At 34.4% G+C, this 115,343-nt stretch carries 112 protein-coding genes, 2 tRNA genes, 3 pseudogenes and 1 other annotated feature (2 of these 118 running past the window's edge); of the genes and pseudogenes, 89 read left to right on the top strand and 28 right to left on the bottom strand.

Features of this window, described 5'->3' with window-relative positions; all coding sequences use genetic code 11:
• The 7 genes from FYJ58_RS03560 to FYJ58_RS03530 form a co-directional block, all read left to right on the top strand.
• On the top strand, positions 1–402 hold the 3' portion of the coding sequence (locus tag FYJ58_RS03560; protein WP_154517317.1) for a response regulator. The gene continues 246 nt to the left of window position 1, outside the view; only the last 402 of its 648 coding nucleotides appear in the window; its start codon lies off the left edge, out of view; it ends in the stop codon at positions 400–402.
• A 294-nt stretch (positions 403–696) separates the two neighbouring features.
• The gene (locus tag FYJ58_RS03555) at positions 697–1,467 is read left to right on the top strand and encodes a ParA family protein (protein WP_154517314.1); all 771 of its coding nucleotides are present in this window, start codon (positions 697–699) and stop codon (positions 1,465–1,467) included.
• Entirely contained in the window at positions 1,467–2,354 is an 888-nt protein-coding gene (locus FYJ58_RS03550) for a ParB/RepB/Spo0J family partition protein (protein ID WP_154517311.1), read from the top strand. The genes FYJ58_RS03555 and FYJ58_RS03550 overlap by 1 nt, the downstream gene beginning before the upstream one ends.
• 7 nt (positions 2,355–2,361) lie before the next feature.
• A complete protein-coding gene (locus tag FYJ58_RS03545) occupies positions 2,362–2,859 on the top strand; it encodes a DUF4446 family protein (protein ID WP_154517308.1) in 498 nt (165 codons plus the stop codon).
• A gap of 258 nt (positions 2,860–3,117) precedes the next feature.
• Positions 3,118–4,176: an HD-GYP domain-containing protein gene (locus FYJ58_RS03540; RefSeq protein WP_154517305.1), complete on the top strand. Its 1,059-nt coding sequence runs from the start codon at positions 3,118–3,120 to the stop codon at positions 4,174–4,176.
• A gap of 76 nt (positions 4,177–4,252) precedes the next feature.
• Positions 4,253–4,471: a binding site (T-box leader), on the top strand.
• 88 nt (positions 4,472–4,559) lie between these two features.
• On the top strand, positions 4,560–5,837 hold the full coding sequence (gene serS, locus FYJ58_RS03535; RefSeq protein WP_154517302.1) for a serine--tRNA ligase: 1,278 nt from the start codon (positions 4,560–4,562) through the stop codon (positions 5,835–5,837).
• 41 nt (positions 5,838–5,878) lie between these two features.
• Positions 5,879–6,760 carry a DUF3881 family protein gene (locus FYJ58_RS03530; RefSeq protein WP_154517299.1) on the top strand — a complete coding sequence of 294 codons (882 nt, stop codon included), beginning with the start codon at positions 5,879–5,881 and terminating at the stop codon, positions 6,758–6,760.
• A gap of 84 nt (positions 6,761–6,844) precedes the next feature.
• Here the strand turns inward: FYJ58_RS03530 and FYJ58_RS03525 are convergent, their stop codons facing one another.
• The gene (locus tag FYJ58_RS03525) at positions 6,845–7,567 is read right to left on the bottom strand and encodes a Sir2 family NAD-dependent protein deacetylase (RefSeq protein WP_154517296.1); all 723 of its coding nucleotides are present in this window, start codon (positions 7,565–7,567) and stop codon (positions 6,845–6,847) included.
• A 186-nt stretch (positions 7,568–7,753) separates the two neighbouring features.
• On the opposite strand from FYJ58_RS03525, the gene FYJ58_RS03520 reads away from it, so the two are divergent.
• Positions 7,754–7,827: transfer RNA gene (locus FYJ58_RS03520), tRNA-Arg, on the top strand.
• A gap of 86 nt (positions 7,828–7,913) precedes the next feature.
• Here FYJ58_RS03520 and FYJ58_RS03515 read toward each other — a convergent pair.
• On the bottom strand, positions 7,914–8,099 hold the full coding sequence (locus FYJ58_RS03515; protein WP_154517293.1) for a hypothetical protein: 186 nt from the start codon (positions 8,097–8,099) through the stop codon (positions 7,914–7,916).
• A gap of 292 nt (positions 8,100–8,391) precedes the next feature.
• Between FYJ58_RS03515 and FYJ58_RS03510 the strand changes: the two genes are divergently transcribed.
• Entirely contained in the window at positions 8,392–8,997 is a 606-nt protein-coding gene (locus FYJ58_RS03510; protein ID WP_154517290.1) for a hypothetical protein, read from the top strand.
• A 123-nt stretch (positions 8,998–9,120) separates the two neighbouring features.
• Entirely contained in the window at positions 9,121–10,071 is a 951-nt protein-coding gene (locus tag FYJ58_RS03505; RefSeq protein ID WP_154517287.1) for a 3'-5' exonuclease, read from the top strand.
• A gap of 71 nt (positions 10,072–10,142) precedes the next feature.
• On the opposite strand, the gene FYJ58_RS03500 is transcribed toward FYJ58_RS03505, so the two are convergent.
• The 10 genes from FYJ58_RS03500 to FYJ58_RS03455 are packed head-to-tail and all read right to left on the bottom strand — an operon-like array spanning position 10,143 to position 20,043.
• Positions 10,143–11,513 carry a D-alanyl-D-alanine carboxypeptidase family protein gene (locus tag FYJ58_RS03500; RefSeq protein ID WP_154517284.1) on the bottom strand — a complete coding sequence of 457 codons (1,371 nt, stop codon included), beginning with the start codon at positions 11,511–11,513 and terminating at the stop codon, positions 10,143–10,145.
• Between the two features lie 19 nt (positions 11,514–11,532).
• A complete protein-coding gene (locus FYJ58_RS03495) occupies positions 11,533–12,153 on the bottom strand; it encodes a V-type ATP synthase subunit D (RefSeq protein WP_154517281.1) in 621 nt (206 codons plus the stop codon).
• Positions 12,154–12,179: 26 nt separating this feature from the next.
• Complete coding sequence (locus FYJ58_RS03490) at positions 12,180–13,592, bottom strand: V-type ATP synthase subunit B (protein ID WP_154517278.1); 1,413 nt, start codon at positions 13,590–13,592, stop codon at positions 12,180–12,182.
• Positions 13,593–13,617: 25 nt separating this feature from the next.
• Positions 13,618–15,375 carry a V-type ATP synthase subunit A gene (locus FYJ58_RS03485; protein ID WP_154517402.1) on the bottom strand — a complete coding sequence of 586 codons (1,758 nt, stop codon included), beginning with the start codon at positions 15,373–15,375 and terminating at the stop codon, positions 13,618–13,620.
• 23 nt (positions 15,376–15,398) lie between these two features.
• Positions 15,399–15,965, bottom strand: a complete 567-nt coding sequence (locus tag FYJ58_RS03480) for a V-type ATP synthase subunit E (RefSeq protein WP_154517275.1) — start codon at positions 15,963–15,965, stop codon at positions 15,399–15,401.
• A 12-nt stretch (positions 15,966–15,977) separates the two neighbouring features.
• Positions 15,978–16,286 carry a V-type ATP synthase subunit F gene (locus tag FYJ58_RS03475; protein WP_154517272.1) on the bottom strand — a complete coding sequence of 103 codons (309 nt, stop codon included), beginning with the start codon at positions 16,284–16,286 and terminating at the stop codon, positions 15,978–15,980.
• Between the two features lie 35 nt (positions 16,287–16,321).
• Complete coding sequence (locus FYJ58_RS03470) at positions 16,322–16,741, bottom strand: ATP synthase subunit C (RefSeq protein WP_154517269.1); 420 nt, start codon at positions 16,739–16,741, stop codon at positions 16,322–16,324.
• A gap of 15 nt (positions 16,742–16,756) precedes the next feature.
• Positions 16,757–18,670, bottom strand: a complete 1,914-nt coding sequence (locus tag FYJ58_RS03465; protein ID WP_154517266.1) for a V-type ATP synthase subunit I — start codon at positions 18,668–18,670, stop codon at positions 16,757–16,759.
• Between the two features lie 13 nt (positions 18,671–18,683).
• Positions 18,684–19,724, bottom strand: coding sequence for a V0D/AC39 family V-type ATPase subunit (locus FYJ58_RS03460; protein ID WP_154517263.1), 1,041 nt, complete (start codon positions 19,722–19,724; stop codon positions 18,684–18,686).
• A 7-nt stretch (positions 19,725–19,731) separates the two neighbouring features.
• Entirely contained in the window at positions 19,732–20,043 is a 312-nt protein-coding gene (locus FYJ58_RS03455; RefSeq protein WP_154517261.1) for a hypothetical protein, read from the bottom strand.
• Between the two features lie 336 nt (positions 20,044–20,379).
• Between FYJ58_RS03455 and trmB the strand changes: the two genes are divergently transcribed.
• The 20 genes from trmB (at position 20,380) to FYJ58_RS03360 (ending at position 34,925) form a co-directional block, all read left to right on the top strand.
• Positions 20,380–21,024: a tRNA (guanosine(46)-N7)-methyltransferase TrmB gene (trmB, locus tag FYJ58_RS03450; protein ID WP_154517258.1), complete on the top strand. Its 645-nt coding sequence runs from the start codon at positions 20,380–20,382 to the stop codon at positions 21,022–21,024.
• Between the two features lie 90 nt (positions 21,025–21,114).
• The gene (locus FYJ58_RS03445) at positions 21,115–21,252 is read left to right on the top strand and encodes a hypothetical protein (protein ID WP_154517255.1); all 138 of its coding nucleotides are present in this window, start codon (positions 21,115–21,117) and stop codon (positions 21,250–21,252) included.
• A gap of 31 nt (positions 21,253–21,283) precedes the next feature.
• A complete protein-coding gene (gene trxA / locus FYJ58_RS03440) occupies positions 21,284–21,601 on the top strand; it encodes a thioredoxin (RefSeq protein WP_154517252.1) in 318 nt (105 codons plus the stop codon).
• 86 nt (positions 21,602–21,687) lie between these two features.
• Positions 21,688–21,760: transfer RNA gene (locus FYJ58_RS03435), tRNA-Lys, on the top strand.
• A 52-nt stretch (positions 21,761–21,812) separates the two neighbouring features.
• On the top strand, positions 21,813–21,935 hold the full coding sequence (locus FYJ58_RS15020) for a hypothetical protein (protein WP_268892657.1): 123 nt from the start codon (positions 21,813–21,815) through the stop codon (positions 21,933–21,935).
• Positions 21,936–22,026: 91 nt separating this feature from the next.
• The gene (locus tag FYJ58_RS03430; RefSeq protein WP_154517249.1) at positions 22,027–22,962 is read left to right on the top strand and encodes a beta-ketoacyl-ACP synthase III; all 936 of its coding nucleotides are present in this window, start codon (positions 22,027–22,029) and stop codon (positions 22,960–22,962) included.
• A gap of 49 nt (positions 22,963–23,011) precedes the next feature.
• A complete protein-coding gene (locus FYJ58_RS03425) occupies positions 23,012–23,242 on the top strand; it encodes an acyl carrier protein (RefSeq protein WP_154517246.1) in 231 nt (76 codons plus the stop codon).
• Between the two features lie 21 nt (positions 23,243–23,263).
• Positions 23,264–24,214, top strand: a complete 951-nt coding sequence (gene fabK / locus FYJ58_RS03420; protein WP_154517244.1) for an enoyl-[acyl-carrier-protein] reductase FabK — start codon at positions 23,264–23,266, stop codon at positions 24,212–24,214.
• Complete coding sequence (gene fabD / locus FYJ58_RS03415) at positions 24,207–25,163, top strand: ACP S-malonyltransferase (protein ID WP_154517242.1); 957 nt, start codon at positions 24,207–24,209, stop codon at positions 25,161–25,163. Before fabK ends, fabD begins: the two co-directional genes overlap by 8 nt.
• Positions 25,139–25,876, top strand: coding sequence for a 3-oxoacyl-[acyl-carrier-protein] reductase (gene fabG / locus FYJ58_RS03410; protein WP_154517239.1), 738 nt, complete (start codon positions 25,139–25,141; stop codon positions 25,874–25,876). Before fabD ends, fabG begins: the two co-directional genes overlap by 25 nt.
• Positions 25,877–25,884: 8 nt before the next feature.
• Positions 25,885–27,126 (top strand): beta-ketoacyl-ACP synthase II, encoded by a 1,242-nt coding sequence (fabF, locus tag FYJ58_RS03405; RefSeq protein ID WP_334296397.1) that lies wholly within the window; start codon positions 25,885–25,887, stop codon positions 27,124–27,126.
• A 9-nt stretch (positions 27,127–27,135) separates the two neighbouring features.
• The gene (gene accB, locus FYJ58_RS03400) at positions 27,136–27,552 is read left to right on the top strand and encodes an acetyl-CoA carboxylase biotin carboxyl carrier protein (RefSeq protein WP_154517233.1); all 417 of its coding nucleotides are present in this window, start codon (positions 27,136–27,138) and stop codon (positions 27,550–27,552) included.
• Positions 27,553–27,586: 34 nt separating this feature from the next.
• Positions 27,587–28,009 (top strand): 3-hydroxyacyl-ACP dehydratase FabZ, encoded by a 423-nt coding sequence (gene fabZ, locus FYJ58_RS03395; RefSeq protein ID WP_154517399.1) that lies wholly within the window; start codon positions 27,587–27,589, stop codon positions 28,007–28,009.
• 19 nt (positions 28,010–28,028) lie between these two features.
• Entirely contained in the window at positions 28,029–29,372 is a 1,344-nt protein-coding gene (locus tag FYJ58_RS03390) for an acetyl-CoA carboxylase biotin carboxylase subunit (RefSeq protein ID WP_328597788.1), read from the top strand.
• Positions 29,373–29,395: 23 nt separating this feature from the next.
• Entirely contained in the window at positions 29,396–31,138 is a 1,743-nt protein-coding gene (locus FYJ58_RS03385; RefSeq protein WP_328597792.1) for an acetyl-CoA carboxylase carboxyltransferase subunit alpha, read from the top strand.
• A gap of 91 nt (positions 31,139–31,229) precedes the next feature.
• On the top strand, positions 31,230–32,291 hold the full coding sequence (locus FYJ58_RS03380) for an NAD(P)H-dependent flavin oxidoreductase (RefSeq protein ID WP_154517227.1): 1,062 nt from the start codon (positions 31,230–31,232) through the stop codon (positions 32,289–32,291).
• Between the two features lie 173 nt (positions 32,292–32,464).
• Positions 32,465–32,689, top strand: coding sequence for a DUF3791 domain-containing protein (locus FYJ58_RS03375; RefSeq protein ID WP_154517224.1), 225 nt, complete (start codon positions 32,465–32,467; stop codon positions 32,687–32,689).
• Complete coding sequence (locus FYJ58_RS03370; RefSeq protein ID WP_328597787.1) at positions 32,682–33,248, top strand: DUF3990 domain-containing protein; 567 nt, start codon at positions 32,682–32,684, stop codon at positions 33,246–33,248. Before FYJ58_RS03375 ends, FYJ58_RS03370 begins: the two co-directional genes overlap by 8 nt.
• Complete coding sequence (locus FYJ58_RS03365; protein WP_154517221.1) at positions 33,236–33,466, top strand: hypothetical protein; 231 nt, start codon at positions 33,236–33,238, stop codon at positions 33,464–33,466. The genes FYJ58_RS03370 and FYJ58_RS03365 overlap by 13 nt, the downstream gene beginning before the upstream one ends.
• Positions 33,467–33,632: 166 nt before the next feature.
• Positions 33,633–34,925, top strand: coding sequence for a leucine-rich repeat protein (locus FYJ58_RS03360; RefSeq protein ID WP_154517218.1), 1,293 nt, complete (start codon positions 33,633–33,635; stop codon positions 34,923–34,925).
• A gap of 123 nt (positions 34,926–35,048) precedes the next feature.
• Here FYJ58_RS03360 and FYJ58_RS03355 read toward each other — a convergent pair whose 3' ends face one another.
• Complete coding sequence (locus FYJ58_RS03355) at positions 35,049–35,234, bottom strand: hypothetical protein (protein ID WP_154517216.1); 186 nt, start codon at positions 35,232–35,234, stop codon at positions 35,049–35,051.
• A 142-nt stretch (positions 35,235–35,376) separates the two neighbouring features.
• Here FYJ58_RS03355 and FYJ58_RS03350 point away from each other — a divergent pair, with 142 nt between their 5' ends.
• The 3 genes from FYJ58_RS03350 (at position 35,377) to FYJ58_RS03340 (ending at position 38,000) form a co-directional block, all read left to right on the top strand.
• Positions 35,377–35,724: a phage holin family protein gene (locus tag FYJ58_RS03350; RefSeq protein ID WP_154517213.1), complete on the top strand. Its 348-nt coding sequence runs from the start codon at positions 35,377–35,379 to the stop codon at positions 35,722–35,724.
• A gap of 32 nt (positions 35,725–35,756) precedes the next feature.
• A complete protein-coding gene (locus tag FYJ58_RS03345) occupies positions 35,757–36,596 on the top strand; it encodes a hypothetical protein (protein ID WP_154517211.1) in 840 nt (279 codons plus the stop codon).
• Between the two features lie 87 nt (positions 36,597–36,683).
• Positions 36,684–38,000 carry a leucine-rich repeat protein gene (locus FYJ58_RS03340; protein ID WP_205839139.1) on the top strand — a complete coding sequence of 439 codons (1,317 nt, stop codon included), beginning with the start codon at positions 36,684–36,686 and terminating at the stop codon, positions 37,998–38,000.
• Positions 38,001–38,061: 61 nt separating this feature from the next.
• Here FYJ58_RS03340 and FYJ58_RS03335 read toward each other — a convergent pair whose 3' ends face one another.
• On the bottom strand, positions 38,062–40,599 hold the full coding sequence (locus FYJ58_RS03335; RefSeq protein ID WP_154517205.1) for a hypothetical protein: 2,538 nt from the start codon (positions 40,597–40,599) through the stop codon (positions 38,062–38,064).
• A 211-nt stretch (positions 40,600–40,810) separates the two neighbouring features.
• Between FYJ58_RS03335 and asnA the strand changes: the two genes are divergently transcribed.
• The 8 genes from asnA to FYJ58_RS03295 all read left to right on the top strand — a co-directional run bounded on the left by asnA (position 40,811) and on the right by FYJ58_RS03295 (position 53,055).
• Positions 40,811–41,821, top strand: coding sequence for an aspartate--ammonia ligase (asnA, locus tag FYJ58_RS03330; RefSeq protein WP_154517202.1), 1,011 nt, complete (start codon positions 40,811–40,813; stop codon positions 41,819–41,821).
• 58 nt (positions 41,822–41,879) lie between these two features.
• Positions 41,880–42,560, top strand: a complete 681-nt coding sequence (locus FYJ58_RS03325; RefSeq protein ID WP_154517199.1) for a TIGR00266 family protein — start codon at positions 41,880–41,882, stop codon at positions 42,558–42,560.
• A 251-nt stretch (positions 42,561–42,811) separates the two neighbouring features.
• On the top strand, positions 42,812–45,100 hold the full coding sequence (locus FYJ58_RS03320; protein WP_154517196.1) for a leucine-rich repeat domain-containing protein: 2,289 nt from the start codon (positions 42,812–42,814) through the stop codon (positions 45,098–45,100).
• A gap of 494 nt (positions 45,101–45,594) precedes the next feature.
• Positions 45,595–47,553, top strand: a complete 1,959-nt coding sequence (gene metG / locus FYJ58_RS03315) for a methionine--tRNA ligase (RefSeq protein WP_154517193.1) — start codon at positions 45,595–45,597, stop codon at positions 47,551–47,553.
• Positions 47,554–47,572: 19 nt separating this feature from the next.
• On the top strand, positions 47,573–49,039 hold the full coding sequence (locus FYJ58_RS03310) for a polysaccharide deacetylase family protein (RefSeq protein WP_154517190.1): 1,467 nt from the start codon (positions 47,573–47,575) through the stop codon (positions 49,037–49,039).
• Positions 49,040–49,052: 13 nt separating this feature from the next.
• On the top strand, positions 49,053–49,820 hold the full coding sequence (locus FYJ58_RS03305; RefSeq protein WP_154517187.1) for a TatD family hydrolase: 768 nt from the start codon (positions 49,053–49,055) through the stop codon (positions 49,818–49,820).
• Between the two features lie 12 nt (positions 49,821–49,832).
• Positions 49,833–50,696 (top strand): 16S rRNA (adenine(1518)-N(6)/adenine(1519)-N(6))-dimethyltransferase RsmA, encoded by an 864-nt coding sequence (gene rsmA, locus FYJ58_RS03300; RefSeq protein ID WP_154517184.1) that lies wholly within the window; start codon positions 49,833–49,835, stop codon positions 50,694–50,696.
• Positions 50,697–50,721: 25 nt separating this feature from the next.
• The gene (locus tag FYJ58_RS03295) at positions 50,722–53,055 is read left to right on the top strand and encodes a PBP1A family penicillin-binding protein (RefSeq protein ID WP_154517181.1); all 2,334 of its coding nucleotides are present in this window, start codon (positions 50,722–50,724) and stop codon (positions 53,053–53,055) included.
• 54 nt (positions 53,056–53,109) lie between these two features.
• Here the strand turns inward: FYJ58_RS03295 and FYJ58_RS03290 are convergent, their stop codons facing one another.
• Positions 53,110–53,931: an adaptor protein MecA gene (locus FYJ58_RS03290; protein WP_154517178.1), complete on the bottom strand. Its 822-nt coding sequence runs from the start codon at positions 53,929–53,931 to the stop codon at positions 53,110–53,112.
• A 204-nt stretch (positions 53,932–54,135) separates the two neighbouring features.
• Between FYJ58_RS03290 and FYJ58_RS03285 the strand changes: the two genes are divergently transcribed.
• The 10 genes from FYJ58_RS03285 (at position 54,136) to FYJ58_RS03240 (ending at position 62,814) form a co-directional block, all read left to right on the top strand.
• On the top strand, positions 54,136–55,503 hold the full coding sequence (locus FYJ58_RS03285; RefSeq protein ID WP_154517175.1) for a serine/threonine-protein kinase: 1,368 nt from the start codon (positions 54,136–54,138) through the stop codon (positions 55,501–55,503).
• Positions 55,497–56,027 (top strand): hypothetical protein, encoded by a 531-nt coding sequence (locus FYJ58_RS03280; protein ID WP_205839138.1) that lies wholly within the window; start codon positions 55,497–55,499, stop codon positions 56,025–56,027. The genes FYJ58_RS03285 and FYJ58_RS03280 overlap by 7 nt, the downstream gene beginning before the upstream one ends.
• 15 nt (positions 56,028–56,042) lie before the next feature.
• The gene (locus FYJ58_RS03275) at positions 56,043–56,924 is read left to right on the top strand and encodes a hypothetical protein (protein ID WP_154517169.1); all 882 of its coding nucleotides are present in this window, start codon (positions 56,043–56,045) and stop codon (positions 56,922–56,924) included.
• Between the two features lie 123 nt (positions 56,925–57,047).
• A complete protein-coding gene (locus tag FYJ58_RS03270; protein WP_154517166.1) occupies positions 57,048–57,290 on the top strand; it encodes a hypothetical protein in 243 nt (80 codons plus the stop codon).
• A 157-nt stretch (positions 57,291–57,447) separates the two neighbouring features.
• Positions 57,448–57,990, top strand: a complete 543-nt coding sequence (locus FYJ58_RS03265) for a TlpA disulfide reductase family protein (RefSeq protein WP_154517163.1) — start codon at positions 57,448–57,450, stop codon at positions 57,988–57,990.
• A gap of 84 nt (positions 57,991–58,074) precedes the next feature.
• Entirely contained in the window at positions 58,075–59,787 is a 1,713-nt protein-coding gene (locus FYJ58_RS03260) for a glycosyl hydrolase family 18 protein (protein ID WP_154517160.1), read from the top strand.
• Positions 59,788–60,034: 247 nt separating this feature from the next.
• A complete protein-coding gene (gene yqeC, locus FYJ58_RS03255) occupies positions 60,035–60,742 on the top strand; it encodes a selenium cofactor biosynthesis protein YqeC (RefSeq protein WP_154517157.1) in 708 nt (235 codons plus the stop codon).
• Between the two features lie 26 nt (positions 60,743–60,768).
• Positions 60,769–61,569, top strand: a complete 801-nt coding sequence (gene yqeB / locus FYJ58_RS03250) for a selenium-dependent molybdenum cofactor biosynthesis protein YqeB (protein ID WP_154517154.1) — start codon at positions 60,769–60,771, stop codon at positions 61,567–61,569.
• A 16-nt stretch (positions 61,570–61,585) separates the two neighbouring features.
• Complete coding sequence (yedF, locus tag FYJ58_RS03245) at positions 61,586–62,197, top strand: sulfurtransferase-like selenium metabolism protein YedF (RefSeq protein ID WP_154517151.1); 612 nt, start codon at positions 61,586–61,588, stop codon at positions 62,195–62,197.
• A 17-nt stretch (positions 62,198–62,214) separates the two neighbouring features.
• Positions 62,215–62,814 carry a nucleotidyltransferase family protein gene (locus FYJ58_RS03240; RefSeq protein WP_154517148.1) on the top strand — a complete coding sequence of 200 codons (600 nt, stop codon included), beginning with the start codon at positions 62,215–62,217 and terminating at the stop codon, positions 62,812–62,814.
• An 8-nt stretch (positions 62,815–62,822) separates the two neighbouring features.
• On the opposite strand, the gene FYJ58_RS03235 is transcribed toward FYJ58_RS03240, so the two are convergent.
• Together FYJ58_RS03235 and cwlD are read right to left on the bottom strand one after the other, a co-directional pair.
• Positions 62,823–63,104 (bottom strand): DUF3343 domain-containing protein, encoded by a 282-nt coding sequence (locus FYJ58_RS03235; protein WP_154517145.1) that lies wholly within the window; start codon positions 63,102–63,104, stop codon positions 62,823–62,825.
• A 615-nt stretch (positions 63,105–63,719) separates the two neighbouring features.
• Positions 63,720–64,421 carry an N-acetylmuramoyl-L-alanine amidase CwlD gene (cwlD, locus tag FYJ58_RS03230; RefSeq protein ID WP_154517142.1) on the bottom strand — a complete coding sequence of 234 codons (702 nt, stop codon included), beginning with the start codon at positions 64,419–64,421 and terminating at the stop codon, positions 63,720–63,722.
• Positions 64,422–64,600: 179 nt separating this feature from the next.
• Here cwlD and FYJ58_RS03225 point away from each other — a divergent pair, with 179 nt between their 5' ends.
• Positions 64,601–65,656, top strand: coding sequence for an L-threonylcarbamoyladenylate synthase (locus FYJ58_RS03225; protein ID WP_154517396.1), 1,056 nt, complete (start codon positions 64,601–64,603; stop codon positions 65,654–65,656).
• A 12-nt stretch (positions 65,657–65,668) separates the two neighbouring features.
• Positions 65,669–66,157: a low molecular weight protein arginine phosphatase gene (locus FYJ58_RS03220; protein WP_154517139.1), complete on the top strand. Its 489-nt coding sequence runs from the start codon at positions 65,669–65,671 to the stop codon at positions 66,155–66,157.
• A gap of 199 nt (positions 66,158–66,356) precedes the next feature.
• On the opposite strand, the gene FYJ58_RS03215 is transcribed toward FYJ58_RS03220, so the two are convergent.
• A complete protein-coding gene (locus FYJ58_RS03215) occupies positions 66,357–66,839 on the bottom strand; it encodes a DUF402 domain-containing protein (protein WP_154517136.1) in 483 nt (160 codons plus the stop codon).
• A 554-nt stretch (positions 66,840–67,393) separates the two neighbouring features.
• Here FYJ58_RS03215 and FYJ58_RS03210 point away from each other — a divergent pair.
• The 11 genes from FYJ58_RS03210 (at position 67,394) to FYJ58_RS03160 (ending at position 75,103) form a co-directional block, all read left to right on the top strand.
• Positions 67,394–67,702 carry an AtpZ/AtpI family protein gene (locus FYJ58_RS03210; RefSeq protein WP_154517133.1) on the top strand — a complete coding sequence of 103 codons (309 nt, stop codon included), beginning with the start codon at positions 67,394–67,396 and terminating at the stop codon, positions 67,700–67,702.
• A 17-nt stretch (positions 67,703–67,719) separates the two neighbouring features.
• Entirely contained in the window at positions 67,720–68,121 is a 402-nt protein-coding gene (locus tag FYJ58_RS03205; protein WP_154517130.1) for an ATP synthase subunit I, read from the top strand.
• Positions 68,122–68,146: 25 nt separating this feature from the next.
• Positions 68,147–68,899, top strand: a complete 753-nt coding sequence (gene atpB / locus FYJ58_RS03200; protein WP_154517393.1) for a F0F1 ATP synthase subunit A — start codon at positions 68,147–68,149, stop codon at positions 68,897–68,899.
• Between the two features lie 31 nt (positions 68,900–68,930).
• Positions 68,931–69,194 carry an ATP synthase F0 subunit C gene (atpE, locus tag FYJ58_RS03195; protein WP_154517127.1) on the top strand — a complete coding sequence of 88 codons (264 nt, stop codon included), beginning with the start codon at positions 68,931–68,933 and terminating at the stop codon, positions 69,192–69,194.
• Positions 69,195–69,240: 46 nt separating this feature from the next.
• Positions 69,241–69,789: a F0F1 ATP synthase subunit B gene (gene atpF, locus FYJ58_RS03190; RefSeq protein ID WP_328597785.1), complete on the top strand. Its 549-nt coding sequence runs from the start codon at positions 69,241–69,243 to the stop codon at positions 69,787–69,789.
• Positions 69,777–70,325: an ATP synthase F1 subunit delta gene (gene atpH / locus FYJ58_RS03185; RefSeq protein WP_154517124.1), complete on the top strand. Its 549-nt coding sequence runs from the start codon at positions 69,777–69,779 to the stop codon at positions 70,323–70,325. Before atpF ends, atpH begins: the two co-directional genes overlap by 13 nt.
• Positions 70,326–70,366: 41 nt before the next feature.
• Complete coding sequence (gene atpA / locus FYJ58_RS03180) at positions 70,367–71,878, top strand: F0F1 ATP synthase subunit alpha (RefSeq protein WP_154517121.1); 1,512 nt, start codon at positions 70,367–70,369, stop codon at positions 71,876–71,878.
• Positions 71,879–71,892: 14 nt separating this feature from the next.
• A complete protein-coding gene (gene atpG, locus FYJ58_RS03175) occupies positions 71,893–72,756 on the top strand; it encodes an ATP synthase F1 subunit gamma (RefSeq protein ID WP_154517118.1) in 864 nt (287 codons plus the stop codon).
• A gap of 42 nt (positions 72,757–72,798) precedes the next feature.
• Positions 72,799–74,196, top strand: coding sequence for a F0F1 ATP synthase subunit beta (atpD, locus tag FYJ58_RS03170; RefSeq protein ID WP_154517115.1), 1,398 nt, complete (start codon positions 72,799–72,801; stop codon positions 74,194–74,196).
• An 11-nt stretch (positions 74,197–74,207) separates the two neighbouring features.
• Positions 74,208–74,621 carry an ATP synthase F1 subunit epsilon gene (atpC, locus tag FYJ58_RS03165; protein WP_154517112.1) on the top strand — a complete coding sequence of 138 codons (414 nt, stop codon included), beginning with the start codon at positions 74,208–74,210 and terminating at the stop codon, positions 74,619–74,621.
• Positions 74,622–74,701: 80 nt separating this feature from the next.
• Positions 74,702–75,103, top strand: coding sequence for a YwmB family TATA-box binding protein (locus tag FYJ58_RS03160; protein WP_205839137.1), 402 nt, complete (start codon positions 74,702–74,704; stop codon positions 75,101–75,103).
• A gap of 11 nt (positions 75,104–75,114) precedes the next feature.
• Here FYJ58_RS03160 and FYJ58_RS03155 read toward each other — a convergent pair whose 3' ends face one another.
• Entirely contained in the window at positions 75,115–75,612 is a 498-nt protein-coding gene (locus FYJ58_RS03155; RefSeq protein WP_154517106.1) for a hypothetical protein, read from the bottom strand.
• A 150-nt stretch (positions 75,613–75,762) separates the two neighbouring features.
• Here FYJ58_RS03155 and FYJ58_RS03150 point away from each other — a divergent pair, with 150 nt between their 5' ends.
• From FYJ58_RS03150 to FYJ58_RS03120, 7 genes and pseudogenes are all read left to right on the top strand, one after another.
• Complete coding sequence (locus FYJ58_RS03150; RefSeq protein ID WP_154517103.1) at positions 75,763–78,285, top strand: cysteine peptidase family C39 domain-containing protein; 2,523 nt, start codon at positions 75,763–75,765, stop codon at positions 78,283–78,285.
• 91 nt (positions 78,286–78,376) lie between these two features.
• A complete protein-coding gene (locus FYJ58_RS03145; RefSeq protein ID WP_154517387.1) occupies positions 78,377–79,915 on the top strand; it encodes a YjjI family glycine radical enzyme in 1,539 nt (512 codons plus the stop codon).
• Position 79,916: 1 nt separating this feature from the next.
• Positions 79,917–80,762, top strand: coding sequence for a YjjW family glycine radical enzyme activase (locus FYJ58_RS03140; RefSeq protein ID WP_154517100.1), 846 nt, complete (start codon positions 79,917–79,919; stop codon positions 80,760–80,762).
• A gap of 282 nt (positions 80,763–81,044) precedes the next feature.
• Positions 81,045–82,178 (top strand): UDP-galactopyranose mutase, encoded by a 1,134-nt coding sequence (gene glf / locus FYJ58_RS03135; RefSeq protein ID WP_328597784.1) that lies wholly within the window; start codon positions 81,045–81,047, stop codon positions 82,176–82,178.
• 128 nt (positions 82,179–82,306) lie between these two features.
• Positions 82,307–82,474: pseudogene (locus FYJ58_RS15415) on the top strand (helix-turn-helix domain-containing protein); the annotation flags it as partial.
• Positions 82,475–82,559: 85 nt separating this feature from the next.
• Positions 82,560–83,741: pseudogene (locus FYJ58_RS03125) on the top strand (RNA-guided endonuclease InsQ/TnpB family protein).
• Positions 83,742–83,918: 177 nt separating this feature from the next.
• Complete coding sequence (locus FYJ58_RS03120) at positions 83,919–84,935, top strand: glycosyltransferase family 2 protein (RefSeq protein WP_154517097.1); 1,017 nt, start codon at positions 83,919–83,921, stop codon at positions 84,933–84,935.
• A gap of 5 nt (positions 84,936–84,940) precedes the next feature.
• Here FYJ58_RS03120 and FYJ58_RS03115 read toward each other — a convergent pair whose 3' ends face one another.
• Positions 84,941–85,609 (bottom strand): phosphatase PAP2 family protein, encoded by a 669-nt coding sequence (locus FYJ58_RS03115; RefSeq protein ID WP_154517384.1) that lies wholly within the window; start codon positions 85,607–85,609, stop codon positions 84,941–84,943.
• A gap of 224 nt (positions 85,610–85,833) precedes the next feature.
• Between FYJ58_RS03115 and rpiB the strand changes: the two genes are divergently transcribed.
• Positions 85,834–86,277: a ribose 5-phosphate isomerase B gene (rpiB, locus tag FYJ58_RS03110; protein WP_154517094.1), complete on the top strand. Its 444-nt coding sequence runs from the start codon at positions 85,834–85,836 to the stop codon at positions 86,275–86,277.
• Positions 86,278–86,460: 183 nt separating this feature from the next.
• On the opposite strand, the gene FYJ58_RS03105 is transcribed toward rpiB, so the two are convergent.
• A complete protein-coding gene (locus FYJ58_RS03105) occupies positions 86,461–86,883 on the bottom strand; it encodes an aspartate carbamoyltransferase regulatory subunit (RefSeq protein WP_154517091.1) in 423 nt (140 codons plus the stop codon).
• Between the two features lie 44 nt (positions 86,884–86,927).
• Positions 86,928–87,842: an aspartate carbamoyltransferase gene (gene pyrB, locus FYJ58_RS03100; protein ID WP_154517088.1), complete on the bottom strand. Its 915-nt coding sequence runs from the start codon at positions 87,840–87,842 to the stop codon at positions 86,928–86,930.
• A gap of 952 nt (positions 87,843–88,794) precedes the next feature.
• Between pyrB and arcA the strand changes: the two genes are divergently transcribed.
• From arcA to FYJ58_RS03055, 9 genes and pseudogenes are all read left to right on the top strand, one after another.
• Positions 88,795–90,024, top strand: a complete 1,230-nt coding sequence (gene arcA, locus FYJ58_RS03095; protein WP_328597783.1) for an arginine deiminase — start codon at positions 88,795–88,797, stop codon at positions 90,022–90,024.
• A 147-nt stretch (positions 90,025–90,171) separates the two neighbouring features.
• A complete protein-coding gene (gene argF / locus FYJ58_RS03090) occupies positions 90,172–91,164 on the top strand; it encodes an ornithine carbamoyltransferase (RefSeq protein ID WP_154517085.1) in 993 nt (330 codons plus the stop codon).
• Positions 91,165–91,238: 74 nt separating this feature from the next.
• Positions 91,239–92,180, top strand: coding sequence for a carbamate kinase (gene arcC / locus FYJ58_RS03085; RefSeq protein WP_154517082.1), 942 nt, complete (start codon positions 91,239–91,241; stop codon positions 92,178–92,180).
• Between the two features lie 199 nt (positions 92,181–92,379).
• A complete protein-coding gene (locus FYJ58_RS03080) occupies positions 92,380–93,795 on the top strand; it encodes a YfcC family protein (RefSeq protein WP_154517079.1) in 1,416 nt (471 codons plus the stop codon).
• Between the two features lie 189 nt (positions 93,796–93,984).
• Entirely contained in the window at positions 93,985–95,247 is a 1,263-nt protein-coding gene (locus FYJ58_RS03075) for a helix-turn-helix domain-containing protein (protein WP_154517076.1), read from the top strand.
• A gap of 44 nt (positions 95,248–95,291) precedes the next feature.
• Positions 95,292–95,615: pseudogene (gene metG / locus FYJ58_RS03070) on the top strand (methionine--tRNA ligase subunit beta); the annotation flags it as partial.
• Positions 95,616–95,744: 129 nt separating this feature from the next.
• Positions 95,745–96,647 (top strand): YitT family protein, encoded by a 903-nt coding sequence (locus tag FYJ58_RS03065; protein ID WP_154517071.1) that lies wholly within the window; start codon positions 95,745–95,747, stop codon positions 96,645–96,647.
• 49 nt (positions 96,648–96,696) lie between these two features.
• Positions 96,697–97,182: an arginine repressor gene (gene argR / locus FYJ58_RS03060; RefSeq protein ID WP_235912539.1), complete on the top strand. Its 486-nt coding sequence runs from the start codon at positions 96,697–96,699 to the stop codon at positions 97,180–97,182.
• 133 nt (positions 97,183–97,315) lie between these two features.
• Positions 97,316–98,467, top strand: a complete 1,152-nt coding sequence (locus tag FYJ58_RS03055) for a transglutaminase domain-containing protein (protein ID WP_154517068.1) — start codon at positions 97,316–97,318, stop codon at positions 98,465–98,467.
• 39 nt (positions 98,468–98,506) lie between these two features.
• Here FYJ58_RS03055 and FYJ58_RS03050 read toward each other — a convergent pair whose 3' ends face one another.
• Positions 98,507–99,397: a phosphatase PAP2 family protein gene (locus tag FYJ58_RS03050; protein WP_154517065.1), complete on the bottom strand. Its 891-nt coding sequence runs from the start codon at positions 99,395–99,397 to the stop codon at positions 98,507–98,509.
• 231 nt (positions 99,398–99,628) lie between these two features.
• Here FYJ58_RS03050 and FYJ58_RS03045 point away from each other — a divergent pair, with 231 nt between their 5' ends.
• The 5 genes from FYJ58_RS03045 (at position 99,629) to FYJ58_RS03025 (ending at position 105,215) form a co-directional block, all read left to right on the top strand.
• Entirely contained in the window at positions 99,629–100,699 is a 1,071-nt protein-coding gene (locus FYJ58_RS03045) for an endonuclease/exonuclease/phosphatase family protein (RefSeq protein ID WP_154517062.1), read from the top strand.
• Between the two features lie 68 nt (positions 100,700–100,767).
• Positions 100,768–101,574: a molybdate ABC transporter substrate-binding protein gene (gene modA / locus FYJ58_RS03040; protein ID WP_154517059.1), complete on the top strand. Its 807-nt coding sequence runs from the start codon at positions 100,768–100,770 to the stop codon at positions 101,572–101,574.
• A 13-nt stretch (positions 101,575–101,587) separates the two neighbouring features.
• A complete protein-coding gene (locus FYJ58_RS03035) occupies positions 101,588–102,646 on the top strand; it encodes a sulfate/molybdate ABC transporter ATP-binding protein (protein WP_154517056.1) in 1,059 nt (352 codons plus the stop codon).
• 74 nt (positions 102,647–102,720) lie between these two features.
• Entirely contained in the window at positions 102,721–103,392 is a 672-nt protein-coding gene (modB, locus tag FYJ58_RS03030; protein ID WP_154517053.1) for a molybdate ABC transporter permease subunit, read from the top strand.
• 35 nt (positions 103,393–103,427) lie between these two features.
• Positions 103,428–105,215 (top strand): aminopeptidase P family protein, encoded by a 1,788-nt coding sequence (locus FYJ58_RS03025; protein ID WP_328597791.1) that lies wholly within the window; start codon positions 103,428–103,430, stop codon positions 105,213–105,215.
• A 115-nt stretch (positions 105,216–105,330) separates the two neighbouring features.
• Here FYJ58_RS03025 and FYJ58_RS03020 read toward each other — a convergent pair whose 3' ends face one another.
• Positions 105,331–106,791 carry a methyl-accepting chemotaxis protein gene (locus FYJ58_RS03020; protein ID WP_154517047.1) on the bottom strand — a complete coding sequence of 487 codons (1,461 nt, stop codon included), beginning with the start codon at positions 106,789–106,791 and terminating at the stop codon, positions 105,331–105,333.
• Positions 106,792–106,952: 161 nt separating this feature from the next.
• Positions 106,953–107,378, bottom strand: a complete 426-nt coding sequence (locus tag FYJ58_RS03015; protein WP_154517044.1) for a putative ABC transporter permease — start codon at positions 107,376–107,378, stop codon at positions 106,953–106,955.
• A 257-nt stretch (positions 107,379–107,635) separates the two neighbouring features.
• Here FYJ58_RS03015 and FYJ58_RS03010 point away from each other — a divergent pair, with 257 nt between their 5' ends.
• Positions 107,636–108,376, top strand: a complete 741-nt coding sequence (locus FYJ58_RS03010; RefSeq protein ID WP_205839136.1) for an RsiV family protein — start codon at positions 107,636–107,638, stop codon at positions 108,374–108,376.
• Between the two features lie 119 nt (positions 108,377–108,495).
• Here the strand turns inward: FYJ58_RS03010 and FYJ58_RS03005 are convergent, their stop codons facing one another.
• The 3 genes from FYJ58_RS03005 to FYJ58_RS02995 form a co-directional block, all read right to left on the bottom strand.
• Positions 108,496–109,191: a response regulator gene (locus tag FYJ58_RS03005; protein WP_154517038.1), complete on the bottom strand. Its 696-nt coding sequence runs from the start codon at positions 109,189–109,191 to the stop codon at positions 108,496–108,498.
• 107 nt (positions 109,192–109,298) lie between these two features.
• Positions 109,299–110,633, bottom strand: coding sequence for a sodium-dependent transporter (locus FYJ58_RS03000; protein WP_235912538.1), 1,335 nt, complete (start codon positions 110,631–110,633; stop codon positions 109,299–109,301).
• Positions 110,634–110,796: 163 nt separating this feature from the next.
• Entirely contained in the window at positions 110,797–112,176 is a 1,380-nt protein-coding gene (locus tag FYJ58_RS02995; RefSeq protein ID WP_154517032.1) for an MATE family efflux transporter, read from the bottom strand.
• A 157-nt stretch (positions 112,177–112,333) separates the two neighbouring features.
• Here FYJ58_RS02995 and FYJ58_RS02990 point away from each other — a divergent pair, with 157 nt between their 5' ends.
• Both FYJ58_RS02990 and FYJ58_RS02985 read left to right on the top strand, forming a co-directional pair.
• On the top strand, positions 112,334–113,845 hold the full coding sequence (locus tag FYJ58_RS02990) for a type I restriction-modification system subunit M (protein ID WP_154517029.1): 1,512 nt from the start codon (positions 112,334–112,336) through the stop codon (positions 113,843–113,845).
• A 53-nt stretch (positions 113,846–113,898) separates the two neighbouring features.
• On the top strand, positions 113,899–115,343 hold the 5' portion of the coding sequence (locus FYJ58_RS02985) for a type I restriction endonuclease subunit R (protein ID WP_331464139.1). The gene runs 940 nt beyond the window's last position; 1,445 of the gene's 2,385 nt are visible here — the first part of the coding sequence; the start codon lies at positions 113,899–113,901; its stop codon lies off the right edge, out of view.

Below are 115,343 nucleotides of genomic sequence, written 5' to 3'. Positions count from 1 at the left end.
TTAACAATTCATAATGAGATAGAATATTTACTAAAAGCAGTCGATATAGGTGTTGATGGATATGTATTGAAAGATTCAGAGTCATCTGTATTAAAGACTGCAATTAATGCTGTATATCATGGAGAAACCTTTATTCAGCCGTCATTGACTCCATTATTAAAGGAAAGTGTTGAGAAAAATAACTTGAAATCGTCAATCGACGATGGGCTTACAAGAAGAGAATTACAAGTTTTGGAATTATTAGCAGAAGGATTGTATAACAAAGAAATTGCAGAACGATTATTTATAAGTGAAAAAACAGTAAAAAATCATGTTTCTAGTATTTTTAAAAAGATTGGTGTTTCAGATAGAACACAGGCAGCAGTGTATGCTATTAAACATAATATAGTGGAATTATTTTGATTGTTTCCTTTTTTTAGATTAAAAAATTAGAAATAGAGTTGATACTATAATTATATATTTGTTAGTTTATAAAAAGATAAAATGTTTCACGTGAAACATTTTATCTTTTTACTTTAATTGTGACAAAAACTGTTGAGTTTGTTAGTATATTTTTATATAGATATATTTATGTAAAAATGATATAATAAAAAACAGAGTTGTTTTAAAGTAAATACGTAAAGTATAATACGAAAGGTATTCTTAGAAAAAATGTAAATAACTATAATAAAATTAAAATAAGAAAGGTGAAAGGTTATGAGCAGAGTAATTGCAATTGCAAATCAAAAAGGTGGCGTAGGTAAAACAACAACTGCCATTAATCTTTCCGCATGTTTGGCTGAAAAAGGGAAAAAAGTTCTTACCATTGATATAGATCCACAGGGAAATGCGTCTAGTGGATTGGGAATAAGCAAAGATGATATGGAAAGTACGGTTTATGAGCTAATGATAGGTGAAGTAACATTGGAAGAATGTATGAAAAAAGGAGTTGTAGAAAATCTCTATGTACTACCTTCTAATGTTAATTTAGCTGGGGCGGAGATTGAATTAATTGGAGTTGAAGATAAGGAATATATTTTAAAGAAACAAATTGAAGAAGTGAGAGATTATTTTGATTTTATTATAATTGATTGTCCTCCATCTCTTAATATACTAACAATTAATGCAATGACAACAGCTAATTCTGTTATTGTACCTATACAATGTGAATATTATGCATTGGAGGGATTAACTCAATTAATACACACAATAAATTTAGTACAAAGCAGATTGAATGCTGATTTAGAAATTGAAGGTGTTGTATTTACTATGTATGATGCAAGAACAAATTTATCATTGCAAGTGGTTGAAAATGTAAAAGAAAATTTGAAACAAAACATATATAAATCAATTATTCCAAGAAGTGTTAGATTAGCAGAGGCTCCAAGTCATGGATTGCCGATTACCCTATATGATAAAAAATCAACAGGGGCAGAGGCTTATAGGATGTTAGCTGATGAAGTGATTGAAAGAGAGGATAATATGTAATGGTAGCAAAAAGAGGTCTAGGAAAGGGATTAGATTCTATGATTCCTGAAAAAGCACATAAAGATGAAAAAAAAGATAATGTTTCACGTGAAACATTAATAGGAATTAATGAAATAGAACCAAATAAATCTCAACCAAGAAAAAATTTTGATGAAGATGCGCTTCAGGAATTAGCAGATTCAATAAAACAATTTGGAATTATACAGCCACTAATTCTACAAAAAAAGCAAAATTTTTATGAAATTATTGCAGGAGAGAGAAGATGGCGAGCAGCAAGATTGGCAGGTTTAAAAAAGGTTCCAGCCATTATAAGGGATTATTCAGAACAGGAATCTGTAGAAATTTCAATTATTGAAAATATACAAAGAGAAGATTTAAATCCTATTGAAGAAGCGGTGGCATATCAAAGGCTTATTCAGGAGTTTAAGTTGAAACAGGATGAAGTGGCGGAGCGTGTATCTAAAAGTCGGACAGCAATAACAAATTCTATGCGCCTATTAAAATTAGATAAAAGAGTCCAGCAAATGTTAATTGATGATATTATTTCAAGTGGACATGGAAGAGCTTTATTGGCAATTGAGAATAAGAACATGCAATATACATTAGCTATGAAAATTTTGGACGAAAAATTAAGTGTTCGAGAAACTGAAAAATTAGTAAAGAAACTACTAAAAGACAATCAAGACAAGAAAGAATTGATACAGAAAACGGATAATAAAAAGCAATTGTTATATCAAGATTTAGAAGAAAAAATAAGGTCTATAGTAGGAACTAAAGTGAATATAAATCAAAAAAAGAATTCTAATAGAGGAAAAATTGAAATAGAATATTATTCAGAAGAAGAATTGGAACGTATTATAGATATGTTAATGACAGTAGAAAGGTAGGTATAAAATGGAACTGTTTAATTATGTAGGAATTGATATAGGGTATGTATTGATTGGAACAATTGGTTTTTCAATCATTATGTTTATTATGCTAATTGTAGTTTTAGTAAAACAAAACAAATTGAAAAAAAGATACAATGCTTTTATGGAAGGAAATGATGCGAAATCATTAGAAAAGGTAATTACTGAACGATTCAATGAAGTTGATGCCGTTAAGGAAAAATTACAGGTTGTGGATGGAAGACTTGAAGGAATTGATAAAATTTTACTTACAACATATAAGAAAATGGCATTAATTAAATATGATGCTTTTCGTGAGATGGGCGGTAATTTGAGTTTTGCAATAGCATTATTAACGGAAACAAATGATGGTTTTATAATTAATGCAATGCATAGTAGCAGGGAAGGATGCTATATCTATGCGAAGGAGATTGTAAATGGTCAGTGTGATATGATTTTAGCAGATGAAGAAAAACAAGTATTGGAAAAAGCAATGAGCAAATAATGATAATTCATAAATGAATACATAATATTATACTCGTAGTTAAAAAGGGCTATTATAAAGTAAATTTCTATTTAAATATATTGTAGATGAATTCTTATAATATATTATTGGGAAAAGTACTTAATAATAGCCTTTTAGATTGCTGTAAATTGCAATAAGATTTGGCAATAAGTTTATTTTGTTTATGAAAAAAAGCCTATTTTGTATTTTTTACAAAGATGTTATAATATAAACACGAAAGAAAAAGAGGAACGAAAAATGAGAAAAATACCAGTTGATTTAATAAAGGGTGGAGAAATTTTAGCAAAAGATATCTATACAGAGATGGATACAATATTGATGTCGGCTGGAACAGTTATTAAAGTACAGTATGCTGAACGGTTAAAAAAACTAGGAATTTATAATCTTTATATTGAAGATGATTTAGCATATGGAATTTGTTTAGAGCAAATAACAGAAATGAAGATAAAACAGCAGTGTCAAACAGTTGTAAAAGAAACATTAGAAAAATTTTCGTATTGTGGCGATGCTCAGTTGAAAAATCTACAAAATGTTGCTAGAGAAATTATAAATGATTTGCTTGAACAACCAGAAGTTATTTTTAATGTAGAGGGAATGAGAAAAAAGAGTGAAAATATTTATGCTCATTCTTTGAATGTCTGTGCACTATCAGTTTTTATTGCACTTCGTATGCGTTTACCTAGAAAGAAAATAGATGAAATTGCAGTAGGAAGTATTTTACATGATATTGGTTACACATATGTGCCAATTGAAATGCAAAACATGGAGAATGACTCTTATTCCGAAAAAGAAATAAAACAATTAAAAATGCATGTAATTCATGGATATTCAGCAATTGAGCATGAAAATTGGCTTTCTGATACTGCTAAAAATATTGTTTTATGCCATCATGAGAAGATAGATGGAAGTGGTTTTCCATTTCATTTAACAAGTGAGAAGATAGGAGTTGAAGAAAAAATAGTTGCTGTTTGTGATCAGTTTGATCGTTCCGTTTATGGCCTTTTTTCAAAAAAAATGAAAGTACATGAGGCCATTGAATATATTGTTGGATTAGGTGGTCAAAAATATGACTTGGAGGTTGTGAAGTGTTTTAATAGTTCAGTTGCAGCATATCCAAATGGAACACTTGTTCTGACAAATGATAATGATGTAGGAATTGTTCTTAGACAAAATGCAGAATTTCCTACAAGACCGGTTATCCGTCTGATAGAAGATAAAAATGGAAAGCCATATAGTGAGTTTATTGAAAAGAATTTAATTAAGGAATTAACATTGTTTATTAAAGACACATTTTAATTTTCTTTAATTCAATTATAGAATATCCACTTGCAAAAATGGAAATAATCCCTTATAATGAAAATCAGATTAGTTTAATAAAGACAAAAATAGAGAAACTAAGATTTTGTATGTTTTTCAGAGAGTCAACGGTTGGTGTGAGTTGGTAAACAAAAAAGTCATTCCACTTCTCGGGACAAGTATGTCGATTTCTAATGATGAATTAGAAGGTTAGTATCCTTTATCATACTAGCAAGAGGTTATAGATTATACTATAGCAAATTGGGTGGCAACGCGGATTCCTTTCGTCCCATGTTTTGGGGGAGAAGGAATTTTTTCTTTATTAAAAAAAATTATAAAATATTAAAATTAAATTGAGATTATTAAGTTAATAGGAGGCATATATGTTAGATTTAAAATTTCTTAGAAGCAACCCGGATGTTGTTAAACAAAATATTAAAAATAAGTTTCAGGATAGCAAACTTCCACTGGTAGATGAAGTAATTGAATTAGATGCTGAAAGTAGAAAAACGCAACAGGAAGCAGATTCATTAAGAGCAAGCAGAAAATCTTTATCAAAGCAGATTGGTGGGTTAATGGCCCAGGGAAAAAAAGACGAAGCAGAGGCTATAAAAGCAGAAGTTAATAAAAATGCAGACCGTTTAGCTGAATTAGAAGCAAAAGAATCGGAATTACAGAAAAAAATTAAGGACATTATGATGGTAATTCCAAATATTATTGATCCAAGTGTTCCAATTGGAAAGGATGATAGTGAAAATGTTGAGATAAAGCGATATGGGGAACCGGTTGTACCTGATTTTGAAGTTCCATATCATAGTGATATTATGGAAAAATTTAATGGAATTGATTTAGACAGTGCCAGAAAAGTGGCTGGAAATGGCTTTTATTATTTAATGGGAGATATTGCAAGACTTCATTCTGCTGTTATTTCCTATGCAAGAGATTTTATGATAGATAGAGGCTTCACATATTGTGTACCACCTTTTATGATTCGAAGCGATGTTGTTACTGGTGTAATGAGCTTTGCAGAGATGGATGCGATGATGTATAAGATTGAGGGAGAAGACTTATATTTAATTGGAACAAGTGAACATTCTATGATTGGTAAGTTTATTGATACGATTATTCCGGAAGAAAAATTACCTTATACATTAACAAGTTATTCTCCATGCTTCAGAAAGGAAAAAGGTGCTCACGGTATTGAAGAACGCGGAGTATATCGTATTCACCAATTTGAAAAACAGGAAATGATTGTTGTATGTAAACCAGAAGAAAGTAAAATGTGGTTTGATAAGTTATGGCAGAATACAGTTGATTTATTCCGTTCTTTGGATATTCCGGTCAGAACGCTTGAATGTTGCTCAGGTGATTTAGCCGACTTAAAGGTTAAGTCAATTGACGTTGAGGCATGGTCTCCTAGACAGAAGAAATATTTTGAAGTTGGAAGCTGTTCTAATTTAGGAGATGCTCAAGCTAGAAGATTAAAGATTCGTGTTGTCGGCGAAGATGGAAAATATTTTGCTCATACATTAAATAATACAGTTGTGGCACCACCAAGAATGTTAATTGCATTTTTAGAGAACAATTTAAATGAAGATGGCTCTGTCCGTATTCCAAAAGTGTTACAGCCATATATGGGTGGCAAAGAAGTAATCAAATAAGCTTTGTATGAAATATAATATAAAAAAGGCAGGTGTAGGCTATGCACAGTTATCTTAGAGCAATTGGGTTTAGTAATATAAAAAACAGGAAAGAGTTGGATAAAGTTATTGGCATAGTCTTGGACCAGCCAACAGAAAAGAAGTCAACTCGAATTAGCAAAAATGAAGTAATGACAGAAGTAATGAAAAATTTTGGAGATAATATTGGATTTGCCATAAGGGGAATCTATGATGAAAAAGGTTTTTTCCATCTGGAACATTATTTTCCATATTTGATAGGTCATATGGTGACAGCAAAGGAAAATGTTATAATTAATAAAAGAGTAGATACAGATGCTTATACTGGCATGTGCGATGATTTAAGATTGGGAGTTTCTCTTATATTTTATTTGCAAAATGCAATTGATTATATGGAAACAAAAGGAATGGAAGATACAGGTCGATATGTATCTTTAACGCTTTCTGCTTTATCAATAGAAGGAAAGATTTTGTTAGGAGTTGATTTTACTGAACAACAGAGAAAAAATCATTCTGCGCAGGCAAAAAAAAGAAGCCAGCTGATAGCAGAAGCAAAGGCTGGAAATCAGGAAGCAATTGATAGTCTTACAATTGATGACATTGATATGTATGCAATGATTTCCAGAAGGGCAAAAAAAGAAGATATTTATTCCATTGTAGATAATTGTTTCATTCCATATGGTTCAGAATCGGATAATTATTCCATTGTTGGAACGATTTTAAATTGGAAAAGTATCGTGAATGTATATACGCAGGAAGAAGTATATATTCTGTTTATCTCGTGCAATGATTTAAATTATAGTATTTGTATAAATAAAAAAGATTTACAAGGTGAACCGATGGTGGGCAGAAGATTCAAAGGAAATATATGGATGCAGGGTAAAGTAGACTTTACAGAGCTGTAATTATATTGCTAAAATAGTTGTCATAAGTAAAGAACAAAGAGGCGCAAGTCCCTCATGAATGAGGGACTTGCGCCTCTTTGTTCTTTAAAAATTAATATGGGGTAAAATATTGCTTGGCCGTTCTTTAATTAACAAATCTGCGTTAGAATCAGCACAATGAACAATATCATTAATTACGACAAGTCGATTTCCGGTATAGTATTGGATTAATTTTCCCATACGATAGTCATTGATATGTGTGCCTAATAAAAGAAGCATATCTGCATGCTCAATGGCATTAGCAGCTTTGGTCATTAAGCCATTGTCTAATAACTCTCCAATTAATAGTATCTGAGGGCGTATGGCTACCTGACACTTTTCACACAAAGGTACGGAAATTGAATTTTTGATGTAAGAAATGGAATATGCCTTTCCACAACGAGGGCATTTGTTATCTTCTACATATCCATAAAGATGAGTTACATTTTTACAGCCGGCTTCTTCTTCAATATTGTACATGTTTGTTGTGATAATTGATTTTAATTTGCCGATTTGTTCTAACTTTGCTAAAGCATATAGAGCAGAGCAAGGAACTCCCTTTTTTAGGATAATCTCTTTATAATATTGAAAAAATAATTCTTTTCGTGTTTCAAAAAATTGAGCAGATAATAACTCTGTTGGGGAGTATCCATAAGAAGACTCTACTTCATAGCAGGCATCATCATTACGAAAGTTAGGAAGACCACATTCTTCAAGGATTCCTGGACCTAACAACGCAACGATATTATTACTTTTTTGTATCATAAGTTCTAGTTTCTGTAATTGCATATATATCTCCCCCTTTTTGATTTTACAAGACTAATGTAGTATATTTGTGAAGAAAAGTCAATAACTTTTGCAAAAAAGAATTAAAAAATAGTCAAAATATAGAAAAATGTCAACAAATTAACGACTAAGATACTTGATTTTATCATATGAATGAAATATAATAATAGGGGTATAGAAAATTGAAGTGTTCCTGTAGCTCAGTAGGATAGAGCGACTGCCTCCTAAGCAGTAGGCCGCTGGTTCGACTCCAGTCAGGAACGTTAAAAAGTGTTGTAAAGCAAGAAGAATTTGTTTTACAACATTTTTTTATTACAGTTACTTTAAGAACTACTTTGTTAACGATATATTATTGTTTATTAAAGCCAAGGAAGGATATAATGGTATCCGGAAAAGTAAAGATAGTTTCTTTATATGTAGGTTGCTTATTTGTATAATATGGATTTTGTTCTAATGTTAGAAAAAAATTAACAGATATTAAAAAAAGTATTGATAATGTAAGTCCAATACATAATTTTATAGTTTGTTCTTTCATACTCTTCCTCCTCATGCTCTTGTAAAAACACATTGTTATATATATAACGAGTAAAAGGGAAAATTTGCTACAGGTTTGTAAAAAATAGAGAATAAGTCCTATATAAAGGTTTGAGAGGGGATATGTGTTTACTTTGCTGTAATTCTTATGGTAATATAATTATGATACCACAAAGTGCGTAGTCATCTGTAGGTATCAGGGGTCAAAATATCTTTTGCCCCAACATCATAATTGTTAGAAAAATGTAAGAGAGCTTACAGGAAATGAAAGTTTATTACGAGGGAGTAACAGGATGAAAAAGAAGAATAATTTTATGATAATTGGAATGTTGTTTATGGCATCCATTATATTGGAACTATATTTTCTTTTAGAATTTAGAGATACAGTTTCACTTATTGTTGGTGGAGGGGCAATCGTCCTATTAACTACTTATTTGTTACTAGATTGGATTCAGACATATTTTATGTCGAAATCAACAATACCAGAACAGAATACAGATGCTTTTTCGATACAAAGTGGATTGGCGGATAATAAGTTATTAGAAGAATTGGTTAAACTTCAAAAGGCTTGTTATATTGTGTTGTGTCAAATGAAGGAACTTAATAGAGAAGAGCAGAAAGAACTATTAGAAGTGTTAGAAATTTATAAAGAACAAATTATTGAAGTGGAAGAAAATGCAACAAAATTAGTTGTGAAGTATCATAGGGAAGATATTAAATGTATGATTGTCAATATAAAAGAGTCAGCAAGTAAAATTGCTTCCAGTATAGAACGAATCGCAACAAAATCGAATGTGCCAGATATTGTGGATGGTGTTGGACAAAGTATAGAAAATCTGGAATTTACAATAAGTAGAATTGAAGAGCTGTTAAAACAGAAGAATTGTTTGGAGAACTAAAATTGTAAAGCTGAAAATAAAAAACAGAATCAAATCGGAAAGTCAGATTGGCAAATGAGTTCGGAACAAATAGCTCAGATATTTAAATCTATGGATTAGAAAAAATAGAAAGTTGGTAGAACTTTGAATTATATTGTTATTGATTTGGAATGGAATCAATGTCCGGGTGGTGGAACGGAAGTGGAAGAATTTCCGTTTGAGATAATTGAAATTGGAGCAGTAAAGTTAGATGAAAAACGGGAAGTTTTAGAAAAATTTCACGAACTTATATGTCCACAAGTTTATAAAGAATTACATCCAAAAACCAATGAAATAATACACATAGATATGGAAGAATTGAAAAGCGGGAATCCTTTTTGCGAAGTGATTCAAAGGTTTTTATCATGGTGTGGCGATGACTACTATTTTGCGACATGGGGAACCAGTGATTTATTTGAATTACAGAGAAATATGAGTTATTATCAGATGAGTCCGCTCGGCAATAAACCATTCTTATATTATGATGTACAGAAATTATTTTCATTACAGACAGAAGGACGAAAGAATGCCCGTTCACTAGAGTATGCTGTGGATTATTGGAAACTTGAAAAGAACGAAAATTTTCACAGGGCTTTATGGGATGCAGAATATACGACAAGAATTTTTCAAAAAATCGAAAAATCAATGGTAGACAGTTATTTTTCCATTGATTATTATCATAATCCAAAAACGGAAGAAGATGAAGTGTATATTGTGTATGATAATTATTCTAAGTTTATTTCTAAGGAATATGATAGCAAGGAAAAGTTAATGGAAAATAGTAAGATTAAAGATATTTTTTGTTGCAGATGTGGAGCAAAAGCAACAAAAAGAATTCGATGGTTTAGTAGTAATTTAAAAAATTATTATTGCCTTGCTTATTGTAAAGAGCATGGATATTTAAAAGGAAGAATACGTATTCATAAAACAAAAGATGGAAAGGTGTTCGCAGTCAAAATAGTTAGTATGATAACAGCCGAAAAAGCAGCTTTGTTACAGGAAAAATTTCAGGAGGTCCGACTGCATAAACAAAAAAGGCGAAAGGTGAAAAACTAGTTTAAAGAAAATAAATGAGAGGGTTACAAAATGGAAATAATTCATTTTGTAACCCTCTCATTTATTTGCATTTAAAACCGATATGACCGAGAGTTTTTTTTACGTTTTCTTAAAATTGATATATATAGGCATATACATCCAATGATGAAAAGAATAATAACAGTTATAATAATAGGTTTTAGATTAAATGTATTCGCACCTTTTACTGTTTTTGCATTGATTTGTCGGGTTTTGGTCAAGGAGGTTAATGTAACTGCCTTTGTTTTGTCAAATATAATATCAGTACTGCCGACGGTTTTGCCTCCATAGTTATAAGAAACATTACCAACTATATTTTCACCATCTTTTAAAGAAATATTTTTATAAATATTTACCTTGCGTTCTGCTTTTTCAAAATCCACACCATTTGGAAGCAGAATCGTTGTATTTGTTCCAAGACGAAGTGGTGAATTGGTCTGGTCAAATATTGGATTATATTTGGTAAACAATGGCGACTCTGTATCAGAACTTAGGTCAGTATTTCCGGTTATGTCATGTTGAGTAAAATTTTCAAAGCCCCAATTAAATAATGATGTTGTATCCGTATATTCGTTTTCAGAAGAAGCAGGACCATTTGCACGCATAACAACACAAAGTAATTCGACATCATCTTTTTTTGCAAATGTAACTAAGGTTGAACCAGCCTTTGTTGTGTAGCCGGTTTTACCGCCGATACAATATTCATATTTATATTGCGGATATTTGTTGCCAACTAGCATCTGATGGTGATTTAAGAACGAATTGGGTTCTTTGTGTTTGTTAGTCGGAGGTATTGTATAGGATTTGGTTGAAATAATTTTCCGAAATGTACTGGATTTCATCGCTTCTCTTGAAATTAGGGCCATATCATATACAGTCGTATAGTGATTGTCATTATGAAGACCATTAGCGTTGACAAAATGTGTGTCAGTACATCCTAACTCTTTTGCACGTGTATTCATGGCTTTTGCAAATGCTTTGAGTGAGCCACTTACATGTTCTCCTATTCCCCAAGATACTTCGTTTGCAGAGGCCAACATAATTGCATAAAGGGCTTGTTCTACGGTTAGTTTTTCATCAACATCAATTCCAATATGGCTGCTTCCGGTTTCAATGCCAAATACACAGTCATGGGAAAATGTTACAATTTCACCCATTGAGCAATTTTCAATTGCCAGTAACGTTGTCATTATTTTGGTAATACTTGCTGGGTATTGTTTTTTATGACTATTTTTTTCATATAAAATTAATCCGGATGATACATCCATGAGAATTGCTGATTCGGCATTTACTTTTGGACCTTTTGGCCAAGTTTCTTCTGTGCCTTTTGCAGAAGATGTTTTTGTGTCTGCAAAGACGGTTGTGTTGCCTAGTGGACTAATTAAAATAGATGCCACTAATAGTAATACAAACAATCGTTTCATTTTATTATTATAACTCCTTTTATGTTTTTCCCTGCATTCGTTTTATCACTTTAAGCCGTGTGAATTCTTCTCGTTCTTTTTCTTCTAATGCATTTTGAATATCTGCTACAAGAGTAGTATAACGTGGGATTGTGATATTTTGTAACGCATTAGCACGTTTTTGGGTTTTTTTAATGCTGGATGCCAGCCGATAAGCCGAGTTTTCAATCATGGATAGACGTAAGGTTAATTCTTTTACTCTATTAAATTGATAACAGGCTTCATCAAGTGAAATTCGAGTTCCATAAAACGAGTATGCTGCAGGTTGTGTTGTTTTGTCACATTCGACAAATGGAATCTCAGTACCCATTATACTACGAAGTTTAATAGAAATGGAATCCTCCTCTGGTATTGTTTTTGCAATTTGTGCAACATTATGAATTCCCATTTCAATATTGGCCTTTTGCAGTGCCTTATATGCAGTCGTAAATGTAACATCAATTTCAGATTGAATATTTGAGGCCTCATCGATTAAATCCATTAGTTCACGAATTAGTATGTTTCTTTTTTTGTCCATTAATTCAAAACCCTGTTTTGCCAGAACAAGGGAGTTTTTTGCGAGGATAAGATTACCTTTTGTAGGAAATGTATTTGGATCCATCTGGTCATCTCCTTATGTTTGATAAATTAGTCATCATAGTTTTCATCTTCCGATGGCTCTTCTTGTGCCGGATGATAATATTTGTCTAATATTGTTGTGTTAACACGGTCTAATTCTTCACGAGGAAGTATGGATAGTAACTCCCAACCTTTATCAAGGGTTTCTGTAATCGTCCTGTTTTCATTCTGACCCTGAGCAACAAATTGTTCCTCAAATGCAGTACCAAATTTTAAATATTTTTTATCAATTGTTGACAGTTCATCTTCACCAATTACACTTGCTAATGCCCGTGCTTCACCAACATGTGCATAAGAGGAAAATAACTGGTTTGCTAAGTCTTGGTGGTCTTCTCTTGTATAACCGGCACCAATACCATCTTTCATAAGTCGCGATAGAGATGGAAGCACATTGATTGGCGGGTAAATGGCCTTTTGATGCAGGTAACGCTCCAAAACAATCTGACCCTCGGTAATATAACCGGTTAAGTCTGGGATAGGGTGTGTAATATCGTCATTTGGCATTGTTAAAATAGGAATCTGGGTAACAGAGCCGGGGCGTCCTGCAACAATGCCGGCACGTTCGTATAGTGCTGCAAATTCGCTATAAAGATAGCCGGGATATCCTTTTCGGCTTGGAATTTCTCCCTTGGATGAAGATACTTCACGCATTGCTTCGGCAAAAGAAGTCATATCAGTTAAAATAACAAGAATATGCATTCCTTTTTCAAAGGCCAGATATTCGGCTGTTGTAAGGGCGACTTTTGGTGTAATCAGTCGCTCAACAACCGGGTCATTTGCCAGATTTAAAAACATGGTAACATGAGAGCTGGCACCACTTTCTTCAAATGTTCTGCGAAAAAATTCTGCAACATCATGTTTTACGCCCATTGCGGCAAAAACAATTGCAAAGTCTTCATTACTTTCTTCTCCAAGAGAAGCCTGCTTTACAATTTGAGCAGCAAGCTGGTCATGAGGCAGACCGTTTCCTGAAAAGATTGGAAGCTTCTGACCGCGGATTAATGTAGTAAGACAGTCAATTGCAGATATTCCGGTTCGGATATAGTTGCGGGGATATTCTCTGGAAACAGGGTTAAGCGGTTGTCCATTTACATTTAATTTTACTTCAGGAATAATGTTACCCAGTCCATCTATTGGCTGTCCTAAGCCGTTAAAAACACGACCTAAAATATCTTCTGATAATCCGATTTCCATTGGATGACCGGTTAATTTGGTATGGGTATTTAGAAGAGACATTTCATCTGTTCCTCCAAATACTTGAATTACGGCTTTATCTTCATAGGCTTCAACAATACGGCCTAATTTTTTTGTCTTATTGTCGATTGTGAATTCTACGATTTCCTCGTAGGCTGGATTTTGAACGCCTTCTAATACAATTAATGGTCCATTTATTTCGCTCAGACCAAGATATTCGATAGACATGTTATTGCTCCTTTCTGAAAATGAGTTAGGCATTTGTTTCGATTAGGCGGTTATAAAATTCGTCTATCATTGTTTTGTATTCATCGAATTTATATAAATCTTTATTGGCAACGTCGTATTTGATTGAAACCAGTTTTTCAAAAATATGATCCTCTCGAATTAACGACATCGGCATATTCATCGCTACAAGTTTCTTGCATTTATCATAAAGATAAAGGATAACGTCCATCATTTTGTATTGCTTATCCATTGGAACATAAGTGTCTTCTTTATGAAATGCGTTTTGTTGTAGGAAGCCAAGACGGATGATTCTTGCGATCTCTAAAACTAATTTTTGGTCATCCGGCAATACGTCACTACCAATTAATTTTACAATTTCATTCAAACTGTTTTCCTGACTTAAAAGACTTAAAATCTGGTTTCGACAGTTGATAAAATCGGGTGCTACATGGTCGGTATACCAGGGAGCTAAGTCAGGAACATATTCACTGTAGCTTGTAAGCCAATGAATTGCGGGAAAGTGGCGGGCATAGGCAAGTGACTTATCTAGTGCGAAGAAGCAACGGACAAAACGTTTTGTATTTTGTGTTACCGGTTCGGAAAAGTCACCACCTTGTGGAGAAACGGCACCTATAATAGTTACACTTCCTTCGCTTCCGTTTAAATTTTGCATAAAACCGGCACGTTCATAAAATGCGGATAAACGAGAAGCCAAATAAGCAGGGAACCCTTCTTCCGCCGGCATTTCTTCCAAACGTCCTGAAAGTTCACGAAGAGCCTCTGCCCATCTGGAGGTAGAATCAGCCATAATTGCTACGTGATACCCCATATCTCTATAATATTCAGCGAGTGTAATACCTGTATAGATACTTGCTTCTCTGGCAGCTACCGGCATATTGGAAGTGTTAGCAATTAATGCAGTCCGGGCAAGTAAAAGATTACCTGAACGAGGGTCAATTAACTGGGAAAATTCCTCTAATACATTAGTCATTTCATTTCCACGCTCGCCACAACCTATGTAAATAATAATATCTGCATCAGACCATTTAGCAAGCTGATGTTGCGTCATTGTTTTCCCTGTTCCGAAACCTCCGGGAATGGCAGCAGTGCCACCCTTTGCGATTGGAAATAAAGAATCTAAAATTCTTTGACCGGTTAGTAATGGGCGGTCAATCGGTTGCCGTTTGGCAGTAGGGCGTGGAACTCGAATTGGCCATTTTTGGGCAAGTGTTAGTTCTTTTCGCTCTCCATCTGCACATTCGATTGTGACGATTGGTTCAAAAATAGAATATTCGCCATCGGCTACTGTCTTAATTACAATTCCTTCTGTATTCGGAGGTACCATTGATTTGTGTGTAATGGCAGTTGTTTCCGGTACTTCGGCAATTATTGTACCGCCAAATACACGCTCACCTTCTTTTATTGTAATATGAGTATTCCATTTTTTTTCTGTATCTAAGCAGTCAACATTTACTCCCCTTGGAATAAATGCACCCGATTGTTTTGATATTTCTTTTAATGGTCTTTCAATACCATCAAAAATATTACTTAATATCCCTGGCGCTAAAACAACGGAGAGAGAGGAACCGGTGGAGTAAACCTCTTCTCCCGGTTTCAGCCCAGTGGTTTCTTCGTACACCTGTATGGTTGTCTTATCTTTTGTAAGACCAATTACCTCACCTACTAACTTGTCTTTGCCGACATATACCATTTCAGCCATTTTAAAGCCCAAGTTTCCTTTTAAGTAGATAACCGGTCCATTGATACCATAGATTTTACCCATTATTTCCACGGGACAAACCTCCTTTATAGTGAGAATATATCCTTTTCTTCTTCCATCTTAGTTAAAAAAGAACGGTCAATCAGGATATTTTTTTCATGAATGACAGCACGGGTTCCACCGATAAAATCAATTTTGCTGACAGTTAAGGTGGCACCGGTTTTTTCTTCTAAAGAAGTCTTCTTGTCAGCATCGGTTGGATTGATATAAATCTGAATTTCATTGCCTTTTGAAAATTGAAGTGCATATACAATTTGCTTTACAAGAAGGTTTTCATATTCCGGTGTATTCATGAAATGTTCTAATTTTTTTTGTACGTCGGTAAATAATATTTTTTTTAATTCGGTCATTTTTTCATTTAGCCGGCGTTTAAAGTCAAGATTTTCAATAGAAAGAGTCTTGTTTTTTTTCTGAATTAATTTTTGGGTTTCGGTACTTAGTGTCAGTTCGGCTTTTTGGTTTGCTTCACGTTTATGTTCTTCATATACCGACTCCAGTGATTTTTTATATTCTTCTATCATTTCTACGCTTTGTTTGGTTGCGTCTTCAATTGCTGAATTATAAAAAAGATCTAATTTTTCATCTAAAGTCATAATGTATCCTCCTTATAGTTTTAGCCCGATTGCTTCATTGACATAATTCATAATGAAGTTTGGATCACGACCTGTACCATGACGATCGGGAATTTCCACAATAAGAGGAAGGCGGTGGTTTAACTTTATATCATTAATAATATCCGGAAATTCCTGGCTAAGTTTTTCGGTTATAAGTAAAACACCGATTTCTTTATTGGAAAATGTCTGTTCCAGTTGCTCTTTCAGGTGTATTTTGGAATGTATGACGACACCATCTACACCCGCAAGACGCATACCGGTATAAGTATCAACATTATCACTAATAAGAAACATTTTCATAGTAATTCACGGTCCTTTCATGTGATGTATTCCTATTATCCAAGAATGGAGAAAGAAATAAGAAGACCATATAAAGCGATTGATTCTGCTAAGGCTACGAAGATAAGTGCTTTACCCATGATAGAGGAATCTTCACTTAATGCTCCTAAAGCTGCACTTGCTGCACTTGCAACAGCGATACCGGCACCAATACAGGACATACCGGTAGAGAGGGCAGCAGCAATATATTTCCAGCCGTCTGTAGCACTTGCAACAGCAGTTTCGGCTTCTGAAGCAGAAACTTTTCCGCTAAACAATAATATATCTGCAATAATTAAAGTTCCAAAGAAAAATAATCCGTTAAAACCTAAGGCTGCCTTGAAACTTCCTTTTCTCTTTTCACCTAATAAAAATACCCCAAATGGGATTACAATACTTGCAATTAAAGCGACTAAAATAATTGATTTTATATTCATAACAATATCCTCCTGTTAATTTTGTGATTTAAATGGTTTAAATTCTCTTCCGGTACCTTTATAAAAACGACTAAACATTTCATAATATTCAAGTCTTAGTACCTGAATGCCAACGACAAGACCTTCTAATCCGGTAACTAAAATATTACCAAGGATAATGACAGCTATGTTTGGATGTCCACTTTCATAGTGTGCCAATGTTAAAACAACGCCCATCATACCTGCATGGCTTAGAGCAAAAGCACCAACACGGACGAATGAAATTGTATTGGTTGCATAACTTAATACAACATCAAAGAGTTCGACAAAGGCTTCAACAAAGAACATTGCTTTACTTCCCGATGGAAAGATATGGCGCTTCTTTAATAAGAAATTCGTAAGCGGTTCTTTCAAAAAGATTGCAAGTAGAGGAATTCCTATTAAGATTCCAAGAATAATTCCGGCAGGAAGTGTATGACCTGTAGCTGCAAGACCAACACAAGAGGCAGCACTTCCATAAACAATAAGACCGGCAACACCGCTTGCATCAAATAACCCACGTTCTAAATCTTTTGCACGGATGGAGTTGGCGATATTAATTAGCATCGCAATAATAATTAATATGACGCCAAATATAACGGCTGTAATTAAAGTTGACATGATGTTATCCATCGGTCTTCTCCAAAGGGCAGGTAAAATATCTTCCAGTCCAAAGATACTGCCATATAAAAAGCCGAATACAGTTGAAAAACATCCGGCAACGGATACAATCGCTGCGAGATTCATTTTTTTCGTCCGGTATAATAAAAAGCCACCGATTACAAGGCAAAGTCCCTGTCCAACATCTCCGAACATAATTCCAAACATCAGAGTATAAGTAAGGGCAATAAAAATCGTAGGATCCATTTCGTTATAGGCAGGCAAACCATACATTTTGACAAACATTTCAAATGGTTTAAAAAACTTCGGATTTTTTAGTTTTGTTGGTGGTTTAATTGTACCATCCAAATTTTCTTTTCCGTTTTGTGCAATACAATAAATATTCGGATCATTTTCAATTTCCTTTAAAAAGGCTTTTGCATCGGAAGAACCCATCCATCCGCAAAGAATATAAAAAACCTGCTGTGTGTTGGATTCGCTTGTTAGAACAGCCATCTTTCGAATATCAAAGTTTGCCGAAAGCTTTGACAATGTTTCGTAAGCAGTAAGAATATCTCCACTTTTTAGTGCAAGCTGTTCTTTTAATTGAGTTTTTAATTTTTTATGTTTTGAGCGGACTTTCTTTAGTTTGGTTAAGATTGTCTGAAACGCTTCTTCTGGTGTACCGTTGTATTCATCTGCCAGATTAATTCGTTCAAAATGCAGAGAAGAGAATACAGCGTCAACCTGATTGACGGAAGTAGCCGGAACAAAGTAGACTCCCCAGATATAATCAGCATTTCGACCACATTCATAGAAAACAGTGTTTAAATTGTCGTAGACATAACGAGTAAATTTATTATAGTACTCGTGAGATATTTTACCAAACCGGAATTTTATAAAAGTAAAGTGTTGTATTTTAGAAAGGTCATAGTCAAGCATACGGAAAGGTTCTAATTGACTAATCAAATCAGTTAAGTGTTTCTTTTTTTCTACTACCTTTTCCATTTTTTTATTTGCCGATTCTAAAATACTGTAAGCTTCTGAAATAATTTCTGAAGCTTCCATAGGGGTCATAGTACGACCACTTGGAATGGTATCCTTTTTTATCTGATTTAGTAAAACTTCTCCTTTTGATAAGATTTCTTTATAGGGATTCGCTTCTTGAAAGGGAATGACATCGTGTACGGCACTTAATTCTGCCATTGCATTTTCAAGATGAATCTCATATTTACTTAGATAAGTATTTACAACACGGTCAATATCTTTTCTTGGACCGGTTATATTAAGGTATTTCATTTTCTCAATCAATGTTACACCCCCATTACTCTAAAATGTACTTTAGCGTTTCCGAAGGATTAAGACTATAGCGAATACATTCTAAGGCAGTTGTCAAATGATCAATCTCCTGTTCTTTTAAATGTAAGTAATAAAATAATGTACTCATAGAGGTAGGATTCCGATGTCTGTTATCATTATATGCTTTATTCAGAACCTGACGATATATTGATTCAACGGAATTCTGATTTAAGTCAATTCCTTTTGGAATATACGGAGAAGCTTTTAAAACAAGTAAAAATTCTTCAACGGATGTAGCTTCTACCATACGCATTAAGTCTTGATTGGTCAGTTTATAACGGATTGGTATAATCGAAGAATAAATCTTTGAAGATTCCACGTTATAATATTTTTTGGAACGATAAATCCACAGTATATTGAGCAGGTCAATTTGTTTTCCAAGTGTATCTCGCAATGCTTTTTGTTCGTTCCCTTTTAAGTGATTCTTACATAATTTCCATACTTTTTTGTAATAATAGATATCCAACTGCGTTTCATAGTCATAAAGAGTAGAAATAGTTTCTATCTGTGATATTTTTTGAAACAAGGCATAGTATTCGGTTCCCTTTAAAGTAAGAATAAATTCATCAAGTGATTTTGCTTCTGACAATTGTTTGAGATTAAGGTCAGAATGTTTTGCAAAAAAAGTTTCAAATGCGGCTAAATCATATGTAGAATTGGAATCAAATACTTGTTGTAAGCAGGATTTTAAAATGTTAATTTCGTAGCGGAAAAATAAAAATGATAATATATTCCGCTGGTTATCATTTGCAAATCGAAACAACTTTGAGTAATCCATATAAAGTGCATTTGTCAATATATGCTCAATCTGGTTTCGATGCAGAGCATGCTCATCACAGTTTGCAAATAGGTCTTTATAGCCTGGCTGATTTTTTAGAAATATAATAAAATCAGCAACCGTTGGCAGATTAGAGATTTTTTCGTAGTCTTCCGGAGTTATTAACCATTTGCCCATTGCTTTTGTTTTGGTTACAATGCCACTATAGGCTAACAGGTTGTTTATCATATACGCTTCACTCTCCTATTACTTTGTTAAAGACCTCGTCAACTAATTTATCATGGTTTTTGTGATAGTTTACCTCTAGTTCCTCCAGTTGTTTATTACATGACTCAATTAAGTGCTGTTTCTCATTTGTAATTTCTAAGTCCATTTTTTTCCTTAATTCATCTAACTGCCGGTTGGTTTTTGCCTCCATTTCTTTATCTAATTTTTCCATATCTTTCGTAAGCTTGTCATGAAGAGCAGTTTTTTCTACGGAAGTATGAGCAAGAATAGCGTTGGCTTTTTTTTCAATCTCATCTAAGAGATTTAATACTTTTTCCATATATGGCGTTCACCCCTGTCTATGATTTGATGGTAATTATGTTTGTAAACATAATACACCATTTTAAATAAAAAGGGTAGTAAAATAATATGAAATGTTTATATTTTTAACAAAATTTTAAGAATAGATTCAGTATCAGTGGGTATCGTATAAGATTTCATCTAAGGATGGCATTTTTTAATAAAATATAGTAAAATGGATTTAGACTTTGTTAACAAATTAAGAAGAAAAATAAAAGTTGAGAGAAATTTATAAGGAAAGGAAAATAAAATCGCTCTTTTTTTAACTTGAATGTTGGGCGGAATCACAACTGTTGTGATAGATAAGGGTATAACAATGAGATTAAGAAATGTAAAAGGTGCAAAAGAAAAGATAGAAGGTGATGATTATACTATAAAACTGCCAAATGAGAAAAAAGGGATATGGAAAGACGTGTTTGGCAATGATAATCCAATTCACATTGAGATAGGTATGGGAAAAGGAAAATTTATTATGGAGCTTGCTAAAAAAAATCCGAATATTAATTATATCGGAATTGAAAAATATTCCAGTGTATTAGTCCGGGCATTGGAAAAACGACCAGAATTAGAACAAGATAATCTTTATTTTATAAGAATGGATGCAGAAGATTTAAATGAAGTATTTGAAGAGGAAGAGGTTGCACGGATTTATTTGAATTTTTCCGATCCATGGCCAAAGGAACGACATGCGAAAAGACGTTTGACTTCTGTACAGTTTTTAGAACGCTATAATAAATGTTTGGATCAGGACGGATTAATTATTTTTAAGACGGATAATAGAGAATTGTTTGATTTTTCTCTGGAGCAGGTAGAGCTGGCAGGCTGGAATCTGGAAAATGTCACATATGATCTTCATCATAGTGAATATGCAGAGGGAAATGTGATGACAGAATATGAAGAGAAATTTTCAAAAGAAGGAAAACCGATTAATCGTATGGTTATTAGAAGAAAAAGAGGTTAAGAATTGCCGTTATAAAATAAATTGAGAGATCAATAGAATTTGTAGTTTTGCATATACTAGTTAATAAGCTCGCATATGTGAGGAACGTATATGGGAAAATCAGTGAAATCAAAAATAGCAAGAAAATTAGCTGGAAATACGGATTTAAATAAAAAGGCACTTCAGGTGAAAAAATCATGGGATGAGGTATCGTCTATTATAAACAGCGGCAAAAAAAGCGTTAAATAAATAATATAATTGATAAAAAAGGAGAGATACTATGGAACTAAGAGTAACAGGTGACAATTTTCAATCAGAAGTTTTAGAAAGCAATAAGTTGGCAGTTGTTGATTTTTATGCTGACTGGTGTGGACCTTGCCAGATGATGGCACCTATCGTGGAAAAGCTTGCGAATGAATATGAAGGGGAGGTTGTTATTGGAAAATTAAATGTAGATGAGGAAAGTGGGATTAGCCGTCAATATAGAGTTATGTCAATTCCAACGATTATTTTCTTTAAAAACGGGGAGGCAGCAGATAAAATTATTGGAGCTGTTTCGGAAGATGAATTAAGAGAAAAGATAGAAAAATTAAAATAGCATTAAAAACTTTAAATTTTGTGAAAAAAACTCTTGCATTTTGTTGAAGTATCGTATATAATAACTATTGCGTTCAACAAATGCATGCGCCTTTAGCTCAGTTGGAAGAGCACCTGACTCTTAATCAGGGTGTCCAGGGTTCGAGCCCCTGAAGGCGCATTGGGAAGTCCTAGTTTGGTAGACAGAGAGCTACTGGGTTGGGGCTTTTTTCGTGCGTAAAAAAAGATTAGTAGTAAGAAAAGCAGTTGAGAAATCGAATTCTATTTTATCTGTCAGAAGTGGTAAAACCAGTAGGAAGATAGAAGATGCAATACCAATAATAAATCAAAAATAAAAAAATACTTGACAAAATGTTTTGATTGCCATATAGTTTGAATATCAAAATATTTTAAAACCAAAATAAAATAAAAAATATGGTGAACAAAATGATAACAAAAATTATTGGCACAGGAAGTTATCTTCCGTCTAAAAGGGTTACGAATGAAGACTTGTCAAAAATAGTAGATACGAATGATGAGTGGATTGTAAGCCGGACTGGGATAAAGGAAAGAAGAGTTGTGGAACAGGAATCGGTTATAGAGCTTGCAACAAAGGCTGGAAGGCAGGCAATAGAGCAAGCAGGAATTTCTCTGGAAGAAATTGATTTAATTTTGGTTGCCACGATGTCATCGGATTTTGCACTTCCTAATGTGGCCTCTTCTGTGCAAGCATGCTTGAAGGCAGTGAATGCAATTGCAATTGATATGAACACGGCATGTTCTGGATTTATATTTGCCCTGTCAGTTGCAGATTCTTATATCAGAGCTGGTATTTATCGTACAGTATTAATTATTGGTGCTGAAACATTGTCAAGAATTGTAGATTGGAATGACAGAGGAACTTGCATCTTATTTGGTGATGGAGCAGGTGCGGTTATAGCAAAAGCTTCCAGTCAAGGTAGGTTTGAACAGGTTCTATACACAGATGGAAGTAGTGGAAACTGTTTGGCGATGAAGAAAGAAGAAAAGAATCATTCTTTTATTACAATGAATGGTCAGAAAGTGTTTCGATTTGCAGTAAAAAAGGTTCCAGAAGTAATCGAAGAATTATTACAACAAACAAAGACAAAAAAAGAACAAATAAAATACTTTTTATTGCATCAGGCAAACAAACGAATTATTCACGCTGTTTCAGAAAAGTTAAGTGTTCCAATTGAACGATTTCCGATGAATCTTCAATGGTATGGAAATACATCAGCAGCAAGCATCCCGATTTTACTAGATGAAATGAATCGGAAGAACCTGCTTGAACGGGGTGATTCTATTATCCTTTCAGGATTTGGTGGAGGATTAACATGGGGAAGTATTTTACTCCAATGGTAAATAAAACATATAAAAAATAAGAACTAAGAAAACAAAAAGGAGATTAATTATGTTAGAAAAAATGAAAGAATTAGTAGCAAATCAATTAGGAGTTGAAACAGATGAGGTTACAGAAAATTCTTCGTTCCAAAATGATTTGGGAGCAGACTCTTTAGATTTATTTGAATTGGTAATGGCATTAGAAGAGGAGTATTCGGTGGAAATACCATCGGAAGATTTAGAGGAAATGAAAACAGTAGGTGATGTACTTATTTATCTAAAAGAAAAAGGCATAGAGTAATTGGATGAAGGAAAGTCTAAAATGAAAACTAGGATAACAGAATTATTAGGAATTAAATATCCGGTCATTCAAGGTGGTATGGCATGGGTTGCAGAAGCGAATTTGGCAGCAGCTGTGTCAGAAGCGGGAGCACTTGGGTTAATTGGAGGTGCAAATGCACCTGCTGAAGTTGTTAGAAATGAAATAAGAAGAGCAAAATTGCGTACAGATAAACCAGTTGGTGTTAATGTCATGTTGCTAAGCCCTCATGCAGATGAAGTATCCGATGTAATTGTAGAGGAAGGGGTTAAAATTGTGACGACAGGAGCCGGCAATCCGGAGAAATATATGAATAAATGGAAACGGGCCGGTGTTAAAGTAATTCCTGTTGTCGCTAGTGTGGCATTGGCAAAACGGATGGAACGTTATGGTGCCGATGCGGTAGTGGCAGAAGGTATGGAATCAGGCGGACATATCGGAGAACAGACTACAATGACTTTAGTTCCTCAAATTGTAGATGCAGTTGAAATACCAGTAATTGCAGCAGGAGGAATTGGTGATGGAAGAGGTTTTGCTGCAGCATTTATGCTGGGAGCAGAAGCGGTACAGATGGGAACACGTTTTGTTGTGGCAAAAGAATCGATTTGCCATGAAAATTATAAACAACGAATTTTGAATGCGAAAGATATTGATTCTGCTGTAACAGGTCGTTCTCATGGTCATCCGATTCGTTCTTTAAGAAACCAGATGACAAAGGAGTATAGAAAGAAAGAAGAGGCCGGAGCTAGTTTTGAGGAATTAGAGCTTCTTACGTTAGGTTCCCTTCGTAATGCGGTTGTAGATGGTGATGTGAAGAATGGAACTGTTATGGCAGGTCAGATTGCAGGTTTGATAAAGAAAGAGCAGACTTGCAATGAGATTATAGAGGAGATTATGAGTGAAGCAAATCGGCTGTTGAAAACAGATTACTGGAAAGGAAGTTCCTATGAATAAAATAGCATTTATTTTTCCTGGTCAGGGAGCACAGTATTTTGGAATGGGAAGAGATTTTTATGAACAATTTGATGTTAGTCGAAATGTTTATGAGGAAGCGGGGCGACTTACGGGCTTAGATATAAAATCACTTTGTTTTGAGGAAAACAGCCAGTTATCATTGACAGAATATACACAGATTGCAATGATGGTAACTTCGCATGCGATATTACAGGCTGTTAGAGAACAGGGGCTGGAAGCCTCGATTCATGCGGGCTTAAGTCTTGGTGAATATAATGCCCTATTGGCATCCTCTGTTATTTCTTTTGAAGCTGCTTGTCGACTTGTACGAAAACGAGGTGTTTACATGCAACAGGCAGTACCTGTTGGAATTGGTACTATGGCAGCAGTACTTGGGCTTTCTGAGAAAGCGACAGAGCAGGAACTTACCAAAATAGACGGAGTAGTTCAAATTGCAAATTATAATTGTCCGGGGCAGGTTGTAATATCAGGTGAAGTAAAGGCAGTAGAACGGGCAAAAGAAAAACTTTTACTTGCCGGTGCGAAGAGAGTAATTTCATTGAATGTCAGCGGACCATTTCATTCTAAGCTTCTCAAAGGAGCAGGCGATAAATTAGGAGAAGAACTGGAGCCTATTGTAGTGAATTCGATTAAAGTTCCTTATGTCAGTAATGTGACAGCAAATCTTGTTACAGATGAAAAAGAGGTAAAAGATTTGTTAAAACAACAGGTATATTCTTCCGTTCGCTGGAAACAGTCGGTTGAGAGGATGATTCAATGGGGAGCAGAGGTTTTTATTGAAATTGGACCAGGTAAAACATTGACTGGTTTTATGAAAAAAATAAATCGTGATGTAAAGGCTTATCATATTGAAACCATTTCTGATATGAATCAGGTATTTAAAGAGTTAAAGGAGGCAGGAGTATGTTGCAGGGAAAAGTTGCTTTAGTTACAGGAGCAAGTCGTGGTATAGGGAGAGCAATCGCTCTTTCTTTTGCAAGAGAGGGAGCAAAAGTTATTATTAACTATAATGGCAATCAGGAAAAGGCATTGGGAGTAAAGAAAGAGATAGAACAACATGGGGGCAATGCGGAAATTTATGCCTGCAATGTATCGGATGAAACTTCTGTGAAAGAGATGTTTGATTTTATTCAAAAAGAATATGGAACCATTGATATTCTAGTAAATAATGCAGGAATTACAAAAGACGGATTAATTTTAAAAATGTCAGAAGAAGAGTTTCAATCAGTCATGGACATTAATCTGAAAGGGACATTCTTTTGTGCAAAGTATGCTTCGAAACAAATGATGAAACAACGGTCAGGGCGTATTATTAATATGTCTTCTGTTGTAGGGGTTGTTGGAAATGCAGGACAGGTCAATTACTCTGCTTCAAAAGCCGGAATTATTGGTTTTACAAAATCCTTGGCAAAGGAATTAGGATCAAGACAGGTTACTGTAAATGCAATTGCACCGGGATATATTGATACTGATATGACAAAGCAGCTTCCAGAAGCAATTAAGGAAAGAATATTAGAAACAATTCCTATGAAACGGATTGGTAAACCGGAGGATATTGCAGAGGCATGTGTATTTTTAGCTTCTAAGAAAGCGGATTATATTACAGGTCAGGTGCTTGGAATTAATGGTGGTATGGCATAAAAGGAGGCATTATGGAACGAGTTGTTGTGACGGGAATGGGGGCAATTACGCCAATTGGATTGGATGTATCCAAATTTTGGAAAAGTATCAGAGAAAACAAAATTGGTATTGATCAAATAACAAAATTTGATACTAGTCAATATAAAGTAAAGTTAGCTGCAGAAGTAAAAAATTTTGACCCAAAGAATTATATGGATTTTAAATCTGCAAGAAGGATGGAACTATTTTGTCAGTATGCTGTGGCAGCGACAAAAGAGGCAATCGAACAGGCAGGTCTTAATATGAAACAGGAAGATCCATATAGGATTGGTACTTCAATTGGTTCTGGTATTGGAAGTCTTGATGTAATGGAACGAGAACACAAAAAGTTGCTGGCAAAGGGACCGGCGAGAATCAATCCCCTTTTAGTTCCATTAATGATTACCAACATGGCTGCGGGAAATGTATCGATTATTTATGGCTTAAAGGGAAAAAGCATAAATGTGGTTACTGCCTGCGCAACCGGGACAAATTCGATTGGAGAAGCTTACAGGACAATTCAACATGGGGAAGCAGATGTTATGATTGCGGGAGGTGCGGAGAGTGCAATTACGCCAATTGGTGTAGGCGGATTCTCGGCATTAACAGCACTTACGACTTCAGAGCAGAAAGAAAGGGCGTCAATTCCATTTGATAAGGAGAGGTCAGGATTTGTAATTGGAGAAGGTGCAGGAATTGTTGTACTTGAATCGCTGGAGCACGCGAAAAAAAGAGGTGCCAAAATACTTGCGGAAATTGTAGGGTATGGATGTACAAGCGATGCTTATCACATTACATCGCCGGCAGAAGATGGCAAAGGTGCGGCAAAAGCAATGAGTCTTGCGATGGAAGAAGCAGGGGTTCGTCCGGAACAAATTGATTATATTAATGCCCATGGAACAAGCACGAAATATAATGATTTGTTTGAAACAAGAGCAATTAAGTTAGCATTTGGCAATTATGCAAATCAAGTGAAGGTAAGTTCCACAAAGTCAATGGTAGGACATTTACTTGGTGCGGCAGGAGCTGTTGAATTGATTACCTGTATAAAGTCCATGGAGGAAGGATATGTTCATTCTAATGTCGGACTTAAAGAATCCGAGGAAGAAATGGATTTGGATTATGTAAAAGGAAATGGAATATCAATGCCTGTAAATTACTGCATCAGTAATTCACTTGGTTTTGGTGGGCATAATGCAAGCATCGTAATAAAACGAAATGGAGAAAGTTAGGAGAGAAAAATGGAATTAAAAGAGATAACAGATTTGATAACTGCAGTTTCAAAATCTTCTTTGAGTGAATTTTCATTAGAAGAAGGTAATCTCAAATTAACATTAAAAGCTAAAAATCTATCCATTTTAGAAAATGATTTCAATACAGATACGGAAAAGAAAAGTGAGTTAAAGCCTAAACAGGAAAAAAATGGTATCACAATTACATCTCCACTTGTAGGGACATTTTATGATTCTCCTTCTCCGAGTGCAGAACCATTTGTTAAGGTTGGTGATAAGGTGGAAAAAGGACAGACAATTGCTATTATTGAAGCAATGAAATTAATGAATGAGATTGAAGCCGAATATGATGGAATTGTGACAGATGTATTAGTGGAAAATGAAGCTGTTGTTGAATATGGTCAGCCGTTGTTTGTAATAAGTTAGAGATATTAACGAGAAAGGAATCATGGGAAACAATATGTTAACAATAAAAGAAATTGAGGAAATTATTCCGCATCGGCATCCGTTTCTTTTAATTGACCGTGTAGAGGAATTGGAACCGGGAGTGAAGGCAATTGGTTATAAAAGCATTACTTATAATGAACCTTATTTTTTGGGGCATTTTCCAGAAGAACCGGTAATGCCTGGGGTACTTCAAATTGAGGCATTGGCACAGACGGGAGCCGTAGCAATTTTAAGCAAGAAGGAAAATAAAGGGAAAACTGCTTATTTTGGTGGTATTAATCAGGCGAGATTTAAAAGAAAAGTTGTTCCCGGGGATACGCTAAAATTGGACTGCCAAATTGTGAAACAAAAAGGTTCCATAGGAGTTGGAAGAGCGGTTGCAACCGTTGATGGAGAAATTGCAGTATCAGCAGAACTGACTTTTGTAGTTGGGTAGTTAATAGGAGAAAAGGATTGTGTTTAAAAAAATTTTAGTTGCAAATCGTGGAGAAATTGCAGTCAGAATTATCAGAGCATGCAGGGAGCTTGGAATTAAGTCAGTAGCTGTCTATTCGGAAGCAGATAAGGAAGCACTGCATACACAGCTTGCTGATGAAAGTATATGCATTGGAGCTTCAGCATCATCAGATAGCTATTTGAATATGGAACGAATCTTGAGTGCAACAATTGCCGTAAAAGCAGATGCAATTCATCCGGGCTTTGGGTTTTTGTCGGAAAATGCCAAATTTGTTGAGATGTGTGAAAAGTGTAATATTAAATTTATTGGTCCCTCTTCTTCCATTATTCACAAAATGGGAAATAAAGCCGAGGCGAGAAAAACGATGATGAAAGCTTCCATTCCGGTTGTTCCCGGTACAAAGGAACCGGTTGTTACCGCAGAAGAAGGAAAAAAATTAGCAGATAAAATAGGATATCCTGTTATTATAAAAGCTTCTTTGGGAGGCGGTGGAAAGGGAATGAGAATTGTGGAACGTGAAGAAGAGTTTACGTCCCAGTTTGAAACTGCCCAGATGGAATCAATTGGTTCATTTGGAGACAATACAATGTATATTGAAAAATACATTGTAAATCCAAGACATATTGAGTTTCAAATTCTTGCAGATCAGTATGGGAATGTTGTGCATCTGGGAGAACGGGATTGTTCCATTCAGAGAAGACATCAAAAGTTAATTGAGGAATCTCCATCTGTAGCAATGGACGAGAATTTGAGAAAAAAAATGGGAGATATGGCTATTTTGGCGGCAAAGACAGTTGGGTATGAAAATGCAGGTACAATTGAATTTCTGTTAGACAAAGATAAAAATTTTTATTTTATGGAAATGAATACAAGGATTCAGGTAGAGCATCCGATAACAGAATTTGTAACAGGAATTGATTTAGTCAAGACACAGATTGAGATTGCAGAAGGAAAAGAGCTCCCATTTACACAAAATGATATTACAATTACAGGACACGCGATTGAGTGTCGCATCAATGCAGAAGATCCTGCCTGTCATTTTATGCCTTGTCCCGGTACGATAGAGAGCCTTCATATTCCAGGGGGAAATGGAGTCAGAGTTGATACGGCAGTGTATCAGAATTATAAAATTCCTCCGTTTTACGATTCTATGTTATTAAAAGTGGTTGTACACGATAAGGATAGAATATCTGCAATTCAAAAGATGATTAGTGTGTTAGGTGAGGTTATTATTGGAGGAACAAAAACAAATCTGAATTTTCAATATGAAATTTTTAATCATGAAAAATTTAAAAAGGGCGATATTAACACCCATTTTATTCAGGACTATTTTGAGCAGTAAAAAAGAAACGAGGAGTAAGCATGGTGTTTCGGGATATGTTTAAGAAAACAACTTATATCAGAGTTGATATAGGAAAAGAAGAAGCAGAAAAAACAAACCAGATAAATCGTGGACAAAATGTGGAAAAAGAGCCGTCAATACCAGAAGGAATGTGGACAAAATGTAATGTTTGTGGAGAGATGATATATACAGAGGACTTGATTGAAAATGCTTATGTTTGTCCGAAATGTAGTGGTTATTTCCGTATTAATGCGAAAACCCGAATTAGTATGATTACAGATGATAATTCTTTTGAAGAATGGGATCAGGGAATTCATTTAGAAAATCCGCTTGATTTTCCGGGCTATGAGGAAAAAGTATTGCACTTAAAAAGACATACCAATTTGGATGAGGCTGTCATTACAGGAAAGGCTTTAATTCAGGGAGAACCGGTAGTAATTGGCGTAATGGATACTCGTTTTCTAATGGCTAGTATGGGGGAAGTAGTCGGAGAAAAAATTACAAGAGCAGTAGAGCGGGCTACAAACGAAAAGATACCGGTCATTTTATTTACTTGCTCTGGAGGAGCCAGAATGCAGGAAGGAATTGTTTCCTTAATGCAGATGGCAAAAATAAGTGCTGCTTTAAAAAGACACAGTGAGGAAGGACTGTTATATATTTCTGTTTTAACAGATCCCACAACAGGCGGAGTAACTGCAAGTTTTGCTATGCTTGGTGATGTTATATTAGCAGAACCGGGTGCTTTAGTTGGTTTTGCTGGTCCGAGAGTAATTGAACAGACGATCGGGCAGAGGCTGCCGGAAGGCTTTCAGCGTTCTGAATTTTTATTGAAGCATGGTTTGATTGACAACATTGTTAAGCGGGAAGATATGGTTGCCACATTAGGGCGTCTAATTCGTTTTCATCAAAGTAAGGAAAAGATGGAATTAGAAAATGAGACAAAGACAGAGTATAACGATTTGGAATACAGAAAAGTGATTAATCAAAAAGGTGTATGGGAAAAAGTTCAAATGGCACGAAGTATAGAACGACCTACAAGTCTTGACTTTATCAATACTATCTTTGATTATTTTTATGAACTTCATGGTGACAGGGTTTTTCGAGATGATGGAGCAATTGTTGGCGGTGTGGCAAGTTATAGAGGAATTCCTGTTACTGTGATTGGGCAACAAAAAGGAAAAAGTACAAAAGAAAATATGAAAAGAAATTTTGGTATGCCTTATCCGGAAGGGTATCGAAAAGCACTTCGACTTATGAAGCAGGCAGAAAAATTTAAGCGTCCAATTATATGCTTTGTAGATACACCGGGAGCGTTTTGCGGAATCGAAGCAGAAGAGCGAGGGCAGGGAGAAGCAATTGCAAAAAATTTGTTTGAAATGGCAGGCATTACTGTTCCAATACTTTCAATTGTCATTGGAGAAGGTGGAAGTGGTGGAGCATTGGCATTGGCCGTTGCAGATGAAGTATGGATGCTTGAAAACGCAACATATTCTATTTTATCACCAGAAGGATTTGCTTCAATTTTGTGGAAAGATAGCAAACGCTCAGAAGAAGCAGCAGAGTTAATGAAAATTACAGCAGAAGATTTAAAAGATTTGGGAATCATTGAAACAATTATTTCTGAAAATGGGGTCGCTAATATGAATTCACTTGACCTTATTGCAGAAGAAATCAGTGAACAATTTGAAAAATTTCTTCAGGTATACACTAAAAAATCAGGAGAAGAACTTGTGAAAGACAGATACAATCGATTTCGTAGGTATTAGGGGTCAGAATATTTTTTGACCCCAATATTATTAATATAGATGAGAAAGGATAAAAGTGTCGTAAACAGTTTTACGATATGAAGGTATAGATATGGAGAGATGGAAGCCTTTAAAGATTGGAGAACTTATTGCACGCAAACCATTAATTCAAGGGGGAATGGGAGTTGGAATCAGTTTATCTTCTTTAGCAGGAGCCGTAGCAAAAGAGGGAGGAATCGGAGTAATCTCGGCAGCTCAAATCGGTTATAAAGAACCGGAATGGGAAAACAATCCTTTGGAGGCAAATTTAAAAGCCATTGAAAAAGAAATTAAGAAAGCCAGAGAAATTGCAAATGATGGTATTCTTGGTATAAATATTATGGTAGCAACCCGTTTTTATGAGCGCTATGTAAAAAAAGCGATCGAATCGGGAATAGATTTAATCATATCGGGAGCCGGTCTTCCAACCGAGTTGCCGGCCTATATTTCAGGCAGTAAAGTTAAAATTGCACCAATTGTATCAACTTTAAAATCAATTCAAGTAATTTCGAAGTATTGGGAAAGAAAATATCAAAAGCAGCCAGACCTTGTTGTAATAGAAGGACCACAGGCGGGAGGGCATTTAGGTTTTCCTGTTGATGAACTGGAAAAACTAGAGAAGAGAAACTCTTATGAATATGATAATGAGGTAAGACAGATTCTGGATTTTGTAAAAAAACTAGAAAGAAAAGAAAATATAAAAATTCCGGTGGTAGTAGCGGGTGGAATTTATGATAAAAAAGATATGGAACATTATATAGAGTTGGGAGCAGATGGGATTCAGGTAGGAACAAGATTTGTTACGACTTATGAGTGTGATGCGTCCAGGGAATTTAAAGAGGCATATTTAAATGCATCTAAGGAAGAAATTGAATTAGTTAAAAGTCCGGTTGGTATGCCGGCAAGAGGATTAAAAAATCTACTTGTAAAAGAGTTTAATAAACCAGATAAGTGCTACCAGTGTATAAAAAAATGTAATCCGGCTGAAATTCCATATTGTATTACAAAAGCTTTAATTCGTGCAGTAAAAGGAGATGTGGAAAAAGGAATGGTATTTTGTGGAGCGAATGCTTATCGCGCGAACAAAATGGAAACGGTAAAAGAAGTTATGGATAGTTTTTTTGGCAAACATTAAAATTAAAAATGTAAAAAATACTCTTTATTTCCTATTCTTTGTAATATATAAACAAGATGTGTTATAATAATAATTGCTTATAAATAAAGTAGATATTGGTAAAGACACAGAATTCTCTAAGATGTCTGGAATCATGTAGAAAGACCAGCAAAAGAGACGAGGAGGGATTCATAATGAGTGAGAAAACAGAGATTACTTTCATGCAGACAAGATTAATCCGGCTTGCTTCAGAAGAATGGCATTTACCTGTTGAGAAGATTGTTTGCTTGTTTAAAGAAGCAGATGTTCTTGGATATATAGAAAAATGCTATGGGATTTTTCATTGCGAAGGCGATGAAGCTATACTCGAAGATATTACAGAGTTTTTGGAAGGAAAGGGGATAAAGATTAGTGCTTGAGTTAAAAGATGGATTTGTTCTTTATCATGGAAGTTATTGTGAAGTAAAAGAGCCAGATCTTGCCAAATGTGCAAAGAGAAAAGATTTTGGGCAGGGATTCTATTTAACCATCTCAAAGGAGCAGGCGGAAAGTTTTCTGAGAACTTCAATAGCTAAAGCAATCGCAACCGAAACAATTGAAGAGGGACAGAAGTTTGGGTATATTTCAACTTTTGAATTCAAACTTTCCGTAAATCTTGAAACGCATATTTTTGAAAATGCAGATGTAGACTGGTTACATTGCATTGCCGCTCACCGAAAGAAAAAAATGTTCATCGAAGTTGAACGTGAAATGGCAAAGTATGATATCATTGCAGGAAAGATTGCGGATGATGCAACAAACGCTACCCTTACTGCTTACCTTGCCGGAGCTTTTGGTACTGCAGGTGATAAGGTGGCAGACGATTTCTGTATCAGACAGTTGTTGCCCAATAAATTAAAAGATCAATATTCTTTCAAAACAGAAGCTGCTATTAAGTGTCTGAAATTTGTGAAAGGTGAGAAGATATGGCTGAGGTGACAATTTCAAAGGAAAAAATGAATTATACAATTGACCTTCTTATCACTATGGTGACAGAAGAAATTGCAGAAGAGATGGGCAAGGACAGAAAAGAGGTATTGACAGATTTTCTATGTTCAAAGACAGGAAAAGCACTGTATGATGAAAAAACAAAGCTGTGGTGCAATGGCCCCGCATATATAGCTGAAATGTATATGGAGGAATTAAAGAAATCCTGATATGGGATGTGAGTTTAAATTTATCACAGGAATCGGTATTCATGGATAAGCCGGTTCTTTTTGTTTATATAAAAAATACTCTTTATTTCCTATTCTTTGTAACATATAAACAAGATGTGTTATAATAATAATTGCTTATAAATTATAGGAAGGAGTAAACAACAAAATGAAAAAAAGCGTAAAAACCAAACTTGCATTATTACTAACCCTTATACTAACCGTTCCAGCGATTGCGAAAGCAGACTGGGGCGGCTGGTATGATGGCAATACTTCCACCACGTGGTACGGAGATGACGGCTATCAAGGAAGAATTACCGTGTATGGAAACGGACGTTATGAATATCGACCAGAAAATGACTCTTTTTACTGTTTTTTAGAGTCAGCCTTCAACCCCAAATTGCAAGATTTTTTCAGTATTGAAGATTCTATTTGGGGAAAACCGGTTACGGGATTATTTTATAACTTAGAGTGCGATGATCAGTCCTATGCCGTATCAAGCAAAGGATTCTATGTTCCAGATACTATCACAGATTTGGATTTGTTTGTTTTTGAAGGGGTTGATTTTCAAAATATCTATTTGTCAAAAGGACTTATTAAAATTCCTAAACAAGCTTTTGGAGGATGTAAAAACGTAAAACAACTTCAACTTCCAGATAAACTGAAAAAAATAAATGAAAGAGCATTTTGGTACTGCACAAATTTAAAACAAATAAAAATACCAGAGAAGGTAACCATAATTGAAAAAAAAGCGTTTGAAGATTGTAAAAACCTTACAAAAATATACCTGCCTGCTAGTGTAAAAACAATTGAAAAAAATGTTTTTAAAGGTTGTGATAAACTAACCATCTATTGCGAAAAAGATTCCTATGCATACAAATATGCGAAGAAAAATAAAATAAAAACAAAATTGCTTTCTAAAAAAACAGTAAAAGCAACACAAATTACCAGTCTGCCAAAATCAATTACGGTAGGGACTCAGGAAACATATCTTTTGTTCCCATTTGTAGAGCCATTTTATGCAACAAATCAGAAACTTGCTTATATCAGTGAAGATCCTTCGATTGCAGAAGTAAATCAAAATGGAAAGGTAGAGGGAAAGAAAAAAGGAGAAACTACCATTACCGTTATGACAACAGACGGAAGTCATCTTGAAAAGAAAGTAAAAGTAACAGTAAAAAAAGGAGAAATTGCCTTAAATCCATACTTCTCTCTTTATCAGTTGGAAAAAGGGACAACAGAGTTTAATGTAGATGCTATGTTGTATAATAGAAATCCGAAGGCAACTTACCAAATTGAAAGTAGTGATTCTAAGATTGCCGTTGCAAAAATAGAAAAAGGAACATTAAAAGTCACTGCAAAAAAACAGGGGAATGCTGTTTTTGTAGTAACTGAAAAAAATGGAAAAACAAAAAATGAAATTGGTTCGTTTCCAATTAGTGTAATCAATAAAGAAAAATAATTCTTAGAAATGAAATTTCTATCTCTCTTTGTATGTATCAAGAATTGGTTGCACAATAAAAAATCTCAGTATTATTTTAAATACTGAGATTTTTTATTGTCATCTTAATTCGTGAGATTGACTTTATTGCTCTTTTTTAATTTTTCTTTCTAACAGGAGCAATTCCTCTTTATTAATAACCAGTTTCCCATCTAGTAAATAAAGTGAATCATCTTCTTTTAGCATATCATTTTCCTGAAACAATGCTAACATTTCCCTAATATAGCTTTGAATCACAAGTTTCTCTTTTGTACTTAATGTGTTTATCATAGTTCCTTCATCCTCCCAAATGTATCTTCTTTTGTTTATTATTATACAGAACATATGTTTATATGTCAAGTAAAAATAGTTGCATTAATGATTGATTAATGATATCATAATTATATCATTAATAAAAAAAAAGGAGGATTCCATGAAACTAGCATTATTTGGAGAGTGGGACAATTCGTTTCAAATCTTACTTCTTTTGATGGTATTTGATTATGTATCGGGTGTCCTAACTGCATTTTATAAAAAAGAATTTCGTTCCAATATTGGATACAAAGGAATCATTAAAAAAGTTGGCATGTTACTTTGTATTGCCGTATCTAGTCAAATTGATACGTTGCATTTATATGATGGGGATATTTGCACGCGATCCATCATTTTACTGTTCTTTAGTATCAATGAGAGTTTGAGTATTTTTGAAAACCTTAACAAGATTGGCGTAACGATTCCAGATTCTATTTTAGAGAATGTGAAAAAAAAGATACAAAAATAAAAAATAAACGAAACACAAAGGAGAGTTAAAAAATGAATACCAGAGAATACAAAATGGATACAAAAGTTGTAACAAAGGTAGCAGATAAGGACACGGCAACAAATTTTGGAGCAATTACTATGAATGGTAGTACAGCATATTGCATCAAAACAAATAGTTCAGATACCAAAAGTGTATTATTCAAATATCCCAAATACACATCATCATCTAAAACTACTGCAAATTTTTCAAATGTAATGGGACATGCAAATGGAATAACATTTAATAATGATTCTTTATGGATTGCAACGAAAACTCCTAAGATTATTAGAATCAAGCCAAAAGAAAGTTTAAATAAATATTACACTTTTAATCCAGCTTCAACAGTAGCGAAACACTATAATATTTCATGTATTACATCTTATAAAGATAATACTTTTCTTGTAAAAACAGGAACATCTATTTACTTGGAAGAAAAATTCCCTTGTCTGAATTATAGTGTAATAACATTTTCTGGATCTAAAAAAGAATATTCATTCAAAGAATATAATACAATAAAAGTCATAAATCCAAAGTACAAAGAAAAATACACTACAACACAAGACATTTGCTATCATAATGGAAAATTATATATCATTTTAACAAAAGAGGGATTAAAAGAAAATGCTATACTTGTTGCAGATTTAACAAAAGATATTTATGCGCAAGATTCTACGGGAACATATTTTATGCCAAGTGAAATTTTTATTTTAAATAAAACAAACTATAAAAAGTATGAAATTGAATCTTTAGATTTCAATTCGCAAGGTAAAATGATTATGGCAAGTAATATCCTCCATCCTAATCAACAAGATTCTATTTTAATAGAAAATGGCATAACAGAAATTAAATAGTAAACAACATAACTTTTCCCGTAATTTGAAAAGAATTCCTTTTTATGGTATTATTACGTATATTATAGGGAAAGGAGAACTATGGAAATGTTCAAAAAAAATTTATTTACTATGCTAATTGCTACAGTGCTAATTTTATGTACACCAGCCACCATAAATGCTCAATGGGGTGGCTGGTATAATGGAGATACCTCTACTACGTGGCAGGGTGAAGATGGTGGAATCGGAGGAAATTTTGCCATTACGGATAATAAAGGAAGTTACAGATATAATCCTGGCAGTGATACTATATACTGTTTTCTTGATTTGATTCCACAACAAAAAATCAGAGATTTTTTAATTATCGAAGATTCTATGTTAGGTAAACCAGTTACAAACTTTTATTTCTGGGATCGTGAATTAATGGATGATGGAAATGTTTGTCCAACTCCTAAAATAGGAATTTATTTATCTGACAATATAACTAATTTAGAGCATAGCACATTTGCTAGATTTACAAATTCATATATTCATTTACCAAATGCTATAACAAATATACCAGACAACTTTTTCTATTGTCATAAACAATTAAAACGAATACAAATTCCAAACAATGTTAAAATAATTGGTACTGAGGCTTTTCAGAGTTGCTATCAGTTAAATTTTGTAAAAATTCCTTCTAACGTAATAGAAATACAATCTGGTGCATTTGCATATTGTAAAAATTTGACCCAATTATACATTCCTGGCAGTGTAAAAAAAATTGCAAATAATGCGTTTAAAGAGTGCAAGAAACTAACCATTTATTGTGAAAAAAACTCTTATGTCTATAACTATGCAAAGAACCATGGAATAAAAACTAAAATAGTATCCAACAAAAGCGTAAAATCAAAAAAATTAACAAATCTTTCATCTAAAATTCAAGTTGGGACTCAGGAAGCATATCTTTTATTTCCATTTATAGAGCCATTTTATGCAACGAATCAGAAACTTGCCTATATCAGTGAAGATCCTTCGATTGCAGAAGTAAATCAAAATGGAAAGGTAGAGGGAAAGAAAAAAGGAGAAACTACCATTACCGTTATGACAACAGACGGAAGTCATCTTGAAAAGAAAGTAAAAGTAACCGTAAAAAAAGGAGAAATTGCTTTAAACCCATACTTCTCTCTTTACCAATTGGAAAAAGGGACAACGGAATTTAATGTAGATGCTATGCTGTATAATAGAAATCCTAAGGCAACTTACCAAATTGAAAGTAGTGATTCTAAGATAGCTACTGCAAAAATAGAAAATGGAGCATTAAAAGTAACTGCCAAAAAACAGGGGAATACGGTTTTTGTAGTAACTGAAAACCAAGGAAAAACGAAAACTGAAATTGGATCGTTCCCAATTAGTGTGATTGATAAAGAAAAATTATCTTACTAAGTGGATAAAAACTCGGGAAAAAATCTAAAATGTGGATTTTACCCGAGTTTTTATAATATTATTATTTATTTGTTAATGTACGGTCAACATTAATTGTATTATATACATATACTTTTGCCATAGAACCGTCAGAAGGAGTACCTGTATTTACGATACTTTTAACGGTAACTGTATTAATATGAATCTTTTCTCCGGCTGCAACACTGATAGAATCACCGGTTAAACTAGTTCCGGTTGCAGTGCAGCTTTCAAATACACCATTTGATACAGATAAACACTCATTTACAAGTGCAAGTGCGTTGGTAACAGATTGTTCGGCTTCCAATTTTTTGATTGTGATATTTGGAACAGTCTGTGTATCTTTTAATACAAGAGAAGTAGTACTTGTTTTGGCAGTACCTGTATTGTCATAGTATTTTAGTGTAACAGTATAAGTTCCGACAGGTGCTTTTACACATTCGCCGACCGCATTCTTTTTAAATGATAATTTTAGCGGTGTAAATTCTAATTCTTTACCGGCAGAAAGTGCAACTTCTGTTTTAGAAGGATTTAAAGTTAAATCATTTAAGTAATATAGACCATTTCTTTGAATTGTTGCGGAAGTAAAGTCTGTATACTCAACAAATACACCATTGATGTATTTTGCCAGACGAACTTTTATGGATGGGTTTGTTTTTGTAGTCTGGTCGACTTTCATATCAAATGTTGGTGAAGTTACCTCTGCAACATATCCTACAGCACCTGTAGATGGCACTGCAGTAACAACTACAATGAAAGATGTGGTAATTGTTTTTTGACCACTAGTAATTGTAAATTTGTAATTATAAGTACCCGGTGTAGCAGTAATACCTGTTTTTATTGAAATTTGCTGTGTTGTTGGGTCATACGTAACAGGTAATGCTTTATTGGAGGTTTCTTGAAGCGTATAAGAAGCTCCACTTAAATCAACATTATTTCCATATTGGTCTTTTCCTGTAACAGTAATATATCTGGTGTAATCTGATTCATAAGAATTAGACATTGCTACAGAGTGAGAACTTAATGAAATACTATTTAAGGTACGTTTTCCTAAGATAGTTACAGCGAAGGAATAAGTAATTTCAGATTTCCCCTGAGAAGCCGTTACAATTACATTTACATTTCCCTCTTTTACTGGAACCATTTTACCATTTGAATTAACAATTAAGATTTCATCATTTGTTGAAGTATAGGAAATCTTTTCATAATTGATTACCGTATTATTTTCATCAAAAGCACAAAAATGTGCATATCCGGATTCATCAAGAGAAATATTTGTGTTTGACTTAAAATCAGAAGCTTTAAAATCAGGTTCAGAGGAATCTCCTGTTATTGTAAATTTATAAGAAGATGCTTCTTCTGCTGTTAATGCAACACATGTAATTTTCTGAGTGGCAGTAAATTTTGTACCATCAGAAGTTGTGTATGTAATTGTAATCGAAGCTTCTTTTCCTTCTTTTGTCATGAATAATTTGTTATCGGATGTTATGTAACCATTAGGAATTTCTCCATCAAAGGTTACTGTTCCGGTAACAGCTGATTTTACATCCATTCCATTTTCATCGTATAAAGCATACTCCAAATCAGCTGCTTTGTTAGCAGGAACTGTTGTTGTTAGTAATTTAACTTCTTTTACAGCTCCTACACTGGCGTTGATTGTCTTAGCAAATGAACCATATGTAACAGTGTAAACAGTAGCGTCTTTAAAATTGGTGTGAGTTGTTATCGTTGCTGTTTTTCCATCGGCTGAGAACTTGATTGATTTAGGAATTAATGTAGAAGTTCCGGCTGAAGCGCGAACGGAAAAATCAGAAGCTTTTACCGTATTTTTTACATTTGTATTAAAAGTAGCAGTAAACTGGTTGGCAGCAATTTGGTTGACAGAAACTAAAGAAGTACCAACCGTAATTGTTTTACTTTCTTTGGCTAAATCGGTTCCTGTTTTGCTGTTTCTGGCAGTTGCCGTAATTGTATAAAGACCTGCTTTGGATGGAGTAAATACACCATCTTCTGTAATTTCAGAAGAGTAATCCTGACCGGATTTATCTTCTACACTCCAATAAACGTTGCTTGTTGTATTGGCAGGTTCTAATGAGGCATCAAAATCATAGGATGCTCCAAGAGAAAGACTGTCAAGGTCAGAATTTATTTTGGAAGTATCCATTGAAAGAGAAGCAGCCTGTACTTTTAGTGCTACCGTATCTTTTACTGTTTTTACTAATTTGTTTTTTGTATTATATACGTTTGCAGTAATAACCGCTTTTTTGCCTTTGATAGAAGCGGAGTTTGAATTAAAAGTAACTTTTGTACTGGATGTTGTTTTTGCAACCGTTGCAGATTTTTTGGAAAATTTAATATATTTTTTTCCTGTTCCAGTGGCAGACCATTTTACTTTGTAACCTTTTTTTAAATTTTGTACCGTATAAGTATAAACACCCTTTGCCTTTGTATTTTCATATAAGCTTGAACGGCAAAGTTTAAAAGCAGGTGCGGCAGCAGCTTTTGTCTGTAGTGGAACAGATGTCAGTAACAGAGCAAAAGCAGTAATGACAGCACATGCTTTTATCATTTTTTGTTTCATCTTTTTCTTCCTCCTTAAATATAGATAAATATTTGTATCCATATTATAGGTGAAATGGAAAAGTTTCGCAATCCTAATTATTTGAAATCAGGCAATTTAATAAAATTGTAAGAAGAATGAATTTGTTGTAAAAAAAAGAATGACGCATAAGGTATTTTATGTTAAAATAGAAAACTATAAATAAAAAGTTAAGAAATCAGGAGGTTTTATTATGGGACAAATGATGATTCCAAAAGGATATCAGTCAGAATTGAATTTGCATGACACTCAGGTAGGAATAAAAACAGTAAAAGATTTTTTTCAGAAATTATTGGCCGAACGACTGAATCTTTTGCGTGTTACAGCACCATTGTTTGTTGATCCTGCCTCCGGCTTAAATGATAATCTTAATGGAGTGGAACGTCCGGTTTCCTTTGGCATCAAAGAGCAAAATGATGCAGCAGCAGAAATTGTACATTCTTTAGCAAAATGGAAACGATATGCACTTAAGAAATATGGATTTTGTTATGGTGAGGGACTTTATACAGATATGAATGCAATCCGGAGAGATGAGGATACGGATAATATTCACTCTATTTTTGTTGACCAGTGGGACTGGGAGAAGATTATTAAAAAAGAAGAAAGAAATATTGATACATTGAAAGATACAGTAAAAACGGTCTATAAGGTTTTACGAAAGACAGAAAAATATATGGCAATTCAATATGACTATATTGAAGAGATTTTGCCACATGATATTTTCTTTATTACAACACAAGAATTGGAGGATAAATATCCCGGTTGTACACCAAAAGAACGGGAATATGCGATTGCAAAGGAAAAAGGTGCTGTCTGCCTGATGCAGATTGGTGATGTATTAGCATCTGGTGAGCGACATGACGGAAGAGCACCAGACTATGATGACTGGGCTTTGAATGCAGATATTATTGTATATTATCCTGTGTTAGACATTGCATTAGAATTATCTTCGATGGGAGTTCGTGTAGACAAAGAGGCATTATTAAGCCAGCTTAAGAAAAGTGGTTGTGAAGAAAGAAAAGAGCTTCCATATCAAAAAGCAATTTTAGCGGATGAGCTTCCATTTACAATTGGAGGAGGAATTGGACAGTCCAGAATCTGTATGTTTTTCTTGCGAAAAGCTCATATTGGAGAAGTACAGTCTTCCCTATGGCCGGAACAGATGGTTTTAGAGGCAAAAGAAAAGGGAATTCAGTTATTATAGTATCAGTTTGTTATAGTTAGAGGCAGCTTATCACGAAGGATAAGAGAAAGGAGCAAAAATGAGATATCATGTATTAGGTGACACAATGCCAGCAGTGGAGGTAACTTTTGATCGTGCAGGAGAAAGTATGTATACTCAGTCAGGCGGTATGGCATGGATGACAGAAGGAATCCGCATGGATACTAATATGAAAGGCGGATTAATGAAAAGTTTTGGAAGAATGTTTTCAGGTGAGTCTTTGTTTATGGCAACTTATACTGCTGAAAGAGAAGATGCGATGATTGCATTTGCTTCTACTGTTGCGGGTGAAATTCTTCCGGTTGATGTTGGGGCATGTGGAGGAATGATTTGCCAAAAAGGAGCATTTTTATGTGCAGAACAAACTGTTAATTTATCAATAAGTTTTACAAAGAAATTATCATCCGGTTTATTTGGAGGAGAAGGATTTATTTTACAGGACATTTCAGGAAGTGGAATGGTATTTTTAGAGATTGATGGAAATAAAGTAGAAAAAACGCTGGCACCAGGTGAAGTAATAAAAGTAGATACGGGAAATGTAGTTGCGTTTGAAAAAACAGTTTCTTATGAGATAGAAACAGTAAAAGGTCTTAAAAACATATTTCTTGGAGGAGAGGGATTATTTTTAACGAAATTGACAGGTCCCGGAAAGGTTATTTTACAGACTCAGAATTTTAATGAATTTGCCGGAAGAATTATAAGCCTGATACCTTCGAAATAATGAGTTTTTAGATAGTTATTTAAGTTTATTCATAGAAAGATGCTGCAAAATTAATTTAAGCTGTAACCGGATTCTGAATTAAGATTTCGTGCATGGCTTGTTATAAATAGAATTTTGCAGCATCTTTTTGTATATAAAATAAAAGGTTAAATTTTGCAGATAAAAGAACGAAATACATAGTATGAAAAAAATAATTTTATGGATAATATTATAGGTTAAGTTATACGGAAGGAGAGGAAGAATATAATAAAATGAGCAAATTACAAAAATACATATTCTCTGGCATTTATTTTAGTATTTTGATTCTAATGTGTAATTTAGGGACAGTAGAAAGTGAAGCAAAAGAAATGGATAATTTTGTTGTCAATGATGGAATTTTAGTAAAATATACAGGAACAGAAACCGAAATTGAGATACCGGATTATGTAAATGCCATTGGGAAAAAAGCATTTTATAATAATCAGATAATAACAAGCGTTATAATTCCTAAAAATGTGAAAAAAATAGGAAATGCAGCGTTTTATAACTGCAAACGTTTACAGGAAGTTAAATTGGAACAAGGTGTTGAAGTAATTGGAGAAGAAGCATTTTATCATTGTATTGGGGTGCAAAAGATTGAATTTCCTAAGACGATAAAAAATATCAAAGATTCTGCTTTTGAGAAGTGTAAAAGACTTTCAAAAATAACATTTCCAGATAAAAACATTTTGTTTGGTGAATGTGTTTTTTCGGGGATTAAACGAGGAAATGGCGGTGAGTTTGGCGAATATGTGATAGCAAACAAAAATACATTAATTCAATATATTGAATCAGCGGTGCAAGAGGAGATTATTATTCCTGATTTTGTCCGTGCAATTCAGACAGAGGCATTTTCTTTGTCTGGAGAAGTATATAAGATAACAATTCCGGGAACGGTTTCTACGATACAGGAGGGAATATTTGGTACAACCGAGGTACAAGAAATTATAATAAAAGATGGAACAAAAGAATTGGAGGATTCTGCTTTTGAAGATTGTGATAATTTGGAGCAGATTACAGTTCCTTCCAGTGTGAGTGTAATTGGAAAAAATTTATTTCCAAAAGAAAATAAGGATATTGTTACCATTCGTTGTGAGAAAAAATCTCCTATTTATTATTATGGAAAAAAGAATGGTTACAATGTTGAGGTAATAGAAAATTCTAATTTGCCTGTTACCATGAAAGCAAAACAGGGTGTGGTAAACCAGAATGTAGGGGAAGAAGAACAGTTTCAGATAAAAAATGGGATTTTGCTTAAATACGATGGAACGAAGCAAGCTATTACGATTCCTGAAGGGGTTAAGGCAATTGGTAATCGGGCGTTTGCAGGAAATCATTATTTAGAAAAAGTAACGTTACCTGATACGATAGAGAAATTAGGAGATGGAGTATTTGAAGGCTGTATCAATTTAGAAGAAGTTAGAATGTCAGTTGGATTAAAATCGATGGGGATTTCCTGTTTTAAAGATTGTACTAATTTATATTCTATTTCTTCATGGCCGAGTCAAATTAGCAGGATACCGGACAATACATTTATGGGAAGTGGATTGAAGCAGTTTGATTTTTCAGGAATAGAGCAAATTGGAAAAATGGCCTTTGCCTCATGCAATTATTTGAAATATATCAGTGGTGGAGAACAAGTAAAGTTTATTGGTCAGATGGCATTTTATGGAACAGAGTGGCTAGAAAAAGACCAACAAAATATTTTTTTAGGACATGTCTATGTAAAAAATAATGGACAAGAGGCAACGGTTACGATTCCAGAAGGTGTTACGATGATTTATGAAAATGCGTTTCGTAATAATCAAAATCTTAGGGAGGTAAGACTTCCTTCTTCGGTGTATTTGATTGGAGATAGTGCATTTTTCAATTGCAAACGATTGAAAACGGTAGAGGTTAAAGAAGGGCTAAAGTCGATTGGTGAGGAGGCATTTCGTCATTGTATTTCTTTAGAATCTATTTTATTTCCGGATTCAATTGAGAAAATACAATCGTATGCGTTTGCTGAGTGTAGAAGCCTGTCAGAGTATCAATTTCCAGAAAACGATATTGAATTTGGAGAAAATGTTTTTTATGGAGTAGAGCAGGGAAATGCAGGTGAGTTCAATGAGTTTATCGTAGCAAATCATAATACATTAATTGCCTATGTAGATTCTGCAAACGAAGAAGAAATTAGAATTCCTAAAGGGGTTGAAAAAATCGGATTAAATGTTTTTCAAACTTACCATATAATAGGAACACTTTATATCCCTGGTACAGTGAAAACAATTCAAATTGGCAGTTTTGAATATCCTGAAATATCTAATATTATTTTAGAAAACGGAGTAAAGGAAATTGGAAATCTTGCGTTTTATCATTGTACGACGGATAAGATTACAATTCCAAATAGTGTAGAAAAAATAGAATCTCTTTTGGTGTGGAAAAAGAATATAAGGGATGTAGTTATTGCATGTGAAAAAAATTCGTTTGCGTATGAATACGCGAAAAGGAATAATATTACAATCCAATTACAATTCTATTAACCTTTCCTATCGCTCTTGACAAACAATAAATTTCAGCATAGACTAAGGAATATATGAGAATTTATTGTGAAGAATATAAAATAAATATAATGTAAGAATAAATGCAATGAAGAGAAGAGTAGTCTGTGAAGCGAGGACAGAGAACCCTGGAAGCTGAGAATGGGGATGAGTGGAGCAGATGAAGATGGACTTGGAGCAGAATAGCCAAGAAGGTTAACTTTTAAGCTATTCCGGAAGCATCCGTTAGCATGCAGACTGTGAAATGCAGTTTTTGAGGTCTAAGGTCGAAAGACATAGGCGAATTAAAGTGGTAACACGGGATTTTCTCGTCTTTAAAGTATTTTTAAAGGCGAGTTTTTTACATTATTTATAATTATTTTATAAGATGCGGCAGAAGCCGGGAGAAGATAGCATAGATAGAAATAGTTAAATTTTACTAGAGGAAACAAAGGGAATACTATGTTAGAATAAGACGAGAAAAAGGAGAAATAAAAATGGAAAAGAAACCATATTATTTAACAACAGCAATTGCATACACATCGGGAAAGCCTCATATTGGTAACACTTATGAAGCTGTGTTAGCAGACAGTATTGCCAGATTCAAACGTCTTGAAGGATATGATGTACGTTTTCAGACAGGGACAGATGAACATGGTCAAAAGATTGAATTAAAAGCAGAAGAAGCTAATATTACGCCAAAAGAATTTGTAGATAATGTATCAGGTGAGATTAAGACAATTTGGGATTTAATGAATACATCTTATGACAAATTTATTCGTACGACCGACAGTTATCATGAAAAACAAGTTCAGAAGATTTTTAAGAAACTATATGAGCAGGGAGATATTTACAAAGGTTATTACGAAGGAATGTATTGTACACCTTGTGAATCCTTTTTTACATCCTCCCAGTTGGTAGACGGAAAATGCCCGGATTGCGGAAGGGAATGTCAGCCTGCTAAAGAGGAAGCTTATTTCTTAAAGTTAAGCAAATATACCGATCGTTTAATCGAGCATATCAATAGTCATCCTGAATTTATTCAGCCGGAATCAAGAAAAAATGAGATGATGAATAATTTCTTATTGCCGGGACTTCAGGATTTATGTGTGTCCAGAACATCTTTTAAATGGGGAATTCCGGTAGATTTTGATGACAAGCATGTAGTCTATGTATGGATTGACGCATTAAGTAATTATATTACAGGCCTGGGATACGACTTAGATGGAAATAGTGATGAATTATTCGACAAATTCTGGCCAGCTGACTTGCATTTGATTGGAAAGGACATTTTGCGTTTCCATACAATTTATTGGCCAATTATGTTAATGGCACTTGACTTACCACTTCCAAAGCAGATTTTTGGTCATCCATGGCTGCTTCAAGGTGATGGAAAGATGAGTAAATCAAAAGGTAATGTAATTTATGCCGATGATTTAGTAGATTTATTTGGAGTTGATGCGGTTCGTTATTTTGTTCTCCATGAAATGCCATTTGATAACGATGGAGTTATTACTTGGGAACTTATGGTTGAGAGAATGAATTCTGATCTTGCTAATACATTGGGAAATTTAGTAAACAGAACAATTTCTATGTCAAATAAATATTTTGAAGGTATTGTGAACAATCGTAATGTGACAGAGGAAGTTGACAAGGAACTGATTGAAATTGCGGTAAACACAGCAAAACGTGTTCAGGATAAGATGGAAGACCTTCGGATTGCAGATGCTATTTCTGAAATTTTCACATTATTTAAACGTTGTAACAAATATATTGATGAAACAATGCCTTGGGCATTGGCAAAAGATGAGGCCCAAAAAGCCCGTTTGGAAACGGTTTTATACAATCTGATTGAAAGCATTTCAATTGGAGCTAATTTGTTAGAGCCATTTATGCCGGAAACTTCAGTTAAAATTTTAGAGGAGATTCATGCTCCTAAGAGAGAGTTTAGTGATCTTACAAGATTTGGTGCATACGAATCCGGAACGAAAGTAGAAGAAAAACCGGAGATTTTATTTGCAAGACTGGATGTCAAGGAAGTAATGGAAAAAGTAGAAGCATTACAGGAAGCTTATAAAAAAGAAGCAGAACCAAAGCAAGAAGAGCCAGTTATTGATATTGAACCAAAAGATGAGATTACTTATGAAGACTTTATGAAAATGCAGTTCCAGGTAGGCGAGATTATTGCCTGTGAGGAAGTGCCAAAGTCTAAAAAATTACTTTGCTCTAAAGTTCGTGTAGGAAGCGAAGTGAAACAAATTGTATCAGGAATAAAGCAACATTATACAGCAGAAGAAATGGTAGGGAAGAAAGTAATGGTATTGGTTAATCTGAAACCTGCCAAACTTGCCGGTGTATTATCAGAAGGAATGTTATTATGTGCAGAAAATGAAAAAGGTGAGCTTGCACTAATGGCACCAGAAAAGGATATGCCTGCCGGAGCCGAAATCTGCTAAATAAGAGATGGGATAGAGAATGAATAAAAAAGTTAATGTAATAATTATGGGAATACTGCTTGTTTGTGGTGTAGTATTAATTCCCTGTTTAAGTAAATCCGTGGAATGGCGGGAAAAAGCTGAGGAACAGGATAATGTTATTACTGTTCAGGCACAGGACGAACAAAAAGGAGAGTTTATAAAAGGGGCTTTTTCGTATCATGTACTGAAAAAAGGAAAGACCGATGAGGTTGAAATAACTGGTTTGGTAAAGAATGTCAAAGATGTTAAGATTCCTTTTGAAGTAACAGATTCAAAGGGTAGTAAATATAAAGTTACTGCCCTTGCGAATGGAGCATTTGCTAAGAATAAAGCAATTGAATCAATAACTATTTCGTCCGGAGTCAGAACAATAAAGGAAAATGTGTTTGTTGGTTGTAAAAATTTAAAGAAAGTTACAGTTGCAAAAGAAAATCCAAACTATAAGGTGGTTGATAATACACTGTATACAAAAAGTGGAAAGACTTTGGTTGCAGTTATTGATACCGGTGTTTATTATTTAATTCCAAAAGGAGTTATAAAAGTAAAAGAAGGTGCCTTTGTATATTGTAAAAATTTAAAGAAGGTCATTTTTCCAGCTACAATCGAGGAAATTGGACGATTATTTGAGTCATCTTGCCCAAGTTTAAAGCAAGTTGTTTTCCGTGGCGAAAAGGTCGCAAATATGGTGAAAAGCGGAGAAATGGCTACTCTTAAGGGGCATGAGAAAATTGAAATCGTTGTTCCAAATGGAAAAAAGGCAGTTTATAAAAAAAAGTTGCAACCGATTTATGAACAATCTAAATTGTCAATGGTAGAAGATAAAAATACCGATAAAAAGAAGGTATATCTTACATTTGACGATGGTCCAAGTGAAAATACAGAAAAGATTCTTGAAATATTAGATAAATATAATGCTAAAGCAACATTTTTTGTATTAGGAAAAACAGATAAATTTTCTATGGATGAATATCGTAAGATTGTTGAGAAAGGGCATACAATAGGTGTTCATTCTACATCCCATCAATATAAGATCGTATATAAATCGTTAGATTCTTTAAAAAAGGATTACATAACGACGAGGGATATCGTGTGGAAAGCGACAGGGATTAAGCCAACGCTTTATCGTTTTCCGGGAGGAAGCAGTAATAGTTATTGTGCTGGGAAAAAGATTCAAAAATATATGAAGTATTTTAACGATACAGGCGTTGTATATGTGGATTGGAATGCTTCCAATGAAGATGCAACCGGACGTTATTATACAGCGGCAGGCTTGACACAAAATGCTGTCAGGACGGTACAAAGAGCAGGTTCTGTTCCTGTTGTATTGATGCATGATGCGGCAGCAAAGAAGAAAACAGTTGAATCACTTCCGGGTCTTATAAAACAACTTCAGAGTATGGGTTATTCATGCGAGGCATTGGATGAGTATGTTCCACCGGTACAACACAGAAAAGTAACAAAATAAGGATGGAAAATAGATGATATTTGAAAGTCATGCACATTATGAAGATGAGAGATTTAAAGAAGATCAAAAAGAACTATTGGAAAGCTTTCCTTTAAACGGAATAGGATATGTAGTAAATGTAAGCTCTAGCATAGATACAATTAAAAAGACGCTGGAGCTTACCAGCCAGTATCAATTTATTTATGGTGCGGTTGGTATTCATCCTGAGATGGCAGAGGAAATAACGGATGAAAGTTTATCGTTTATAAAAGAGTCGGCAATCAAATCAAAAATTGTTTCAATTGGAGAGATTGGGCTGGATTATTATTGGGATGAACCAGGACGTCCGATTCAAAAAAAGGCATTTGAGCAACAAATTGATTTGGCAAAAGAGCTTTCTCTACCTATGATTATCCATAGCAGGGACGCTGCAAAGGATACGCTTGATATTATGAATTCATGTAAAGCTGAAGAGGCCGGCGGTGTAATTCATTGTTTTTCTTACAGTAAAGAAATTGCAAGAGAATTTTTGAATAAGGGCTATTATATTGGAGTCGGTGGTGTTGTTACATTTAAAAATGGGAAAAAGCTTCGGGAAGTAGTAGAATATGCACCATTAGAATCGATTTTACTTGAAACAGATTGCCCTTATATGGCACCTGAGCCACATCGTGGAACAAGAAATTCATCTTTAAATCTTACTTATATTGCCAAAGAGATTGCCAAAATAAAAGGAATCGGGTATGATAAGGTAATAGAGGTAACAGAAAAAAATGCAAAAGCAATGTATTGCATAGAATGAAAGAGGTAATAAATGGCTTCATTAGGAATACCACAAAATACGATTGCCGTATTACAGAAATATAATTTTAATTTTCAAAAAAAGTTTGGTCAAAACTTTTTAATTGATACACATGTATTAGATAAAATTATTGATGCGGCAGGGATTACAAAAAATGATTTTGTATTAGAAATCGGTCCTGGTATCGGAACAATGACACAATATCTCTGCGAGCATGCAAGAGAGGTAGTAGCAGTTGAGATTGATAAGAATTTGATACCAATTCTTGAGGATACGTTGTCGGACTATGATAATGTATCTGTTATCAATGAAGATGTATTAAAGTTGAATCTGGATGAGCTTGTCAGGGAAAAAAATGATGGACAACCGATTAAAGTTGTAGCAAATCTTCCATATTATATTACAACGCCTATTATTATGGGACTGTTTGAAAGTCATGTTCCACTTCAAAACATTACTGTTATGGTACAAAAAGAAGTGGCGGACCGTATGCAAGTTGGTCCGGGGACAAAGGATTATGGTGCATTGTCACTGGCGGTTCAATATTATGCAAGACCGGAAATAGTAGCAAATGTTCCACCAAATTGTTTTATGCCAAGACCAAAGGTTGGTTCTGCAGTAATCCGCCTTACTTGTCATCAGGTGCCACCGGTGGAGGCAGAAGATGAAAAACTTATGTTTAAGGTTATACGGGCTTCCTTTAACCAGCGTCGGAAGACATTAGTAAATGGGTTAAATAATTCTCCGGATATTCCGATAACAAAAGAAGAAATTGTAAGGATACTTGAAGCGATGCAGCTGCCTCTTACAATTCGTGGAGAAGCGCTTACATTGCAGCAATTTGCGGAATTAAGTAACCGAATGAAACATATATAATCTATCTTTTAAAGAAGGAAAATCTATGGCAAAGAAGAAAAAAGAGAAGAAGATGACGAAGGCTCGTTATCGAATGAGATTGATACGAAAGATACTATTACTTTTATTGTTGATTACGATACTTTTAGTCGGCGTTGTACTTTACCTTGCTTATGGGAGAGATATTATAGCATACCATGATGAGGCAAAAAGGCTTATCGCTACTTCCAGCACAGAGACATTTCGCCAATCAGAAACCAGTCTGGTATATGATGCAAATGGAAAACAGCTGGCAACATTAAAGGGTGAAAAGGATGTTTATTATCTTGCTTATGAGGATATACCAGAGTATGTAAAGCAGGCGATGATATCCATTGAGGATAAAAAGTTTGAGAAACATAAAGGAATTGATATTAAAGGTATCATAAGAGCTTTAAAAGCGTATGTTGTCCATAGGGGAGAAATTACCCAGGGAGCAAGTACAATTACCCAGCAGTTGAGCCGAAATATATTTTTAACACATGAAGTAAGCTGGGAACGAAAGGTGAAAGAGATGTTTATTGCTCTTGAGATGGAGAAGAAATATACAAAATCTCAAATTTTAGAGTTTTATTTAAATAACATCTATTTTGGAAATGGATACTATGGAATTCAGGCTGCAAGTAAAGGATATTTTAGTAAAACAGCAGATAAACTTACACTTGGAGAAATAACATTCCTTTGTGCGATTCCAAATAATCCAACGTTGTATGATCCGTTAGTAAATTATGATAATACAATTAAACGTAAAAACCGTATTATCGACCAAATGTATGAGGACGGGAAAATATCAGAAGCAGAGCTAAATTCTGCAAAAGGCGAAACTGTTACACTGAATGTAAAGAAAAAGAAAAAGAAGAATACTTATATTGAAACTTATGTTTATAACTGTGCAGTACGGGCATTAATGGAAAAACAGGGGTTTGTATTCCGCTACTCCTTTGAATCAGATGAAGAGAGGGACCGTTATGAGGAAAGATACGATGAAGTATATGCAATGTGTCAGCAATCTTTATTTAGTGCCGGATACCGAATTTATACATCGATTGATCCAAGTAAACAAAAGCAGTTGCAAGAATCTGTTGATAATGCACTGGAAGGATTTCAAGATAAAAGTGATGAGGGAATTTATAAACTTCAGGGGGCAGCAACTTGTATTGACAATGAAACAGGAAGAGTTGTTGCAATTGTAGGAGGTCGTTCCCAGAAAACAGCGGGTTATACGTTGAATCGTGCATTCCAAAGTTATCGTCAACCTGGTAGTGCAATTAAGCCTTTGATTGTATATACACCAATTCTTGAAAAAGGCTATCGTCCTGATACAATGGTTGATGACAAACGGACGGAAGATGGTCCAAGAAATGCCAGTGGTACTTATGAGGGTAAGATTACACTTCGTAAAGCGGTAGAAAAGTCAAAGAATACCGTTGCATGGGAATTATTTAAACAACTGACTCCACGCGTTGGACTGCAATACTTATTAGATATGGATTTTGCAAAAATCGAGGCAAATGATTATTATCCTGCAGCATCTTTAGGGGGCTTTACAAAAGGAACAAGTACAGTAGAGATGGCTTCTGGTTTTGCAGCAATTGAAAATGATGGTAAGTTTCGAAAACCAACTTGTATTGTGAAAATTAAGGATTCACAGGGTGATACAATTGTTGAGGATAAGACGGAAACAAGAGATATTTATGAAACAGAAGCATCCAGAATGATGACAAATATTTTAGAGGGTGTTTTCACAAATGGAACCGGTCGGGGATTAGGTTTATCGAATATGTCTGCAGCAGGTAAGACAGGAACAACGTCTGATAAAAAGGATGGCTGGTTTGTTGGATATACACCATATTATACAACGAGTGTATGGGTTGGATACGATATTCCTCAAACACTTAGTAATTTGTCTGGTGCCAGCTATCCCGGAACAATTTGGCATAACTTTATGGAGGCAATTCATATGGATTTGCCGAACAGAGAGTTTCCAGCTTATGCAGGTGCTTCAAAGAGTGAAGATAAAGTTAATACGGAGGATGATGATGCAGAGGAGGAAACAATCCAGGATGAGGTTACAGAAGAGGAAACAATTCCGGAATTGGAAGATCCAGAAGAAGAGGATACGGAAGAGGAGAAACCAATTGAGACGACACCTCCGCCAACGAAAAAACCTGACACCAGTACAGAAGATGAAAATAATTCGGATGATAACGAAGTGGAGGAACCTACGGAGGATGAGAATACGCCTAGTGAACCTGTGGCAAGTGAGGATCCAGGTGGGCAGACCCCGGATGAAAACTCAGGCGGTAACCAGACTCCAGAGAGCAATACAGGGCAGGAATAATCATAAATAAAACAGCGGGAAAACAAATTTTGTTTTCCCGCTGTTTTATTTATTTTACATCACACATAGTATCTGAATTGCTTTGTTTTTTACAATACATTCAAAGTGTTCCTCATAGTAAGCTGGAGTAGCATAAGTTGTACGTTCAGCCTTACCGTATTCTGAAATGATATTGCATACTTTGTTAAATTCTTCTGGTGTATGTTCTGATTTGTCAATGACAAGATAATAAGCTTTGCGTATTGGGTCTTTATACAGACTATTTACACCGTCATATGTGTGTGCAATATGTTCGGCAAGAACAATGACTTCTTCTAAATTGTGAAAAGAAAATACCTTTGTCAGGTTAGTCTGAACGGACACAGGTTTTAACGTTTCTTCATTTTTCGTTTTCTTTGTTTTTTTACCAGAAATTGCTTCTGGAAGTGGGATGAAATCTATCTGTTCATTATCATTATCTTCGGTTTTAGTTGAATCATCGACTACACCATCAATTAACTCATTTAACTGGTCAAAACAGTTAAGAACCTCATCAGCATAGGCGGTATCGTCATCATCATCTTCAATCGTGAATTCATTATCATCTTGTTCAGGAGAGAACTTAGAAAAACGGGTGTCTAATTCATCTGGGTCTTCGACCTTTGTAATAACTAAGATAAGACACTCAGAAGAAACAGGTATTGCCTCAATCATAAGAGGAATATCATCTGCTTCAAAACCAAATTGGTAAGATGCCTGTTGAATCATATCCCGGAATAATGCTTTGGCCTTCTCAGTTCCATATGCAAGTTCACTGATACGAAGTTCTCTATCTACTAAATCCTTTTTGCTTAAAGTGCAACGAATCTGATTATCACTGATTTTTTCTATCTTCATATTAATCACATCCTTTTATATTATATCGGCCTATCTGTGATTGTAAACAAGTATAATTTAAAATTAAGCTAAAGTCAACTAAATCTGATAGTAATAATGACCAAATCTTCGAAAAAATCTTAGTAAATTAGACAACGAAAATTTGATTGAAAAGATTTGGAAAATCATTTATAATAATAGTACGGCGTAAGGCAGTGGAAAGGAGTGTGTCATTACTACATTATATGGTTTGATAAGTATCATGTTATTAAAATATTAGCAGATAACAAGTATCGAACAATTTATCTTACAGAACATGTTAAGCTTAACTGCTACAGGGTTGTAAAGCGAATCAGAAAAACTTTGTGTATGCAGGAATCTTTTAAAAATGAGGTAACAAGCTTAAGAAATCTTAAACACCCCAATATCCCAATAATATATGATATTGAAGAAGACGAAGATTATTACTATATTATTGAGGAATTTATCGAGGGCGAATCTTTAAGAGCTTATCGGCTCAATCATGGTTTCATAACAGAAAGTAAAGTTTTAGATTTTACAATTCAGCTATGTGATGTAATAGATACATTACATTCGAGTAAAGAATCCATTTTATATTTAGATTTAAAACCCAATAATATAATTATTTGTAAAGACGTTCTTAAGTTAATTGATTTTGGAGCAGCAATTTTAGAAAAAGAAGTTGATTTGCGTTGTAGATCATTTGGAACGAAAGGCTATGCTGCACCAGAACAATACGGTCTGCAAAATATTGATAAACGAAGTGATATATACGGAATAGGAAGTGTACTGTTCTTTCTTATGACAGGTTGTTCTTTTACAGATAAAAAGGAAAGCTTTCAAAAGATACGAAAAACCAATTTGTATTCTGTTAAATTAAAGCAAGTGCTTTATCGATGTCTACAATTTAATCCCTCCCGGCGGTATTCATCGGTAGAAGTATTGCGGACGCAATTACAAAAAATACAGGACAGGCAAAATAATATACTGCCGATTACGCCGATTCAAATTGTAATTGCCGGAGCAGAACATAGAATGGGAGTGACCTATTTTAGTATTATGTTAACCGTTTATTTGAATCAATATGTAGGAAAAACATTATATATTGAAACAGGAAATCAACAGGTTGTATATGCAATAAAAGAACAGCTTGGGGAACAAAAAAATTTTTTTGCCGTATCGGGTGATCCGGCAGAACTAATCGAAAAATATAGTGGCTATTTATTTTACATTTGTGACTATGGAATCTGGACAGAAGAAAAAGAACAAAGATGGAAGTACGATGAGTTGTTTCTTTTAATCGGGAAACAGCCATGGGAACGGAAAGTTAGTCAAAAAATGATTTCTCATTTTATGGAACAGGCATTTTATTTTATTCCGAAAGAAACTTCGTATAGGAGTAAAATTTTGTTTCAAGAAATTAGGAACGGACATCTATTTCAGATTCCATATCAAATGAATCCATTCCTTGTGCAAAAAGAACAGATAAAATTTATGGAGGAATGTATTAACAAGATACCATGTTTTGTTGGTCACAAAAAAAGAAAATTAGTAAGAAGATTGCATTGGTAGGGTTAGAGCACGGAGCAGGAACCACTCATGTTGGCGTGCTTTTAGCTGATTATTTCCGGCAAAATCAAGGTGCAAGAACAGCATATATCGAATGTAATAAGACGAGTGCATTTTCTAAGCTTCAAGAGTGTCTTTATGGATATCAGAGAAAGTGTTTTCAAATACAGAGAGTTGATTACTATATAGGTGGATCAGAGCAACAGTTAGAAGCGTTGTTTGGTAAGAATTATGACTATTTTATTTTGGATTTTGGAATAGAACTTAAAAATAACGAAGAAAAAATTAAAAGCTGTGAAGAAAGGCTTTTTATTGGTAATCTCGAACGGTGGGAACAAAAGGATTATATTTGTTTTGGCAGGCAGTATCAGGAATATAATTGGACGTTTGTATGTAATCTTGGAAGAAAAGACATAGCACATAATGTAGAAAAAAATCTGCATAAAAAGCTTTACAAAATAGGATATCAGCCGATTTCTCAGCCGTTAACAAGAGAAGTTGAGCAGTTCTTTTACAGTTTGAGGTAAGAGAGGTGTCAATTTATGAGATTTATAAAAAGCGGAAATAAAAATAACAGAAAAAAAATAATTGCTGTTGGTATTTTATCCATAGTAGTTGCGCTTTTGACAATTAAAACTTTAATAAAAAAAGAAATTCCCTTAACTTTTTGGGGCAATAAAAACAAGTTGCAAACTATGGATAGTGATAAGGTTCAAGGGTATCGTGCAGTTAGAAAGCTGAGAGCTGGAGAAGCAATAAAAGAATCAGATATCGAGGCTGTTTTATGTAGTAGAGAAGAGAAGCCAGCCAGTTTGGGCGAAATTTTAGAAAGTAAAACAAGAATTAGTCTGGCACCCGGACTCCTACTGACTCAATTAAATTTAAGTAACAAAGAAAAATTAGCAGATGATATAAGAATACATAATTTTCCATATATTCGATTAACAAACAGGATGAAAAAAGGTGATTATATTGATGTCAGAATTTCTTTTTCAAATGGAGGCGATTTTGTAGTACTTTCTAAGAAGAAAATAGAGGATTTAACATTTATGGATACCGAAGGAACAAAAGCAAACTCCTTATGGTTGAATATAACAGAAGAAGAGCTTCTAAGGTTATCAAGTGCGGTTGTAGATGCATATTTGAATGAAGGGTGTCAGATTTATGCAATTCAGTATATTGATAATTCTCAGAAACCGGCAGTAATTAATTATTCAGTAAGTCCTTTCGTACATCAGCTGATGCGGGATAATCCCAATATTACAAAGAGAGCAGAAAATGTAATCGAATGGAAACTTTGGGAGGAATATAAAAGAAAGGAAGAACAGCAGAAAAAATGGTTAAATCCAGAAGGTAGTCTTGGAAAAAATGAGAACTTAACATTTGAGGCATATCCAGAAGACAATACAAAAAAAGTTTTTTGATAACAAAAATGAAGAAAACAGTAGAACTTGTATAAATCTACTCACAATTATCCTTCTTATCATCTATGTTACATAGGAAAGAAGTGTCTGCAGTGATACTGTTTTAGGGACGAGGGAGAAAAAATGGACAAATATAAAAAGGACATAAATGAGGCACAAATAAAATGGATTTTACAAGAAATAAAAAAGGCAAGAGCACAGGGAATGGAAGTTATGATTGATGGAATTTATTGTAAAAATCCAGAAGAAGAAAAAACTTTATTGGTTGTTCGGGAAGAAGAAACTTTTATGCAAGATTATATAGGAGATGATAATGGAAATATAATAGGGATTGCATTTGATAAAATTAAGATTAAAAATAAATAATAGTACAGGACCTTAAAAGAGAGGGGCTGTCGTACTAAGTGATTAGTGCGCAGCCCCTTTTGTCAGATTAAATGGGAAATCTTGTTTTTGTGAAACGAATATTATGGTATAATAAAAATAAAACTGTTAAAGAGTGCAAAGTGTATGGGAGGATAAAATGAAAAAAGTAATAATAGTGGTAATGGTAGTAGCAATCGTTTCTCTATTGGTATATGGAGGTTCTGAGCGCAGAGCGGTTAATGATATATTTCAAAATATGGACACTACGGATATGAACGGGAGAAAAGTAACAACGGAAATATTTAAGAATAACAAACTTACAGTTGTAAATGTATGGATGACATGGTGTACTTCTTGCATTGAGGAATTGCCAGATTTGCAAGAGCTGGCTGATGAGTATCAGAAGAAGAATGTTTCGTTCAAAGGTTTGATTATTGAATATGGAAGAGATGCAAAAAGGAAAAGTGGGCTTACAGAGAAAGAAAAAAAATATGCAGAAGAGATTTTGAAAAAGGCAAATGTTACATATCAGCAATTAACTTTAAGTGATTCCATGTTTGAGCGTTTTGAAGCGATTAATGGTTTTCCGATTACTTATATTTTAGACCAAAAAGGAAAGCTAGTGGGAAAACCAATTGCAGGAGCCCACTCAAAAGAGGAATGGAAAGAAATTATTGAAGAGAGATTGCAGAAGGTATAAAAAGTAAAATGACAAATACATAATGACGCCGTACAAAAAAAGTGTTATAATGTCGAAAGAGTGATTTAGAAAAGGAGGCCAAGGATGGAGAGCAAGAAACAAACAGCGAAAACAGCATTTTTGTTATTATGTTTGGTTGTTCTTATTATTGCAGTTGTTTTTATTGTAAAAAAATATACACCAAGTAAAGAAACAATGGAACTTACAAAGTATTATCCTGTTGATACAGGAAAGATTATGCTAGTAATGCAGGATGAGGTTTATGAAGAGCAGGGACTATATAAAGACGGAATGGTATATGTTGACATTAATACAATTCAAAAATATTTCAACCATAGATTTTATTGGGATGCCAATGAGAATATTTTAATTTATACGACGCCAAATGAAATTATTAAGACAGAAGTTGGAAGCAAATATTACTATATTAATAAGAGTAAAACAAACGTTGATTACCAGATTGTTAAGACGGATGGTGAAAAAACATATGTTGCGATTGACTATGTAAAATTATATACCAATCTGGAATATAAAATTTATAAGAATCCAAACCGTATTGTGTTCCGATATAAATGGAATGAAAAATACAGTTATTCCGAAATAAAGAAAGAAGCGGCACTTCGTACAAAAGACAGTATTAAAAGTCCGATTTTATATACATTGGAGCCGGGCGAAAAAGTTTATTATACACCGGTTGCAAAAGATGAAACCATTGATTCTGCTTTTGCAAAGGTAATTACAAAAGATGGTATTGTGGGATATATTAAAGTGAATCGTATCTCTGATAAGAAGACAAAGATGCTAAAAAATGACTATAAAGAGGTTGCTTATCCACACATTACAAAGGATTATAAGATTAATATGGTATGGCACCAAGTAACAAATCAGGATGCCAATGAGGGAATTTTGAACCTTTTGAATAATACAAAGGGCGTTACGACAGTATCACCTACCTGGTTTGCATTGACTGACAGTAAGGGAAATATTAGCTCTCTTGCAAGTGAACGATATGTGCAGAGAGCACATAATGCCGGTGTTGAAGTCTGGGCATTATGTAATGATTTTGACAGTCAGAATGTTAATATGGTTGAATTACTTTCTTATACATCGAGAAGAGAGCGTTTGATTAATGAATTGATTGCCAATGCGATTAAATACAATTTAGATGGTATTAATATTGACTTTGAGCGGATTACAAATGATGCAGGAGAACATTTTATTGAGTTTATTCGAGAGTTGTCTGTAAAATGCCGAAGTAATGGAGTTATTCTTTCGGTAGATAATTATGCACCTGGTTATACTGCTCAATACGACCGAAAAGAACAAGGAGAAGTAGTTGATTATGTTATTACAATGGCATATGATGAACATACGAGTGGTTCGAAAGAGAGCGGTTCTGTTGCATCCATTTCATTTGTAGATAATGCAATTCAAAAGACATTAGAAGAGGTGCCGGCAGATCGTACAATTATAGGTGTTCCTTTTTATACTCGACTTTGGAAAGAAACAAAAGAAGGAGATGAAACGAAAATCTCCAGCCAGGCCTATGGCATGGTTCAGGCTCAAAATGTGTTATCGGATTATCAGGTACAGCCAAAATGGGATGAAAAGACGAAACAATATTATGGGCAATTTGAAAAGGATGGAGCAGTCTATAAAATGTGGTTAGAAGAAGACGAGTCCATCGAAGAAAAAATGAAATTGATTGATAAGGCGAAAGTTGCCGGAGTTGCCGGATGGAAACTGGGACTTGAAAAGCCAAGTGTTTGGAATGTAATTGTAAAATATGTTAATTAAGTAATTAAAATTAAACCTATTCTTTTGATTAATCTGTCAGGTTGTTAAAATCAGAAGAATAGGTTATTTTATTTATCAGCAGACAAAATATGAAGTTTCATATATATTATAGATTTTTATAAAAGAGAAGACAGAGAGTCTTGATAATGGAAAGTATATTATGTACACTATTTTTTAGAAAGAGATAAATAAAATGGGCAAAAGTCTGTAAAATGCCTGGAGTCCGATATTTTAAAAGGAAGGGAATATGTTATTAAAAAAAACAAATTCGCCTGTTATTTCAGTTGTAGGTGCCGGAGGAAAGACATCTTTCATTTATAAAACAGCATCATGGTTTGTGAGTAAAGGCGAAAAAGTAATTATAACAACGACAACCCATATGCAAAAGCAAAACAAATGGAAGAACTCGTATAGTGGTTCATCTGAGGAGATTAGAAAGCTTTTAAAGACAGAGCAGATTATAGTTGCGGGTATTCCATGTGGAAATGGAAAAATAAAAGGATTAGAAAGAAAAACATTAGAGGAAATTACGGCATGGAATATTCCTGTTTTAATTGAAGCTGACGGGGCAAAGCACATGCCTTGCAAAGCACCAAGGGAACATGAACCGGTTATTATTCCGCAGACAAATGTGGTCGTTGCTGTGGCAGGGTTGGATGCAGTTCACAAACCAATTAAACAGGTATGTTATTGTTCAAAGGAAGTTGCAGCGATATTAAATTGTTCTGAAGAAAAAGTTTTAACTTGTGAAGATATTGTAACGTTAATGGCAGATTCGGACGGTATGCGAAAAGGTGTAACAGAAAATATGGATTACTGGGTTGTCCTTAACAAGGTGGATTCACCAGAGCAAGTTGCGGATGCAAGGGAAATAGAACGGCAGTTGAATCGAATCGGAATAAAACAGGTAAAAATATGTTCTTTGTTAAATGACATGTTTTATGATAGTAAATGAAAAGAAGGTTGGAAAAGAGGAGTTATATGAAAATTTTGATTAAAGGAGCAGGGGATTTAGCAACTGGGATCGGGTATCGTCTGTTTCGAAGCGGTTATGAGGTAATAATGACTGAAATTGCTGTGCCAACAGCTGTTCGGAGAACGGTATCATTTTCTAGAGCTGTGTATGAAGATGAGGCAGTTGTGGAAGGAGTCTGTGCGAAAAAAGCAGATAATTTAGAGCAGGCTTATGATTTAATAAGGCAAGGTGTGATACCGGTCTTGGTAGATGAAACAACAGAAATAAGAAAGCAATATTGTCCGGAAGTCTTGGTTGATGCAATTCTTGCCAAGCGAAATACGGGAACCTCTATAACGGATGCACCGCTTGTAATTGGAGTGGGACCCGGTTTTGTTGCTAAAATGGATTGCCACAAAGTAATAGAAACAAAACGGGGTCACTATTTAGGTTCTGTAATTGAAGATGGTGCAGCCATTCCTAATACAGGGATACCGGGGGATGTAGGAGGATACACGGTAGAACGAATTATAAGGGCTTCTGCAGATGGAATTTTTAAACCTGAAGTAGAAATTGGAGATACGGTTGAAAAAGGTCAGTGTGTGGCATATGTGAATGAAATACCGGTTTATGCTCAAATGTCCGGGATTGTACGTGGAATGTTACAGAATGGAGTAGCAGTGACAAAAGGCATGAAGTCGGGGGATATTGATGCCAGAAGCGTAAAAGAACATTGCTTTACGATATCGGATAAAGCACGGGCGATTGGCGGGGGAGTATTGGAAGCGGTCTGCCAATATGAGCATACCAGATTAATTAAAAATTAAGAAAGAAGGATGTAAAATGAGAGTAGTAGTAGATGCAGTTGGAAAGTCATGTCCAATTCCTGTTGTAATGACAAAAAAGGCAATTGATAAGGGAGCCGAAGAACTTTTAATAAAGGTTGATAATCAGATTGCCGTAGAGAACTTAAAGAAATTAGCCGACAGTACAGGTTTTTTGACAGAAGTGCATAAGAAAAAAGAGATTTATGAAGTCATTTTCTCGAAAGATTGTGAGTCTTGTAAACAGATTTTAGACGAAATAAGCAGTCCACAAAAACCAAATTTAGAGGGAATGCAAGACTATGTTGTATTTATCGGAAAAGAGTGGGTTGGAGATGGTGACCATGAATTAGGAAAAAATCTTATGAGAATGTACATTTATACATTGACCGAAGCAGAACAATTACCATCAGCTGTGTTGTTTATGAATGGTGGCGTAAAACTGCCTGTAGAGGATGAACAGGTTGTAGAGCATTTGAAAAAGCTTTCAGATATGGGCGTTGATATATTAGTTTGTGGCACTTGTCTAAACTTCTATGGAATTGCGGAACAATTAAAAATTGGTACGGTAAGTAATATGTATGACATTGCAGGGAGAATGACAAAGGCAGGCAAAGTTATTACAATTTAGAAGGTATCGCAAGAAAAATGAAAAAAAAATTAGGAGTCGTTTTGTTAGCGGCAGGCAATAGCAATCGGTATCATGGAAAAAAATTATTGGAAATGTTTCATGGTAAGCAAATGTACTTACATATCTTGGAAAAATTAGAAGTGCTTGATTGCACGGCTAAGGTTGTTGTAACACAGTATGAGATGATTGCAAGGGAAGCTGAGCGAAGAGGTTTTCACGTAGTTATAAATGAAAATCCACAGGAAGGAATTGCTCATTCGATTCATTTGGGGATGAATTATTTAAAAAAAACAAAAAATGTGGATGGAATTCTTTTTTCTGTCTGTGACCAGCCATTTTTGAAAATGGAGACATTGGAACGTTTAAAAAATGTATTTGAAAACGAAAATAACCGGCTGCTTTGTGCAGGATATCAGGGGAAAATGGGAAATCCGTGTATTATCGGAAAGGAATATTTTAATGAATTAATGAACCTGCAGGGAGATAAAGGAGGAAAGCGAATTTTACTGGAGCATCAAGAGGATGTACTTATTTTGGAAGTCGAAGAGATAGAGTTAATCGATGTTGATACAAGAGAACAGGCAATTTATTTACAGTCCAAAATAATCTCCGATTAAAAAGAAGTTTAAGAAGGAATGGGAGTTATTTGGTTGTCTTGAATATAGTAAAGTTGATAAAGATTAGAAGAAACACTTTGACTATCCATGAGTTTTATAATAGGGTAAGCCATTTCCTGTAGGGTTTGAGTTTCGTCAAGCTCAGTTAAATTAATACGAATGGAGATTCCACAGCTCTGAGATAATTCACGCAATGTGGGCATAATGCAAAAATTTATTTTTCCGGTCAGAAACTTTTGAGTTGATATTGCGGTGTGTGTGTTAGCAAATGTAATTAAAAAGTATGACATTATGATAGTCCTCCCAAGTATTTTAATGGTAATGTCGTAATATTTTATTGTTCTTTTATAAGTATATCATAATGGCAAAAAAATTACACGCTTGAATAAATTTATGTTTTGTGTAGAATTACCCAAAGGCTAAAACCTTTGGGTTTTTGCATTGTATGACGTATTTCCTGTACTTAAAAATCGTAGAGGAAAAATAACGGTATATTAAATTTACAGTTAGATTTTAGAAAATGAATGGAAGATAGAAAAATAAAAATTTAAAGTTGTCCAAAATTTTTTTGAATTTTTGGCATGTTTTTAGAAAAGCCTTCATATAATATATATGTATCACTATAAACGAGGAAAAATTAAGTTATAGCTAACAATGATTGTGAAAAATTGTAAAGCGTTATAGTAGAAAAGGAGTGTTTATATGAAGTTAAAAAAATATATTAACGCTTTAGGTGGGCTTCTTGCAACAATTACAGGTGTTGACGGAATTAAGGAACACTGTCTGGGGTAGGAGGAAAAAAATATGTGAATCATGGAAGACTGTTGCTTTGATAACTAGAAGGTTATGAAGCGACAGTTTCTTTCTTCTAAGTAACAAAAACTTGCTACTTAGAAGAAAGCAGCTCAGCTTTTATTCTCTAGATAAGAAAGAATTCCATTACAGATTCCTTTTGCCATTTTCTTTTGATAAGATTTGGTAGTTAGAAGGGTTGCTTCTTCTGGGTTTGATAAGAAGCCACATTCTACAATAACAATCGGACAGGTTGTTTTTTTAAGCATATAATAAGTATTATTTGATTTGGCAGCTCTGTGGTTGTCATCTTGTAGTTCGGTCTTTATTTGCTCTTGAATTGTTTCTGCAAGAAGTTTTCCCTCTTCTGATTGAGAATGGTAAAAGACTTGGGAACCTTTTGAACTTGCCTGTGTAAAACTGTTTTGATGAATACTGACTGCTAAGAGGGCATTACTTTCATTGATTGTTTCTACACGTCTTCGCATATCTGTTATTTTCTTATTTGAATCGCCTTCATTATAGAGTCCTTCATCTTTTGTTCGTGTCATAATCACATGATATCCTGCTTTTTCGAGTTGTTTTTTTAATATGTGAGAAATACTAAGATTAATGTCTTTTTCTAATATTGTTTCATCAATATCGACCTTTCCGGGGTCAAAGCCACCATGACCGGGATCAATTATGATTATGTTTGTATGTTCTTTTTGTGTAGGGATTGCCTGGATAAAATTGAATTTTACACCTATACAGATTAGAAAAAGAACGACAAAGGATATAGCTAACAGGTAATCAATTAATTTGCTGTTTGACATAGCATTCTCCAAAAGAAACTGTTTTTTTAGTATATGCAGAATTGGTGTGGAAATATGATAGAGTAGTTATGTTTTATGTTGTAGTTCATGCAGACAATATAGAAAATAAAAAATTGCAGTTGTTTGTCTTATATGATGCAAATTTGCAAACGATTTCTATTAGTGGTATAATCATCACCATGAATACAAAAATACAAGTAATAGATAAAGAACAAGTTAAATTAGAAGACATGAAAGAGGCTGCCCAAATTTTAAAAAATGGCGGTTTGGTTGCTTTTCCTACGGAAACTGTATATGGATTAGGAGGCGATGGATTAAGAGAGGATGCTGCTAAAAAAATTTATCAGGCAAAAGGGCGTCCATCAGACAATCCACTTATCATTCATATTGCGGATATGGATATGTTGGGAAAACTGGTTACAGAAATTCCGGAAAAAGCAAAATTACTGGCAGATAAGTTTTGGCCAGGACCTTTAACCATGATTTTTCAAAAAAGTGAAAAGGTACCACTAGGCACTACTGGTGGTTTGAATACAGTTGCAATTCGTATGCCAAATCATCCAATTGCTTTAGCATTGATTCGGGAATCGAATATCGCAATTGCGGCACCAAGTGCCAATACATCAGGAAGACCAAGTCCTACATTGGCAAAACACGTAATGGAGGATATGGATGGTAAAATTGAGATGATTATTGATGGTGGTGCTGTTGGAATAGGAATTGAATCTACGATTGTAGATATGACAAGTGAAATTCCAGTAATTCTTCGACCGGGATATATAACAAAAGCAATGTTGGAAGAGGTTGTAGGAAAAGTTGAGATTGATAAAGCAATTCTTTCTAAGAATATAGATAAGAACTTTAAACCGAAAGCACCTGGCATGAAGTACAAACATTATGCGCCCAAAGGTGATCTTACAATATATGAAGGAGATATAGAAAAGGTAGTCGATGCAATCAACAGGATTGCGGGGGAGAAAGAAAAAGAGGGAGTAAAAGTCGGAATCATAGCAACGGAAGAAACAAAAGACCGATATAAGGCAGGAAATGTTGTTGTAGTTGGATCCAGAAAGAATGAAGCTGAGATAGCACAAGGTTTGTATCGGGTATTGCGTGACTTTGATGATATGCAGGTTGAATATATTTATTCAGAAGGTTTTACATCAGGTCAATTGGGGAACGCAATTATGAATCGGCTTTTAAAGGCAGCAGGCTATCAGGTTATAACAGTTTAAAGGAGGGGTTTTATGGAAGAAAATCGAAAATACGATAAAGTGTTATTTGTTTGTACGGGAAATACTTGCAGAAGTCCTATGGCAGAGGTAATATTTAGAAATCTTTCTTATGATTTGGGCATTGAAGCTTGTTCAAGAGGAATTGTTGTTTTGTTTCCAGAACCATCCAATCCTAAAGCTGAATTAGTATTAAAAAATCATGATATGAATTTGGCAAATCATATGGCAACACAACTGACACGAGAGGATATCAGTGACAAAACATTGGTATTAACCATGACAGAAGGTCATAAAGCAAAGATTTTGGAAGAATATGGTCCATTAGAGCAAGTTTATTCCATTAAAGAATTCGCCGGTGAAGAGGGCGATGTTGTAGACCCTTATGGGGGTGATTTAATGGATTACGAAAATTGCTTTGGAGAACTTTCAAGGTTGATAAAAAAAACAGTTTTGAAATTGAATGATGAAGCAGCTTCACTTGCAGAAGAACAGAAAAATTGATATAAAAAGATCTTTGTTATTTTATACAGCTACATTTATATATTTGTTACTTATCAATACTTATCGTCTTGCACGAGAAAGAAGAAAATAAAAAATTAAATTCTTATTTTATACGCAGGGAGCTGCACACTAATTATTTAGTGTGCAACTGCTTTTTATGTTGCCCAATATCAGATATAAGTGCCCCCCTTTTTTTCAATTATAATACAAATTTTTCAATTATTTCCTGTAATTTATAAAACTGATTCGTATAAATGAGATTCAAAAGTTTATCTAAAGTCCGTAAAGCCAAGGAAACGGTTTCTTTGGTGATTTTATCCTGGTCAATGAGGTCACTGATTTCATCTAAATCGACTACTTTTACAGTACCATTTTCATAGACTAATACATCAGCAAGCAAATCTTCAAAAATATAACTATTTTCGACAGCGTTATATTGTGTTCTTATAATATCACAATACCAGTATACAAGCTGATTGTTAGAATCCAGTATTTTACTCACTTTAAAGCTTTCATTCAAAAAATAAGCGGAGTATCCGTGGCTAAAATCTTTTCTAGGTTTCAGAGTATTCCAAGAAGTAATAATAATATTTTCTGTTAGAGAAAGTATTTTATCGTCTTTTAAGTGTATCGTTTCTTCCGGATAATAACGTTTACGGTAGAGCTGAGGTTTTATATTCATAAAAATTCCTCCCTTTTGAATTAGCCAGATTGTTATTTTTCCTATTATATCATGAGAAGAAAAAAATAAAAAGGGAAAATGTAATGAAAATACACCAAATAAAATCTAAGAAAGAAAAATTTTTTCGAATATAGGATTGTAATTATGGGATTAATATAGAATATAAGTTTTTAATAGGGTATAAAAGTGGTAAAAGTAAAATGTATAATTATTCAGAAGCATAGCTGGTTCAATATTAGTTTTTTGAAAAAAGATAACAAAGAAACTTGTATCTGTGATAAAATAATAAGAAAAAATCATTTTTTGTTAAAAAAGAAATGAAATCATTCAAAAAAACAAAAGATTGTTAGCTAAATTTAATGAATAATAATATTTATTAATTTATTGATAATTTTATTAAATTTTGAGATACTTTTAATAATATTTTTTAATTATACATTGTGACTTCATAAAAATTAATTTCTTTTTTTGTATGTATAATTGTGGACATTTTACGATAAAGTGTATATAATGTTATTATTAGTACTAAAAATACAGAATTTCAGAGGTACAGCATGAAACGAGAAGATAAAAAAATCTGGCGTGCCATTATGATGATATCACAGATTGGTATTACAATGATGACACCAATCTTTTTAAGTGCTTTTATCGGCTATCAGCTGGATAAGTGGCTGAACACTCAGTATTGGTTCATTATTTTTATTGTACTAGGTGTATGTGCAGCTTTTCGCAGTGTGTATATTATAACAAAAAATTTTTATTTGAGGGATTTAAAAGAAGAAGAGGCACAACAAAAATACTTTGATGATTTAAAGAAGCAAAGGGAAACATGCTCAGATGATAATGAGCGTTATAAAGATTGAAGAGATGGGAGGATGTCATGAGGGAAGAAAAGGAAACCTTTTGGGATCTTCTTATTGGTATTGTAGGGCTATCCTTTATTATTTGCTTAATTGGAGGAGCTGCAACCAAGGGAAGTGGTGTTTTTATTGCAGGTGTATGCTATGGAGGTGTGGTAGCACTTATTCTTGCAATTCATATGTTTAAATCATTAGAAAAAACATTGGATTTAGAAGAAGATGGTGCGATTAAGCACGCTCGGAAGATGACTGCAATCCGGATGATGATTATGATTCTGGCTGTGGTTATAGCGCTATATTTATCCGACTGGTTGAATCTGGTTGGTGTTGTTTTGGGAATATTGACATTAAAAATATCAGCCTATATCCAGCCATTTATTCATAAGGGAATAACAAGCAAATTGCTTTATAAAGGAAGGTGAGAATGTGAATCAAGGAATCGCTTTAATGGCGAGGGGAATACCTGGCGGTATCAATCTCATTCGTGCAGACAGCGACGTAAGCCTGGGTGCGCAGGGATATGCGAAATACCATTTATTTGGTCAGGAGTTGTATATCACAACAACGCATATATCCATACTAATTGTTATGGCTGTGCTGATTATCTTTGCAATTTTTGCAAACCGGGCGATTAAGAATGCGGATCCTAATAAAGTACCAGGTCCATTTTTAAATTTTGTTGAAATGATAGTGGAAATGATAGATAATCTTGTTATTTCTAACATGGGAGCAAAATATGGACCAAAGTTTGCCAATTATATTGGTACATTGGGTGCATTTATTTTGGTATCCAACATTTCAGGTTTGTTTGGTCTTAGACCACCAACAGCCGATTTTGGTGTAACATTTCCGTTGGCCCTCATTACATGGGTTATGATTCAGTTTAATGGGTTTAAGCATCAGAAAATGGGCAAAATCAAAGCATTATTTGAACCATTTTTCTTATTCTTCCCAATTAACCTGATTAGTGAATTTGCAACACCAATTTCAATGTCACTACGTTTGTTTGGTAATATTTTATCAGGTACGGTTATGCTTTCCTTAGTATATGGATTAATTCCAAAAGCATTAACCCTCGTATGGCCAGCAGCGTTACACGCATATCTGGATTTATTCTCTGGAGCAATCCAGACATTCGTATTTCTTATGTTAACCATGGTATTTGTTGCAGATGCTATCGGTGACGAAGCAGCGCAATAAAAAATAACTATTTATTAAGGAGGAACATATCATGAATATAACAAATGAAGGTTTAGTTTTAGCTTGTTCAGCAATTGGTGCAGGTTTAGCAATGATCGCCGGTGTTGGTCCTGGTATTGGACAAGGTGTTGCTGCAGGACATGGTGCTGCTGCAGTAGGTCGTAACCCAGGTGCAAGAGGAACAATTATGTCTACCATGCTTTTAGGACAGGCTGTTGCCGAAACAACAGGTCTTTACGGTTTAGTTATCGCACTTATCCTGTTATTTGCTAACCCACTTATCGGTAAACTTTAATTTATCGCTGCGTTAAGACAACAAAGCGACGAAAGGAGGCCGTAAAGTGAACGTATTTTTAACAACGTCAATTGACGGCGTTGACAGACTATTTGGTCTGGACTTGCAATTGCTGGTAGACACATGCATTGAATTAATTGCTGTATTTGTATTATTCACAGCATTATCCTATTTGTTATTTAATCCAGCTAGAGAATTTTTAAAGAAAAGACAGCAGAGAATCCAAGATGAAATGGAATTTGCTGAAAAAGAAAAAACAGACGCTGTTAATTTAAAAGCAGAATATACAAAGAAAATCAGCGAGGTTAATAAAGAAGCCGAGGCTATTTTAAGTGAATCTCGTAAAAAAGCTCTTAAGAAAGAAAATGATATTGTAGGCAGTGCAAAAGAAGAAGCTGCCCGTATCGTTGACAGAGCAAACAAAGAAGTTGAACTCGAAAAGAGTAAAGTTAAAGATGAAGTAAAACAAGAAATGATTTCTCTTGCATCTTTAATGGCAGGAAAAGTTGTTGCTGCTTCTATGGATGAAAAACAGCAGGCTGAGTTAATTGAAAACACTTTAAAAGAGATGGGTGATAAGACATGGCAAAATTAGTTTCTAAAACCTATGGCGAAGCGCTGTTTAAGCTGGCAATGGAAGAGAATACATTAGATGAAGTTGCTAAAGAAGCTAGTGCGGTTTTAGATGCATTTGCTCAAAATGAGGAACTTTCGAAGCTCCTTAATCATCCTAAGATAACGAGAGAAGAAAAGGTAAGTGTAATCGAGAATATCTTTAAGGGTAATTTCTCTGATACAATTGTTGGTTTCTTAGTTATAATCGTTAATAAAGGACGTTATAACGATATGAATGAGATATTCCAGTATTTCTTAGATGAAGTCAGAGAATATAAAAATATCGGAGTAGCGTATGTAACTTCAGCAACAGAACTTAATGACCAGCAGAAGAAAGACATAGAAAGCAGACTTCTCCAAGTTACAAAATATGTACAGTTTGAGATGCATTATAATGTGGATAAAGCTCTGATTGGTGGGCTAATTATCCGTATTGGCGATAGAGTTGTGGACAGCAGTATCCGTACTAAGTTATCTATGATGGCGAAGGATTTGTCCAAAATACAACTTCAGTAATAAGGCTTTTTATTAAAGAAGAAAGAAGGTGCAAGTGAATCATGAATTTGAGACCTGAGGAAATCAGTTCTATAATCAAAGAACAGATTAAGAATTACAGCACTAAGCTGGAAGTCTCTGACGTAGGTACGGTTATTCAGGTTGCCGATGGTATCGCTCGTATCCATGGATTGGAAAATGCGATGTCTGGTGAGTTGCTAGAATTCCCAAATGAAATCTTTGGTATGGTTCTTAACCTGGAAGAGGATAACGTAGGTGCCGTACTTCTTGGTGATTCCAAAAGTATAAATGAAGGTGACACTGTTAAGACAACAGGAAGGGTAGTAGAAGTACCTGTTGGTGATGCAATGTTAGGACGTGTTGTAAATGCATTAGGACAGCCAATTGATGGAAAAGGTCCTATTGAATCTAAAAAATACCGTCAAATCGAAAGAGTTGCATCTGGTGTTATCTCCAGAAAATCAGTTGACACTCCACTTCAGACTGGTATCAAGGCGATTGACTCCATGGTTCCAATCGGAAGAGGTCAGCGTGAGTTAATTATCGGTGATAGACAGACAGGTAAAACTGCTATCGCAATTGACACAATTATTAATCAAAAAGGACAAGGCGTAAATTGTATTTACGTTGCAATTGGACAGAAAGCTTCTACTGTTGCAACAATTGTTAAGACATTAGAAGAATATGGTGCAATGGACTATACAACAGTCGTTGCTGCTACTGCCAGTGAACTTGCTCCATTACAATACATTGCTCCATACTCCGGTTGTGCAATCGGTGAAGAATGGATGGAAGCAGGAAAGGATGTACTTGTTGTATACGATGATTTAAGTAAACATGCGGTTGCATATCGTACACTTTCCTTACTTCTTCGTAGACCACCAGGTCGTGAAGCTTATCCTGGTGATGTATTCTATCTTCATTCCAGATTGTTGGAACGTGCAGCTAAGCTTTCGGATGAATTGGGCGGCGGTTCTTTAACAGCTCTTCCAATTATCGAAACACAGGCTGGTGACGTATCTGCATATATTCCAACCAATGTAATTTCTATTACAGATGGTCAGATTTATCTGGAAACAGAAATGTTTAATGCAGGTTTCCGTCCTGCTGTTAATGCGGGTCTTTCTGTATCCCGTGTAGGAGGTTCTGCACAGATTAAGGCAATGAAGAAAATCGCCGGACCAATTCGTATTGAGCTTGCTCAGTATCGTGAACTTGCAGCATTCTCACAATTTGGTTCAGACTTAGACGCTGATACAAAAGAAAAGCTTGCACAAGGTGAGCGTATTAAGGAAATTCTGAAACAACCTCAGTATCAGCCAATGCCGGTTGAATATCAGGTAATTATTATTTATGCTGCAACAAAGAAATATTTATTGGATATTGCAGTATCTGATATTTTAAGGTTTGAAAAAGAATTATTCGAATATATTGATACCAAGTATCCTGAGATTCCTAAGAGCATCCGTGAGGAGAAAGTAATCAATGAAGCAACAGAAGCAACCTTAGTCAAGGCAATTGAAGAATTCAAAAAGCAATTTGCGAATGAATAGAGAGGTGTGATACGATGGCCTCAATGAGAGATATCAAAAGGCGTAAAGGAAGTATTCAAAGCACCGGACAGATTACCAAGGCTATGAAACTGGTATCTACTGTTAAGCTTCAGAAAGCAAAAACAAATGCAGAGGAATCAAAACCATATTTTGAACATTTGTATGATGCGATTAATACGATGCTTAAGAAGTCCGGTAATATATCACATCCAATGCTGTCAGGAGGAACTTCGAAGAAGAAAGCTATCATTGTTGTTACTTCAAACAGAGGTCTTGCAGGGGGCTATAATGCCAACGTAGTAAAGCTTCTTACAAAAGGAGATATTCCAAAAGAGGACATTATCGTATATGCGGTAGGTCGAAAAGGAAAAGATACGTTAGCAAGATTAGGCTATGACATTCGGGCAGATTATTCAGAAGTCATGAATGCACCTTTGTACAGTGATGCAGCTGAAATCGGAAGAGCCGTATTAGATGCTTTCTCTAATGATGAGGTAGGCGAAATCTATATTGCGTATACAATATTTAAGAATACGGTAGTTCATATTCCAACACTTACTAAGCTTCTGCCATTTACACCGGCAGAAGAAAAAGATGGAGAGACGTCAGCGGAACAGTTGACTTTGATGAATTATGAACCTGCAGCAGAGGAAGTATTAGAGCAAATCATTCCAAAATATATTAATGGACAAATTTTTGGCGCATTAGTTGAGGCATTTGCCAGTGAAAATGGTGCCAGAATGCAGGCCATGGATAATGCTACAAATAATGCAGAGGATATGATTGCAGATTTATCATTGAAATATAATAGAGCAAGACAAAGCTCCATTACACAAGAGCTTACAGAAATTGTTGCTGGTGCTTCAGCTATCAACTAATATGTAAGACAAATTATAAATTAAAGGAGTGAGAGCATAACAATGGCAGATTTAAATATCGGAAAAATCACTCAGATTATCGGTGCGGTACTTGATATTAAATTCCAGGAAGGTCATCTTCCAGAGATTTATGAAGCAATTGATATCAAGATGAATAACGGTACTACATTAGTTGTAGAAGTTGCACAGCATCTTGGTGATGATACAGTTCGTTGTATCGCCATGGGACCAACCGATGGTCTTGTACGTGGTATGGAAGCCAAAGCCACTGGCGGACCAATCTCCGTTCCAGTTGGTGAAAATACATTGGGTCGTATGTTCAATGTACTTGGTCAGCCAATTGATAATAAACCAGCACCAAAAGGTGTTGAGCATAATCCAATTCACAGACCGGCTCCTGCATTCGAAGAACAATCTACAAATACCGAGATTCTTGAAACAGGGATCAAAGTAGTTGACCTTCTTTGTCCTTATCAAAAAGGTGGTAAAATTGGTTTGTTCGGTGGTGCCGGTGTAGGTAAGACCGTTCTTATTCAGGAATTAATCACAAACATTGCTACAGAGCATGGTGGTTATTCCGTATTCACTGGTGTAGGTGAACGTACTCGTGAGGGTAACGACTTATACTATGAAATGATTGAATCTGGTGTTATCAATAAAACAACAATGGTATTCGGACAGATGAATGAGCCACCTGGAGCCCGTATGAGAGTAGGTCTTACAGGACTTACTATGGCGGAATATTTCCGTGATAAGGGTGGTAAGGACGTATTGTTATTCATCGACAATATTTTCCGTTTCACACAGGCAGGTTCTGAGGTTTCCGCCCTTCTTGGACGTATTCCTAGTGCCGTAGGTTACCAGCCAACATTACAGACAGAAATGGGTGCTTTACAGGAACGTATTACTTCTACAAAGAATGGTTCTATTACATCTGTTCAAGCTGTATATGTACCGGCCGATGACTTAACTGACCCGGCTCCTGCTACAACATTCGCCCACTTGGATGCGACAACAGTACTTTCCCGTTCTATTGTAGAGTTAGGTATCTATCCTGCAGTAGACCCATTGGAGTCAACTTCCCGTATCTTGGATCCTCGTATTGTAGGAGAAGAGCATTATAAAGTTGCTCGTGGTGTTCAGGAAATTCTTCAAAGATATCAGGAGTTACAAGATATTATCGCAATTCTTGGTATGGATGAACTTTCTGAAGATGAGAAATTATTAGTTGCCAGAGCGAGAAAGATTCAAAGATTCCTATCTCAGCCATTCAACGTTGCAGAACAGTTTACAGGCTTAAAAGGAAAATATGTACCAATTGCAGAAACAATTCAAGGTTTCAAAGAAATATTAGAGGGTAAACATGATGATATTCCTGAAAGTTATTTCTTGAATGCAGGTAATATTGACGACGTTCTTGCAAGAGTAGAAGGCAAATAGGAGGGATTCTATTGGCAGAAAAATTATTTAATGTTCAGGTCATATGCCCAGAACGTCAATTTTTTAACGGAGATGCAGAAATGCTGGAGTTAAAAACAACCGAGGGAGAAATCGGTGTTTTAGCTGGTCATATTCCGTTGACAGCAGTAATCTCACCAGGAGTTATGCGTATTATCAATGGAGATGAAGTGAAAGAAGCAGCACTTCATGATGGATTTGTTGAAATATTAGGCGACAAAGTTGTTATTTTGGCTGAATCCTGTGAATGGCCAGATGAAATTGATGTTCATCGTGCGGAGGAAGCTAAAATTCGTGCTGAACGAAGACTTAAGAGTGGCGACGGAGAAATTGATGAGATGCGTGCAGAATTAGCATTGCGTAAATCATTGATTCGTATTGATTTGGCACAAAAATATTCAAAATAAAGTAGTTCGAATAAACCTCCATGGTTTGGTAAGAATATATACTAACAATGTATATAATAACCAGACATGGAGGTTTTATCATGTATAAAAAATTAAAATTTTATTTTGTAATTTTATCGGTTCTTTGGATAGGAGCATTTACACAGGTTATGGCAGAAGCTAAGTTCCATTATAATTCCTTTATTGATGCGTATACAGAGAAGACAACTTCTCTTTTGCAGGAAAAAGAATATAATGAGAAATTAACTTTTGCAGAAGGGAGAGAATGTGCAAAACAGTTCCTAAACCAATATCATGGTGTTCTAGTTAAGGAAGTGAAGGGAGATAATTTCTATTCCTTTTATGGATATTCGGATTTGCTTCATTCGAATGTAGTAATTGAGAACCAAAAAATTAATTTAAATATTGTTTTTACCTATAATGAGAAAGAAGGAAAAACAATTGTTAAAGTGGTAACGCCATTTCTAAACGAAGATTATTAAACGTATTTCGCTTAATAATTCGTCCATCTCTTTCGGCTGCGATGGCGTCTTCTTCGATGAAGCATTTCATTAAACAGCAGCGATTCTATTAAATCTCTCCTCCAATTGGGTCTGCCATCCGGACGATGGTCAGGTCTGGGTGGAGGACAGGTTCTGTTTGGTCCACAATGATTCCATGGCCAAGGGGAGTTGGCAATGTTGGAATTGTTAATTTCTTCTTTTGATACTTCGTCTTCGCTAGTGGCAGAAACCGTATCATAAATTTTATCAACAATTGTATTTAAATGTACGCGATCAGGATAGAGGTCAAACATACAGCTTCCATCATATTCTAGCTTATCACATTCTTCTTCTACTTCACGTTGAATCAACTGTACATCCGATGGATAAAGACTTTTTATGTAATCAACATCCTTATCGATTTCTTCTGAGTTATCATATCCGTAAAATGGATATTTTGGAATTTCTAGTTTTTCCACATTCTCGCGGAAAGAATCTGAAATATTCATAGTAGCCCCTTTCATCTTTTTTATCCTAATATATGCAGTAATAATAAAAAAGTTGATTGTTCTGAATAAAAATTTTATTTCCCAAAAAAAGAACATTGAACTTTTGAAAAAAAATGATACAATGGGAAGATAAGGATGTGAAATAGAGAAATGTATAAGCGAGTATATAAGATAATTGTATTAACCACGGTATTTATTGCGACTTTAATATTTATGAGTGAAAATATAAAAGAAGAAGAAATTAATTTAACTTCAGCTGTAAAGATGGAAGATGCATCATTTCCGTTGTTGTATATTGAGTCAGGTGGGTATGTGATTAATCGCCTGCATGGATATAGTGGAAATATAGAGGCAAATGTGATTCGTGAGTCAATGACACCAATTGATAATGATAAAACACTTCAGGTAAGAATTCAGGAAAACGAGAGTATTGTAAAAAAAATAAAATATGAAATCCGGGAATTAAAAAATAATATATTATTGGATTCCGGCTCAATTAGTGCATTAGACGAAATAGAAAATGGAAAAAGTGCAAAAATAAAGTTCGAAGCGAATTTTGTAACGGGAAAGGAATATGCGGCAAAAATAACAGTAGTTACAAATAACAGTAAAAAGATTAATTACTATACGCGAGTAAAATATTACGAAACAGATTATTACTTAGCTCAGAAAATGGATTTTATAAATAACTTTCATGAGAGTAGTTTAGATAAACAAAAGGCTCAAGCATTAGCTAAATATTTAGAAACAGATGGCACAGAGGACGGAAGTTCTTTTGCAAAAGTAACAATACATTCAAGCTTTGATATGTTTAGCTGGGGAAACTTAAACCCGACTGTAATTACTGACATTGTTCCAACAATAAAGGAATTTAATGTGGAGACAGCGGCTGTTCAGTTAGAATACTTTGTTTCTGCTAAGACCGATTCTGGAAAAGAAATTTATTCAGTTAAGGAGTTTTATCGGATTCGTTATACAGCTGACCGGATTTATCTTTTGAATTACGAGCGTACAATGGAATCAATGTTTGATATTAATCTGGCAAGTCTTGGAAAGGGAGAATTTAAAATTGGAGTTACAAATGACAAAGATATTGACATTGTAACAAGTGGTGAAAATGGAAAAGTTGCATTTGTAAGAAATGGTGAGCTTTGGTACTATAGCCTGGCTGAAAATGAAGCAGTCCGTGTATTTTCCTTTATGAGCGATAAGAATGATTATATCAGGGAAGGGTATGACCAGCACAATATTCGTATTTTGAATATGGATGACAGTGGGAATATCGATTTCACGGTTTATGGTTATATGAATCGTGGCGATTATGAAGGGAAAGTAGCCTTAATCTTTTATCGTTTTTATATAGAAACAAAACAAATCGAGGAAAAAGTATGTATTCCGCTGGAAACAAGCTATCAGATTTTAAAGGAAGATATTGAAGGTTTCAGTTATGCAAATCATAAAGACGTGTTTTATTTTACATTAAATAATACAATCTATTCCTACGATATCAATGCAAGAGAAGTGAGTACAATAGCGACTAACATAACGGAAAAGAATTTTGCGGCAATGCCTGGAAAACATGCGATTGCATGGCTTGAAGGAAAAAGCGGGGAAGAAGCTATGATAATTTATGACTTAGAAAAAGGAACTAAGAAAAAAGTCAAAGCACCCCAAGGTGAAATTATAAAAATTCTTGGAAGTTTAGATAACCATGTATTGTACGGTTATGTGAAAAAAGCGGATATTAAGGAAATGAAAGATGGAACGGTATTAGTTCCTGCTTATAAATTAGAAATTGCTGATAATGATGGAACGGTTTTGAAAGAGTATCGGCAAAAAGGTGTTTATATTACAGATGCTAAAATAAAAGATACAGTTGCCCAGTTGATTCGTATGAAGAAAAGCAAAGATGGATATAAAGTTATTTCCAGTGACAGTATTTTAAGTCAGGGAAAAGAAGATAATAATATTATTGGTCTTCGTTCAAGAGTAACAGATTTGACGAAAACAGAGTGGTATTTATTTATGCCGGAAGGGTTTGCAATGAAAAATGTTCCAAAAGTATATGATACGATGAATGCAGTATTAAAGCAGGATACAACTCTGCATCTGGACAAAGAGGAAATAGTGGGTGAAAAGTATTATATACAGGCGTATGGTTCCATAATTGGAAGTACCGATGATGTCAGTGAGGCAATTGCAATGGCAGATGAAAATGTCGGTGTTGTGATTGATGGCAAACATCAGTTGGTATGGGAACGAAGCGGTAAATATAATCATAAGACGTTGAACCAGTTAAAGGAAGTGAAAGTAACAGAATCAATTGACAGCGTTGGTGCATGTTTATCTATGATGTTACAATACAATCATATTAGTGCGGATATAAATGAACTTACCGATAACGGAAAATCAATCTATGATGTATTAAAGAAACATTTTGAATCGCCAATCAATTTAACCGGTTGTAATTTAGAAGAGATATTATATTTTGTAAGTGGTGATCGTCCGGTTATCGCAATGAAAGATAATACACATGCGGTATTAGTTATTGGCTATGATGAAACAAGTGTAACGATATTTGATCCTCAATCCGGCAAGAAAAAATTCAGTTTGTCTGCTGGAACTAAACTGTTTGAAGAGGCAGGAAATGTGTTTTTAAGTTACTGTAATTAAGATTTCATCAAAGCAAACGTCCTTTCCTTTTTAAAGAAGAAGGAGTATAATAAAACTTTAAAAAGGAGATGGTAAAGTGAAGAGAAATTTTATGAAAGAGATTTCTATGGAACGGGTAAATGAAGCAAGAAATGAAATTTTAGAAACAATCAAAAATCATCAGCTTACACATGAACAAAAGGTTTCTAAAATGGCAGTGCTTGCGGATTCATTAATGGAAGTATTGGAATATCCGGAAGGATTAAAAGAATTGATGAGTAATGACCCTGAAGAGAAAGTAATCTGTGACTTGGGTGAAGGGCATGCTCCGGTTCGACCAAGATACATTATTCCTGATTATCAGGCTTTTTTGGAGCATGGAAGTGAATTTTTAGGTCTTACGCCACCGAGGGATATATGGGAGGCAACGAATGCCTTATTGATTTTTTATAAACATGTTCCCAGTGTAACAAATTACCCGGTTTATGTTGGTAATTTGGGTGAACTGTTAGAACCATTTGTAAAAGACGAGGAAGAAGCAAAAAAAGCAATTCGTTTGTTTTTGATTCACATGGATCGAACGATTTTAGATTCATTCTGCCATGCGAATATTGGGCCAACAGAAACAAAGGCAGGACGGATTATTCTGGAATTAGAGCAGGAATTAGAACAGGCGGTTCCTAATTTAACTTTAAAATATGATAAAGATATTACTCCGGATTCTTTTGCAGAATTAGCAGCCAAGACGGCGTTAAAAAGTGCAAAGCCAAGTTTTGCTAATCATCAGATGTTTAAGAATGAGTTAGGTGACGATTATGTAATTGCCAGCTGTTATAACGGTTTAAAGCTTGGAGGAGGTTCTTATACTTTATGTCGGATGCTACTAGGAAATTTGGCAAAAAAAGCCCACAATAAAAAAGAATTTTTTGAAGATGTATTGCCACAGGCATTGGAAATTATGGCTCTTTATATGGATGAGCGAATTCGTTTTATTGTTGAAGAAAGTGGATTCTTTGAAAGCAATTTTTTGGCAAAAGAAGGATTTATAAAACGTGAGAGATTTACGGCAATGTATGGAATTGTTGGTCTTGCAGACTGCGTTAATAACTTATTGGAAAAAGAGAATATAGAAGGAAGGTTTGGTCATTCCAAGCTGGCAGATGATTTAGGTGTTGAGATTATTCAAGCAATTGATTCTTTCGTGAAAAATCATAATAATCCATATTGTGAAATAACAGGAGGACATTTTTTACTTCATGCACAGGTTGGAATTGATTCTGATGTGGACTCTACGCCGGGATGCCGGATTCCGATTGGAGAAGAGCCAGAAAATTTTGCCGAACATTTACTCCATTGCGGTAAATTTCATCCATACTTTCCTTCTGGTATTGGTGACATATTCCCAATTGAGGTAACAGTTGAAAAAAATCCTGCCTACTTGATTGATGTAGTGAAGGGAGCATTTGAAAAAGGAGTTCGTTATCTTTCGTTCTATTCAAGCAATAGCGATGTAGTTCGAATTACCGGTTACCTTGTGAAACGTTCTGAGATGGAAAAACTTAAAAATGGAGAAAATGTTTTATTAGATACAACGAAATTGGGTCTTGATTCTGTAAAGAACAGCCATGTACTGGAACGGAAGGTAAGATAATATGAAACACGTTGGTATTATCAACAAGATTATTCCGTTTAGTGCAGTTGATGGACCCGGATGCAGAACAGCGGTATTTTTTCAAGGCTGTAATTTTAACTGTCAGTATTGTCATAATCCGGAAACAATATCATTATGTAAATTATGTGGCAACTGTGTGTCCCACTGCCCTACAGGTGCAATTTACATAAAGGAACAGAAAGTTGTTTATGAGAAAGAAAAATGTGTGGAATGTGATGCCTGTTTAAAGGCTTGTCCGTATAACAGTTCTCCAAAAACAACCGTATATACACCAGGGAAATTAGTGGAAACAATTGCAGTCAATATACCATTTATACGAGGTGTAACATTTTCAGGTGGAGAATGTACCTTACAAAGGGAGTTTTTGGAAGAGGTAATTCCTCTTCTAAGTGAGAGGGGATTAAATGTATTATTAGATTCCAATGGCACGTTTTCTTTCGAACAAATATTGCCGATTCTTGAACAGATAGAAGGTGTTATGTTGGATATAAAGGCATTTTCACTTGAAGACCATATTAAAGTGACTGAAAATGAGAATCGGATTGTTTTGACAAATGCAGTGGAATTGGCAGAGAGAGAAAAGTTAAAAGAGGTAAGAACGGTTATTGTTCCGGAATTATTTGATACAAAGAAAACAGTAATTCAAACGGCGGAACTTTTACAAAATTATAATAAACAAAGTGAAATACAGTATAAATTAATTAAGTATCGTCCGATTGGTGTAAGGAAAGAAAAAGCAATATATTCAACACCGGATACTCCATATATGGAAGAATTAAAAGAAATCGTTCATTCTTTTGGATTTAAAAAAGTTACTATTACGTAAAAAAGAAAAGGAACAAAGGGAAACTCCTCTGTTCCTTTTTTTACTTTATAGGAAACTTCGTCTCCTATAAAGCAAAAACGCTTTGAGCAGAATTGCATTGCGTCGGCGAGGAATATAACCGAATTATTTGTTACAAAAATATACATATTAACGCGAATTAAGAATTTTTTAAGGAATAGGTACTGTTAACAAACAAAAATAATGTTATAATGAATATTGTCAGTGAGTAAGAGTTTTTTGATAAAAAAATAAATTATTAATAATAAGAATGGAGAGAACAACGTGTATGATGTAATTGTTATAGGCTGTGGTTTTGCCGGAGCAGTAGTGGGAAGACAGTTGGCTGAAAAAGGCAGACGAGTGTTAATTCTTGAACAAAGAAATCATATTGGTGGAAATTGTTATGACGTACAGGATGAGCATGGAATTTTGATTCATCAATATGGTCCACATATTTTCCATACAAATATGAAGCATGTTTACGATTATCTGTCCCAATTTACCAAATGGTATGATTACAGCCATGAGGTTGTAGGTAATGTAAATGGAAAAATGCTTCCGATTCCGTTTAATTTAAATACATTAGAGTTGGTTTATGGAGTAGAAAAAGCAAAAGAATTAGAGGAGCTTCTTATCAAAGAGTATGGTGAAAATGTAAAGATACCAATTTTGGAATTGAGAAAGAACCAGTCGAAAGAAATTCAGGATATTGCTCAGTTTGTTTACGAAAATGTATTTCTTAAATATACAATGAAGCAATGGGGACAAAAACCGGAGGAAATTGATCCTTCTGTATCCGGAAGAGTTCCTGTTTTTATATCGAGAGATAATCGATACTTTCAAGATACATATCAAGGTATGCCGTTAGACGGATATACAGCACTGTTTGATAATATGTTAAACCATAAAAATATTGAAGTGAGATTGAATTCACCTGCGAACGAGTTTATGACTATCGGAAATAAAGTATATGCAGATGGAAACGAATTTAAAGGAGAAGTTATTTACACAGGACCAATTGATGAATTGTTCGATTGTGAATACGGAAGACTTCCTTATCGTTCTTTACGTTTTGAATGTGAATATTATGAGAAAGAACATTATCAGACACATGGTGTAGTCAATTATACCGTGTCGGAAGATTTTACAAGAATTACGGAATATAAATATTTAACAGGACAAGTACAGAATGGAACAACCATTATGAAAGAGTATCCTTTTTCCTATAGCGGAAAACAGGGAGAAATTCCGTATTATGCAATTCTAAATGCAGAAAATGAAAAATTGTATCAGAAATATGTTGAGAAACTTGACAGACTGCCGAATGTACATTTGTTAGGACGTCTTGCAGAGTATCGCTATTATAATATTGATGCGATTGTAGACAAAGCACTTACTCTTGCGGAACAATTATAAATAAGAATAATCATAAAAGGGAGGTGGTAAACAGATAAATTAAACTTATAAAATATTATAAATATCTGTTGGATTTTATAACTTATCTTGATGGAATGAAGTATAAACATTATAAGGGGATTTTAATTATGAGCAAATACTATTCTATCAATGAATTTTCAAAGATTTTAGGAGTTTCAGCACAAACATTACGGAATTGGGACAATAACGGAAAACTTCATCCACATCATATTTCTAGCAATGGATATAGATATTATTCACACGAACAATTGAATCAAGTGATGAATATAAAACCGAATCTCGATAGAATTACCATTGGCTCTGGAATCAATTATAAGAAAAAAGGATTAAAAGAACTGATAGAAGAAGGTGGTGAAGACAATGACAAAAACAATTCGAGTAATGCTGATTCCAAATAATAAACAAAAAACTAAATTATTCCAATATGCTAATACTGCCAGATTTGCTTATAACTGGGCTTTGAGTAGAGAGCAAGAGAATTATAAGAATGGTGGAAAGTTTATATCGGATGGAGATTTACGAAAAGAATTTACGAAATTAAAGAAGACAGAAGAATATGCTTGGTTGAACAATATTTCAAATAATGTTACAAAGCAGGCAATAAAAGATGCTTGCGAAGCGTATAAAGCTTTCTTTAAAGGAGATACGAAGTTCCCACGATTTAAAAGCAGAAAACGTTCTGTTCCTAAATTTTATCAGGATAATGTAAAAATCCAATTTACAGACACTCATGTAAAAGTAGAAGGATTCGTTGCTTCGAAAAAGAAAAACAAACAGAAATTAAATTGGATCAGGCTTGCAGAACATGGTCGTATTCCTATTGCAAACGTAAAGTACATGAATCCTCGTATAAAATATGACGGATTAAATTGGTGGATTACAATTGGAATGGAATACGAAGACAGTTCTGCCCTTCCATCAAACGAAGGAATTGGAATTGATTTAGGAATAAAAGATTTAGCAATCTGTTCGAATGGGCATAAATATCAGAATATAAATAAAACTCAAAAAGTAAAGAAATTAGAGAAAAGAAAACGTAGGTTACAGCGTTCCATATCAAGAAGATATGAGAAAAATAAGAAAGGAGAAAATTACTGTAAAACAAGTAACCTTATAAAAAGTGAACAAGAACTTTTAAAGTTAAATCACAGACTAACCAATCTTCGTCAAAACTATTTACATCAGACAACATCTGAAATCATAAAATGAGAACCAAGTTTTATTTGTATGGAAGATTTGAATGTAAAAGGAATAATGAAGAATAGACATTTATCTAAGGCAGTTCAACAACAATGTTTTGGAGAATTTAGACGACAGATAGAATATAAATCCGCATGGAACAATATTCCAGTTATTATTGCAGATAGATTCTTTCCAAGTTCTAAACTATGTAGTTGTTGCGGAAATATCAAGAAAGATTTAAAGTTATCAGACCGTATTTACAAATGTGAATGTGGAAACGTGATAGATAGAGATTACCAAGCTTCTTTGAATCTAAAAAGATATGGAGAAACGACGTTAGAACAACAATCTGTATCATAACACGTTCAAGTTAATGCAGATATGTACTGGTACGTTAGTCAGGAATTTACGCCTATGGAGTGTACAAGAACTTGTGAGTAGTATCTGGATTTATTCAGTGCAAAAGCATACACATTGAAGTAGGAATGAAACATAAAAGTTTATAACTTTTTATAAGTTTTCAGTAACGGAAATGAGATGAAATTATTAACAATTGCAATTCCCTGTTATAATTCTCAGGAATATATGAGTCATGCGATTGAAAGTCTTTTACCGGGAGGAGAAGACGTAGAGATATTAATTGTAAATGATGGGTCAAAAGATAATACGGCTAAAATAGCCGATGAATATGCTGCAAAATATCCAACGATTGTTCGTGCAATTCATCAGGAAAATGGAGGGCATGGAGAGGCAGTTAATACAGGACTTAGAAATGCAACCGGGTTATATTATAAGGTTGTTGACAGTGATGATTGGGTTCAGGAGGAAGCACTTCACAAAATACTTGACGTGTTAAGGGAAATGGTTGAGAATGCACAAAGTTTGGATATGTTAATTGCAAATTATGTGTATGAAAAACCATCTGTAAATAAACAAAAAGTAATCGATTATCGTACTGCAATGCCTCAGAACCGTGTTTTTGGATGGTCTGATATTATGCACTTTAAGACAAGTCAGAATATATTAATGCATTCTGTTATCTATCGGACAAAATTGTTAAAGGATTGTGGATTAGAACTGCCAAAGCATACATTTTATGTGGATAACATTTTTGTATATCAGCCATTGCCATTTGTGAAAACGATGTATTATCTTAATGTTGATTTTTACCGGTATTTTATCGGAAGGGATGACCAGTCGGTAAATGAAAAGGTTATGATTGGAAGAATTGATCAACAGATAAAAATAACAAAAATTATGATAGAAGCACATGATTTGGATAAGCTAAAAGAGAAGAAGTTAAGAAATTATATGGCAAAATATCTTGCTATGATGATGACCGTCAGCTCGGTATTTTTAATTAAAGAGGGAAGCGAAGAAAGTTTAGCGAAAAAAGAGGAGCTTTGGGAATTTTTGAAAAAGAGCAATAAACAGCTTTATAAGGCAGTTAAGCGCTGTGTACTTGGTCGTTCTATGCAGTTAAAAGGAAAAGCCGGTAATAAGATTATCGTCTTAGGTTACCAGCTTTCCAGAAAAATATATGGATTTGGTTGATTCAATTAGTAGACAACACTCTCATCTTTCTTGGCACGATAACGTGCGAGAAGATGGGAGTAATTTATTTTGTACACTACAATATACATAACAGAACTTAAAAGAATTGCACAAATTCCGTCAAAAACAGAGTGCTGTTTTAAAAATACGGTTGAAAGGCAGATTAATATTGCTGTAATCAAAGAGCCATATCGTATAATTGCGTTTTTCCTTAGTTTTTCACTCTGCAAAACTGAAATATGTACACCTATTGTATTATACACGTGTATGCTTGGACAAATATTTGTCGGAGTGTCAATCGAATAAATGTATTGGACAAGATGAGTTGCAATGTTGTCGTGTGTAAATGTAGTTGGCCGCAGATTCTGACTGCTTGGCCATATAGTATAGATAAGCAGACAAATACTCATTCCAATAAATAAAAATGCGGTGCATTTATAATAGTCTTCTTTTGATGTAAAAAAGAAATATAAAACAGCGGCGGTTACATAGGCAAACCATATCATATATGGAATAATAAACCATTCATTAAATGGAATTTTATCATCCAATGTAATGTGGATTGTTTTAGAAATAATATTCGTCCGGTTTTCTAAGTAGAAAAACCAAATTAAATAAAAAATCATGTAAAACAGCACCCAGCCATGTTTATATTTCTGAAGAAATTCCCTCATTGTATCATCCTCTCTCATATTGGCAGTTTGTTTCCTTTGGTTTGCAAGAATTATATCATAGGAAAAAGATGGGGGCAATGGGATAGGGGGAGATTTAAGAAATTGTTAATAAGATAATGTATGAGAAAATATGTGTTGTTGACTTTTTTTCAGGTTTTTGCAATAATGAATAATAGAGTGTTTTATACTTAACGAATTTAATTTTGAGAGAAGGAGCATATTTTATGAAAATAGCAATTGGAAATGATCATGCTGCTGTGGAAATGAAACAGCAGATTGTAGAATATTTAGAGTCAAAAGGTCATGAAGTAATTAACTTTGGAACAGATACAAATGAAAGAGTAGAATATCCTGTTTATGGGGAAAAAGTTGGAAGAGCTGTTGTGAGTGGTGAGGCAGACTGCGGTATTGCAATTTGTGGAACTGGTGTTGGAATTTCACTGGCAGCTAATAAAGTAAAAGGAGTTCGTGCTGTAGTTTGCAGTGAGCCTTATTCTGCTAAGCTTTCAAAACAACACAATAATACAAACGTTTTAGCATTTGGGGCAAGAGTAATTGGAATTGAACTTGCTAAGATGATTGTTGACGAATGGCTGAATGCTGAATTTGAAGGTGGACGACATGCGGAACGTGTTAATATGATTAAAGAGATTGAAGAAAGACAATAAATTAGTGAATATATTCAAGATTTGGTCTGTATAATTAATGTATATTCGAATGAATACTATAGAGAGTTTCTTCTATATATAGTGTAGGTGTGATACGATGCCGTATCACACCTATTTTAAATTGTTTCTATTTTAAAAAGTTTTTTATAAATATATAGCATATTTTGGGTAGAAAATTTACAATTATTTTCCGGCTTTTTGGTCACAATATAAACAGCGGTAGACACCATTTTCTTTATCAACCAATTTGAAGACATGGTCGAGTTCCTGCTCAATTGAAGTGATACATCTTGGATTTTTGCATTTTGCAACATTTACAATTTTTTCTGGCAGTTCAAGACGTTTCTTTTCCACCGTTTTATTGTCTTCGATAATGTTTACAGTAATATTTGGATCTATGTATCCTAAAACATCTAAATTGATATCAATGTTATCATTTATTTTGATAATATCTTTTGCTCCTAATTTGTTGCTTTTTACATTTTTGATAATGGCAACACTACAATCAAGATTATCAAGATTAAGATATTTATATATTTGCATTGCTTTTCCAGCCTTAATATGATCTAACACGATTCCTTTTTCGATACTGTCAACTTTTAACATGTGCTTCCTCCTATTGCTTTTCTTATTTGATTGACGATTGCTTGTTATTTATCCAGATTTAACAGTTTCATAATCAATGCCATTCTTACGAATTTTCCATATTCTGCTTGGTCGAAATATACGGCTCTTGGGTCATCATCTACTTCGACTGATATTTCATTTACTCTTGGAAGTGGGTGCATAATTTTTAAGTCTTCTTTTGCATGCTCAAGTTTTGCAAGGTCTAAAATATAACTGTCTTTTAAGCGGATATAATCAGCTTCATTAAAAAATCTCTCCCTTTGTACACGAGTCATATATAAAATATCTAACTCACTAATTACATCTTCCATCTGCTCAACTTCTTCGAATGGTATATTCTTTTTGTTAAGCTCTTCCTTGATGTAATCAGGTACTTGTAGTTCTTTTGGAGAGATTAATATAAATTTCATATTTTCATATTGGGATAATTGTTTGATTAATGAATGGACGGTACGACCAAATTTTAGGTCACCGCAAAAACCAACAGTAAGATTATTTAGACGATGTTTTGTTTCTCGAATTGTAAGAAGATCGGTAAGTGTTTGGGTAGGATGATTATGACCACCATCACCGGCATTGATTACTGGAATATTAACGTGCATTGAAGCTACAAGAGGTGCACCTTCTTTTGGATGTCGCATTGCAATGATGTCAGCGTACTTCTCAACTGTACGAGCGGTATCAGCAACGCTTTCACCTTTTGCAGCGGAACTGGAATTTGCAGATGAAAAACCAATTACATTACCACCAAGTTCCATCATCGCTGCTTCAAAGCTTAAACGAGTTCTAGTGCTTGGTTCAAAAAATAGAGTAGCTAATTTTTTACCTTTACATACTTCAGCATATTTTGGTCTGTCACTCATAATTTTTTCGGCTAATTCTAATATTTCGTCAATTTCAGCCAGTGTTAAATCAGTTGGGTCAATCAAATGTTTCATTTTTCCACCTAATCCTTTCTATATTTGATTATCATAATAGTGTTTGTGCATTTTTGCGCAAAAAAAATTTGCTGTATTGAATAATGACTGTCTGCTTGGCAAATTTTTTCCATTATACAATTCAAAGGTTTGGTTTGTCAATAGTAAAAAATTGTACAAAACATACATAAAATAAAAAAAAAGAGACAAACTATCAAAGTGGACATAAAAATGGCAAGAAAAAACAAAGAAAAATTAGTGAAAAATAAAACAAACAGTTTTAAGAAATGCCGTAAAATCAAGGTTTTTTGCTGTTAATGGACAAAAAAAGTAAAAAAAATTGTATAAAACAGGCAAACATCGAATAAAATATGCTCAGCAAATGTGAAGAAACTGAGCATGGTATAAATATTTAGTTAAAAACGAAAATTTATCCAAAATTTGGATAGTGATGCTTATTTATACAAGGATTTTATTGCAAAACATGTATTTATTAAACTAATGCTGAATAAACATTCACGAATACTGTGCATGTATATTCATTGGAAAATGACCAAAATTAATGTATATTAGTAAATTATACAGAATATAGTGCATAGCTTTGTGCAAATTGACAAGAAAAAGACAAAGTCAGTAATGTAGAAAATACAAGATATTTCCGACTAAAATTCAAACATTTATTCAAAAATTTGTGTATTATGTAATTACATCAAAAACAACAGCCCAATCGTTTTTGAGAGAGTGAAAATGAACAAAGCGATATTCGGTCATTATAAGATGTCATATGTAAAATGTACAAAAGATATAAAAAATATAAACATAACTTGTTCTCTTTTATCTCTTATTTTTATTTAATAAAAAGTTTTATGTTATTAATTAAGATATATGACATCTTATAATGACCGAGATCCCACGCGTCATTTTCAAAACAATATTTTTCGCGAAAGCGTATTTATAAAAGGAGGATACAAACGTGGCAGCAATTAATGTTAAAAGTGAAATTAAACCACTAAAGAAAGTGCTACTTCACCGTCCAGGTAAAGAGTTAGAAAACTTAACACCTGACACATTAGAGAGATTATTATTTGATGATATTCCTTTCTTAGAAGTTGCACAGGCTGAACATGATGAATTTGCAAAAGTTCTTCGTGAGAATGGAGTAGAGGTAGTATACCTTGAAGACCTTATGGCTGACGTTCTTAACGTAAGCGATGAAATCAGAGATGAATTCTTATATCAATGGATTGACGAAGCTGGAATCACAGACGCTGGTCAAGTAAAAAGAATTTATGATTTCATGATGAAATATAATGATGATAAGAAAGCTATGGTTATGAAATCAATCGAAGGTATTGTTTATAACGAGCTTGATTATGATAAAAGCGGTTCTTTAGTAGACTATATGACAGATCCATCTGAATTATTAGTAGATCCAATGCCAAACGTTTACTTCACAAGAGACCCATTTGCTTGTATCGGAAACGGTGTAAGTGTTAACAGAATGTTCTCTGAAACAAGAAACAGAGAAACAATCTTTGGACAGTATATTTTCAAATATCATCCAGATTACAAAGATCAGGTAGCTCAATACTATGATCGTAACAGCAAAGTACATGTTGAAGGTGGAGATATCTTAAACATCAACGATAAAGTATTAGCTGTAGGTATTTCTCAGAGAACTCAGGCTCCGGCTATTGAATTATTAGCTAAAAACATCTTTGCTGATAAAGATGCTACAATTGAAACAGTATTAGCTTTTGATATTCCTAATAACAGAGCTATGATGCACTTAGATACAGTATTTACACAGATTGATTATGATAAATTTACAATTCATCCAGGTATCTTAGGACCTTTAACAGTATATGAAATCACTAAAGGTGCTAACGAAGGTGAATTAAAAGTAGTTAAAGTTGAATCTGACTTAGAATCTGTACTTGCTAAACACTTAGGTGTTGAAAAAGTTACATTAATTCAGTGTGGTGGCGGTGACAGAATCGCTGCTGAACGTGAACAATGGAATGATGGTTCTAATACATTATGTATTGCTCCTGGTGTTATCGTTGTTTACCAGAGAAACACAGTTACAAATGAGATTCTTAGACAAAACGGAATCAAAGTTCTTGAAATCCCAAGTGCGGAATTATCAAGAGGAAGAGGGGGCCCTCGTTGCATGAGCATGCCTCTTGTAAGAGAAGACTAATTTTAGTTTGACTTATATTTAAAAATGTTTTAAATTTTTAGTAAGAGAAGATTTAGTTCTTCTCTTACTATTGCCTATAGTATTTATAAATTAACTTATAAGATACTTGATAAAAAAGATTTTTTTTAAAAGAAAAGGAGAACAAAAATGGCAGTAAATTTACGTGGAAGAAATTATTTAAAATTATTAGACTTCACATCAGAGGAAATTCGTTACCTTTTAGACTTAGCTAAAAACTTCAAAGATTTAAAGAGAACAAACACACCTCACAAATATCTTGAAGGAAAAAATATCGTATTATTATTTGAAAAAACTTCTACAAGAACAAGATGTTCTTTCGAAGTTGCTGGATTAGATTTAGGTATGGGTGTTACTTACCTTGATCCAGGAAGCTCTCAGATGGGTAAAAAAGAAAGCATCGCTGATACAGCTCGTGTATTAGGTAGAATGTATGATGGTATTGAATACCGTGGATTTAGCCAAGAATTAGTTCAGGAATTAGCTGATTATGCTGGAGTACCAGTATGGAATGGTTTAACAGATCAATTCCACCCAACACAGATGCTTGCTGACCTTTTAACAATCGAAGAAAAATTAGGTCGTTTAAAAGGCGTAAACTTCACATACATGGGTGATGCTAGAAACAACATGGGTAACTCCTTAATGGTTGCTTGTGCTAAGATGGGACTTAACTTTACAGCTTGTGCTCCTAAGGAATTATTCCCAGAAGAATCTTTAGTTGAAACATGTAAAGAAATCGCAGCTGAAAACGGATGTACAATCACATTAACAGAAGATGTTAAAGCTGGTACAAAGAATGCTGACGTTATCTACACAGATATCTGGGTATCCATGGGTGAACCAGATGAAGTTTGGGAAACAAGAATTAAGTTATTAAAAGATTACCAAGTAAACAAAGCTGTTATGGATAATGCTAATCCAGAAGCTATCTTCATGCACTGCTTACCATCTTTCCACGATACAAACACAACAATCGGTGCTGATATCGCTAAGAAATTTGGTATTCCAGAAATGGAAGTTACAAATGAAGTATTCGAATCCAAACAATCTGTTGTATTCGATGAAGCTGAAAACAGAATGCATACAATTAAAGCAGTTGTATACGCTACATTATGCTAATTGTTGATTATAAATTATAATTTGATTATTAGATAAATAACGCAAAATTGCTTTATTAAAGGAGAAAGAGAAGAATGGAAAGTAAGAAAATTGTGCTTGCATTAGGCGGAAATGCTTTGGGAAATAATGCAGAAGAGCAATTAGAATTAGTAAAAAATACTGCAAAAACAGTTGTAGACTTAATTTCCCAAGGTCACAAAGTTGTAATTGGTCATGGTAATGGTCCACAGGTTGGAATGATTAATTTAGCTATGGAATATTCCGCAACTCAAGGTGGTGGAACAGCAGCAATGCCTTTCCCAGAGTGCGGCGCAATGTCACAAGGATACATCGGATATCACTTGCAACAGGCTGTACAGACAGAATTAGCAAATCGTGGAATTAAAAAAGAAGTTGCATGTTTAGTAACTCAGGTTGTAGTTGACCCAGCAGATGAAGCATTTAAGAAACCTACAAAACCAATCGGTGCTTTCATGACAAAAGAAGAAGCAGATAAGATTGCAGAAGAAAAAGGTTATGTATTTGTAGAAGATGCAGGAAGAGGATACAGAAGAGTAGTTCCTTCACCTCAGCCAAAGAGAATTGTAGAGTTAAATGTAGTTAATAAATTAGTAGAAGATGATGTTGTTGTTATTACTGTTGGTGGTGGCGGTATTCCAGTTGTTGAAACAGAAACAGGATTACAGGGAACAGCTGCAGTTATCGACAAAGATAAATCTTGTGCTAAATTAGCAGCAGATCTTGATGCTGATATCCTTATGATTCTTACTGCAGTTGACCGTGTTTGCATTAACTTTAACAAACCGGATCAAAAAGAGCTTGCACAGATCAATCTTGAAGAAGCAGGTCAATATATTTCTGAAGGACATTTTGCTCCTGGAAGTATGTTACCAAAGGTTGAGGCTTGTATGTCATTTGTTGAATCTAAAGATGGCAGAGAAGCATTGATCACTTCTTTAGAGAAGGCTGGTTTAGCTATGACTGGCGAAACTGGTACAAAGATCGTTGCAAAATAAATATCATCTATATATGGATGTACGTGAATGCATACTTGCATTTTAAAAAGGTTGTAGTGTATAATAATCTATGACGTAATATAACTCCTAAATATCCCGTTTTCTATAGTTTTACTATGGGAAACGGGGATAATTAGGTCTTGAAGTGCATATTTATGCAAAAAAATTCATCTACGTACATGAAGAGGAGGATACAAATATGGAAAACAAACAAAAAAAGCAGTTCCAGATGCCTAGTGCATACAGTATCTTGATTTTAATTATCATTATACTGGCAATTGTTACACAGTTTGTAGGTGGGGACGTTAAACCTGCGTCATTATCTCAGGTTATGTTAGCACCAACAAATGGTTTTATTGATGCGATTGATGTTTGTGTATTTATTCTTGTATTAGGCGGTTTCTTAGGTGTTATGACTAAGACTGGCGCATTAGACGAGGGTATTGCAACTATCGTTCGTAAATTAAAAGGAAAAGAAGAATTATTAATTCCAATTCTTATGACACTCTTTTCTTTAGGCGGTACTACTTATGGTATGGCAGAAGAAACAATGGCGTTCTATGCTTTACTTGTTACAACAATGATTGCAGCAGGTTTTGACGCTATGGTAGGTGCTTCTGTTATTTTACTTGGTGCCGGAGTCGGTGTATTAGGATCTACCGTTAACCCATTTGCTATTTCTGCAGCAATTGATGCATTACAGGGTTCAAATCCAGATATTCAAGTAAATCAGACAATTATTCTTGGTGTAGGTGCACTTCTTTGGCTTTCCTCATTAGTTGTAGCAATTATCTACGTTATGAGCTATGCTAAGAAAGTAAAAGCAGACTCAGGAAAATCCATTCTTTCTGCAGTTGAAAGAGCGAACTCTGTTGAAGCTTATGGTAAAGCAGGAGAAGAAGAAGAAACTAAATTAACAGGTTCTCAGAAAGTTGCTTTAATTATATTTGCAATTGCTTTCATAATCATGATTATCAGTTTAATTCCTTGGGCTAGTTTTGGTGTTAATATGCCAGGCTGGACAGCTGTATTAACAGGACAGGTATTAGGTGACTGGTACTTCCAGGAATTACAGGCATGGTTCTTAATCGGAGCAATTATTATCGGTGTATCTTCCAGATTAGGTGAAAGAGAAATTGTTAACTCTTTCGTTGCTGGTTCTGCTGATATGGTAGGTGTTGTATTAGTTATCGCTGTATCCAGAGGTATCTCTGTAATCATGAGCACAACAGGTCTTGATGCATATGTATTACAACATGCTTCTAATGCGTTATCTAACGTTTCACCAGCACTATTTACAGTTGGAAGCTATATCGTATACTTAGGATTATCTTTCTTAATCCCTTCTACATCTGGTTTAGCAGCTGCTTCTATGCCAACATTCGGTGGTTTAGCATACAGCATTGGTTTAAGCCCAGAAATTATGATTTTAATTTTCTCAGCAGCTTGTGGTCTTGTAAACTTAGTTACTCCTACAAGTGCAGTAGTAATGGGTGGATTACAGATTGCTAAGATTGAATGGCCAACATGGTGTAAATTTGTTGGAAAATTATTAGGAATTATTTTTGTAATGAACGTAGTAATCTTATCTATTGCTATGATGATTTGTAAATAATCTTAAGAAAATAGAATAGTATTATTACAGACTAATTATCCACCATATAACGGCATAATGCAATTATGATGTTATATGGTGGTTTTTGTTTCAAAAGATTATATTGCTCTTTTTCTTGCATTTATGGTATTATTATGAGAGATAAGATGAGATATATTGTAATCGCTTGATGCAAGGAGAAGATAAAATATGGAATATACAGTTGAGCTGCAGCATCAATTTTGTTCGGAAACAGATGAAAAGAGATTTTGTTCTTTTAATTATGAAATTATAGAGGAAAAAAAGAGACCCATTCTTCATCAGACTTCAAGATTCCTATTTTTTAATAAGGGAAGAGGGAAGATGAAGATTAATGAAGTGGAGTATGAGATTACAGAGGATACGGTGGTTGGTATTTTGCCGTGGGACTGTACAGAGATAACAGAAGTAAAAGAAACGTTTCAATTGTATGTTGTGGTATATAATTATGTTTTAATTAATGATGTTATAAAATCTCTGTTTAATGTATCTAATGAGGAAGTTCCGACAATTACTAAGATAAAGGATAGACCGGTTGTTCATTGTAATGAATTATATCATAAATTGTTAAAAGAATCCTTCCGGAAAATTCGGGATGAGGTTGGTGTGGAATGTACAATGGAGTTTCCGGAACCCAACCTATTTCATAATATTTATACGGTGAACTTGCTTACAGAGTTAATTGTCCGTTTTTGTCGTGCAGGTGAGGAATGTGAGAAACCGGACAATGAAATAATCCCAGAAAAAAACAGTTGTTCTCGAATTTTTAAATATATTTATGCTCATTTAAGTGAAAAAATTACGTTAAGTAAATTGTCAAAGCTGTTCTATATGAGCGAATCATCAATTAGCAGATACATTATGGAAACTACGGGTTTGACTTTTAATAATTTATTGAATGAAATTCGTGTTGCCAAAACTTTAAATTATTTAATGTATACAGATTATACATTAGAAGAGTTGGCGACTATTCTTGGTTATGTAGATGCTGCTCATATTTCGAAAGTATTTGAAAGCAGGATGGAGAATAAAATAACAGATTACAGGAAAACATATCAAACAGTATTACAGGCCTGTAATATAAAAGAAAAAAAATTGGGGTATCGTGTCGTTTCCTATGTTGTAGATAATCATAAGGAAGAAATTACTGCTCAATCTGTCGCAGCTGAATTTGATATAACAGTTGTGGAACTAAATCGTATTTTATTATTGCAGACGGAAAAAAATTTTTTTGAATTTTTAAATTTTATGAGAATTAATTCTGCCTGTCAATTGCTTGTTACAACCAATATGGCTATGACAGATATTGCAATTGAGGTAGGCTATAATACGGTAAAAACATTTACGAGAAATTTTGTCTATTTTAAAAATGTTACACCTAGCAGTTATAGAAAAAAGGTGAAATTAGATTCAAAGGATAAATTACCTTTGTGATTCGGTTGTAAAGGAGAATAAATATGAATACAGATAATATATTAGAAGTTACTTATGAAGAGTTTATAAACATGGATTTTCGTGTGGGTGAGATTATAGCATGTGAAGAGGTTAAAAAATCCAGAAAATTATTATGTTTTCAGGTACGTGTTGGAGAAGACATCATGCAGATTGTCTCCGGAGTAAAAGATTATTATACTCCAGAAGAAGTGGTCGGTAAAAAAGTTATGGTATTAGTAAACTTAAAGCCAGCCACATTAGCAGGACTTACATCAGAAGGAATGATTCTTTCCGCAGAGGATAAGAATGGTAAATTATCTTTTATGGTTCCGGAAAGAGATGTTGAAGTTGGTGCTGAAATTTGTTAATGTAATATATAACAGATAAACTAAGATTAGCTAACTGACGATAAACTAGTTGGTGACTGTAAAGCGGTCTTTAGCTGTAAGCCAGTTGTGGACTGATTAATAGATTGCAATGAATCGGGGGGTACAGTTATGGAAAATAAGAAGAACTATTATCTTACATTATTTGACTCAGAAAAAATTTTCGTCCAGTACTTGAAAATTGTGTTTGGATGTATTCTTTTTTCTATTTCTGTGAATTGGTTTGTTATACCAGTTGAAATGTATAATGGAGGTATTTATGGTCTGGCACAGATTATTCGTACTTTGCTCAGTCGTTATACATCAATACCACTTCCGACCTCCTTTGATATTTCAGGTGTAATTAACTTATTATTAAATATACCTTTATTTTACATTGCATATCGATATATTTCGAAACAATTTTTTACAAAAACAATGTTTTGTCTTTTAGTACAAACAATTCTTTTATCTATAATTCCGATTCCAACAGAACCATTGTTGAAGGATATGCTTCCAAATTGTCTGATTGGTGGAGTTATGGCAGGATATGGATTGGGGTTAATGCTCCGTTCCGGCGGATGTAGTGGTGGGGTCGATATTCTTGGTATTTATTTTTTGCATAATACAAATCGGATTACGGTTGGAAAGATTTCAATTGCGGTTAATGCAGTGATTTATTTTATATGTGCTTTTTTATTCGACCTTAATATTGCCTGCTATTCGGTTATTTATGCTGGAATAATTTCTTTTACAATGGATAAGACACACTATCAGAATATTAATATGTTGTGTTTTATTATATCAAAGAATAAGCAGTTGCAATATGAGCTAACAAATGTACTTGGTCGGGGCGTTACTTATTGGCCGGGGAAAGGTGCATATTTGGACGAGGATATGATAGTAAATGCAGTTGTTATCTCAAAGTATGAAGTCAAAGAATTAAAGAAAACGGTAAATTTATTAGATCCTGACGCATTTGTCTTTATGAACGAGGGTATTACGGTTGATGGATATTATTTGAAGAAATTATAGTAGGGTAGAAGGTAAAAAGTCAATTTTGAATAATGTGAGGTTAATGAAGATGAAAGATATGAATAATACGAAAGAGCTTAACAGCTTAAAAATGACGAGGCAGGAAGCGATTTTAAATTTAATCGAGAGCGAGAATATATCGACACAAAATGAATTATCTAAACGGCTGGAAGAAGAAGGATTTGCTGTTACACAGGCAACAATTTCGAGGGATATTCGAGAACTTCGTCTTGTGAAAGTGGCTGATCCAAATGGAAATTACCACTATGCAGTTGGCAAGCCAAAGGAAAAATATCAGGCTTCTCACAAGTTCTATTCTATCTTTTTAGCATCCGTGTATAAAGTGGATTATGCTAATAATTTAGTTGTAATTCGTTGTTATACGGGAATGGCACAGGCAGTATGTGCTACAATGGATAGTCTTGAATGGTCCGGTGTAGTTGGAACCGTATCTGGAGATGATACAATATTAGTAGTTACAAGAGATGAACAAGTTGCCGCAGAAATGGTAAAGACTTTAAGGGAAATCCGTTAACGGAGCTTGTTTCATTAACTATATCGAAACAAATGCTCTTGTCAGAAAACATAGATTGGTTGTTTTTTGATGGGAGCATTTTTAGAAATAGAACAAAAAATTTGCAGATAAGAAGTGATTAGGGTGATGGAAAATGAAGCAAAAAAATAAGCAAATAAAAATATTGTTTTTGTTTATATGTTGTGTAGTAGGCGGTATGTTTTCTTTCAGCAGTGATGCAGAAGAAATTGCGAAAACGAGAGAAGAATTAATTGATATTATATATCAGCACATGTGCAATCAGGAAGAAACAATAGTTGTTCATTATCTTGGGGCGGACTATAAAGAATTTCATGAGCAATTCATTGACGAGATACTGCCAAAGGAAATATATACGATTGATTGTAAAGATACATCAGATGATTTCGACTATATGTTTTACAATTTGGAAAAAGTGGAGATTCATACCCAGTCGGAATTGATTGGAAATGCTAAGATTACATTAAAAATGACATGGAAAGAAAATCATCATCAGTTAGAGCAGGTGAATGTAAAAATTAAGCAGATTCTTGAAGACCTTGACTTGGAAAATGATTCAAATTATGCAAAGGTAAAAAAAATTCATGATTATGTGATTGAAGCTGTGGAATATGATAATTCTCATATATATTTTACTACATACGACGCATTATTTAAACAAAAGGCTACTTGTCAGGGGTACATGCTGCTTACTTATAAACTTCTTACTATGGCAGGGGTAGAGTGTCGTTGCATTGATGGCGAGGGTATAAGCCGGGAAGCAACGGAAAGTCACGGATGGAATATCGTAAAATTAGGAGAAAAATGGTACAATATGGATGTTACATGGGATGACCCTGTCATCTATCAGCAGGATGGAACAATAACGGAAGATGGAAAAGAGGAATTTCAATATGATTTCTTTTTAAAAGGAAGTAAGAATTTTGATGAAAGACATCTTGCGAATGAGAGATATAAAACAGAACAGTTTCAAAAGAGATATCCTATTTCAGAAAACGATTTTTCTGAGGAAGAATATGAAAACTGGAGAAAAACTCATAAGGAACAGAAATCAAAAGAAAAAGACTATAAGATAAATACGAGTAAGAGTGTAAACGTGGACAAGCTGGGAAAGCTAGAATTATTTTTTAGCGTAATAAGCTATGAATTAGAAAAAATAGCAGGACAAAAAGAAATTACGCCTTTGGTGGAAACGACAGTTCCACTTGTATTAATTATTTTAATAGGCATTATTTTTATTAAAATTTTAAAGTTATTAAGGAGATAGGAGAAACACAAATGGAATTATTGTGTTTCTCCTATTAAATTATGCTAAAAATGAGCAACGTTTTATTATAGCAGGATAAAGTGTTGTAAGCCATAGAACTAATACGCCATATCTTAGGATGTCAGATGGTATGCTTTGACCAAATAGGTTTTTCCAGCCAACCTTGATTAAAATTGCTACGAGAGCACCTAGAAAAAGTCGAAAAGATCCGGTTTTTATAGAGGATGGTTTTTCGTTAAAATTAATATAATTTGATTCAATAAACCAGCCAATTGCAAATCCGATACCGGCACCGCCGGCTTTATAACAATCAGCTCCCTGTTCAATCGGTACAGTTCCCTGTCGGATTAACAGGATAGAATAAAAAATGGTAATAATTGAAATAAAAAATAATCCAATTGCAATATATAGGCTTTTTTGTTTTGTCAGATTAATCCGGTCAAAAATGGAATTTACAGCTAAGGTAAGAAGAAATGTTATAAAAAAGCTGCACAAAACGTCTTGAGGTGTGTGTACTCCTAAGTACATTCTGGAAAGTGTGACTCCTATAATAAGGAAAACAGCACCGATTATTATTGTTGTTTTTTTATAAAATAAAGCAAGTGTTGTATAGGATGCAGTAGCACTTTGGGTATGTCCGCTAGGAAACGAGTAGCCGGTCGCTGTTTTTGTAGCTTCTTTTACCGGATGGAATTCGGGGCTTTTAATCCAAGGCCGGGGAATGCGAAATGTAATTTTTAATATCTGTATACAAAGCCCGGATAGAAAATAGGAAAAACAAAGCCGGTAAGCTAGTTTTTTATTGTAACACCAGTAAATGGAACAAAGAAATACTAAGATGAAAGCTTCTTCTCCAAAAAATGTTAAAAAGCGGAATAAATTTGTGAGAAAAGGTGTTCGTATTGATTCTAAATAGAATAAGAAATTCATAATAAGATCCTTTCTAATGATAATATGCAATGATTGTAAATATTATAATTGAGTATCGTCTAAAATGCAAATAATAGGAATGTTTCTAATTAAAAAGTACAGACATAGAGGCATGTAGTGTGGTATAATAGTAATACTAAGCATCTGAAATATTTTGGTTTGTTATGACAGAATTGGGGCTGTTTATAACTGAAATATGGAGGAATATTATAATTAAATCAGGAGGAGAATATGAAGAAACTATTAAAAATTGTATTGGGAATTGTGCTGGGAATTGTAGCACTTATTGCAGTTGCTGTAGGATACCTTACAGCAGTGGAGTATCGTCCGGAGGACATTGAAACTTTGGATGTAAAAGGCGAGTCTTCTAAAAAATTGAACCTAAAGGACAAGGTGTCGGTTTTAACATTTAATGTCGGATATGGATGCAACGATGAGAAATCAGACTTTTTCATGGACGGGGGAAGTAAAGTATTAGGAGAGTCTAAAGAAGCTGTTGAAAAAAATATGGAGGGAATTAAACAAATTATTGAAGAGCAGGACACCGATGTTGTATTTTTACAGGAAATTGATAAGGATTCCAAACGAGCATATGGAGTACAGGAAATGGATTTTGTAAAAAAGGCTTTTGAAGGAAAAGGAAGTTGTGCTTATTCCAGAAATTATGATTGTAAGTATGTACCTTATCCTTTTCCAACAACAGGACGGGTAAACAGCGGTGCGGTTACTTTAAATTCATTTGAAGTAAAAGAAGCAAAGCGGTATAATCTTCCAACAAACTATAAATGGCCAATCCGGGTATGTCAATTAAAGCGTGGTCTTTTGGTAGAGCGGGTTCCACTAGAAGATAGTGAAAGGGAAGTGATTTTTGTAAATCTTCATTTAGAAGCTTATGACACTGCAGAAGGAAAGGCTGCACAGACAAAGGTATTAGTTGACTTGCTACAGTCAGAATATGAAAAGGGTAATTATGTAATTGCTGGTGGCGATTTCAATCAAAGTTTTCCAGACGCAGGAACAATAGAACAATATCCGATTATCGATGACACATACTATGTTCCGGAGGAAATGGATGCTTCTATTTTGCCAGATACATGGCAGTGGGCAGTTGATACATCAAAACCATCTGCAAGATTGTTAAATATGCCATATAATCCGGAAGATGAAAAAACGCAGTATTATGTAATTGATGGTTTTATTTTGTCCCCTAATATAAAACTTGAAGGTATTGAAACACTCGATAAACAATTTCAATATACGGATCATAATCCTGTGAAACTGACAATTTCTTTTCAAGAATAAATTGGCATCAATTTATGAAATATTCAAATAAGTAAAACCTTCTAAAATGAGGAAAAAAGGAGAAGAGTATGAAAAAGAAAAATTTAGCAGTTTGGATTATGACAGGAGCTATGATGTTAATGATTACCGGTTGTGGAGGAACGAAGACGACTTCAGTTGATTCAACAAAAAATGAGGAAGCAAAGCAGACGATTACAATTGCGGCTGCGGCAAGTCTTGAACAAAGTATGACAAAGGAAATTATACCATTGTTTGAAAAGGAACATCCGGATGTAAAGATTGAAGGAACTTATGACAGTTCGGGAAAGCTTCAAACACAAATTGAAGAGGGGGCACCGATTGATTTATTTATATCAGCCGGAGAGAAACAAATGGACGCTTTAGTAGAGGAACAGCTGATTGAAAAAGACAGTGTGTATGATTGGCTGGAAAATCTTATGGTCTTGATTGTTCCGGTAAATGGGGAGTCAAAGGTTACGTCTTTTGATACATTATTAAATGCAGAAACAATTGCAGTTGGAGATCCAGAAAGTGTTCCGGCGGGTCAATATGCAAAGGAAATCTTGGAAGGTCTTGGAACATGGGAAAAGGTTTTAGGCAAATCTAGTCTTGGTACAAATGTAACAGAGGTTCTTAACTGGGTTGCAAAGGGAAGTGCAGAAGCTGGTATTGTGTATGCAACCGATGCAATGCAGACAAATGAAGTAAAGGTAGTTGAAACAGCTCCAGAAGGAAAGGGGTCGAAGGCAATTTATCCGGTTGGTATTACGACAGCAGGACATAAGAAGGATGAAGCAAAGGAATTTGAGGAATTTTTAAAGACGGATGAAGTACTTTCTATTATTGAAAAAAATGGATTTACACCGATAAAATAAGAAAGAGGTATTTATGAGTCTTTTGGTTGATATTGAGAAAAAAGTAGGTTCTTTTTGTTTAAAAACGAAATTTAACACCAAAGAACAATGGCTTGGGATTTTAGGGGCTTCCGGTAGTGGCAAATCAATGACATTAAAGTGTATTGCAGGTATTGAAACACCTGACAAAGGAAGAATTGTATTAAATGATAGGATTTTATTTGATTCGGAAAAAGGAATTAATTTGCCTGCCCGTTTAAGAAAAGCAGGGTATTTGTTTCAAAATTATGCACTGTTTCCGCATATGACTGCGAGAGAAAATATTCTTGTTTCGGTGGAAAAAGGAAGACAAAAGGAAGTACTTGAGCGGGAAGCAGCCAGATTTCAAATTGAAACTTTGTTAGATCAAAGACCGGCGGAGTTGTCAGGAGGACAGCAGCAGAGAGTTGCACTTGCAAGAATTTTTGCAAGCGAGCCGGAAGTACTGATGTTAGATGAGCCGTTTTCTGCATTGGATGAATACATGAAAGAAAAAATCTTTCGGGAAATGATGGATACTCTTCAATCATTTCAAGGAGAAGTTTTAATGGTTAGTCATAGTAGAAATGAATTGTATGAATTTGGCGAAAAACTTTTAATTATTCAGAATGGATTAACAATTTTAGAGGGTGAGAAGAAAGCTTTATTTGAGCAGCCGGTTTATGTGGAAGCTGCGATATTAACCGGTTGTAAGAATATTTCACGGATTCGAAAGGTGTCGGATTGTATCGTTGAGGCAATTGATTGGGGAATAACCCTTGATGTGGGAGAACATTATCAGGAGAATATTCACACGCATATAGGAATCAGAGCGCATGACATCGAAAGGGTTATAACCAGAGAAAAAAATATACGAAATAAAATGTCCGGAATGGTAAAAAAGATATATGAACGTCCGTTTGAAATTGATATGCTTATTGAGAATGGAAAGAGTGAACATATACTTTGGTGTAAGGTTCCTAAAGGCAGTATAAAAAATGCAAATTTGGAAGAAGACAAACCAATTACAATTTGTCTTCCTCCGGAAAAGTTAATTTATTTAAGGGAACGATAAGGTTTGTAAGTTTGTTATTGAATATTGTAAACGAAATGATTAGAATAGAATTGGAATAGAAGAAAGGAAATGAAATGGATATCAGTCCTTTACTCATATCACTAAAAACTGCGGTCATAGCAATTATTATTACATTTTTTACAGGGATTTTGCTGGCACACCGGGTTGTTGTTATGAAGTCGGAAAAAATGAAGACAATTTTAGATGGGATTTTTACTTTGCCAATGGTGTTGCCGCCTACTGTTGTGGGCTTTTTGTTATTATGTTTATTTGGTGTAAAGTCACCGGTTGGTAAGATACTTTTTCAAAGCTTTGGGATAAAAATTGTATTTTCGTTTGCGGCTACCGTATTAGCAGCAGTTGTTATATCGTTGCCACTTATGTATCGTTCTGCAAGAGGTGCATTTGAACAAATAGATGAAAATCTAATTCATGCTGCAAGAACACTTGGAATGACAGAGCGAACGATATTCTGGAAAATTGTGATGCCACTATCTATGCCGGGAATTGTATCTGGCGGAATTCTGGCATTTGCCAGAGGGTTAGGCGAGTTTGGCGCAACAGCTATGATTGCAGGAAATATTGCGGGAAAGACAAGAACATTGCCGTTGGCCATTTATACAAAGGTGTCAGCAGGTGATATGGAAGGTGCATGGTTCTACGTGCTTGTTATTTCACTGGTGTCGTTTATTGCCATTGCACTAATTAATTACATTTCCCGTAAATGGAGAAAATTTTACAAATAGTGAAAAAATTGAAATGGAGGGTTCGTGTTATGTCTATTATTGTAGAGCGTTTAAAACAGCTTCGTGAAAAGATGGAGGAACGGAATATTGATATTTATATAGTTCCAACTTCCGATTTTCATGAATCAGAATATGTTGGGGAGCATTTTAAGGCAAGAAAGTTTATTACAGGATTTACTGGTTCTGCAGGAACAGCTGTAATAACAAAAGAGGAAGCTGGTCTTTGGACAGATGGAAGATATTTTATTCAGGCGGCGTCCCAATTGGAAGGAAGCACAGTTAAGCTTTATAAAATGGGGGAAGAAGGAGTCCCAACTGTAAGTGAATTTGTAAAAGATAAATTGCCACAAGAAGGTATTCTTGGCTTTGATGGGAGAGTTATTAACGGAAGTCTTGGAGACAAATTTCAACAGATTGCTAAGGAGAAAAATGGCACACTTTATGTTGAAGAAGATTTAATTGATATAATATGGAATGACCGCCCGGAACTCCCAACAGAAAAAGCATTTGTATTAGATGTAAAGTATGCTGGCGAAGCGGTGCAAGCTAAGCTGGCAAGAGTCCGCAAGGAAATGAAAGAAAAAGGAGCGGATAGTCATATTATGACATCGCTTGACGATATTGCGTGGCTGTTAAATATTAGAGGAAATGATATTCCTCATTTTCCGGTTGTATTATCATTTGCAGTTTTAACAGAAGAGAACTGCTATTGGTTTGTTCAGAAAGAGGTGCTGACAGAGGAAGTCAGTGCTTATCTAAAAGAGAATTCTATTACGGTAAAAGATTATCAGGAGATTTATGATTTTGTTTCCGGATTGAATGGAGAGAAAGTGCTTCTTGATAAAAATTGTGTAAATTATCGTATTTGTAACCGTATTTCAAAAACGATAGAGGTGGTTAATGCGCCAAATCCTACGCAATTAATGAAGGCGATTAAAAATGAAACGGAAATTAATAATTTACGGAATGCTCACCTTAAAGATGGTGTTGCATTTACAAAATTTATGTACTGGCTGAAAACTAATATTGGAAAACAAGAAATTACAGAAATCAGTGCTTCGGATTATTTAGAAGAACGCCGTAGAGAGCAGGAAGGCTTTCTTGATTTAAGCTTTGATACGATTTCGGCTTATGGGGCGAATGCAGCAATGATGCATTATTCGGCTACCGAGGAATCAAATGCCGTGCTTAAGCAGAAGGGGTTTTTGTTAGTTGATTCGGGCGGACATTATTATGAAGGTTCAACAGATATTACGAGAACAATTGCTTTAGGTGAGCTGACAAAAGAACAAAAGTTACATTTTACAACAGTTGCACGTTCGAATTTAAATTTGGCGGCAGCAAAATTCTTGTATGGATGCAGGGGTACTAATCTGGATATTTTAGCCCGCGGACCATTATGGAATATGGGAATTGATTATAAATGCGGAACTGGTCATGGGATTGGTTATCTGCTGAATGTTCATGAGGATCCAAACGGATTCCGGTGGAAAATCGTACCTGAGCGTAATGACAGCTGTGTGTTGGAAGCCGGTATGGTAACAACCGATGAACCAGGTGTTTATTTAGAAGGAGAATATGGTATCCGTACAGAAAATGAATTGATTTGTCATAAAGCAGAAAAAAATGAGTATGGACAGTTTATGATGTTTGAAAATGTTACATATGCACCAATTGATTTGGATGCGATTGATCCAGAAGAAATGACTAAGACAGAACGAGAGTTATTAAATCAGTATCATAAAATGGTATATGAAAAAGTTAGCCCATATTTGACGGAAGATGAGAAATTCTGGCTGAAGGAATATACGAGAGAGATTTAGTTATAAGATAAAAAGTGATTGCAGACAAATAGAGTGTTTGCAATCACTTTTTTCTCTTATAAGTATAGGAAGTTCTTTCGAGATTCTTTTTTGCAGTACTTAATATAATATTATTTTATTTGGTAAGCTCTATCAGTTCCTTCATCTTAGATGCAATTTTTTCAAGAACGAGTGCATTTTCGTGTTCTGAATTCATAGTTTCATTTGCATGGGCAGATACTTCCTCTGAAACGGCTGAAATTGTTTGAATCGAATCTACAATAACTTGATTTGATTCTTTTAGTTCGATAACATTTTGAACCAAATTTGTTATGTTATCTCGGATGGAGTAAGTATTTGACTGAATTGTGTTAAAGCTGTTTACTGTATTGGAAGTTGATTGTTTTTCTTCATTGATTCCCTCTATCATTTGATGAATTACGGTAACAACTTCACTGATTGCCCTGGAAACATTATTGATTAGTTCCGTGATATGTACGGTAGCATCACTTGTCTGTGAGGCCATTCCAGAGATTTCAGTTGCAACAACAGAGAATCCTCTTCCGGCCTCACCGGCTCGGGCTGCTTCGATACTTGCATTCAAAGCAAGAAGACTTGTCTGGGAAGTAATACCGTTAATTAATTCTACAATAGAATTCATTTCTTTCATGTAACTGTCGAGTGTTTCAAGTTTTTTAGCAACTTCAACTCCATTTTGTACGGAAATATCGACTTTTTGAGATAAAAGTCCAATATCCTGATGACCATCTTTTAGAACATGTAATGTTTGCTCCATATTTTCCGAGATGTGATTTGCTGCACTGTTTACAATATCAACTTTATGCTGGATTGATTCTGTTTGAAGGATTTGGTTTTGTACCGCGTCTGCAGTATCACTGGCACCAATTGATACTCCTTGCATTGCTTCTTTTGTGTTGTTAGAAGCAATGTTTAGTTTCTCCAGGTCTTCATAGATTTCACTGATTCCGGTTTTGATTTTTTCAGATAGCAGGGAGAGGTTATTTAGGACAAGTTCTGTTTCGGATTGAGCATTTATGGCACTTTGAAGCTGTTGATCCATATTTTCATTAATTGTTTTTGAAGTTAAAATAGAGTAGATTGCAACGAGAATCATAATAACAATCTGAATAACCGCAGAATCTCTACCGGCAAAACCAAAGTTTCCTGTCTTGGCACCTATAGCAACAATGAGAATACTCTCTATAATAGTTCCAGTATTAATCATAATAGAATATCTTATGTCTTTATAGATGGATGTAACAAAAATCATTGGGATTACAAATGTAAAAACTAAATTGTTGGCTGCAGTAAATAGTGTATAGGTATAAAAAATAGCAAAGCCGATTGCAACTAAATGTTTAATTATAGGTGTTTCTTTATCTTGTTTCCAAAAAAAGTATTCTGCTGCAATTGGGGTAAATCCTAAAATTGCTACGATTATGACATAAGTCCAGGTTTGTAATTTGTCAGTTGCCTGTAAAAAACAAAAAGTTGTCATTACAGTTACATTGATTGTGTGAGCAATCATTGCGGTTTTATTGTTTCTCATAAGTTCTGTAAATGCTTTTTTCTCCATAGCTTTCTCCATTATTCTCTTTCGTTTTAATTTGTGTAAGTTTACAATAAGTAGTTGCATTAATTTGTATAAATTTTACCATATACGGACAATTCTTGCAACAACCATATATAGTCAGATAGTAAACTTGCAAGATACTAAATAAAGAAGAATTTTTGAGATTAAAAATACTTATATTTTACTTTTTTTTCTCCTAATAGGTGACAACGAAGCCAATCATCTAAAAGAATTGCAGGAAGTGATAAAAAAAACCAATAGGTACTGAATAGAAGACAAATTTGTCCTTTGTAGTTGTATGGAAGGTTAGAATAATCCCAAATTCCTTTTTTTAGCCATACATTTACAATCATTCCGAAAATAAGCTCAATAAAAGTGATTATGAAAGCAGATAAAAGCATTTGGCTAGTAAGGGAAAGAGAATAAGGGAATATTTCATTTAATAAACCAATTAATACAAAACAGATTCCACCGGCTAAGAACATACTAAAGTCAGAATAACCACGGGCTAATAATTCAATACAGATATAAATTGCACCACCTATAAAAAATAAAATAAAACATTTTGCATATTCTTTTAAATTTTTCATAAATATTATTCATGCTTGCCGTATAATTCTAAATGAAAGAAAAGGCAGAGGCATATTCTCCTCCTTTTAAAAATTTTTAACTATTGGGTTTTCTGTTTTGTTTTCTTTTTATAGTATCGACTTTTTTATATAAAAAAACCTGTAAAATTAAGCCATCAAAAAAATACTTTTTTTTGAAACTTTTTTTAAAACAAAAGCGTCTAATAATTGAAACAAGAAAATGGAAGAAAAAACTTATAAAAAGGATGGTAATAATTATGAGAAAAAGTACATTGATTAAATGGGTAACAGGGTTTGCAGCAGCTGCAGTTGTATTAGCAAGTGCAACAGGATTGACGCAGTCAACTGTGTTGGCAAAAGAAAGCAGTCAGGGTATAGGAGCGATTAAAGTAGAGGCTGAAAAAACTTATGAAAAAACAACTAAAACGAAAGAGGCAAAAATTGTTGTACCAAAAATTAAAACGGAGAAAAAATCTGTTGGTGCAGAACAAATAAATAAAGAGATGAAAGCCTATACAGATGGTCTGATAAAAGATTTTAAGAAAAATCTTAAAAACGAAGGACATGAGAGTGTCACAGTATCTTATAAGGTTCTGACAAATAATAAAGAGATGTTTACACTTCGACTGGAAACGATTCAGACAATGGCCAGTAGTTCTGTAACTTATAAGTTCTATCATTTGGATAAGAAAACCGGAAAAGTAATGAACTTAAAGAGTCTGTTTAAAAAGAATGCAGATTATATAAATGTTATTAGTAAAGAAATTAAAAAACAGATGAGAGAACAGATGAAAGATGGAAAGGTTTACTTTTTAGATACAAAGGATAAAGAAATGCAGAAATATGATTTTAAAACAATTAAAAAGAATCAAAATTTCTATATTGACAAAAAAGGTAATCTTGTAATTTGTTTTGATAAGTACGAAGTTGCTCCCGGCTCTGAAGGATGTCCTCAATTTACAATTGCTAAAACTACACTTGCAAAGGTTTTGAAGTAATGATATAATCCCAACATCATGATATAAAAAGTATAAAAAAAGGCGGCAGCCGCTTCGACAATTGAAAAATTGTGAAGCGTCAGTTGCCTTTTTTAAATTCATAGGAACAGGATTCTTTCTTATAACATGCGATAACCAATGCCGACTTCTGTAAAGATATATTCTGGTTTTGCGGGATCCCTTTCTAATTTCCTACGGATATGTGCCATATTAACTCGAAGAATCCGGTTGTTTTCAATCTCATCGGGACCCCATATGTGGGTAATAATGTAATTATAGGTAAGTACTTTGCCGGCATTTTTTGCAAGGAGTTCAACGATATTAAATTCTATTTGCGTTAAGTGAATTATTTCATTATTTAAAGTCACAAGATGCTTGTCAAAATCAATAAACAGATTTTTAGCCTGATAAGGACAAGTATTTTCAAGTGCAATTGTATTCATATGGTTGCAATAACGGATTGCAGAACGAATTCTTGCCAGTAATTCATGTGTGCCAAAAGGCTTTGTAATATAATCATCAGCGCCATGGTCAAGCGCATATACTTTATCATCTTCTTCCGTTCTGGCAGAGATTACAATAATGGGTGTATTGTTCCAGCCTCGCACTTTGTCTATTATTTCAAGTCCATCCATATCAGGAAGACCAAGATCTAAAAGAATAATGTCTGGACATTGGGATGCGATAAGAGAAAGCCCATCCGTTCCGTTTGTTGAAGTCGTAACCTTATAATTTTGTGTTTTTAAAGTGGTACAAATAAAATCACTTATTGTTTGCTCATCTTCGATTAATAAGATTGAGTATTTTGTATTCATAAATTTACAGGCTCCTTAAATCAAAAAAAGAATCAGTACGTTAAGATTGATTTTCATTATAGCATATTTTTATGAGATTTTACATGTATTAACAAAAATTTTATTTCTTAGCCGATTCCTTTATAAATTAGTCCGAGAATAAAGATTATAATCGTTAATGGTACATAAATGTATCTTGCAATTTTTCCAAAACATAAAGGAAGGTTTTTCTTACGACCAATATTGAGTTCTTTTTCAATTTCATATTTACCAAGTGCATAATAGATTGAGATCGCTCCAAAAACTGCACCAAATGGTACGACGATAATTGTAATAAAATCCATAAAGGAACCTACTTTTGGTTCAGCTTCTAAAAAGATGCCAACGGATAAACAGATTGTTCCACAAATAAGAACAGCAATTTTTCTATTTAACTGAAACCGGTTCTGAAGACTTTCGATTACTGCTTCAAACATGTTGATTAAAGAGGTTATTCCGGCAAATGTCACTGATAAAAAGAAAAAGATTGCAAATAATTGACCAAAAGGCATCTTTTGGAAAATTTGAGGAATTGTGATAAACATAAGGGACGGACCTCTTGTTGGTTCAATTTGAAATGCAAATACCGCAGGCATTATTGCGAGTGCAGATAAGAGCGCGGCAATTGTATCGAAAAAGGCGGTACGAAAAGAAGCATTGGGAATGTCTTCGTTTTTGCTTAAATAAGAACCATATACAATCATGCCGGAACCGGTAATGGATAGGGAAAAGAATGCTTGTCCCATCGCCATAATCCATGTGTCTGCTTGCAATAAGTAATCCCATTTTGGAATAAATAAAAACTTATATCCTTCAATAGAACCTGGTAAAAACCATGACCGAATTGCAAGAAATGTGAATAAAAGGAAGAATATTGGCATCATAATTTTATTTGCCCGCTCAATTTGTAGAGTAGAACCCGTTAATAAAATGATTAAAGTGATAAAAATAACAATAACATGCCATGGAAGACTTCCAAAGTCACCGGTTGCCTGGGAAAAATAAATAGAGGAATCCTGATTTAGCAATTCACCGGAAAAGGAACCCCAAAGAGAACGGAGTACCCAGCCAATTATTATTGAATAGCCGGTTGCAATTCCAAGTGAACCAAGGAGAGGTATCCATCCAATTGTTTTCCCCAATTTATGTAGTTTGTTTTTTTTCCAACATAGGTCATAGGCACCTAGTGTTCCTGTTTGTGCAAGGCGTCCAATTCCAAACTCTGCTGAAAGACCGGTTAGCCCAAAAAGCAGTATAAAAAATAAATATGGAATTAAAAAAGCTGCACCCCCATATTGTCCAAGCCGATAAGGGAACATCCATATATTTCCAAGACCAACGGCGGATCCGACACATGCCAAAATAAAGCCGATGGAATTACTGAACGTTCCATTTTTGTGGGCTGATATTTTTTTTTGTTTCATTTTCTTCTCCTTTTTTAAGGGTATTCCCATTGTTTTTTATTAATTTTAGGTCAATCTGCTCTCATTATAGGAAAAGAAAAATTTAATGTCAAGCAAATCGCATAAAAATTCTTTAAAACTTTGACGCGGAAAAGCTTTAAAGCGAAAAATACAAGAAAAACCATTATTTTTTTCCGATTGGATTCCAGTTTCCACGTTTATAGCGAAAAAACATAATACAGCCCTGACATACATTATTGGCTATCATACAGCACCATATAGTGGGCAGATTCGCATTCCCAAAATGAATAAATAAATAGGTCATTAGGATTCGGATGCCCCACATACAGGAAAGAGAAATAAAAAAGGGTACCAGTGTGTCGCCGACTCCATTAAAAATTCCTTCTAAAATAACGGCGATACCGAAAACAGGTTCTGAAATGGCAACCATTTTAAGTACAGTTGTTCCAAGATGAATCACGTCCGAATCTTTTGTAAATATGCTCATGATAAAAGAAGCATTAAAAAAGAGTAAACCGCCACTGGCTGCCATGATTGCCACGATAAGCCAGAGTAGGGTACGGGTTATATGTTTTAATTTAAGATTATCTCCGGCACCAACTGCGTTCCCGGATAATGTGGCAGCCGCAGCCTGCATTCCATATCCGGGAATATAAAAGGCTTCTTCTGCAGTTAATGCAATTGTGTGAGCAGCAAAAGCAATTGTACCGAGATTGGCTACAAGAGAAGTAAATACAACATGACCTAAGCAGGAAAAAGTTCGTTCTAATGCAACAGGAAAGCCTACTTTTACACAAGCATGAAGAATGTGTCTGTTAATTCGAATTGACTGGTGTGCGGGTGATATAACAGGTGTACGATACCAGACGATTATCATATAAAGACCACCAATTACATAAGAAATGGCAGTACCCAGTCCTGCACCTGTAGTACCAAGACCTGCACCCCATATTGTAAAGGTGGCAGAAGAAATTTTGATGGTTTTGGTATCGTAAATAAAAATGTAATTTAAAATAATATTAATCAGATTCATTGTAACATTGACCCGCATTGGCGTTTTTGTGTCACCAGCGGCGCGCAGAACAGCTCCGAACAAAATAATGGAAGCACGAAATAACATTGGAAGGCAAATAATTGCAAAATAGGTGCTGGCTTCTTTTTGAATGGAGGCTTCTGCACCAAGCCAATTAGGAAGAAACGGACTGATGCCTAATGTAAGAATGCCGATAAAAATTCCAAGGCTTAAAGTAAGAAAAATGGATTGTACGGAAGCCTTTTTGGCATTTTCATATTGCTTTGCACCGATTGATTTGGCAATGTATGCGGTTAGTCCGACACCGGCAGCAGATAAAGGGCTGTTAATGAGCCAATTAACTGTAGTACTGATACCAACAGCCGCAGTTGCTTTTGCACCTAACTGTCCGACCATTGCAGTATCAATATACTGAACGATTGTCTGTAAAAATTGTTCTAAAACCGTGGGCCATGCGAGGGTCAAAATAGAGATTAAAATTGCTTTATTGTAGTTTTCTTTATTTATCATATAAGCTCAACTTTTCTCCTTTATCGTTTGTTATAGCATTGTTTATTATATCATAGAAAACAATACCGATTCAATTTGGATAAAGAGTCTAATAATTTTTACATTAATGGGGTTTTTTGATATAATGAAAACAGTATGTTTAGAAGGAGAAACGATCATGATTACAGGTGAACTAAGGAGTAAGGTAGATAAAATTTGGGAAACGTTTTGGACGGGTGGAATTGCGAATCCTTTAGAGGTTATTGAGCAGTTTACTTATCTGTTATTTATAAAACAGTTGGATGATGTTGAAACAACGAAAGAAACAGAGGCTAATTTTCTAGGAATTCCATATGAGGGAATTTTTCCGCAAGAGTGTCAAAAGTATCGCTGGAGTCGATTTAAAAATCTGGGTTCTGCGGAAGAAATGTATAATATTGTATTAAATGGCGTATTTCCATTTATCAAAAATCTGCATCAAGATGGTGATTCTGCTTATGCAAAGTATATGGGTGATGCAATTTTTAAAATTCCGACACCGGCAATGCTATCAAAAATTGTAGATGGAATTGACGGACTAGACTTATCGGAAGCAGATACAAAAGGAGATTTGTATGAATATTTGCTAAATAAGGTGGCTACAAGCGGTACAAATGGGCAATTTCGTACACCCAGACATATTATTAAAATGATGGTTGCACTAATGAAACCGACACCAAGTGATACAATTGTTGACCCGGCAATGGGGAGTGCTGGTTTTTTAGTTGAAGCACAGAGCTATCTGAGAGAAAATCATTCGGATTTGTTTTTAAATGCCGGATTAAGAGAGCATTTTAACAATAATATGTTTTATGGTTTTGATATGGACCGGACTATGTTGCGAATTGGTGCAATGAATATGATGCTTCATGGAGTTGATAATCCAAATATTTCTTATAAAGATAGTTTATCTGAGAATAATACAGATAGTGAAAAATATTCTCTTGTACTTGCTAATCCGCCGTTCAAAGGAAGCTTAGATTATGACGGTGTTTCGGCAGATTTGTTGAAGGTGACAAAAACGAAGAAAACGGAATTGCTGTTTTTGGCTTTATTTTTACGGATATTGAAAATTGGTGGTCGGGCGGCTGTCATTGTTCCGGATGGTGTGCTATTTGGCAGCAGTAAGGCACATAAGCAAATTCGTAAAGAAATTGTTGATAATAATAAACTGGAGGCAGTTATTTCAATGCCAAGCGGTGTGTTTAAACCCTATGCAGGAGTATCAACTGCGATTTTAATATTTACGAAAACAACAAATGGTGGAACTGATCATGTGTGGTTTTATGATATGAAGGCGGATGGGTATAGTTTAGATGACAAGCGCCAGCCGATTGAGGAGAATGATATCCCGGATATTATTGAGCGGTTTTACAATAGAGAAAAAGAAACAGAAAGAACACGTAAGGAACAAAGCTTTCTGGTACCGATTGAGGAAATTAGAGACAATGATTATGATTTGTCAATTAATAAATATAAAGAAATCGAATACGAAAGAATCGAATACGACCCTTCTGAAGTGATTCTTAAACGAATTGAAAATTTAGAAATGGAAATTCAAAAGGAACTAGCGGAGCTAAAGGGAATGTTACAGAAAAAAACAGATTCAGATTCAGATTCGGATTTGAAATTTACTGTACCGATGATGTGAGAGGTTATAGCCCAAGAAAGGTACTGGGATTTTTTTCTAAAATAGATTTGCAATTGCAAATTGACCGGCGGATATCGGCAAAACCACTTGGACGTATAAAGATAAGTGATGCGATAACAAATCGTCCTTATCAAAAAGAGGCTGTTACTGCAGTATGTGAAGCGATTGAGAAAAAACAACGGAAGATGCTTATTGTTCAGGCGACAGGAAGTGGAAAGACGAGAGTTAGTATCAGTATTGTTGATGTCCTTACTCGCCATAATTATGTTAAAAATGTTTTATTTTTGGCAGACCGGACAGCTTTGGTAAAGCAGGCAAAAAAGAACTTTGTGAATTTACTTCCTAATTTAACCTGCTGTAATTTGCTTGATAGCAGAGATAATCCTGAGCAGAGTAGGATGATTTTTTCTACTTATGCAACAATGATGAATGCGATTGATGAAACAAAAACGAAATATGGGGAAAAGTTATTTACTCCTGCACATTTTGACTTAATTATTATAGACGAATCTCATCGAAGCATATATAAAAAGTATCAGGATATTTTTAATTATTTTGATGCAATGTTATTAGGAATGACTGCAACGCCAAAAAATGAAATTGACCGAAATACATATAGTGTGTTTGATTTGGAACGTGGTGTCCCTACTTTTGCGTATGAATTGGATAAGGCAGTACAAGAGGGGTATTTGGTTGATTATACAACAATTGAAGTGAAATCTAAAATTATGGAAGAGGGAATTCACTATGATGATTTGTCTGATGAAGAGAAAGATTTATTTGATGAAACGTTTGAAGATGATGAGCAAATTGATAAAGATATATCAAACACAGCAGTTAATGAATGGCTTTTCAACAAAGACACGATAGATTTAGTTTTAAAAAAATTAATGGAGTGTGGACTTAAAGTAGAAGGTGGAGATAAGTTAGGAAAAACTATAATTTTTGCAAAAAATAGCAGACATGCCCAGGCGATTGTAGAGCGTTTTCATAAGCGATATCCGGAATATGGAGAGAACTTTATAAAACAGATTGATTATAGTATTAAATATGTTGACACATTAATTGACGATTTTAGTACGAAAGATAAAATGCCACAGATTGCAGTCAGTGTTGACATGCTTGATACAGGAATTGATATTCCTGAAATTTTAAATCTTGTATTTTTTAAAAAGGTTCGTTCATTTAGCAAGTTTTGGCAAATGATAGGTCGTGGAACCAGATTGTGTCCGAATTTATTTGGAGCAGGAATTGATAAGGAAAAATTTCTTATTTTTGATTTTTGCAATAACTTTGAATTTTTCCGGGCGGATACTCATGGAACGGAAGGTGGAATCATGGCTTCTATGAGTGAAAAAATTTATAATACAAAGACAATGATAGTAAGAGAACTTCAGGAGTCGAAGTATATGCTTGATGATGCTTTTGTGAGTTATCGGAGAAATTTGGTCAATGAATTACAAGGGAGTGTTGTTGCATTGAATCAAAATAGTTTTCG

Source organism: Velocimicrobium porci, from assembly GCF_009696045.1.
Classification (GTDB): Bacteria; Bacillota; Clostridia; order Lachnospirales; family Lachnospiraceae; genus Velocimicrobium; species Velocimicrobium porci.
Note: the sequence above shows the minus strand (reverse complement) of the source record. Positions and strands in the feature narration are given on the sequence as shown.

Excerpts from the sequence above, each read along its gene's own strand:
- trmB (WP_154517258.1), top strand. The coding sequence starts at position 20,380 with ATGAGATTAAGAAATGTAAAAGGTGCAAAAGAAAAGATAGAAGGTGAT.
- FYJ58_RS03550 (WP_154517311.1), top strand. The coding sequence starts at position 1,467 with ATGGTAGCAAAAAGAGGTCTAGGAAAGGGATTAGATTCTATGATTCCT.
- FYJ58_RS03475 (WP_154517272.1), bottom strand. The coding sequence starts at position 16,286 with ATGAAAATGTTTCTTATTAGTGATAATGTTGATACTTATACCGGTATG.
- FYJ58_RS03310 (WP_154517190.1), top strand. The coding sequence starts at position 47,573 with ATGAATAAAAAAGTTAATGTAATAATTATGGGAATACTGCTTGTTTGT.
- FYJ58_RS03270 (WP_154517166.1), top strand. The coding sequence starts at position 57,048 with ATGGACAAATATAAAAAGGACATAAATGAGGCACAAATAAAATGGATT.
- FYJ58_RS03020 (WP_154517047.1), bottom strand. The coding sequence starts at position 106,791 with ATGGAGAAAAAAGCATTTACAGAACTTATGAGAAACAATAAAACCGCA.
- trxA (WP_154517252.1), top strand. The coding sequence starts at position 21,284 with ATGGAACTAAGAGTAACAGGTGACAATTTTCAATCAGAAGTTTTAGAA.
- FYJ58_RS03425 (WP_154517246.1), top strand. The coding sequence starts at position 23,012 with ATGTTAGAAAAAATGAAAGAATTAGTAGCAAATCAATTAGGAGTTGAA.
- FYJ58_RS03160 (WP_205839137.1), top strand. The coding sequence starts at position 74,702 with ATGTATAAAAAATTAAAATTTTATTTTGTAATTTTATCGGTTCTTTGG.
- FYJ58_RS03555 (WP_154517314.1), top strand. The coding sequence starts at position 697 with ATGAGCAGAGTAATTGCAATTGCAAATCAAAAAGGTGGCGTAGGTAAA.
- fabD (WP_154517242.1), top strand. The coding sequence starts at position 24,207 with ATGAATAAAATAGCATTTATTTTTCCTGGTCAGGGAGCACAGTATTTT.
- FYJ58_RS03380 (WP_154517227.1), top strand. The coding sequence starts at position 31,230 with ATGGAGAGATGGAAGCCTTTAAAGATTGGAGAACTTATTGCACGCAAA.
- FYJ58_RS03305 (WP_154517187.1), top strand. The coding sequence starts at position 49,053 with ATGATATTTGAAAGTCATGCACATTATGAAGATGAGAGATTTAAAGAA.
- metG (WP_154517193.1), top strand. The coding sequence starts at position 45,595 with ATGGAAAAGAAACCATATTATTTAACAACAGCAATTGCATACACATCG.
- FYJ58_RS03145 (WP_154517387.1), top strand. The coding sequence starts at position 78,377 with ATGAAAGAGATTTCTATGGAACGGGTAAATGAAGCAAGAAATGAAATT.
- FYJ58_RS03000 (WP_235912538.1), bottom strand. The coding sequence starts at position 110,633 with ATGAAACAAAAAAAAATATCAGCCCACAAAAATGGAACGTTCAGTAAT.
- argR (WP_235912539.1), top strand. The coding sequence starts at position 96,697 with ATGAAAGATATGAATAATACGAAAGAGCTTAACAGCTTAAAAATGACG.
- FYJ58_RS03015 (WP_154517044.1), bottom strand. The coding sequence starts at position 107,378 with ATGAAAAATTTAAAAGAATATGCAAAATGTTTTATTTTATTTTTTATA.
- atpE (WP_154517127.1), top strand. The coding sequence starts at position 68,931 with ATGAATATAACAAATGAAGGTTTAGTTTTAGCTTGTTCAGCAATTGGT.
- FYJ58_RS03080 (WP_154517079.1), top strand. The coding sequence starts at position 92,380 with ATGGAAAACAAACAAAAAAAGCAGTTCCAGATGCCTAGTGCATACAGT.
- FYJ58_RS03480 (WP_154517275.1), bottom strand. The coding sequence starts at position 15,965 with ATGACTTTAGATGAAAAATTAGATCTTTTTTATAATTCAGCAATTGAA.
- FYJ58_RS02995 (WP_154517032.1), bottom strand. The coding sequence starts at position 112,176 with ATGATAAATAAAGAAAACTACAATAAAGCAATTTTAATCTCTATTTTG.
- FYJ58_RS03105 (WP_154517091.1), bottom strand. The coding sequence starts at position 86,883 with ATGTTAAAAGTTGACAGTATCGAAAAAGGAATCGTGTTAGATCATATT.
- FYJ58_RS03225 (WP_154517396.1), top strand. The coding sequence starts at position 64,601 with ATGAATACAAAAATACAAGTAATAGATAAAGAACAAGTTAAATTAGAA.
- FYJ58_RS03515 (WP_154517293.1), bottom strand. The coding sequence starts at position 8,099 with ATGAAAGAACAAACTATAAAATTATGTATTGGACTTACATTATCAATA.
- FYJ58_RS03445 (WP_154517255.1), top strand. The coding sequence starts at position 21,115 with ATGGGAAAATCAGTGAAATCAAAAATAGCAAGAAAATTAGCTGGAAAT.
- FYJ58_RS03500 (WP_154517284.1), bottom strand. The coding sequence starts at position 11,513 with ATGAAACGATTGTTTGTATTACTATTAGTGGCATCTATTTTAATTAGT.
- FYJ58_RS03205 (WP_154517130.1), top strand. The coding sequence starts at position 67,720 with ATGAGGGAAGAAAAGGAAACCTTTTGGGATCTTCTTATTGGTATTGTA.
- FYJ58_RS03545 (WP_154517308.1), top strand. The coding sequence starts at position 2,362 with ATGGAACTGTTTAATTATGTAGGAATTGATATAGGGTATGTATTGATT.
- FYJ58_RS03530 (WP_154517299.1), top strand. The coding sequence starts at position 5,879 with ATGCACAGTTATCTTAGAGCAATTGGGTTTAGTAATATAAAAAACAGG.
- fabG (WP_154517239.1), top strand. The coding sequence starts at position 25,139 with ATGTTGCAGGGAAAAGTTGCTTTAGTTACAGGAGCAAGTCGTGGTATA.
- FYJ58_RS03490 (WP_154517278.1), bottom strand. The coding sequence starts at position 13,592 with ATGTCTATCGAATATCTTGGTCTGAGCGAAATAAATGGACCATTAATT.
- FYJ58_RS03120 (WP_154517097.1), top strand. The coding sequence starts at position 83,919 with ATGAAATTATTAACAATTGCAATTCCCTGTTATAATTCTCAGGAATAT.
- FYJ58_RS03335 (WP_154517205.1), bottom strand. The coding sequence starts at position 40,599 with ATGAAACAAAAAATGATAAAAGCATGTGCTGTCATTACTGCTTTTGCT.
- FYJ58_RS03035 (WP_154517056.1), top strand. The coding sequence starts at position 101,588 with ATGAGTCTTTTGGTTGATATTGAGAAAAAAGTAGGTTCTTTTTGTTTA.
- FYJ58_RS03355 (WP_154517216.1), bottom strand. The coding sequence starts at position 35,234 with ATGATAAACACATTAAGTACAAAAGAGAAACTTGTGATTCAAAGCTAT.
- FYJ58_RS02990 (WP_154517029.1), top strand. The coding sequence starts at position 112,334 with ATGATTACAGGTGAACTAAGGAGTAAGGTAGATAAAATTTGGGAAACG.
- atpG (WP_154517118.1), top strand. The coding sequence starts at position 71,893 with ATGGCCTCAATGAGAGATATCAAAAGGCGTAAAGGAAGTATTCAAAGC.
- FYJ58_RS03540 (WP_154517305.1), top strand. The coding sequence starts at position 3,118 with ATGAGAAAAATACCAGTTGATTTAATAAAGGGTGGAGAAATTTTAGCA.
- FYJ58_RS03430 (WP_154517249.1), top strand. The coding sequence starts at position 22,027 with ATGATAACAAAAATTATTGGCACAGGAAGTTATCTTCCGTCTAAAAGG.
- FYJ58_RS03210 (WP_154517133.1), top strand. The coding sequence starts at position 67,394 with ATGAAACGAGAAGATAAAAAAATCTGGCGTGCCATTATGATGATATCA.
- FYJ58_RS03360 (WP_154517218.1), top strand. The coding sequence starts at position 33,633 with ATGAAAAAAAGCGTAAAAACCAAACTTGCATTATTACTAACCCTTATA.
- FYJ58_RS03340 (WP_205839139.1), top strand. The coding sequence starts at position 36,684 with ATGTTCAAAAAAAATTTATTTACTATGCTAATTGCTACAGTGCTAATT.
- FYJ58_RS03010 (WP_205839136.1), top strand. The coding sequence starts at position 107,636 with ATGAGAAAAAGTACATTGATTAAATGGGTAACAGGGTTTGCAGCAGCT.
- yqeC (WP_154517157.1), top strand. The coding sequence starts at position 60,035 with ATGTTATTAAAAAAAACAAATTCGCCTGTTATTTCAGTTGTAGGTGCC.
- FYJ58_RS03525 (WP_154517296.1), bottom strand. The coding sequence starts at position 7,567 with ATGCAATTACAGAAACTAGAACTTATGATACAAAAAAGTAATAATATC.
- modB (WP_154517053.1), top strand. The coding sequence starts at position 102,721 with ATGGATATCAGTCCTTTACTCATATCACTAAAAACTGCGGTCATAGCA.
- FYJ58_RS03485 (WP_154517402.1), bottom strand. The coding sequence starts at position 15,375 with ATGGGTAAAATCTATGGTATCAATGGACCGGTTATCTACTTAAAAGGA.
- FYJ58_RS03055 (WP_154517068.1), top strand. The coding sequence starts at position 97,316 with ATGAAGCAAAAAAATAAGCAAATAAAAATATTGTTTTTGTTTATATGT.
- FYJ58_RS03220 (WP_154517139.1), top strand. The coding sequence starts at position 65,669 with ATGGAAGAAAATCGAAAATACGATAAAGTGTTATTTGTTTGTACGGGA.
- FYJ58_RS03115 (WP_154517384.1), bottom strand. The coding sequence starts at position 85,609 with ATGAGGGAATTTCTTCAGAAATATAAACATGGCTGGGTGCTGTTTTAC.
- rsmA (WP_154517184.1), top strand. The coding sequence starts at position 49,833 with ATGGCTTCATTAGGAATACCACAAAATACGATTGCCGTATTACAGAAA.
- atpA (WP_154517121.1), top strand. The coding sequence starts at position 70,367 with ATGAATTTGAGACCTGAGGAAATCAGTTCTATAATCAAAGAACAGATT.
- modA (WP_154517059.1), top strand. The coding sequence starts at position 100,768 with ATGAAAAAGAAAAATTTAGCAGTTTGGATTATGACAGGAGCTATGATG.
- FYJ58_RS03455 (WP_154517261.1), bottom strand. The coding sequence starts at position 20,043 with ATGGAAAAAGTATTAAATCTCTTAGATGAGATTGAAAAAAAAGCCAAC.
- FYJ58_RS03240 (WP_154517148.1), top strand. The coding sequence starts at position 62,215 with ATGAAAAAAAAATTAGGAGTCGTTTTGTTAGCGGCAGGCAATAGCAAT.
- FYJ58_RS03295 (WP_154517181.1), top strand. The coding sequence starts at position 50,722 with ATGGCAAAGAAGAAAAAAGAGAAGAAGATGACGAAGGCTCGTTATCGA.
- FYJ58_RS03150 (WP_154517103.1), top strand. The coding sequence starts at position 75,763 with ATGTATAAGCGAGTATATAAGATAATTGTATTAACCACGGTATTTATT.
- FYJ58_RS03345 (WP_154517211.1), top strand. The coding sequence starts at position 35,757 with ATGAATACCAGAGAATACAAAATGGATACAAAAGTTGTAACAAAGGTA.
- FYJ58_RS03045 (WP_154517062.1), top strand. The coding sequence starts at position 99,629 with ATGAAGAAACTATTAAAAATTGTATTGGGAATTGTGCTGGGAATTGTA.
- FYJ58_RS03260 (WP_154517160.1), top strand. The coding sequence starts at position 58,075 with ATGGAGAGCAAGAAACAAACAGCGAAAACAGCATTTTTGTTATTATGT.
- pyrB (WP_154517088.1), bottom strand. The coding sequence starts at position 87,842 with ATGAAACATTTGATTGACCCAACTGATTTAACACTGGCTGAAATTGAC.
- serS (WP_154517302.1), top strand. The coding sequence starts at position 4,560 with ATGTTAGATTTAAAATTTCTTAGAAGCAACCCGGATGTTGTTAAACAA.
- FYJ58_RS03140 (WP_154517100.1), top strand. The coding sequence starts at position 79,917 with ATGAAACACGTTGGTATTATCAACAAGATTATTCCGTTTAGTGCAGTT.
- FYJ58_RS03325 (WP_154517199.1), top strand. The coding sequence starts at position 41,880 with ATGAGATATCATGTATTAGGTGACACAATGCCAGCAGTGGAGGTAACT.
- rpiB (WP_154517094.1), top strand. The coding sequence starts at position 85,834 with ATGAAAATAGCAATTGGAAATGATCATGCTGCTGTGGAAATGAAACAG.
- FYJ58_RS03235 (WP_154517145.1), bottom strand. The coding sequence starts at position 63,104 with ATGTCATACTTTTTAATTACATTTGCTAACACACACACCGCAATATCA.
- FYJ58_RS03365 (WP_154517221.1), top strand. The coding sequence starts at position 33,236 with ATGGCTGAGGTGACAATTTCAAAGGAAAAAATGAATTATACAATTGAC.
- FYJ58_RS03215 (WP_154517136.1), bottom strand. The coding sequence starts at position 66,839 with ATGAATATAAAACCTCAGCTCTACCGTAAACGTTATTATCCGGAAGAA.
- atpD (WP_154517115.1), top strand. The coding sequence starts at position 72,799 with ATGGCAGATTTAAATATCGGAAAAATCACTCAGATTATCGGTGCGGTA.
- FYJ58_RS03265 (WP_154517163.1), top strand. The coding sequence starts at position 57,448 with ATGAAAAAAGTAATAATAGTGGTAATGGTAGTAGCAATCGTTTCTCTA.
- FYJ58_RS03510 (WP_154517290.1), top strand. The coding sequence starts at position 8,392 with ATGAAAAAGAAGAATAATTTTATGATAATTGGAATGTTGTTTATGGCA.
- FYJ58_RS03375 (WP_154517224.1), top strand. The coding sequence starts at position 32,465 with ATGAGTGAGAAAACAGAGATTACTTTCATGCAGACAAGATTAATCCGG.
- atpH (WP_154517124.1), top strand. The coding sequence starts at position 69,777 with ATGGCAAAATTAGTTTCTAAAACCTATGGCGAAGCGCTGTTTAAGCTG.
- FYJ58_RS03155 (WP_154517106.1), bottom strand. The coding sequence starts at position 75,612 with ATGAATATTTCAGATTCTTTCCGCGAGAATGTGGAAAAACTAGAAATT.
- FYJ58_RS03495 (WP_154517281.1), bottom strand. The coding sequence starts at position 12,153 with ATGGATCCAAATACATTTCCTACAAAAGGTAATCTTATCCTCGCAAAA.
- FYJ58_RS03065 (WP_154517071.1), top strand. The coding sequence starts at position 95,745 with ATGGAAAATAAGAAGAACTATTATCTTACATTATTTGACTCAGAAAAA.
- yedF (WP_154517151.1), top strand. The coding sequence starts at position 61,586 with ATGAGAGTAGTAGTAGATGCAGTTGGAAAGTCATGTCCAATTCCTGTT.
- FYJ58_RS03050 (WP_154517065.1), bottom strand. The coding sequence starts at position 99,397 with ATGAATTTCTTATTCTATTTAGAATCAATACGAACACCTTTTCTCACA.
- arcC (WP_154517082.1), top strand. The coding sequence starts at position 91,239 with ATGGAAAGTAAGAAAATTGTGCTTGCATTAGGCGGAAATGCTTTGGGA.
- FYJ58_RS03460 (WP_154517263.1), bottom strand. The coding sequence starts at position 19,724 with ATGATAAACAACCTGTTAGCCTATAGTGGCATTGTAACCAAAACAAAA.
- FYJ58_RS03275 (WP_154517169.1), top strand. The coding sequence starts at position 56,043 with ATGAGATTTATAAAAAGCGGAAATAAAAATAACAGAAAAAAAATAATT.
- cwlD (WP_154517142.1), bottom strand. The coding sequence starts at position 64,421 with ATGTCAAACAGCAAATTAATTGATTACCTGTTAGCTATATCCTTTGTC.
- atpB (WP_154517393.1), top strand. The coding sequence starts at position 68,147 with ATGGCGAGGGGAATACCTGGCGGTATCAATCTCATTCGTGCAGACAGC.
- argF (WP_154517085.1), top strand. The coding sequence starts at position 90,172 with ATGGCAGTAAATTTACGTGGAAGAAATTATTTAAAATTATTAGACTTC.
- yqeB (WP_154517154.1), top strand. The coding sequence starts at position 60,769 with ATGAAAATTTTGATTAAAGGAGCAGGGGATTTAGCAACTGGGATCGGG.
- fabZ (WP_154517399.1), top strand. The coding sequence starts at position 27,587 with ATGTTAACAATAAAAGAAATTGAGGAAATTATTCCGCATCGGCATCCG.
- accB (WP_154517233.1), top strand. The coding sequence starts at position 27,136 with ATGGAATTAAAAGAGATAACAGATTTGATAACTGCAGTTTCAAAATCT.
- FYJ58_RS03005 (WP_154517038.1), bottom strand. The coding sequence starts at position 109,191 with ATGAATACAAAATACTCAATCTTATTAATCGAAGATGAGCAAACAATA.
- FYJ58_RS03320 (WP_154517196.1), top strand. The coding sequence starts at position 42,812 with ATGAGCAAATTACAAAAATACATATTCTCTGGCATTTATTTTAGTATT.
- FYJ58_RS03075 (WP_154517076.1), top strand. The coding sequence starts at position 93,985 with ATGGAATATACAGTTGAGCTGCAGCATCAATTTTGTTCGGAAACAGAT.
- FYJ58_RS03350 (WP_154517213.1), top strand. The coding sequence starts at position 35,377 with ATGAAACTAGCATTATTTGGAGAGTGGGACAATTCGTTTCAAATCTTA.
- FYJ58_RS03290 (WP_154517178.1), bottom strand. The coding sequence starts at position 53,931 with ATGAAGATAGAAAAAATCAGTGATAATCAGATTCGTTGCACTTTAAGC.
- asnA (WP_154517202.1), top strand. The coding sequence starts at position 40,811 with ATGGGACAAATGATGATTCCAAAAGGATATCAGTCAGAATTGAATTTG.
- fabK (WP_154517244.1), top strand. The coding sequence starts at position 23,264 with ATGAAAACTAGGATAACAGAATTATTAGGAATTAAATATCCGGTCATT.
- FYJ58_RS03470 (WP_154517269.1), bottom strand. The coding sequence starts at position 16,741 with ATGAATATAAAATCAATTATTTTAGTCGCTTTAATTGCAAGTATTGTA.